We start from the raw sequence: 113,403 nt of genomic DNA on the forward strand, positions 1-113,403 counted from the left end.
GGTCATGACGCCTGGCCCAGATGTGCGGTTCCGTCGCATTCGGCGCAATAGGCAACTCGAATCAGCAGGGCCGCCCGGCGCCGGGGTGGCCCGCCCCGGCGCCATCGCATCACCTGGTGATCTCGACGCCGATCAGCTCGTCGGACGGGTCGACCGTCGCGGTGTCGGTGCCCGCACCGCCGTCCACGATGTCGTCGGTCCCGTCCTTCACCAGCAACGTGTCGTTCTCGGAGCCCCCGAAGACGCGGTCACCACCGGTGCCGGGGTTGAGCGTGTCTGCGCCGCCGAGCCCGAAGAACGAGTTGAACTTCTCGTCACCGGTCAGCTTGTCGGCGAACGCGCTGCCGAACACCGCCTCGACGTCGTCGCGAACGTTGTCGCCGCTGGTGGAGCCGAACGAACTGATGAGTCCGTCGTTGTTGATGTCGTCCATCGTGACGGACACCGCGGTCACGGCGCGTTCGTAGCTCACGGTGTCGAAGTCCTTGCCACCGTTGTAGATGATCTGCGAGTCGCCGCAGCAGTCCTTCTGGCCCGCCAGCATGAAGTCGTTGCCCGCGTCGCCGAACACGTTCCCGAAGAACCTGCCCTCCACCGACACCCGGTCGCCCAGGTCGCCGAGCCGCACAGTCACCTGGCGGACCTCCCGCCCGAGGAACCGCTGCTCGCACAGCACCTTCGTCGCCGTGGCCGAGGCGCAGCCCTCGCCCGCCGTGATGGCCACGGCGTCGGTGACGGCGATCTTCGTGCCCTCGCGCACGATCCGCAGGTTGTTCGCGTTGCCGGTGCCGCCGTCGTAGGCGATGCCGGAGCCGAACGTGGCGCTGTTGGTCAGCTTGACGGTGGCAGGGGTGGCTGCTTCGGCACTGCCGGCGACGGCCAGCATCCCGCCGGCCACGACCACCCCCGTGCACGCGGCCAGCCGCGACAGCCGCTGCTTGGTCGTAGTTCTCATTGCATTCTCTCCATCAGTCTGTGCCGTCCCTGGAGGCCGGCTCTCACAGATGAAGGCGTGAGTTCACACCTCACGCCGGAAGGTCCGGCCTCACAGCCGGAAGGCGATGGAGCAGCAGACCGGCGCAGGCGGCGCGTGCTTCTGGCGCCAGGCGTTGCGTCCCAAGAGCTTCCGGCCGCGGCGATTGTGCCGACCGGCCGTTGCCGCGCCGAGTGGACGCGGGGTAGACAGCGAGAGTGCAGGCGACGACTACCGCGTTGGTCGGCCGTGACGCCGATGTCGTGCGGTTGCGGGAGCTGCTGGCCGTCGAGCGGCTGGTGACCGTGACCGGGCCCGGCGGGGTCGGCAAGACGCGGCTGGCGCTCGACGCGGTGGTGAGCGGCGGGTGGCCGGTGTGCGAGCTGACGGACGTCGATGCCGCTGAGGACGTGCCGGCCGCGGTTGCCGAGTCGCTGGGGTTCTCGAGCGTTGACGCGGCGGTTGTCGGCATCGGTGAGGCCGAGCGGCGGCTCGTGCTGGACAGCTGCGAGCACATGGTGAGTGCCGCTGCCGCCGTGGCGGCGCTGTTGCTGCGACGGTGTTCGCGGGTGCGGATTCTGGCGACCAGCCGGGAACCGTTGCACGTCGACGGCGAGCACGTGTTCCCGCTCGCGCCGTTGGACGTGCCGACCGGCGACGACCCGGACCACGTGCGGGACGCGCCCGCGGTCCGGCTGTTCGTGGATCGGGCCAGGACCTACGGCGTGACCTTGAACGTCGACGAGCAGACGGCGCCCGCGCTCGGCGCGCTGGCGCGTCGGCTCGACGGGCTGCCGCTGGCCATCGAGCTGGCCGCGGCGCGTGCACCTGCGTTCACGTCCGCGGAGATCGTCGAGCACCTGGATGCCCGGCTGGATCTGCTGGAACGGCGCCGGGCGGGCGGACCGCACCACCACCGGAGTCTGGCGGCGGCGATCGCCTGGTCGTACGAACGGCTGCCGGAGGAGACACGCCGGTTCTTCACCCGGCTCGGTGTGTTCGCGGGCAGTTTCACCGCGGACATCGCCGCAGCGGTGGCGGCGGCCCCCGAGGAGGACCGGTCGGCCGTGCTCGTCCACCTCGACCGGCTCGTCGCCGGTTCGCTCGTCACGGTCGAACGCCGCACCGAACGCACCTGGTACCGGCTGCTGGAGACGTTGCGGGACTTCAGTCGCGACCGGTTGCGCGAGCAGGGCGAGCTGGACCGGATCCAGGACCGCTGGGTGGACGCGATGGTGCGGGTTGCCACCGACCAGGTGGACACTCTTCTGCGCACCTGGTCGCTGGAGCAGTACGTGGCGATTCACACGTTGCCCGGCCAGCTGGCGCAGGCGATCAGGTGGTGTCTCGGTCACGACAGCGGTCCGGACCGGGCGCACGCGTTGTTCCTGCCGCTGTTCGGCATCCTGCGCAGCGCCAACGGGGACTTCGTCGCCGACCTCGGTGAACGGCTCCTGCACCGCTGGCCCGACGAGTCCGCGCCCAACTGGGCCGTCACGGCCGCCATCACCGCCACTGCGCACGTCAGCCTCGGCCGCTTCACCACCGGTGCCGCGCTGGCCGAACGCGCACTCCGCGTGCCCGACCCCGGATACGCGGCAGTGGTCGCGCGGCGAGCCCTGTTCCTCTGCGACCGGGCGAGCGGCCACGACGACCGCGCGTTGCGATGGGTGGAGGAAGGGCTTGCCGAGGCGGAGCGGTTGGACATTCCGCCGTTCCACACCGAGCTGCAGGGGTTTCACGCCGTCGCGCTGGCGGGTGTCGGCCGGTTCGACGAGGCGCTGACCGCGGCGGCCGACGCCCATCGCGACGCGGTGCGCCAGGACAGCCGGCTGCTGAAGATGTTCACCCTGCTGACCCGCGGATCGCTGCTGGCGTTGCGGGACGACGCCGCGGGCGCGCACCTTCTCGCCGAGGCGACCGCGATGGCACGGGTGGTGGGCAAGCCGTTCTGGGTCGGCGTCGGACACCGCAGCACGGGCCTGTGCGCCCTGCTCGCCGGATGGCTCGGCGATGCGGCAGAGGAACTCCGGCGTGCCCTGGACGTGTTCGCGGGCAGCGGTGACGTTCCGGAGATGTGGGTGACGATCAGGTCGGTCGCGGCCTTCCTGGTCGCCGCCGGACGGGATGGGGCCGCCCGCACGCTCGCCTCGTCGGCCGGCACGGTGCCCGCGATCGGCGGAGTCGACGTGCTGAGACGCGCGGTCTCCACCCGCCTGCCGGTCGATCTGGACGCGACCGGACCGGTGCTGCCGCTCCGGGAAGCCGTCGCGCTGGCCCGGCGGGAACTCGCCGGGCCACCCCTGAGAGCACCTGAGCCGGTGAACCGGTTCGAGCGCGAAGGTGCCGTGTGGACACTCGGCTACGCCGGCACGACGGTCCTTCTGCCTGACAGCAAAGGACTTGCCGACATCGCCACGCTTCTCCGCCGCCCCGGACGCGAGGTGCACTGCACCGAGCTCGCCAAGGTGGCCGTCCACGAGCCGGACGCCGGGGTCGTCCTCGACGAACAGGCCAGGCGCAGCTACGAGAAACGCATCACCGAGCTGCAGACCGAGCTGACCGAGGCCGAGGACGCCCACGACATCGGCCGCGCCGAACGGGTGCGGGTCGAGCTGGACCTGCTCGTCGACCAGCTCGTCGCCGCCACGTCGTCTGCCAACCAGGTGACGTGACGGCTGCTTCTCGGTGTGTTCGGCCGGTCAACGGTTCAGGTGGGCGCGCACGGGGCCGACGCGGATGTCCGGCTCCTGACGACGGGGACGGCGGACGCGGACCGGGATGGGGACTCCGCTCGCGTCCCGCGGTGTGCTTGCGGGAGCCGCAGGTTCGTGCCGGCTCGCGTCGCGCAGCTGGGCGTGAGCCGCCACGACCTCGGCGAGCAGCGCCGGGTCGGTCGGCTCCACGTGGGTGTCCGGGTGGAGCGCGAGAAGAAGAGCCCGGTAAGCCGCCCGGATCTGGGAGGGGGTGGCTTCGCGCGGGACCCCGAGTACGCGGTAGGGGTCCGGTGACGGGTCTCGGCGCGCCGACATGATCACTTCCAGCTGGGCTGGGCGTTGAGGTGGCTCAGGGAGGTGTAGGCCTCACGGCAGGCGTTCTGCGCGTTGTCCAGGGCGTGGCGCACGTCGGCCCAGCCGCGGCAGGCGTGTGCCAGGTGCTGGGCGGGTTCGACGTTGTCGTCGGAGCGCAACTCGTGCCGTTGTGGACAGTCGCCGGTGTAGGCCGCCAGCGCGGTGGTGAGATCGCTGAGCGCGCCCAGCAGGTGGATCAACCGCCACGAGTCGGCGCGCGCCGTGGCGAGATCAGGCGCGCAGCACCGGTCGGCGTACTCGAAGGCCGCGTGGTGAGTGGCGAGCGTGGCCTGCTCCAGGACCGCAGCCAAGCCGTCCCCGGAGCCGGGGTCCGCGCGGTCGGCCCGGCTCATGTCCGCGCTCCGAGGTCCAGTTCGTCTTCGGGCAGAGGCACGACACGGCGCTGGTCGGCGACATCGGCGGGGTCGGCCTCGATCACCTCTCCCCGTGCGCCGGTGTCGTCGCGATCGGGAACACCGTCGAGTTCGATCTCGTCGAGTTCCGGCCAGGCGGGACGCAGCTGGTCGGTCACGTCGTTCCACGGCTTGTCGAGGTCGGTCACGGGTGTTCCCTCTTTCGCGGTTGCAGGTCCGGCACAATCCGATGCCCGCCACGGCTTCCTGCGGCCGTGGCGGGCGTGGTCGGACTCAACTCGAAGAGCTGCAGAAGTGGCGTCGTCTCCGACAAGGTTCCGGCTTGCCGCACCGAGTGGATCGCGGTGCCGGCCCGTGGGGGTCGCCCTTGCGTCGCGTCACGAGACGCAGCCCGGTTGTCGCGTCGAGGCGGGAACCGGCGGGATGATGGGCGAACAGCCACAACGGTCGAGGCCGTACCTTGCCCGCTATCACCTCCTACACGGCGTTCGAGGTGTCCTTTCGAGGGTCGACCGCGGTGCACGCCGGGCGCGGAGGAGAGCGCTCCCGCGCGCCCACTCTGCGTGCTGTCCGGGCGAGGTCGCCAGACTCCCGGCCGGACGGCGTGGCCATCCGAATCGGTGGTGCCGGGTGGCGAGGATGCTCGCGGGGGTGCCGCGGGTGCCGCCGAAGCGGCGGGGACGACTCGAGGAAGTTCGCGGCGACGATCTCGTCGAACTCGGCCCTCACCCAGTCGAGGTCGGCGGCGATCACGTCCGCGAACATCGGCACGCCACCGCGCTCGACGTGTGGGACCACGCTCTCGCCAACCATCTCGATCACTCCCGGGCAACTGTCACCAGGTCACTGACCGACACTTTTCTTATAGCGCGCACTGTAGATTGTGTCAAGCCTTTGAAGAAGATAGTCTTGAGCGCAGGATCTACTCAGGTCCAGCGTTCAAGGAGCCTTCCACCGTGTCCCTCGACCGTCTCGACGACGCGGACTATCCGGCCTACACCACCGGCCAGGCCGCTCAGCTGCTCGGTGTGCAGCAGGCGTTCCTGCGCAGCCTGGACACCGCCGACGTGGTGTGCCCGCAACGCTCCGACGGCGGGCATCGCCGCTACAGCCGCCGTCAGCTGGAGCTCGCGGGCCGGATCCGCGTCCTGTTCGACGAGGGGCACACGCTCGCCGCGACGGCCCGCATCATCGGGCTGGAGGACGAGCTCGCCGCCGCCCACGACCAGATCACCGAGCTGCGCCGGCAGCTCGGGCAGGTGTGCCGGCACTGACTCCGACGCAGGTCCGCACGGCCAGAACCTCGTGGCCGTGCGGGAGACGACGGGATCAGGCCGTGAGCGCGAGCGCGAGCGCGGCCAGCAGGTCGCGGCCCTTCTCGGCGTTGCGGGGCTCGCACAGAACGTCGTAGCGGCTGGCCACGATCTGGTGGTCGAGGCGAAGCCGGGCAGATTGCTTCCCAGGCGGGGATCGGTTCCGCTACTCGAACACGCCGTAGCCCGCGACGGCGTGTGCCCGGACGCCGTCCATGTCGAGCTCCACGCCGATGCCGGGAGTGTCGGGAAGCGTGATGTAGCCGTCCTTCACGATCGAGCCGCTCCCATCGGGGGCGTGGACGTAGCTGTCCCACACCGCGCGCTCCTCGAGGGCGTGCCATTCCTGGACGAAGAAGTTGGGGATCGCGCCGCACTGGTGCGACGTGGCCATCGTGCCCAGCGGCGTGGAAACCAGGTGCGGTGCGAACGGGATGTAGTGGAGCTCCGCGAGGTTGGCGATCTTCTTGGCCTCGGCGAGGCCACCGCACTTCGGCACGTCCGGCTCGATGACGTCCACGGCGCCGCGTTCGAGCAGCTCGCGGAATCCCCACCGCAGGTAGAGGTTCTCGCCCGCGCAGATCGGCGTGCGGGTCTGCGCGCGCACCCGCACCAGCGCGTCGACGTTTTCCGCCGGCAGCGGTTCCTCGAGCCACATCAGGTGGAACGGCTCGAGCTCCCACGAGATCCGGCAGGCGCTCGGCACGTCGTAGCGGGCGTGCAGGTCGATGGCCAGATCCACGTCCGGCCCGATCGCCTCCCGGACCGCTGCCACGCGCTCGACCATCGACCGCAGCTCGGCGGCGTTGATCGTGTGGTTGAAGGCGTCGAACTTGGCGGGGTGGTGCAGGTTGTCGATGTCGAACTTGATGGCGTTGAAGCCCTCGGCGACCATCCTCTGGGCTCGGTCCACGCACCCGGCGATCGAGCCAGCCGGGTCGTCGCCGTCGCCGCAGTCGGCGTAGAGGCGGATCCGGTCGCGGAACTTCCCGCCGAGCAGCCGGTGGACGGGCTGGCCCGCGGCCTTGCCCGCGAGGTCCCACAGCGCGAGCTCGATCCCGGACAGGGCGATCACGAAGACTCCGCCCTGGGGGCCCGCGAAGACCTTGCTGCGGCGCAGTTTCTCCCAGCACCGCTCGACGTTGCGCGGATCCTCGCCGATCAGGAGAGGCGTCAGGAACTTGATCATCCCGACGACGGCGCCCGCGCCGGCATCGGGATTGGCCTCGCCGAACCCGCTGAGGCCCTCGTCGGTGTCGATCCGCACCAGCGTGGCCTCACCGTGGTAGGCCACCACCGCCGTCGTGACGTTCACGATCCGCATTGCTCTCCCGCCGCCGGGTTGTGCGCCTGAACGGACTGTCGCGAGGTCCAACTTGTCCTATAAGCTGATGACATGCAAAGGGGACAAGAGTCTCTGGACGCTGTCAAGGTCCGGACTCTCCCGGTGCAGGTGGCGGCACACCTGACCCGGCGCATCGTCAGGGGCGACTTCGAGGACGGTCGCGCCCCGTCGGAGCTCGACATCTCCCGTGAGTTCGGGGTGTCCCGCGTGGTGGCGCGGGAGACGCTCAAGATCCTCGCCTCGCTCGACATCGTCGACGTCGCTCAGGGCCGCCGCGTCGTCGTGCGCCCCCGCGCGGAGTGGGACTACCTGAGCCCGTTGCTGATCGAGTGGCTGCCCGAGGAGATCGTCGGCGAGCTGCTGCAGGAGCTGGACCAGATGCGCGTGCTGCTCGAGCCAGAGCTCGCCGCGATGGCCGCGGCCAGTATCACCGACGAGACGCTGAACCGGCTCAGGGACGAGCTCGACCGCATGGCGGCGCTGGAGGGGGATCCCGACGCCTACCTCGAGGTCGACCACGAGTTCCACATGGAGATCTGCCGGGCGGCCGACAACCGCATCCTCGACCGGATCATGTACTCCGCCCGCTGGCTCGGCACGGCCAGCCGGCGCATCACCAACGAGGCGCCGGCCGCGCTGCGCAAGGCCACCGCCGACCACGCGGAGATCTACGAGGCGCTCTTGGCGCGCGACCCGGCACGTGCCCGCGCGGCGATGCGCAAGCACCTGAGCAACAACTCCGCGCTCCTCGCGGAAAAGAAGCAGCAGACCAAGCGGGCCGCCCGGCGGCGCTAGCGCACTGTCACGACCGAGATCCGATCACCGCCTTCACCATCCTCCGCCACATGAACGACCCGGCAGCGCGGCCCACCGCCTCGCTGTCCCGCCGGTTGCAACGTCGCCCCGTCGGTACGCGTCCGCTCGGCCGGACGCGAGAGGAGTGGTCATGGAAGAGAAAACGGACTTATCGAGGCGCACGTTCCTCGGGATGAGCGCGTTGGGCGTGCTCGGTCTCGCCGGCTGCGGGGGAGGCCCCGCCACCACGCCGCAGGTGGACGTCCAGGTGCCTCAGACACTGCTCGACCAGGCGGCCTCGCTCCGCGGCGGGTCGGTGGGGATGCTCTCGCAGAAGCTGTACTCGGAGGCCGCCAACAAGGCCCTGGACAAGTCGCTGCAGGCGTTCGCTCAGGCCACCGGCACCACGATCCGCAACGACCTGGTCTCCGGCGACGCCGGCGACATGGTCGCGAAGATGGACGCCGAGGTGAAGGCGGGCACCGCCCGTGATCTGGCCTTCATGAGCGACCAGCGGTTCGTCGGCCAGCTCCACAACCTCGGCGACCTCACCGATGTCACCGACGTGGTCGAGGAGATGCGCAAGCTCTACGGGGAGCCCGCGACGGAGGCGACCAACTACTGCGTGTTCGGCGGGCGCTGGTATGCGATCCCCTACCACTTCATCGCGGCCGGGATGTACCTGCGCAAGGACTGGTACGAGGAGAAGGGCCTGCCGCTCAAGCCCCACTACACGTGGGAGGAGCTGCGCGACAACGCGTTGGAGGTCTCCGACCCGGCGAAGCGGCGCTTCGGCTGGGGTCTCACGGTGAACCGTTCCGGCGACGCCAACGGCTTCATCGCGAACGTCATCAACTGCTACGGCGGGGCGATCGCGGACAACACCGGCACGAAGGTGGTGTTCAACTCGCCGGAGACCGTCGCGGCCGTCACGTTCATCGGCGACATCTACACGAACCCGAAGTACGCGCGGATGCTGCCACCCGGGATCGGCAGCTGGACCGACTCGAGCAACAACGAGAACTGGCTCGCCCAGATCCTGGGGCTAACGCTCAACCAGTTCAGCGTCTACGCCGACTCGAAGACCAAGAACAACCCGGTTTACGCCAACACCCACCCGTTCAACGGCGCCACCGGACCGGCGATCGACAAGCCGCTCGCGTACGGCCAGTCCAACTCGTTCGTCGTGTTCAAGGGGGCGAAGAACCCCGACCTCGCCAAGCTGGTGGCGAAGTTCATGGTCAGCGGAAGCGCGCTGCTCGGTGTCGCGAAGGGAGCACCGTGCCTGGTCAATCCCGCGTGGGACAAGGTGTGGGACTCCGATCCGTACTACACCAGCGGTGACCCGGCCTTCCCCGCGCTGCGGGAGCAGACCCGCACGCCGCTCCCGTTGACCACCAAGACCGGCTACGCGTTCCCCCAGGCCCCGAGCCCCGGCGAGCAGGCCGCCACGGCCGCCTACCTGCTGACCGACATGATGCAGTCGGTCATCCAGGGCACCCGGCCGGCCGAGGCCGTCGCCTCGACCCACGCCCGGATCGTCCAGGTCTTCGAGCAGCAGGGCTACAAGCAGTGACCGTCCTGGGCACGCGTCCGGCGCCGGTCCGTCCGGCGCCGAGCACGTCGTCCTCCCTGACCGCGTCGCAGCGGCTGCTCGGGCGCGACTGGCGGCTCGCCGCGGTGTTCATCGGGCCGACGCTGTTGCTCGTCGCGGGCCTGATCCTGTTCCCGATCGTCAGCTCGATCTTCACCAGCGCCACGGAACGCCACGGTGCCGAGACGGTCTTCGTCGGGCTGGACAACTACGCCGACCTCGTCGACGACGCCGTGTTCCACAAGGGCGTGCTCAACTCGTTCGTCTTCACCGCGTACGCCGAGATCTTCAAGGTGACCCTCGGCCTCATCGCGGCGTTGATGCTGCACCACATGCGCCGCGGCCGGGCGATCATCGCCGGCGTGATCCTGCTGCCGTGGGTGGTGCCGACGGTCGTGACGGCGTTCACCTGGCGGTCCTTGTTCGACCCGATCTTCGGCAGCGTCAACGTCCTGCTCACCGACTCCGGCATCGGTCCCGCCCTCGCCGCGATCGGACTGGTCGACAGGTGGCCGGCGGAGTGGCTGTCCGACCCCGTGCTCGCGATGCCGGCGGTCATCCTGGTCAACGTCTGGAAGGGCATCCCGTTCTTCACGGTGACGTTCCTCGCCGGGCTCAAGGCCATCGACGGCGGTCTCTACGAGGCGGCGATGGTGGACGGAGCCTCGCCGTGGCAACGCTTCCTGCACATCACGCTGCCCGGGCTGCGCAACATCATGATCGTGACGGTGCTGCTGTCGTCGATCTGGACGTTCAACAACTTCGACCTGATCTGGCTGATGACCCAGGGCGGACCGGGGGACGCCACCGCCCCGTACGTGATGGTGGCCTACTCGAAGGCCATCCAGCAGCTGCAGGAGGGCGCGGGTGCCGCGGTCACGCTGGTGATGCTGCCGATCATCGGGATCCTCGTGGTGATCCTCGTGCGGATGATGCGACGCAACGACCTGCCACGCGCGGGCGACCTGGGCCGCAGACGGCTGACCCCCACCCAGCGCAGGGCGCTGCCGTGGGTGATCGTCGTGGTCTCGACGCTCGTGCTGGTCTGGGCGTCACCGCAGATCGTGTGGAAGGCCGCGCTGGTGCTGGGCGTGTTCGTGGTGCTCGCGGCCGCCGTCGGACGGCTCGTCTCCGCGCTCGCCGCGCGTGGCAACCGGCTGGCGGCACGCCTCGTCAGCGGCACCGGCTCGGGGATCGCGCTCGTGGGCCTGCTGGGCTTCGTGCTCGCCCCGCTCTACTGGATGACGGTCACGGCCTTCAAGTCCGACGCCCAGATCGTCGCACGCACCGACGACCTCTGGCCGACCCCGTGGAGCACCGAGCAGTTCACCAACCTGTTCAGCGGCAGGGCGTTCGGCACCTGGTACGTCAACACGATCCTGGTGTCGGTGGCGTCCACCGTGATCGCCCTGATCTGCGCGGCGCTGGCCGGTTATGCGTTGGCACGGCTGAAGTTCCGGGGTTCGGAGAGCTTCACGGTGACGATCCTGCTCACCTACGTGATGCCGGGCGCGCTGCTGTTCATCCCGCTGTACCAGATGATGAGCGGGATCGGCCTCAACGACTCGTTGTGGTCGCTCGTGCTCGCCTATCCCACGTTCACCCTGCCGTTCGCGACGTGGCTGCTCGTCGGCTACTTCAAGTCGATCCCGGCCGACATCGAGGAGGCCGCGCTGGTCGACGGCTGCACGCGGTTCGGCGCGTTCGTCCGGATCGTGCTGCCGCTTGCCAAGCCGGGCCTGCTCGCGGTCGCGCTGTTCACGCTCACCAACGCGTGGAACGAGTTCCTGTTCGCCTTCGTGTTCATCACCAAGGACGACTACAAGACACTGCCCGTCGGCATGCAGTAGATGATCTTCGGTGACGTCGTGCCGCAGGGCCAGCTGGCCGCTGCCTCGCTGCTGGTCAGCATCCCGGTCGTGGTCATGTACGGGTTCGGGCAGCGGTTCCTGACCGAGGGCCTCACCGCGGGGGCCGTGAAGGGATGAGAGAGCCCCCGGCGATCACGGAGGAGCACGTCACGACGGCATCCCGGCCGAGCGACCTGCGCATCACCGACCTGCGGGTGGCCAAAGTGGCCGGAGCGCCGTTCCGCTCGTCGATCATCAGGATCGATACCAACCAGGGCCTGACCGACTACGGGGAGGTGCGCGACCAGGCCAGCGCCACCTACGCGCTCATGCTCAAGAGCCGGCTCGTCGGCGAGAACCCCTGCAACGTCGACAAGATCTTCCGCAAGATCAAGCAGTTCGGGTTCCACGGCCGTCAGGGCGGTGGGGTCTCCGGCGTCGAGATGGCGCTGATGATCTCGCCGGCAAGGCGTACGGAGTGCCCGCGTACGCGCTGATCGGCGGCCGGTTCCGGGACGAGATCCGTTGCTACGCGGACACTCCGTCGCTGCCGGATCCGCACGCGATGGCTGCCCGGCTGCTGGAGCGCAAGCAGCGTGGGTTCACGATGCTGAAGATGGATGTGGGCATCGACCTGCTGTGGGACGTGCCGGACGCGCTGATCGCGCCGTCAGGTGCCCGCGCGGACCTGACGACGATGCATCCGTTCACCGGCATCCAGGTCACCGCGAAGGGCGTCGACCACCTGGCGTCCTATGTGGACACCGTTCGATCCGTCGTCGGCTACGACATCGCGCTCGCTGCCGACCACTTCGGCCACATCGCCCTCGACTCGTGCATCCGCATCGGCCGCGCGCTGGAACCGTTCACCCTGGCGTGGATCGAGGACCTGCTCCCGTGGCAGCTGACCGACCAGTGGCGCCGGCTCACCACGGCCGTCGCCGTCCCGACGTGCACGGGCGAGGACATCTACCTGCTCGACGGCTTCCGGCCACTGCTCGACGCCGGCGCCATCCGTGTCGTGCACCCAGACCCGGCGACGGCAGGCGGTATCGCGGAAACCAAGCGGCTCGGCGACTACGCGCAGGAGCGCGGGATCGCGATGGCGCTGCACCTGGCGGCGACCCCGATCGCGACGATGGCGTGCGTGCACCTGGCCGCCGCCACGGAGAACTTCCTCGCACTCGAACACCACGCGGCCGAGGTGGAGTTCTGGAGCGACCTCGTCACCGACCTGCCCCGCCCGCTGATCCAGAACGGTCACATCACGGTCCCGGACACACCAGGCCTGGGATTCGGCGACCTCGACGAGGACCTGCTGCGCCGCCACCTCGACCCGCGCGATCCGGTGTTCTTCGCCGAGACGACGCACTGGGACACGGAGTCGAGCCACGACCGCCTGTGGAGCTGAGAGCGCCGGTCAGGCCAGGCCACGCTCGGCGCGCCACCGCTCGTACTCGGGCCGGGCCTCGTCCGACAGCGGGTAGTACAGCCGCATGTCGCCACCCTCGGCCAGCCGGATCCGGGAGAACTCCTCCCACTCCGCGTGCTCCTGAGCAACAGCCAGCAGAGCGGGCGCGAGCTTGATCGGCACCACAACCGCCCCGTCGTCATCCGCCACCACGATGTCGCCCGGCTCGACGAGCGTGCCACCACACGCCACCGGCACGTTGACCGCAGCCGGCACGATGTCGGTCTGGGCGTGGAAGTTCGGCGTGGCACCCCGAATCCACAACCCGAGCCCAAGCCGTTTGGCCGCACCGATGTCGCGCAGACACCCGTCGACCACCACACCGGCACCGCCACGGCCCTTGAAGTAGGTCAGCATCATCTCGCCGAACACACCACTGCTCATGTCACCGCGCGCGTCGACGACGATCATGTCGCCGGGCTGGGCGTGGTACATGACGTGCCGATGCAGCTGCTTCTCCGGCTCGGCGTACTCGTCGGCGGGGTAGAGGTCCTCCCGCTTCGGCAGAAACTGCAGCGTCAGCGCCGGACCGGCCACGCACACGCCGGGCGTCACCGAAACCGGCCCACGGATGAACGCGCTGCGGATGCCCATGCGGCTGAGCTCGGCACTGGCCGTCGCGCTGCCGATGGCCGCGAGGGCCGCACTGAGCTCGGCGGGCGGGCGAACGATGTCGTGCGTCTCGACCACGTCGACAGCTCCTTCGGATCCGCGCTGACCGCAACCATCGGAGAGTTCCGATGAGACTTCGATCAGAGCCTAGTCCGGCGAACCCCGTGGTGTGCCACAAGTTTGCTGCATGGTCTGAACCGCGGTTCGGGCTGCTTCGTGCTCGTTGATCAGGCTGCTGCCGCCCAGCGTCGCTTCTTCGGCTGGGTGACCACTCCGCAGCACGGCGAATCTGCCACTTCTTCATTGGCGCTCCTCGAGGGCGGAGCCGCCGTTAACCTCACACGGGTGGGAGATGCGTGGGGTGAGTTCCGTCGAGAGGTGTTCGGCGAGCCGTACTTGGTGTGGCACGAAGGCGCCGACATCGGCGCGCTGATCGCCGAGCACGAGCGCAAGCCGGAGCGGGCGGAGCGGATGTTGCGTGCCGGTGTCGGCGATCACGATCATGTCGCGGTGGAGTCGCTGGGCGCTCTGGCCCGCCTTGGCCGCGCGCCGTCGGACGCGGCCGCGTTGCTGCGGTCCGCTCTACCTTCAGCTCGCGGCACGTTCCGTGTGCGCACTGCACAGGTGTTGTGTGAGCTGACCGGCACCGACGAGTACGTGTCCGAGGTGGCCGCCGTGCTCGAAGGCTTCGAGCACTGGGGCGAACGGATCGACGCGGCCATGGCGCTCCCGGCACTGCCGATCACCCCGCGCTCGGTGGCCGCACTGCACCGCGGGATGCTCGACCAGGAGTACCTGGTGCGGTACCACAGCGCGAACGGCCTGCTCGGCCTGGCCGGACAGAGGCCCGACATCGCGGCTCACAGCGGGTTCGCGCAGCTCACCGGCGAGAACCCGGCGGCGTGGCGCGCCATCGCCGATGAGTTGCTCGGCGCATTCGCCACGCGGACTGCCGGGGTCTACGGCGACCGGGCGAGCTTCGCTGTCGAGCTGGGTCCCGCCGACTACGCCGCGCCCCATCACAGGGCCGCGCGGTTGTACCTGGCAGGCACCCGGCTGTCCGGTGCGGACCGGCCGCATGTGCCGACGCTGCGCAACATCGGCGTGCACACGACCCATCCCGACCGGCCGGCCAACTACCCGAACCTCCGCACCACGCTGGAACACCTGGGTTTCGCTGATCTGCCCGAGTCGGTCACGCTCGACGAGGACACGACCGCGGCCACGTTGGCCGCCGTCACTTCGGCGCTCGACTTCGACATCGACGTTTCCCGTTGGCGCGCAACGGACATCCTGATCGGAGACCGGTCACGCCTGGCGCTGGAGATCGGACCGGCCGACCCGGACGGGTCACAACTGCGCACCTGCACGCTGTGGCTGGACGGCGCCATCGCCACACCGTTCGACAACACCGCGTACGTGCCGCAGTTCGCAAACTCGCTGCGGGTGCACGCCGCCCGCTACCGATCAAGGCAGTTGCAGGACTTCGCGCAGTGGGATCCCACCACCGACGATCTGGCCGCGGAGTTGCACCGGGACGGCACGCTCCAGTACCGGCTGATCTCACGGATCGACGGCGTCGGCGACCGCGAAGGGGCGGTGCGGCTACGCATCCGCGAGATCGTCGCCGTCCTGGAGAAAGCCGCCGATGTGCTGACAGGCACGTGAGCGACGCTGTCAACAAGCCGTGCCCGGCAAGGCGGCTCGTGACGCTCAGTCGAGGCAGCGCAACCACACCACGCGCGGCCCGCCGACCCCCTCCCGGCCGGGCTCCACATAGACGATGCCCAACCGCACGCGGGTCTTCGTCGTCGTGTCGGTACCGGCACAAGTAGGCCCGTCCGTACCGTCGTGCCACAGACCGTCGCGGCCAGCCCACGACGCGCCGACGACGATGTGGCTACCAACGTCGCGAGGGTCGTTGCCTTCGTAGAACGCGATGGCCGTCCCGTGCCCGTTCGGCATCGCCCAACCCTCGACGACATCGGCACTCTCCGAGTGCCGCGTGGCGAACCCCCCGACCCCGAACACGGCCGCGACGACAACACCCACTGCCACCGGCGCAACGAACCGTCTCGATCCCATCCCTGGTTCATACCAGCACACGTGGCCCGCTCAGGGAGCTCGCCGACCACGCGATCAGATCAGCACAGAACGTAACGGTGTTGAAGTGAGCGCCGACCCTGCAGGCGAGGGGAGCCAGTCCATCTCACCAGGGAGCGCGCATGGACGGAGTACTCGCAACCAGCCGAATTCCCATATCCCTGCTTCCAGCCCAGCACGTTGCGGAGGTAGCGCGCGAGCGTGGTGTCGACCTCGACGACTTCGCACCGCCACGGCGTGATGACCGGGTGGTGGTGCGGCCGGAGGCCGACATCGCGAAGGTGTTCGCGGAGGCGCTCGTTCGTTGGTGGGAGCGCATTCCCATCTGGAAGCGTCTCGACTTCACGATGCAACACCAGCAGCAGACGCAATGGTGCTGGGCCGCCACCTCGGTGAGCGTGGCCAAGTACTACCGCTCGTGGAGCACCTGGACCCAGTGCGGGATGGTCAACGCCGAGAAGGGGCAGAGCACCTGCTGCACCAACGGATCCAGCGACGCCTGCAATCAGCCGCACGTCCTGAACGCCCCGCTGAGCCGGGCCGAGGTGTTCGACCACATGGTGAGCGGGACGGTGACCTACGCCGAGATCCGGGCGGAGATCGCGGCCGGTCGGCCCGTGGCCTGGCGGATCGGGTGGGCGGGTGAGGGCGGCCATTTCGCGGTCATCGAGGGCTGTCGCGTCGGTAGCCAGTGGGTCGCGGTCGACGACCCCTGGTACGGCGAGTCGGACGTGCCGCTCACGACCCTGACCGGTGGCACGTACCAGGGCACGGGCACCTGGACGCACACGTACTTCACCAGGCGGCAGCCGTTCCCGTGGGTGCTCGAGGACGAGCAGGTGTTCGAGTTCCCGTGGGTCATCTGGCAGGAGATCAGCAGACCGCGGGAGAAGGCGCAACCGATCGGCGCTGCGGGAGGTGAGCAGGGATGAGTCTGCGCGTTCCCGAAGTGAGTGCGGACAGCGTTGTCGCGGTGCGCGACAACCTGTCCGAGTTGGCAGGTCGTGCTGCATACCGCCACCGGGCGCTGGCCCGGGTCAATCCCCTCGACGTCGCGCTCGCACTCCCACACGACGTCTACTCCCTCGGCCTGGACGAGCTGGTCCGCGGTGCCACGCTCGACGATGCCCAGCTCGTCGGCAGGCGGTTCCTCGTCATGGCGGGCGACGACGCCGTCGCCAGCGCCGAGATCGCCCGCGACGACGGGTTCACGGCGACCGAGGGCCCCTTCGTCGCGGGCACCGCACGGGCGATCGCCGTCGCCGAGCAGGACCCCGCGACGGCCGAAGGCGACTACGAGGTCCGCGTTCTGCGAGTGCCCGCGCTCTACTTCATGGCGTTGTGGCTCAGCGGTGGCGGCCACGAGACGGACCTGGTCATCCCGATGGATCCGGCGCCCGCACCCTTCTCGGGAGGCGAGAAGGTCCGGCCCGACGAGCTGCTGGGCCGGCTCGCCGAACTGGCCCGGCGACGCCTGGAGTTCGACGACATCGGCTGATCACCGCCTCAGGTCAACAGGCTTGATCGACGACCTCGGCGCGGTCGTCGATCAAGCCGACGAGCGCTTCACACCTGCTGGGCGATCTCGATGAACTCGGCGATGAGCGGCGTGTGCCGGTGTTCGGCCCACGCCAGTGCCACCTCGTTCGGCGCGATGTCCTCGATCGGCACGTGCACGAGGTCCTCGCGAGAGTAGAAGATCGCGGTCGACAACGGCAGAATCGCCACTCCGCCGTGCATCGCGACGTGTTCCAGCTTCTCCTCGACGGACCGGAACCCGGGCGGGTCGGTGTGCTGCACGCGCCGCTCGCCGGTCAGATCCACCTCCAGCACGCTTTCCTTGCCCGCCAGCCGATGCGTCGCCGGCACCACGGCCACGCGCGGCTCGTCGAACAGCGGAACGTGCCGGAGCCCGTCCAACGGAACCGGCAGCCGCACATAGCTCACGTCGACGCGCCCGTCGTGGATCACCTCGACCTGGTCCTCCCACGTCGTGCGCAGCACGTCGACCTGCAGACCGGGATGCCGCGACGCCAGCAGCCGCACCGCGGGCGTGACGATCAGACCCGGCATGAACCCGACCGTGAACGTGTCCGCCACACCGACCCGTCGCAGCAACGCCGAGGCCTGCGTGAGCAAGGGGCGGGCGTCCTCCAGCAGCCGCAAGCCGGCCGGAGTCAGTGTGGTCCCCTTCGACGAACGGTCGAACAGCTGCACCTTCAGCTCGGTCTCCAGCGCGCGGATCTGCCGGGACAGCACGGGTTGCGCGATGTGCAGGGCCTCGGCGGCGCGGCCGAAGTTCAGGTGCTCGGCGACCGCCACGAAGTACCGCACCTTGCGCAGGTCCAGGTCCATACCTTCAGGGTATCGCGGACGACCGAGCAGGTCTTGGACCACGCGCCTGCCGCAGGTGCACGCTTGAAACCATGAGATCCACACTGGACGGACAGCGAATCGCAGTCCTCGGCGGCTCATCGGGAATCGGGCTCGCGACGGCGAAGGCGGCACAACAGGCAGGCGCGAAAGTCACGATCGTTTCGCGCAAACCGCCGGCCGGCTTCGCCGCCCACGCGGCCGACCTGGCCGATCCTGCAGCCATCGCCGAGGCTTTCGACACCATCGGCGAGATCGACCACCTCGTCTACACGGCGGGGGAGCCGCTCGAACTGATGACGCTCAACGACTTCGACCGTGACCGCGCGAGAAGTTTCTTCGGCCTCAGGTACTTCAGCGTGCTCGACGCCGTCAAAGCCGCGCGGGTGACCACCTCGATCACTCTCACCACCGGCATCGCGAAGGACCGGCCGGGACCGGGCTGGGCGGTTGCGGCGAGCATCTGCGGCGCGGTCGAGGCGCTGACCAAGGCGCTCGCGATCGAACTGGCGCCGTTGCGGGTCAACGCGGTCAGCCCCGGCGTGGTGCGCAGCCCGTTGTGGGGCCCGGACGCCGAACAGCTCTACACCGATGTCGGCAGGACGCTGCCGCTGCGACGGGTCGGCGAGGTCGAGGAGATCGCCCACGCGTACCTGTACCTCATGACGCAGCCGTGGGCGACCGGCACGATCCTCACGGTCGACGGCGGCACGACGATCGCCTGAAATGCCTCGCGAGGCGACGTGAAACGACGGGTGGTGTGCGAGGTCAGGACTGCGTGATCACGGCCTCGACGGAACGGAGCGTGGCCTCGCGAACAGCCTTGCCGTGCCCGATCCGTTGCACGATCCGCTCAACTTCGCCCAGATCGCGAAAGAGTCGTGGAAGACTGCGGGCATGATGTACCTGGACGAGCTGCGCCGCATGGTCGTCCGGCACGCCGGGCCCTACGGCCGTCCACTGTGGAACGACGCGTGCTGGTGTTCGCCGGCGACCGGGTGACCGAACCGATGGGCACGGTGACCGAACCGCTGCTCACACTCGTCGCGCAGGGGGCGAAGCGCACGATGCTCGGCGACCGGCCACATCACGGAGGCGAGCCCGTCCAGGCCTTTCCTGGCACTCGGGCTCCGGCTGGAACCCCCGCGACCATCGCGCAACTGCTGGTGGAGGGCGCGCCCAGCCCGATCAAGCCGCACGACGGGCCCGGCATGCAGATCAGCGACGCGGACGACAAGCTGCTCGACGCGCTCGTCCGGCTGTTGCGGCTCCTCGACGAGCCACGTGACCTGCGCGTGCTGGGCCCGTCCGTGCGACGCGAGATCCACTGGTGGCTGCTCAACAGCCCGCAGGCGGCGCTGACGCGGCAGGCGGGCACGGCCGGCAGCCGCCTGGCCCTGGTCGCCGCGGCCATCGCGTGGATCAAGCAGCGCTACGACCAGGTGATCCGCATCGACGACCTCGCCGCCGACATCGGCACCAGCGTCTCGACGCTCGACCGGCACTTCCGCACGGTCACGGCGATGAGCCCGCTGCAGTACCAGAAGCAGATCCGGCTGCAACGGGCCCGCGCCGCGCTCGTCTCCGCACCGCACGACGTCGCCGCGGTCGGGTACTCGGTCGGCTACGACAACCCGTCTCAGCTCAGCCGTGAGTACCGGCGCATGTTCGGAGCGCCTCCCGGGCAGGACGCGCTCCGGTTGCAGAACGCGTCCATCGTGCAGGAGTGACTCGGCAGAACCAGTCACAGGCTCCCGAATGATCAGGGAGAGTGCTGGCCGAGCACGGCGACGGCGGCACAGGCCAGTGCGAGGACGAGGCACAGCGGCGAGTAGTACCGCCGGTCGAGCCGGGCGAACTCCGTGTTCCGGCGGGACGACATCACCAGTCCGCCCGCGCCGCGCAGCAGCAGCACTGCCGCGACACCACCCGTGCCCACGGCCGGGAGCCATCCGGGGCCGACCACGGCGACCAGCTCCGCGCGGGCGACCACCAGATAACCGGCGATGCCGAGCAGCAACGCCACCACCGCCGTCATTCCGGGCGTCGGCAACTTCTCGACCGGCACGTCGACCACGCGGCGGGCGAACTCCTCACGGGTGCGCAGCGGCCACGGCGAGAACATCCACACGACGTGCAATGCGCCGACCACCATCAACACGGTGGCGGTGAGCAGGGCCAACGCAGTCATCAGGACCTCCACGACTTCCATACAGTGCTGTATGGTCGTCCGTACAGTACTGTATGGAACGTGGCGAAGCCCCGACTTTCCAAGCAGGACTGGCTCACCGCGGCGCTGACCGCGCTGGCTGAGGGTGGGGTCGCCGCGGTGGCCGTCGAACCGCTCGCGCAGCGGCTCGGGATGACCCGCGGCAGCTTCTACTGGCACTTCGCTGACCGGAACGCGCTGTTGCGCGAGGCGCTGGAGTGGTGGGAACTGCAGGGAACGGACGCGGTCATCGAGCGGGTGACCGAGATAGCGGAGCCGCGGGAGAGGTTGCGCACGCTGTTCCGCATCGCGATCACCGAGGACCCGACCAGCGGGCTGGAGCCCGCACTCGTGGCGCACGCCGACGACCCGGTGGTGGCGCCCATCCTGCATCGCGTCACCCAACGCCGCGTGGCGTTCCTCGCCGATGGATACGCCGAACTCGGCTTGCCGCCCGCGCAGGCACGGCACCAAGCGGTGGTCGCCTACGCCACCTACGTCGGCTGGGTGCAGCTCCGGAGAGCCACGCCGGCGGCAGTCCCGGAGATCACAAACGACCCCGACGCCCTCGCACATCTCCTGGAACACCTGGTGAGGGCATAACTGCCACAGAAGCTTGCGGGACAGGAACGATCGCGGGACGGTCCAGCGAATGTGCCCCTCGGCTTCCCGCCAGCCAAGTGGACGGTCGTCCTCGTCATGGACGTTGCCGTAGTACCACTCCGCGTTGTTGCTGGACGTCCACTCGACGACAACGGCCTCGATCGCCGGGAACCCAGCGCTGACAGGAAATGTCGCCACGATGAACCGCTTGTCCTGCGGCGCCTCGACGAGCCCGGCGAGCTTCTCGAGAGCGTCCTGCAGCGGCGCGACCGCACTGTCGTCCGGTGGTGTGCGGGGATAGATCACGACGCACACGTTGCCGCCTCTTGTCACGATCTCGAACGTCCCGTCCTCGAAGACACGGACGCGATCACCTGCGGCACAACCGGATGCAAGGCCTGGACTGCCGAGGATCTCGTACTCGGTCCGGGAGGTTCGCACGGCCGGGACGACCTCGTAGACAGGTTCGCCAGAAGCGGCGGTGCCTGCGAGAAGGCGAACATGGCTGTCATGCGTCGGCACCCGCCAAGGGTGTGGGCCGCGTCAGGCGACCCTCTCATCGGCACGTGCGCGCGTCGCGGCAGCGCGGTCGGCGGGCATCAGCGGACGTCCTCCTGGGGAGTCGGCTCGCCACCTCGTTGCAACGCGGATGGCCGGTGATCGTCGGGCGGGACGTCACAATCCCTTGAGACCACGCCACCAGTCGTGGTCGATGGTCAACTCATTCGTGTCGAGCATGCGGCGCTCGAGCTCATCGACGTCCACCGGTGGTGAGACGACGTCCATCGCCGCGATGACTTCAGGCGGCAGTACGACTCCGTGCTCTTCGACGTAGTGCACGAGCCCTTGCGGCCAGACGAAACGAATGCCGTCGGTCAGCTCAGTACTACCGTTTTCCTGCCCGCAGATGCGACAACGTGATTTGCCGGCGTAGGCGACGAACACGCTCCCAGAACGGAGGTATCGCACCGCTCGATCGCGCAGCACGGCATCGAGTGATGGATCGACGAATGACCGGACGTCGGGCCATCCAGGTGCTTCAGGGCCGAGCCAGTATCCGATCAACCGCAGGCTTTGGCTTGTCGTGTTCACCGAGACATCATCCCTGGTGCCGATCACAAAAAGCCTTCGTTCATCAATCACGGCCTCAACGGTGTTCAGGTGACCACCCACCCGCGGCACACCGTCGGCTTCACCAGACTGACCGAGGCTCAGAAGTCGATCCCGCGCTGCCGCCGCACGGCGATCCTGTGTGCTGCGGACCTCCGCAACCAACACAACGCCAGCGTGTATACCCGGTCAGTCAGAACGATCACGTCGCGGCTTGCAGGTCGGTGATCTGCACGGTTCGGATCGAGAGCGATCTTCATCTCTGTCCATTGTGGATGTTGTATCCCTCTGGACCATGGCGCCGCACGCGGCATCCCGAGCGACACTGTGGTGAGCTATTGGCGCTGGACGCCGGTCTTCGCGGTGAACCTCTCCCACGCGGCGGCCATGAACCGGTCGTAGCGCTCACCGATGCACTGGCCTGGCGGCATCGCTTCGATCGGTGCGGCGTCGACAACCTCCATGTCCTCCAGCGCACGCTCCAGGTGCGTCGGCTCCACCCGGACCGCGCCGGAGAAGGGCCGCTCGAGCTGGGCTATCAAGACCAGGACGAAGGTGACGATCATGACTGCGACGGCGGCGAGCAAGGCGTGCACGACCAAGTGGGGTGTGCCGACGAACACCGGGAGTACCAGGCTGAACATGCCCGCGGTGACCAGCGCGGACCACAGCGGCTTCGGGATCGAGGAGGTGACCTGCGCCGATCGGATCCGCCGGGCGTCGATGAGCGCACCAGCCCGGTCCAGTGCGTGGCCGTAGCGGATACCGTCCCCGGTGGAGCCGCCAGGTTCGATGTTCTCGAGTTCGATCTGCCACAACACGGTCCGGCCCCACACACTCGCGCTGAGCCTTCGCTCGGTGGCCATCAGCCGCCACTCCTCGTCGATGACCAACGAGAGGTATTCACGCATCAGCGTTTGGATGGTGGTGCGCGCCGGCTCGGGGAGAGTGCGTGCGTACCAGTACAAGTCCAGCGCCGCGCGGGCTTCCTTGGCGACGTTCTGCTTGGCTTCGCCGATGGTGGCCCAGGCCGACACGATCATGAGGCTGGCAGTGAGCGCGAACAAGGTGCCGGACATCCCGGTGATGAGTCCGCTGTAATCCTGCAGGGCGCCTCGGATGTTCTCGGGAACTACGCGGTGCGCGGCGATGGCGGCCGCGGCGGCGATCAGACCAGCGGCGGCCGTGGTCAGCAGTCCGGTGGCGACACGCCGCATCGAATCCTCCAGCACGCGGTGACGACCACTCCGAGTTAAGCAGAGGGCTCCCGAGGCGCCAGTTCGCGAAGACACGTTGGCCGACATTCATCCCATCGTGTAGTTGCTGGTGAGGGCCGTCGGTGGCGGAGGTGTGATCAACAACTGCCGGCACCTGCGTTCAGGCACCGGACGCTCGGGCACACGCCGGAGAAGCTAGACGGGCACGAACCCCGAGCACATCACTCGCGCCCAGCTGATCCGGCCGTCGACCACGTCGTAGTACATCTGTTGCTCCATCAACGAGTCACCGTCCGCATTGCGCAGGTGCAGGCGGTACGTGACGTGCTGCCGCGTCGACACCTCACCGGTCGAAGTGGACACCAGCGCCACCACCTCGTCGCTCGGCTCCAGCCAGTTGGCGAACAGGACCTCAAGCAGGTCATCGTGGGAATGCGCCTCCCAGAACCGGCGCGGTGTCATCGCACGGAAGTCCAGGTCTGGCGTCGTGACGGCGCGGACCCCGGCCTCGTCCTTGGCCGCGAGCGCCTTCGCGAACCTCTCACCAAGCGTGGTCATGCCCAAAGCTTGCGCCCTCTGGGCGCGGAACACCATGCCGCTTCTCGCAGAGATGTGGAGTTCTGCCGCCTCCCGTTCGCGGGGCCGCGAGCGGGCAGCCGGAAGGCGTTCGGCACGAGTGGCGGCTCACCGGGAAGCCGTGTCCCGCCGAGCTCGTCGTGCTGGCCGGCGAGGCGCAGGCACGTAGCGCGGTGCGCAGCGAGCTCGGCCTCGGTGACGACGTCGTCGTCGATGTCGAAGGTGCGAGCCTGGCCGAGGGCACCGACGACGAGTTCAGCGACGCCGTGCGCGCACTCGTCGCCCAACGCCAGCAACATGACGACGCCGAAGCCGTCGAACGGTTCCGCGCCGAGCTCGACCGCGACGGACTCGCCGTCGAAGGAGGCCTCGTCTCCGTGACCGATGCGCTGTGCCAGGCCAATGTGGACACACTCTTCGTCGACGCCGGCGTGCTCGTCGGCCAGCTGGTGTGGACGAGCGGCCAGCCGGAGCAGGTCAGCGTGGAGGAGGCCGATGTCCGCCAGCTCGCCACCGGCTCGGCCGAGGTCCGGCGCAACCGCGCCGACGAGGCGTTGGCACGCGCTGCGGCGGTCACCGGTGCGTACGTCGTCGGGGACGGCCTGACCTTGCTTCAAGGTGTCGGTGCGCTCCTGCGCCACCGCCCTGACAACACACCTCTGGGAGAACCGGCATCGCGCCGGCCCTCCCAGAGGCGGTTCAGCAGGATCAGATCTTGCCCGCCGCCACGTCGGCGAGGGTCACGCGGGACGACTTGTACTTGACCACCGCGTACTTCGACGGTTGCGGCGAGTTCTTGGCCGGGAAGACCTCGTCACGGATGGGCAGGCCGTTGTCGGCGTTGATGGTGAGCACCGCCGCGCCGTCGCCGCCCAGGATTTCGGGGCTCGTGGTGATGGTCAGCGCGCGCTGGCCGTCGACATCGGTCTCGGCGACGGTCACCGCCTTGATGGTCGAGAGCAGCTTCAGCACACCCGTGCGGACTTCGGCGTTGGCGGCACCGACGAACAGCGCGTACGTGGTGTTGCTCCAGAGGTGGTTGTCGATGAGGTTCTCGAGCTCCTCGCCCGTCGGACGCGGCTTGGGGTCGGGAACCTTCTTGCCGAGCTTGCGGAACATCTCCGCGACTTCCGCCTGGGCGTCCGCCCAGGCCTTGTCCGCCTCTGCGGGGCTCAGGCCGACTCCCAGGGCGTTGTTGGACGCGGTGATCATCGCGATCCTGGCCTTCTCCAGGTCGCCGTTCGCGGCCTGGCGGGCCGCCGCCATCACCCTCGCGTCGTAGGGATGAGCCTGGTCGTCGTTCTTGGCCACCGAGGCCGCCAAGGTCTTCGCCGAGTCGCCCTTGAAGACCTGACCCTTGTCGGTGTAGACGGTGTAGTAGACGTACGGCGTGTTGTCCGGCGCGGTCTTCGTGCCGATGACCAGCGACGAGTCACCTGGCAGCGCGGCGGCGGCCTTGACCTCGGAGGCCAGTTTCACGAGCGGTGACTCCACCACCGGCGGGGGCGCCGCGGTGGAGGGGCCGGCCGGGACGCTGCCGCCCGTCGTGCCCATCACCACGGCCGCGGCGACGGCTGCGGCGCCCACGGCGGCGACACTCGCCCTGGGCCAGGAAAACCAGCGCTTCGGCCGCACGACCGTGTTCACGGGTTCCACCATCGCCGTCTGCAGTGCCGTCCGAGCACGGTCGTAAGCCTCGGGACTCGGGGACGGCACATCACTCAGCTTCTTCATCAGGTCCATTTCATCCATGAGTCGTCTTCTCACGTCGTCGGGACTTGCAGCAGCGCGACCACTTCCGGGGCCTCTCGCAACGCCTTGCGCGCCTGGTGCAACAGACGGCGAGCCGTGCCAGCGGGGATGTCGAGCACCCGCCCGGCTTCCGCGACGGTCAGGTCCTCCCAGGCGACCAGGCCCAGGACCTCCCGTTCCTCAGGTTTGAGCCGGGCCAGGGCCCTGCGCAGCAACGTCTGCGTGTCCACGCGGGCGTCCACCGCCGGCCAGGGGTCCCAGTCGCTCGCCGCTCGGGCCAGGTCCGGCGTCGGCTCCTCTGCCGGTTCGGACCGCCAGTGCCGCCGCAACCTGTTCAGCGCGACTCCGTACAGCCAAGGCCTGGCTTCGGGATACGAGAGGTCGTAGGTCGCCCGTGACTCGTAGGCCGCCACCCACACGTCGCCCAGCACGTCCTCGGCGGCCTGACGGCCCACTCTGCGCGCGAGGTAGTTCCCGATCGCCGTCTCGTGGCGGCTGATCACTTCCACGAAGGCATCGGTGTCTCCGCGCAGCGATCTGCCGATCAGTTCCGCGTCTGACGACATGAAGCTCCTCGGTTCGCTTTGCCCTTTCACCCCTTCTTTGCCAACGCGCGGCGAAAGTGTTCAGGTTGTGCGAAACCCGCTGCTCAGCGCAAAGGACAGGGGGTGGCAGGGCGTGTTGACGCCCTGCCACCCCCGGATCGGGTCTTCCGCACGGAGAAATCAGCGCGGGGTGATCCCGGCGAGCGGGACCGCGAACACGATCCGCTTGTCGATCAGCGTGCCCGCGGCGTTGAAGGCGTGTTCAGTGGCCGTCCACAACAGACCGTTGCCGTGTTCGTAGTACAGGTCCTCACCGCCGATCGCCCAGCTGTACGTGTTCATGTCCGCGGCCCCGGCGAACATGAAGCTGTGCTTGTCCGCCGAGCTGCGGCCGAGGTAGTAGTTGCCCTGCCAGGTCTGCGCGCCCTGGACGTTGCTCTTCGGCGTGGTCACCGCCTTGCTCGGCACGGCCTTGCCGGAAGCCACCGCGAGTTTGCGGGTGGAGGCGTCGACGTTGTAGTGCACGACGCGACCGCCGTCGATGGACAGGTCCGTGCTGCGGCCGTCCCGGTACTCGCCGACGACCAGCGTGTCCGGGGTCGTGCTGCGGTCGAGGGCAACCGACGAGAAGCACAGGGCGTTCGGCTGGGGCACGCACGGCGAAGGTGGCGTGGCTGCCTGACGGTACGTGGCCACCTGGGGCACGACATAGCGGTAGCCGTAGGCGTAGTACTTGGTCCCGCTCTTGCCGATCACGTTGTCCTGGTCGGTCGCCACCTCGAGCACGCGCTCCATGTCGAACACACGCAGGCCGCGGGAGGTGTCGGCGACGTACAGATAGCGCCCCAGCCAGGCCATGCCGCCCGCGTGGATCGGCACCGCCTTGAAGTTCGACGAGCTGGTCGGTTCCACCAGCAACACGTGCCGGTACTTGCCGGAGACGCGGTCGACCAGGGACAGCCGCGCACCGTGGTCCGTCGGCGTCCCGGCCTTGGCGGTGTCGTAGTGCCAGCTCACGGCCATGACCTTGTTCGATCCCCATTGGCCGTCGTCGTCCGCGTCGGACGATCCGGTGACACCCTGCGGCACCCACCAGGACACCTTGCTGTCGGCGTCGTCCCAGCAGAACCGGTCGCTGCTGTGCAGGATCTGGCTGGGCTGCAACGGTATGTCCGTGCGGTCGTAGAACTCCGGCTGAGCCTGCTTGCGGCTCGTGGAGCAGTCGTTGGTGGATCGGTTCGCGGCGGCCAGCACGTCCGACACCGGCAGGCGCGAACCGAGCGTGGACACCAGCCCCGCGGCCTGAGTGTCCAGCGACCAGTCCGCCGTCAGCGCGAAGGCGGAACCGTCCCGTTCCGTGATCTGGTTGGGTGCTGCCGTGGCCGGCGTGGCTGCTGCCAGCAGCATCGCGACGATGAACCCGAGTCGTTTCACGGCGTCCACATCTATGCGGTGGGGGGTTGTCCAGCAACGCCTGAGCAGCCTGGACAATCATTCGCAGTCGAACAGGGGAGGTGCGGTGGGACGGCCGGAACGTCCGCTCGACCCGACGGAAGGCCCGGTCCAGCGCTTCGCGTGGGAGTTGCGCCGGCTGCGCGAGAAGGCCGGATCGCCGAGCTACCGGGAGTTGTCCAGGAAGGCCCATTTCTCGTCCACGGCGTTGTCCGAGGCAGCGGGCGGCAGCCAGTTGCCGACGCTGGCCGTGACGCTCGGGTACGTCGAGGCCTGCGAGGGGGACACCGCGTTCTGGGAGCAGCAGTGGCGGGAGGTCGCCGCCTCGCTTCTCGCGCCCGGCGACGAGAGCGCTCCCTATCTCGGGCTCGCGGCGTTCCAGCCTTCGGACGCCTCGCTGTTCCGCGGCCGCGAGGAGCTCGTGGCGCATTTGGTGGGGGAGGTGGGGAAACGGCCGTTCCTGGGGGTGTTCGGTGCGTCCGGATCGGGCAAGTCATCGCTGCTCCGGGCGGGTCTTGTGCCCTCGCTGTCGCTGTCCTCGGTCGTGTTCACGCCGACCGCGCATCCGTTGCGGGAGCTGGCGGCCAAGACCGCGGACCAGCCTGAGCTGATCGTCGTCGACCAGTTCGAGGAGACGTTCACGCTGTGCGACGATCTGGACGAGCGGGCCTCCTTCGTCGCCGCATTGTCGTCGTCCGACGCCAAGGTCGTCATCGGCTGCCGGATCGACTTCCTTGACCAGTGCGCGGCAATCCCTTCGCTGGTCACCGCCCTGCGGGACGCTCAGGTGCTGGTCGGGCCGATGACACCCGACGAGTTGCGCCGGGCCATCGTCGAGCCCGCTTCTGCTGCCGGTCTCAAGGTCGAGCCGGAAATGGTCGCGGCCGCGGTGATCGACGCCCACGGCCAGCCGGGCGCTTTGCCGTTGCTGTCGCACGCTTTGCTGGAGACCTGGCGAAGACGGGAGAACAACAAGCTCACCCTGGAGGGGTACCGGGCCAGCGGCGGGGTGTCCGGCGCCATCGCCGCCACCGCCGAGCACGCGTTCACGGAGCTCGATTCCGATGGTCAGGCCGCTGCTCGCTCGCTGCTGCTCCGGTTGGTGCAGACCAACCACGGTACCTATGACCTGCGTCGGCGGGTCGCGCTCGACGAGGTGATGGGCTCGGCGTTGAACGCCCTGGTCGCCGCACGACTGGTGGTGGTCGCCGATGGCAGCGTGGAGCTGGCGCACGAGGCGTTGACCAGGGCTTGGCCGCGGCTGCGGGCGTGGATCGAAGAGGACCGCGAACGCCTGCAGCAGCACCAGGATCTCACCACGGCCGCTCTCGCCTGGGATGCTGTCGACCGCGATTCCGGTGCGCTGTACAGAGGTGTGCGGTTGGAGGTCGCGCGGTCGCTGGCCTCGGACTCGCCGGTTGCGTTGTCGCCGTTGGAACGGGAGTTCCTCTCGGCGAGCGAGACGCACGAGACCGCCGAACGTGCCGGCGCTCGACGGCAGGCACGCCGGCTGCGCAACCTCGTCAAAGCCCTGGCCGTGTTGCTGGTGGCGTGCATGGTGATCACTGTTGTCGCCGTGTTTCAGCGCCGTGCCGCCGTTGCCGGTCAACAGGTCGCGTTGTCCCGTCAGCTCGCCCTGCAGGCGCAGGACCTCAGTGCGTCATGGCCTGACCAGGCGGAAGTCCTTGCCGTGCAGGCTTTCCGCACGTCGCCGACGATCGAGGCACGCGGCGCGTTGCTGAGCACCGCCGCTTACAAGCCGCCGCGGGTGCTGCTGAAGGACCATCGTGGCGCGGTGCGGGCGGTGGCGTTCAGCCAGGACGGCAAGCTGCTGGCCACCGCGGGGGACGATCGATCCGTGCTGGTCCGCTCGCCCGCCGCGTCGGCTCCGCCGATCGCGCTGACCCAGCATTCGAAGCCGGTTCGCGCACTGGCGTTCCACCCTTCGGCGCCGGTGCTCGCTTCTGGTGGTGAAGACGAGCAGATCGTGTTGTGGGACTTGACCACACGCGCCGCCGGACAGGTTCTCTCCGTGCCGCACGGCGCGATCAACAGCATTTCCCACAGCGATGACGGTCGTCTGATGGCGTCCGCTTCGCAGGACGGCACGGTCATCCTGTGGGACGGGGCTCGGGAGGTGCAGCGGGTTCCGCATTCGCTCGGCGAGGTCCACGACGTGTCGCTGGGCGGTGACCTGGTCGCTCTGGCCGGGCAGAACGGTGTGCTCGTGCACAACCGGGTCACCGGCGCGCAGCAGGTGTTCCAGGATCATCGCGGTCCGGTGCTCTCGGTGGCGTTGAGCCGGGACGGCCGCTCGTTGGCCAGCGGCGGTGCGGACAGCCAGGTGGTGTTGCGGGCCGGGGGAGAGCCGAGTTTCCTGCGGCGGCACAGCGCGGGGATCAGGTCCGTCGAGTTCAGCCCGGACGGACGGATGCTGATGTCCGCGGCCGACGACGGCAGTGTGCGGTGGTGGTCGGGGCCCGACGGCGGCTGGCTGACCGGGCTGATTTCCCGCACCGGGGCCTTTTTCGCAGCCGGGCTGAGTCCGGACGGGACACAGCTGGCCGCGGGCGGCGATGACAGCGTGAGCGTGTGGCAGGTCGCTTTGCCCGCGTTCACCGGGCATGCCGTTCCGCCGTTCGGTGTCGCCATGGCGCCCGATGGGCGGATCGCGACCGGCGGCGCGGACAAGTCGATCATGATCTGGGACCCGTCCGGGGCACGGATCGCCGAGCTGTCCGCGCCGGCGAAGGTGAAGTCGGTTGCCTTCCACCCCGACGGAACCCTGTTGTCCGCGGGGGAGAACGGCGCGGTCACCGTGTGGGACCAGGGGGCGCGAAGAGCGGTGCGCACGATCGCCGGGCACGACGGACCGGTCACCAGCCTGGCTGTGACCGAAAGCGTCATCGCCTCGGGCGGCGCTGATCGCACGATCAGGCTGTTCGGCCCGGCTTCCGACGCGCCGCCACGCAATCTCCCCGTCGCGCACACGGCCGCCGTGGAGGCGTTGGCCTTCAGCCCGGACGGCACCGTGCTGGCCTCCGGAGGCAACGACGGGCGGATCATCCTCTGGGACGTCGAGCACTCCCGTCAGCTCGCGGTTCTCGGTGAGCTCGGGAACGCGTTGCGGGACATCACCTTCACGCCGGACGGCAGGACGCTGATCACCGGTGACGCCAGTGGCGCGGTCATCTTCTGGGACGTCGCGGCCCGTCGGCAGAGCGCGACCCTGCCCGGTCAACGCGGTGCTGTACGGGAAATCGCGCTCAACAGCGCCGGTTCGCTGCTCGCGGTCGCCGGAAGCGACACCGTGATCACGTTGTGGGACACCGGCACCCGCGATCAGGTCGCGGCGTTGACGGGCCACTCCGGTCCGGTCAACGCCGTGGCCTTCAACGGCAGCACCTTGGCGTCCACCGGTGCCGACCCCCGCGTGATCAGGTGGGATCTCGATCCGGACGCCGTGATCGCCCGCATCTGTGGCGCACGCGTTGGCCGGTGTTGATTGTCCAGAGCGCTGACCTGCTGCTGGACAACCTCGTGACCCCTACGAATGGCAACGCACAACCCATTCGAGGGAAGGAAACGGATGAAGCGCACCTTCGCTGCACTCGCGGGCCTGGCCACCACGTTGGGCCTGCTGATGGTGGGCGGCCAGGCCAGCGCCGCCCCGGCGCCGCAGCCGAGAGTCGAGGTCAGCATCCAGTCGCAGGGCATCGTGTACGACCTCTACGACAGCGCGGGGAACCTGCTGGGCACCGGCACGTTCAAGGCCGACCCGTCCGGCAGCATCCCCGGCGACTCGATCCAGGCGTGCGACTGGTACGCGGACGGCTGGGGCATCGAGACCCAGCTGGACATCAACCCGGGCTCCAACTGGGACACCGACCGCTCCATCAACACCCGCGGTCACTCGTCGCCGTACTGCAGCGGCTGGGACAGCGGCAACATCGCGGAGAACACCCCGGTGGCCATCCGCGTCTGCCTGGTGCGGAGCGGCAGCTCCCCGGCCTGCTCGCCCGGGGTCAAGGGCAGCGCCTGACGTGAACCCCCTCGTGAGTGTTCTCCCGCGTGGGAACACTCACGAGGGTGGGTCAGAGGTCGAGTTCGGCGAAGGCGGGGTCGTGGTCGATGCCGTCGCCGCCGAGGTGGACGCGTCGGTTGATCCCGGCTGTCACCGGCGACCCGGTGGCTGGCACACCTCACCCCAGAAGTGACATCAACCGCGTCGCTTCCAGGCTGCGGGACCCCAGGATCGGCGTCAACAGCTCACTCATCGTCCCGTCCACGCCACGCAGATAGCGCCGCTGGTCAGCGAACGTGACGAACGCCGGCGGCGCCGCACTGTCCGCCTTGGTCGCCTCGAGGACATCGACGTCGAGCTCGCAGTGTCGCATCGTGTGCACGAACGCTCGCCGCAACGGGTGATCGCTACGCCCGGCACGCACCTCGGAGAGCGTGGCCTCACACCACTGCGCCAGCAGATGCTGACGATCGACGGATTCGCCGTCATCGGCCAGACCGTCGGTCCACACCGCGAAACCGTTCAAGGCGATGGCGTGCAAGCGAGCCTCTGCGGGCAGCAACTCCGACGCCGCCCACACCGGCCCGAGACGCTCCCGGCCCACCTTCGCACAGAGCTCATAGGACTCCCGCAGCTCCGGCGTGCCGCTGTCGGCCACCTCGCACCGGGCGATGTCAGACGATCCGCCCGAACGCATACAAACCCAGGCCGGTCCGTCAGACTGCGGCGGTCAGCCCGTCGCCTCACCGTTCCCGTGGAAGGCGTCGACGAGCGAGTCCACCAGTCGCAACCGCCGCCCCACGTCGGTGAGCCCGAGCACGAACCCGATCCGTGGTGTGACAACCACGTTCAACGTGATGCGTTCAGCGCGACACCACCGCTCGGCGAGCTCCACGGCGTCAATCCCCGCCGCACCGAAGTGAGTCACTCCGCTCAGGTCGAGTACGAGCGATCGCGACGGGACCACGAGCCCACACGCGTCGAGCAGAGCCGACGTCAACAGCGGCCGTGTCGAAATGTCGACTTCACCGATCACCTGCATCACGAAAGCGTTGCCCACGCGCCCGATGCGCACCCTCAACGCGTCCAAATCCATCGCCTCGTCCTCCACACGGGCAGCACCGGATTCGGGCGGCGACACGGCGATCGAGTGAACTGCACGCACGGCGCTGCCCTCACCGGTACGACGACATCGCCGGACGGCTGTTCGCTCAACCGGGCCGTACCCGAACGTAACGGACCAGCCCCGGAAATCTCGACCCGCCAAGCCGGGGATCCACGCGAAGCCCCGCCGCGTGCGGCGACGAAGCCCGCGGCGGGTGGTGATCTCGTCGGGATCGTCGCCGAAGACGATGAGGTGCAAAGTCGTCTGCTTGATCGGGTTGCTGGTGCGGCGGGTGTCGTGGCCGCCGGTGACGAGGAGCCCTCCGCGCTGCAGCGCGGGCCGTAGGGCGGCCAGCAGCGCTGCCAGACGAAGTACGAACGCGGCCAGTTCCCGAGGAAGACGGAGCTCGAAGAGCGAGCTGGAACGGCGAGTGGTTGTCGGCGCCCGCCTACGCCGACCGGATCGGGCCCGCCCTGGCTGTCCTGCGCACGTCGCAGGACACCGGGGAGATCCGCCGGGCGGCGAGCACCGTCGAGAACCCGGTGGCGCACAACCAGGTGCTGTACCGGGGAGCGACGCAGGCGTTGCCGTCCCCGCTGGACGTGCTCGACGGCGGGGAGGCTCCGGCGAAGGCCGCGGTGTACGACGTGCTCACCGAGATCGTCCTCGCCGAGCCCGACGATCCCGACGTGCTGGAGACGTGCCGCCCGTATCTGCGGCGCGCCGTGGACGCGGCGTGGCGCGATGCCGGCGGGACGGACGAGGAGGTCGTGTCCAGGACGATCGACTTCCTGGGCAACGCGGTCGCCGATCCCGGGCTGCTCGGGCGGGGACTGCGGGAGAAGCTCGCCGGGATGCCGGGGGAGGCGCGCAAGAAGGCGGAGGAGTGGCTCGAAGAGCTGCCCTGACCCCACCGGGTGGTGACGCAGGTGAAGCTCACGCCCGACGACAGACACAGATGGTGCTGGTCGTAAGTCGATCAGCACCACCTGTGGGCTCATTCTGCTCGACCTGACCGTTCGTGCGGAAAGTGCTGGCCTTCGCAGCGGCGCGGGCGCGGTGCCGGGCGCCGACACGATCGACACGGACACCCGCAGCACGATCGCCACCGCGATGGGGCCGATCCCGGTTCAGCCACGGTTGCCCACCTGCAGGACGTGGCCGACCAGCACGGCGACGCCCGTGTGAACAACGCGATGAGTGAGCTCAGGTGTGGGGAGAGGCTTCACCGCCCGCGGGTCAGCAGGCCTTCGCACGTCCGCACCAGCACGCGGCAGGCGTCGGCGGACTTGCGGCCCAGCATCGGGTTCTCCGCGTGCGCCTGCCAGCGGCGCAGTGCCGCGAACGCGGTTTGCCGCACCTCGGCGGCCACGGCGTCCGGGGCCAGGCCGAGCCGTACCGCCGGGGTGATCCCCGAGTCGCCGAGCAGGCGCTCCGCCTCCGCCGCCATCGGGCGCGGCAGGGACACGGCGCCGGACCGCAACGCCGAGAGCAGGCGCAGTTCCGCGAACTCGTGGGTCCCGGCGAAGATCCGCTCCACCTCGCCGGCCAGCCGTCCGCCGCCGGAGCCGCGCACGACCCGGTCGAGCGCGAGCAACGCGGACCGCGCCTTGAGCAGCTCACGCCGCTCGCTGAACTGCGTGTGCAGCACCCGCTGCAGCTCCCGCAGTCCGCTGCGCGCCACCAGTTCGTCTGCCAGAGCCGCCTGTGACCGTACGCCCTGACGGATCAGCGTCACCGACAACCGGATGCCGAACACCCCGAACCGGCGCAGCAGCGCTGCCCGCTCCGCGGAACCGGAGGTGAACCGGTCCGCCGAGAGCAACGACGACTCGATCGTCTCCCTGGGCTCGGCGGCCAGTGTCGACAGGGCCACGAACTCGGCCTGCGTCAGCGTCCGTCCCGCCATGGCGACGAGACCGGCCACGGCGACCACGTTCTGCGCCAGGCCGTGCAACTCCGGTGCGGAGCGGTAGCGCGCCGCGATGGATCGGGCGGAGATCATCGCGTCGACCCGTCCGCCGGCGATCTCGTCGGCGCGGGAGATCACCGCGACGGTGTTGATCGCGGCCGCGCGGGCGACGCCCTGGTCCCGGAACGACTCCAAGAAGGACGCATCTGCCGAATGCAGGTGCTTCATCAGGTAGATGACGGCATCGGCCTCGGTCGGCGTCTCGTCGTCCGGGGTCAGGAACCGCACCGCCCGCGCCGAGTTCTCGGCCGACAGGGAGGCGATGCCCGGAGTGTCGATCAACGTCGTGTGCCGCAGGCTCTGCGCCGGCCAGTCCACGACCAGCCGCGAGACGGCGGCGCCGCCGAGGTCCACGGACAGCGCTCCGTCGCGGCGCACCACCGGCAGCGACACCGGGTTCCCGGACAAGGGGTGCATCACGACGCGTGGCGAGCGTCCGTCCTGGTACCAGGTGACGACCCGCGTGCACTCGCCGGCGTCGGTGGGGGCGAGCGAGTCACCGACCAGGGCGTTCAGCAGGGTGGACTTCCCCGCCTTGACCCGGCCGGCGATCGCGACGCGCAGCGGCGATTCCAGGCGGTCGAGCTGGGCGCGCAGGAACTGGGCCGCGCGCGGCTGGTCCCGGTACGCGTCGACCGCGAGGGACAACACCCGGCGGACCTCGTCGATGATCACGGCGTCACCTCCGCACGGATCTTCTCCAGCGCCGCCAGTTCCGCGGCGATCTCCTTCAGCCGCGCGTTCCGGTCCTCCGACGAAGCCTTCACCGACTTCTGGGCCGACTGGATCGACTCCTGCAGCGAGCGCTTGAGCTGTTCGGCCAGTGCGGTGAAGTGGTCGCGCAGATCGCGTTGCATCGCGCGGAGCACGTCGCGGGACTCCTTGCCCGCGTGGAAGGTCACGTCGTCGATGTAGCGGCGCAGCGCGGCCTTCGCGTCGTTCTGGCGGCGCTGGACGATGCGTTTCCGTTCGTCGCCGATGGTTTTGCCGCCCAGCAGCACCGCGGCGCCGATCGAGATCGGGTTGATCAGCGATAGTCCGATCGCGGAACCGAGCAGCCCGAACATGAGCAGGCCCGAGTAGCCGCCGCGCAGACCGCTCAGGAAACGACCGCCTACACCGAACTTCTCGTCGGAACGGACCTCCAGCGCGCGCACCGAGCGCAGCGGATCGCCGGACGAGGTCTGCAGCGACGGCAGGGTCTGCTCGCGTTCCGAGTCGAAGTGCTCGGCCACACGGCGAGCCAGCCAGCGGGCTCGCTGGGTGGCCCACACGGAGTTCGCGGAGACGGCCGACGCGGCGGCGTCCTGGACCCATTTCGTCAGCTGGTCCCAGATCTTCGTCGGATCACCGTCCATGATGGACTCCTCGGCCTCGCGGACGATCTCGCGCATGCGGTCGCGCAGGTCGTAGTCGACGTCGGCGTTCAGGTCCGCCACGCCGTCGGACAGCGTCTGCTGCCAACGGGCGGAGCGTTCCTTCAGCCCGGCGGCGCGTTGCTCCGCCACGGAGAGCTTGTCGATCAACGCCTGGGCGGAGGCGGGGTCGGACTGGGCCGACTCCTCTGCGCGCAGCGACGAGATGATCTGGTCGATGACGGCGTGCACGTCGTGCGCGGTGGAGCGGCGGGCCAGCGACTCGGCCTCGCCCAGCACCTTCTTGCGGAGGTAGGTGACCAGGGGCGGGTAGCCGGACTCGCGGTTCACGTCCTGGTCACCCGTTTGCAGGGCGTGCCAGCGCAGCGTCGACGACACCGTGAAGAAGGAGGGCGAGAGGCCTCCCAGATCAATCTTGGCGGCTTCGAGGTGGGCCTGGTTCTGCTCGGCGACGAAACGCCAGTCCGGGTAAAGGTCGGTCTTCGTCACGACGCACGCCACGTTCGGGCACACCGCCACGGCGTGGCGGAGGAACTCGAGTTCCGGTGCCGTGTACTCCTGGGACGCGTCGGACACCAGCAGCACCGCGTCGGCGGTCGGCAGCGCGGACATGGTCGCCGCGCCGTGGACGGAGCCGAGCCCGCCGACACCGGGAGTGTCGACGAGCTCCAGCCCCTCACCGAGGATCGGGCGCGGAAGACCCACCTCGACGTGGTCCAGCCGTTCCTTGTTGTCCGGGTTGCCCGACTCCGACGCGTAGGCCGCCAGCTGGTCCACCGGCACCTCGATGCGCGAGTCACCGCGCACGAGGGTGACGACGGGCTGTTCGGCGTAGCGGACGACGGTCGGGACCGACGTCGCGACGTCGTCGAACACCGGGCACGCCGGCGCCCCGAGCAGGCCGTTGACCAGCATGCTCTTGCCCTGCTTGAACTCACCGACGACCAGCAGCCGCACGCGGTCGTCCTGAAGTCGTGCCCTCGCCTGGCGCAGCCGCGCTTCGAGGTCCGGCCTTTCGTAGCGCGCGATGGCGGCGAGCGCGCGGTCGACGGCCTCGATCGGTGTGGTTGTCATCGTGAGGTCACGCAATCACCGGGTCGGGTTCGGGAACGGGCTCCACGTCCACCGGAAGCGGCTCCGGCTCTGGTTCCGGCAGCACGACGGGGTCGTCGAGCACGATCTCTGGGTCGTCCTCGAGTGCCTCCGGCTCAAGAGGCACGTCGTCCTCCTTCAGAACCGGCTCGGCCTTCTCCTCCGGCTCGTTGAAGGAGTCCTTCACCTGCACGACGCTGGTGTCGTTGTCCTGCACGGCGACGGAGTTGACCTCGGTGTCGTCGTCGGAGTTGAACGAGTCGTCGATGATCGTGACGTCCCGGTCGTCGATGCTGATGTTCTGCTCGACGTTGGTCACCGGCTTCTCCACCACGTACTCGCGCGTGGTGTGGTGGATCTCCCGCACCGGGTCGTCGTCGTGCGAGGACGATCTCTCCGCACCGCGGGCGCGCACCCCGCCGGAATCGGCCATGATCAGCCGCGCGTCCCGGACGTCCTGTCCGGTGACACCGCTCAGACCCGCCCTGCCCAGCTCGGCGTCGGGGTTCTCGTCGAACGCCTTCTTCGCCGCGTCGTCCTTCAACAGGTTCATCAGGAAGTCGATCAGAGAGGACAGCATGTCCGGCTCCTAACTGTGTGGGACGAACCGGCCCCGCCCACCCCTCGCGGACGGGGCCGGCCCGGAATCAGAAGGCGGGCAGTTCCAGTTCCTCGACGATGTTGTCGATCTCGTTCTCGACGTCGATGTCGAAGTCGTTCGCCTGGTCGGACACGGCGGTCAGGTCGGCGTCCTGGTCCGAGACCTGGTCGACGTCCTGGTCCAGGTCCTGGTCGGCGTCCACGTCGACGTTGGACTGCGCCGCGCCGCCGTTGCCGCCGGACGCGTCCGCGTCGCCACCGTCACCGGTCACGCCGCCGTTGCCGCCGAAGCCGATGCCGTTCCCGCCCGACGTGGAGCCGAAGTTGACGTTGACCAGACCGTCCTGGTCGATGTCGCCACCGGCGCCGCCCACCCCGAGGCCGTTGCCCCCGTCGGCGCTGCCGCTGTCGCCACCGACGGCCGTCCCGCCGTCGCCTCCGCCGCCACCCTCGGTGTTCGTGACCGTGGTGGTCTCCTGGGCCTGCTCCGCCGCCTGCTCGGCGGCCTGCGGGTTGACCTGAGCCGTCTGCAGCTGCTGCTCGGCGGCGTTGGTGGTGTCGAGGTCCAGGTCGGCCGTCAGGTCGGCGAGGAAGGCGTTGAGGTCGATGGGGTTGCTCATGTCCTGCTCCTTGGTGTTGGTCGCCGGCGGCGGTTCCGACCGGCTGACAACAACGAAGCTAGGTTCCGGCGAGGCCTCTGCCATCGGGATCGAACCCTGTTCGTCGCTGCCACGAACACAGGGATCGAGGGAGGGGAGGAGGGGCCGTTGAGGGATTGCCCCCTGTTTCGTCAACTGAGGTGAACCGGACCAACTGAGACACACGTGTAGGTACGTCCGCTGCGAAGTGCCATAGGAGAGTCCGATGTCGTACCAGGTTGGGCTGGATCTGGGATCGACCTTCACCACCGTGTCGACCTGTAGACCAGATCAGGCCGCGAGGCTTGAAGTGCTTGTGCCGTCTGTGGTTTTCCAGAGTCCGGACGGGACGTTCCTCGTGGGATCCGACGCCGAACGCCGTGCGCTGACCGACCCCGGTCGCATCGCGCGGCAGTTCAAGAACCGCATCGGCGATCCCACTCCGTTGCGGATCGGTGACGCCGCGTTGACCGCGGAGACCGTCACCGCCCGGTTCTTGGTGCGGTTGCTCGATTCCCTGCCCGGCGGGCGGCCCGCGCGGGTGGCCCTGACGCACCCTGCGGGGTGGGGCCGTTACAGGCTGGAGTCGTTGCGGGCCGCCCTGTCCGCGGGCGGCCTGGCCGACGTGGTGCTGGTGCCGGAACCGCAGGCCGCTGTCCGCGCGCACGACGCGGTCGCCCGCCTGGAGGAAGGTGCGGCCGTCGCCGTCTACGACCTCGGTGGCAAGACTTTCGGCGCCGCCGTGGTGCGCAAGCTCGCCGCCGACCGGTTCGTGCCGGCTGGACCGCCTGAGGAGCTCGACCTCGGCGGGCTCGACTTCGACGAGGTCGTGTTCCAGCACGTCGTCGAGGCGCTGCGGCCTGGTTGGGACGAGCTGGACCCGATGGGTCCGGGGGTGCTGGCGGCGGTGGCCGAGCTGCGGCGCGCGTGCACCGTTGCCAAGGAGAAGCTGTCCGCCGACACCGAGGTGCTGATTCCCGTTGCGCTGCCGGGGATCGCGACGCGGGAGGTGCGGCTGGGACGACCCGAGTTCGAGTCGATGATCCGGCCCGCGGTCGAGGAGACCGTGGCGGCGTTGGACCGCACGCTGCGCGCGTCCGGAACATCACCGCATGAGCTCGCCGCTGTGCTCCTGGTCGGCGGTTCGTCACGGATTCCCTTGGTGACGCAGGAGGTTTCCGCGCAGCTCGGACGGGCTGTGTCGCCGGCGCCGAACGGCATGGCCGCCATCGGTGCCGCGCTGGAGGCACGTGGCGTGGAACCGAAGCCCGCCGTCGTCGCCACGGCGACGTGGACCCGCCCGCCGCTTCCGGAAGCGCCGAAGCCGTTGCGGCCCAAGCGGATGAAGCTGATCCCGTTCGTGGCAGCCGGTGCGCTCGCGGTGGCCGTCGCCGGTGGACTGCTCGCGAACAACGTGCTGACCAACAAGGCAGGCGCCGAGTCGAAGACGGGCACCACCACGACCGCGCCTTCGACCACGCAGAGGTCTGATGAGCCCTCGGTTGTCCAGTACGTGCCCAACCAGCCGACGGCTCCGGCGCCTCCGCCGCGGACGAACACGACCCAGCCGCCAAAGCCCAAGGCCACCACCACGACCACGCGTCCTTCGACGACGGTCACCACGACGAAGTCCACTCCGCCGCCGCCGAGCTCGACGACCACCACCACGAGCGGCACGACGAAAGCCGGTGCCCCGTGACGAGACCCGCCGTACCTCCCAGACCCCGGCTGCAACGCTTTCAGGCCGTCGAGCGGGTCAAGCCGCAGGTGGTCAGGACAGCAGTGTGGTTGTGGACCATCGCCGCGGTGGTGCAGCTGGCCAGTTCCGCGCTGGCGCTGATGGACGGGCAGCACCTTCTCGCAGACCTCGTTGCCGAAGTGGCGCAAGGTTTTCCGGCCGAAGCCGCGGCCACGCGGGAACGGGTGGCCGTCGCCGTGCTCGGGCTGCTGCTCGGTACCGGACCGCTGCTGGCGTTGCTGGAACTGGGTTGTGTGATCGCGCTGAACCGGGGGAAGCGGTGGGCGCGAGTGCTGCTGGCGCTGCTGGCCGGTGGCGCTGTGGTGCACGCGATGATCGCGGTCGGGGGACTGAGATCGGCTTACCTCGTCGGTTTGGTGGTGGCGAGCGGGACCGCCGTGCTCGCGGTGATCGTCTCGTTCCAGCCGGCGGCACGGGTGTGGTTCGGAGGGGGAGAGAAGTGATGAAGGCGCCAGATGTGGAACAGGCGTGGAGAGCCGGGAACACGGCCGCCGCGATCGAGGCCGCGGACCGCATTCTCGCCGCGGGAGCGGACGAGAACTGTCTCGCCGCCGGTGTCGCCGCGGCGGCCGCGGCAGCCGACGGTTCGCTGCTCGACGCGGCCGCGAGGTGGCGGGTGATCGCGACCGCGCTGACCGGTGCACCCGCCGTCGCCGCGCAGGGGCGGGCGGCGCTGGCCGCGTGCCTGGGCGGTGACGTCGAAGCCGCCGACCGGGACCTGGCCGGGGCACGTGAGCAGGTGTCGGGAGCGGCACCGCGAGGGCTGACCGTGTTCCTCGACGGCGTCGACGCCGCGATCGAAGCGGTGCGCGGCGGGTTCGACCGCGCGGCACGCAGGCTGGCCGGACTGGCGGTCGCGACCGTGCCGGCCGACGGCCTGGCCGCGGAGCAGTGGGACGACCTGGCGGTGACCGTGCTGATCGCCGGTGGGGACGACCGGACCGCCCAGGAGTTCCTCGCCGCCCATGAAGACCGTCCACCGACCGCGCGGCGGCGCCTGCTCGCCGCCTGGCTGCACCTGCGGGCAGGACGGCTCGCCGAGGCCCGCGCCGGGATCGCCTCCGCCGGTGACGCACCGGTGCTGCGCCGGGACGCCGTGCTCGCCGCCGCCGTGACGATCGGCCTTGCGCGGCGAGCTGGTGACGCCGACGCGTTGCGCGCCACATGGCGGCGCGTCGCACCGGTCGTCGCCGGCGCGGACGTGGAGATGCTGCTGCTCGACGCGTGGGGCGAGCTGTCCGTCGGCGCGGCCGCGGTGTCGCGGTTCGACGGCGAGACCGTCGTCGAGGCGATGACCTGCGCCATCGCGAAGGCCGGCGTGCCGCAGTGGGCGCTGCAGACCAACCACTGGTGGAAGCTGCACCGCGCTGTCGGTGCCGGGAACGTCGAGGCGGCCACGCAGGCCGCGGCGGCGTTGCAGGGAACGGAACGGGGTGCGGCCGCACACGCGTGGGCCTCCGTCGTGCGCGGCGCCGTCGACGGACGCGAGGTGGCGGCAGTGGCGGCAGGACTGGACGACGCCTGGGAGGCCATGGCGCTGTGCGGTGCGGCTGCGGCGAAGCTCAGCGATCCCGCCGAGGCGCGGGAGTTGCTGAGCACCGGGCGGGCGTTGCGGGCGCGGTTCGCCACCGAGGAGTCCGCCGACGGACTGTCCAAGCGTGAGCGCTCGGTCGGGGAGCTGCTGCTGGACGGCCTGACGCAGAAGGAGATCGGGGCACGGCTGTACATCTCGCCGAAGACCGTGGAACAGCACGTCGCGCGGATCCGCCAGAAGCTCGCGGTGACGAGCAGAGCAGAACTGATCGCGTCGCTCCGGTCGCGCCTCGCCTGCTGACGCTGCGGCACGGCTCGCCCGCTGGTCAAGGGAAAAGTTGGCCGATATGTGCCACCTCAACAACCTTGACCGGGCGAAAAACGGCTCATTAGTTTGATTGTCCACAAGGCCGAATTCCCTGCTGGCACAACGGTCGTCGGGGCCGGAGGACTCAATGGTGAGCTTACCCGCGCGTGATCGCGCACCTGTTCGGCCGTGGACGGGAGTGACCGGATGACGGCCCCGGTTGCGGCACTGCTGTCGGTCCGCGGGCTGGTGAAGCGCTTTCCCGGCGTGACTGCCCTGCAGGGCGTGGACTTCGAGGTTCGCGCGGGTGAGGTGCACTGCCTGCTCGGGCAGAACGGCGCGGGCAAGTCGACGCTGATCAAGGTGCTGTCCGGCGCGCACCGCCCCGACGAGGGCGAGATCTACTGGCGCGGCGAGCTCGTGTCGTTCGGCAACCCGACCGCCGCGATGCGCAGCGGTGTGGCCGCCATCTACCAGGAGCTGGACCTCGTGGCGGGTTTGTCGGTGGCCGACAACGTGTTTCTCGGCCACGAACTGTCCACAATGGGCTTCAGTCAGCGGGCGGAGGCGCGTCGCAGGACCCGTGCGTTGCTCGACCTGCTGGGGCACCCGGAGATCTCGCCCGATCGTGACGTCGGCCAGTTGTCCGTTGCCCACCAACAGGTCGTCAGCATGGCGCGGGCGCTGTCGCTGGACGGGCAGCTGCTGATCATGGACGAGCCGTCGGCCGTGCTGGACCCGGACGAGGTGCGGGTCCTGTTCGGTGTCATCAGGGAGCTCACCGCCCGGGGCGTGGCCGTGGTCTACATCTCGCACCGCCTGGCGGAGATCAGGGAGATCGGCGACCGGGTGACCGTGCTCAAGGACGGTCGCACCGTCGCGACGGGTCTGTCCGCGCGCGAGGTGAAGACCTCGGAACTGATCGCGTTGATGACCGGGCGCGTTCTGGACAACGTGTTCCCTGACCGGAAACCGGTCGCCCCGGACGCGCCGGAGGTGCTGGTGGTGCGCGGTCTGGGCGACGGCGACCGCTTCCGCGACGTGGATTTCACGGTCCGCTCCGGTGAGGTGGTGGGGCTCGCGGGTCTCGTCGGGTCGGGCCGTTCGGAGATTCTGGAGACCGTCTACGGCGCGCGCAAAGCGGCTGACGGAACTGTCGAGGTCAATGGCCGGGCGCTGCGGCGGGGGAGCGTCGGCGCGGCCGTGCGCGCGGGGATGGGGTTGTGCCCGGAGGAGCGCAAGAGCCAGGGGTTGCTGCTGGACCAGGCCGTGTACCGCAACATCACCGTCTCGTCGCTGTCGTCGTTCGCCAGGTTCGGCTTCCTGGACGACCGCGCCGAACGCGCCCGCTCTGGCCGGCTCACCGAGGCGCTGGACGTCCGGCCGGCCGGCGTCGACCGCGTGGTGCGCGGCCTGTCCGGAGGTAACCAGCAGAAGGTCGTGCTCGCGCGGTGGCTGCTGCGGGAGTGCCGGGTGTTGCTGCTGGACGAACCCACCCGCGGCGTGGACGTGGGTGCGCGCAGCGAGATCTACGAGCTCATCCGCGAACTGGCGGACTCCGGCGTGGCCGTGGTGGTCGTGTCCAGCGACATCGAGGAGGTCCTGGGCCTGGCCGACCGGGTCCTGGTGCTGCGCGAGGGCCGGGTGGTCCACGACGGTCCGGCCGACGAGATCGACGAGTCCCAGGTCCTCGACCTGGTGATGGAAGGACACGCCGCATGAGCGAGGACACCGCCGCCGTGGCCGCGCACGAACAACAAAGAGCTCCGGTCGGCAAGGACAACGGCCGCGGCATCTCGGGCCTGCTCGCGTCCCCGGCCGGTCGCAACACCGGTCTGGTGGTCGCACTGGTCCTGCTGTGCCTGGGCGGTGTCGTCACCGCGGGCGACCGGTTCGCCGACGTCGACAACCTGCTCACCATCCTGCGGCTCGCGGCGGTGATCGGCGTCGTGAGCGTCGGCATGACGTTCGTGATCACCGGCGGCGGGATCGACCTGTCGGTGGGCGCGATCGTCGCGCTGTCCTCGGTGTGGGCGACAACCCTTGCCACCCAAGGGATCGCCAACGACACGCACTGGATCGTCATCGTGTTCACCGCGCTGCTGGTGGGCGGGGCGTGCGGGCTGGTCAACGGCGCGCTCATCGCCTACGGCAGGGTCGTGGCGTTCATCGCGACCCTGGCGAGCCTGGCCGCCGCCCGCGGTCTCGCCGAGATCATCTCCAACCGCAAGACGCAGATCGTGAACGTGCCGGGCTTCGCCGCGTTCTTCGACGCGTCGGTGCTGGGGGTACCGGTGCTGGTGGTGATCTTCGCGGCCGTTGCGGTGGCCGGGTGGGTGCTGCTCAACCGGACCACGTTCGGGCGCCGGACGTTCGCCGTCGGCGGCAACCCGGAGGCGGCGCGCCTGGCAGGCATCGACGTGCGGCGGCACACCGTCATGCTCTACACGTTGCTCGGCCTGTGCTGCGGACTGGCCGCCGTCATGCTCGTGGCCCGCACCACGACGGGCAGCGCGACGCACGGCGGACTGTACGAGCTCGACGCGATCGCCGCGGTCGTGATCGGCGGCACGCTGCTGTCCGGCGGACGCGGCACGATCGCGGGCACCGTCTTCGGCGTCCTGATCTTCACCACGTTGTCGAACGTGTTCACGCTCAACAACCTCTCCATCTCCGCCCAGGCCGTCGCGAAGGGCGCGATCATCGTAGTCGCCGTCCTCCTCCAGCAGCGGCTGGCCAGACGCAGCGGCGCTTGACGCCGCGACCACGACCGCCGCCACCCGAGGAGCCAAAAACCATGGCACACAAGAGAACAACTCTTCTCGTCGCCGCACTGACACTCGGTGCCGCGCTCACCGCGTGCACGGGCAACACGCCGCAGAACCAGGGCGGCGGCAACCAGGGCGGGGTGAAGGTCGCCAACGACGAACCGGGGAAGAAGGTCGTCATCGGCTTCTCCGCACCGGCCGCCGACCACGGCTGGATGGCCGCGATCACCAACGCGGCCAAGGCGGAGGCCGGCAAGTACTCCGATGTGGAGCTGCGCGTCGTCGAGGGCACCAACGACGTCAATCTCCAGATCAGCCAAGTCGAGACGTTCATCAACGACAAGGTGGACGCGATCGTGCTGCTGCCGTTCGACGGCGCGGCGCTCACCCCGGTCGCGCTCAAGGCCATGAAGGCCGGCATCACCGTGATCAACGTGGACCGCGAGTTCGACAGCCCGTTCGCGGCGCGGTCCACGGTTCTGGGGGACAACCACGGCATGGGCGTGTCCGCCGGCAACTACGTCTGCGAGCGGCTGAAGGGCAAGACGGACGCCGTGGTCGCGGAGATCGCCGGCATCGACTCGCTTCCGCTGACCCAGGACCGCAGCAGGGGGTTCGCGGAGGCGCTCGCGAGCTGCGGGCTGAAGGTGAGCAACCGCGTGGCGGCCGAGTTCACCGTGGAGAGCGGCGAGAAAGCAGCCGCGAACCTGCTGCAGGCCGCGCGCCGCATCGACGCCATCTGGAACCACGACGACGACCAGGGCGTCGGCGTCACGGCCGCCATCAAGAACTCCGGCCGCAACGAGTTCTTCATGGTCGGTGGCGCGGGATCGGCCAACGTGATGCGTGAGATCAAGGCGGACAACGGTCCGCACAAGGCGACCGTGATCTACCCGTCCACCCAGGGCGCCGACGGCATCCGGCTGGCCAGGCTCGTGGTGCAGGGCAAGAGCCTCGGTGACCTCGTCGAGGTGGAGGTCCCCCGTCAGGTCGAGCTGTACGCCCCGGTCGTCACCAAGGACAACGTCGACCGCTACCTGCCGACCGCCTTCGAGTCCTGAGAGGACGGAGCACTGTGACGACGCTGGGCATCGCAATGGTCGGCCACGCCTTCATGGGGGCCGCGCACTCCCAGGCGTGGCGGGTCGCGCCGCACTTCTTCGACCTGCCGGCGCGGCCGGTGATGTCCGTGCTGTGCGGCCGGGACCCCGACCGGACCAGGGCCGCCGCCGAGCGCCTGGGCTGGGCTGAGTCCGTGACCGACTGGAAGTCCGTGCTGGACCGCGACGACGTGCACGTGGTGGACATCTGCACGCCGGGTGACACGCACGCCGAGATCGCGATCGCAGCCCTGGACGCGGGCAAGCACGTGCTGTGCGAGAAGCCGATGGCCAACAGCGTCGCGGAAGCGGTCGCCATGGCGGAGGCCGCCGAACGCGCCGCCCTGCGGGGTGTGCGCGCGATGGTCGGGTTCAGCTACCGGCGGGTGCCCGCCCTGAGCCTGGCCCGCGAGCTCGTCGCGCAGGGCAGGCTGGGACGGGTTCACCACGTGCGGGCCGTGTACCTGCAGGACTGGATCGTGGACCCGGCAGCGCCGCTGTCCTGGCGGCTGGACAAGGAAAAGGCCGGCTCCGGCGCGCTCGGCGACATCGGCGCGCACGTCGTGGACGCCGCCCAGTTCATCCTCGGCGACACCATCAGCGAGGTGTCCGGGACGCTGGAGACGTTCGTGTCGGAGCGCCCGGTGGCGTCCTCTCACTCCGGGCTGTCCGGCACCGCCGCGTCCGACCGGACCGGGCCGGTCACCGTGGACGACGCCGCGTTGTTCCTGGCCCGCTTCACGGGCGGCGCGCTCGGTTCGTTCGAGGCCACGCGGTTCGCCAACGGCCGCAAGAACGCGTTGCGCATCGAGGTCAACGGCTCGGCGGGCAGCGTGGCGTTCGACTTCGAGGACATGAACGTCCTGCAGTTCTTCGACGGCACCGAGGACTCCGTCGTCGCGGGGTTCCGCCGGATCGTGGTCACCGAGCCGGGGCATCCGTACACGGCCGCCTGGTGGCCTGCCGGGCACGGCCTGGGCTACGAGCACGCGTTCACCCACCAGGCGGTCGACTTCGTGCGGGCCGTGGCCGCGGGAACCGACCCCGCACCGTCGTTCGCCGACGGGCTTCAGGTGCAGCGCGTCCTCGCCGCCGTCGAGGCGAGCGCGGCATCCCGCACGTGGCAGCAGGTTTGAGAAGGGGACTCAGATGGCGCGTCCGATCACGTTGTTCACCGGCCAGTGGGCCGACCTGCCGTTCGAGGAGGTCGCCCGGCTGGCCGCGGGCTGGGGCTATGACGGCCTGGAGATCGCCTGCTGGGGTGACCACCTCGACCCGTGGCAGGCCGCGGAGGACGACGACTACGTCGCGGACCGGCTCGCGATCCTCGCCAAGCACGACCTGAAGGTGTGGGCGATCTCCAACCACCTCACCGGTCAGGCCGTCTGCGACGACCCCATCGACCAGCGGCACCAGGGCATCCTGTCCGCCAGGAACTGGGGTGACGGGGATCCCGAGGGCGTGCGGCAGCGCGCAGCGGAGGAGATGAAGGCAACCGCGCGGGCCGCGGCCAGGCTCGGCGTCGACACCGTCGTGGGGTTCACCGGCTCGTCGATCTGGAAGACCGTCGCGATGTTCCCGCCGGTGCCCGACTCGATGATCGACGCGGGCTACCAGGACTTCGCGGACCGCTGGAACCCCATCCTGGACGTGTTCGACGAGGTCGGCGTCCGGTTCGCGCACGAGGTCCACCCGTCCGAGATCGCCTACGACTACTGGACCACCGTCCGCGCCCTGGAGGCGATCGGGCACCGGCCCGCGTTCGGCCTCAACTGGGACCCGTCGCACTTCGTCTGGCAGGACCTCGACCCGGTCGGGTTCCTGTGGGACTTCCGCGACCGGATCTACCACGTCGACTGCAAGGACGCCCGGCGTCAGGTCGGGAACGGCCGCAACGGCCGGATGGGCTCGCACCTGGCGTGGGCGGACCCGCGGCGCGGCTGGGACTTCGTCTCCACCGGACGCGGTGACGTGCCGTGGGAGCAGTCGTTCCGGATGCTCAACACCATCGGCTACCAGGGGCCGATCAGCGTCGAGTGGGAGGACGCGGGGATGGACCGGCTCGTCGGTGCGCCCGAGGCGCTGGAGTTCGTGCGCCGCAACGCTTTCGACCCGCCGTCGGCCTCGTTCGACGCCGCGTTCAGCTCGGGCGGCTGACGGGCGCGGCCGTGTCACCGTCCCGGGGGTGGTGACACGGCCGCAGGACGACCACGCGCTGCCTTTCGATGCCGATGTGACAATTGTTCGATGGAGAGCACCTTGGGTGTCGAGGCGGGATCGCCGGCCGCTGTGCTGCGCATGCTGATGGACGGCAGCCCGCGCACCCGAGCGGAGATCGTGGCCGCGACCGGTCTCGCCCGTTCCACGGTGCGTGCCAGGCTGGACCTCCTCGTGGCAGCCGGGCTGGTCACCGGCAGCGGCACGGGGGAGTCCACCGGCGGACGTCCGGCCGGCCGGTTCGGGTTCAACCCCGGCGCCCAGCTCGTGCTGGCGGCCGAGGTGGGCGCCACCCACGCCACCGTCGCCGTCTCCGACCTGGGATGCCGGTTGCTCGCCGTCGAACAGGTGGACCTCGACGTGGCGGACGGACCAGCGGTGATCCTGCCGCTGCTGGTCATGACCTGGCGAAAGCTGCTGGAGACCGTGGACGCGGCGGAGATCGCCGGCGTGGGCATCGGGCTGCCGGGGCCGGTCGAGCACTCCACCGGCCGGCCGAACAACCCGCCGATCATGCCGGGCTGGGACGGGTTCGACGTGCCGGCGGCGATCGCGGCGGAGTTCGACGTGCCGGTGCTGGTCGACAACGAGGTCAACCTGATGGCGCTGGGCGAGCACACGGCCTCGCACCCGGACGTGCGGCACATGATCGTGGTGAAGGCGGCGACCGGCATCGGCGCCGGGCTGATCAGCAACGGTGTGCTGCACCGCGGCGCGGCGGGCGCGGCGGGGGACCTGGGGCACATCAGGGTGCCCGCCGGTGAGGAGGCGCTGTGCCGCTGCGGCAACACCGACTGCCTGGAAGCCGTCGCTGCCGGCCCCGCGGTGGCGGCGAAGCTGCGGGAGCTGGGACATCCCGCGCACTCGACGGCCGACGTGGTCAGCCTGGTCCGTTCCGGCAACCTCGAGGCCGGCCGGGTCGTGCGGCAGGCGGGCAGGGACATCGGCGAGGTGCTCGCGGGCTGCGTGAGCATGTTCAACCCGTCGCTCGTGGTCATCGGCGGGCTGCTGGCGGACGCGGGCGAGATGCTGCTGGCGGGCGTGCGCGAGTCGATCTACCGACGCTCGCTCCCGCTGGCCACGGAGAACCTGCGGATAGTCGCGTCGAGCGCCGGCGTGACGGCCGGGGCGCTGGGTGCGGCGGCGATGGTGGTGAGGCACGTGTTGTCGCCGGAGGTGCTGGACGCGCGGCTCGGTCAGGTCGCCGCCGGTGGCTCCACGGGTGAGGTGCAGCTGTCTTCTCGTGCCACCAGGGTGAACTGATTACAGAGCTGGCCGTCCCCTCACGGCGGCGCAACGACGAGTAATGGCGATGCTCATCCTTAAGGCACGTGGGCTTTGACAGCAAAGTTCTAACTTTTGATTGACAGCAGCCAATAGTCACGCCTACCGTCGCCTCATGACTGCGACCCGCGTAACACCGGGGCACCTGACCGTGGTCGCGGTGCCGCGCCCCAGACGTGAGCGCCCCAGCGGCGATCACATCGTGGCCGTGGGCAAAGAGCCCACAGCGGCGACCCGGCGCCTGCTGCGGCTCATGTGCACCGGTGCGACCGACCGTGCGATCGCCCGTGAGCTGGACGTCAGCCTGCGCACCCTCAACCGGCGCATCGCGCGCCTGCAGTCGTTGCTCGGCGTGCAGTCGCGGTTCCAGCTCGGTGTGGTCGCGGCCGAGCTGGAGTGGCTCACGGTGCCCCCGCCGCCGCAAGCGGTGGGGGAGTGAACGGTCAGGGCTCCAGGCCGCCTTCCGCTGACCCGGCTGCTCCCGGACCTCAGGTGCCGTCGGCGCGGACCAGGACGGTGCCTGTGCCGTCGTGGATCATCGCGCCGGTCGGAGCGCTCAACACCAAGGCGAAGGTCTCCTCCGGCTCGGGCACCCTGTCGCTTTCGATGCGGACGCGCACGGCTTTCCGGGTTTCGCCTGGTTGGAAGACCAGGTCCACGCTGAGCGGCCGGTAATCCGAGCCTGCGACGGCGGTGATGTCCGCGGTGATGGCTCGGACACCGACAGGGCCGGTGCTGGGCGCGGTGAGCGAGACGGTGAATTCCGCTTCCACTTTGCCGTTGCCTCGTGGACGCTCACCGACCGCAGGAGCGTCGGAGAGCACCAGTGCGGGAACCACGCTGAGCGTGACTGTCGCTTCCGACGAGGTGTCCGGTCCATCCGAGGCGACGTAGGTGAAGGTGTCCATGCCGGTGAAGCCCGGGCCCGGTGTGTAGGTGAACGAGCCGTCTGCGGCGAGGTCGACCGCGCCGTGGGCGGCTGGTGCGGCCAGCTGTGCGGTCAGTGGATCACCGTCAGCGTCGGTGTCATTGGCCAGGACTCCGGGTGCGGCCACCGCGGACGCGGTGCCCGCGGGGACGACGAAGGCGTCGTCGACGGCGACCGGGGGGTCGTTGGGGATCACCGTGACCGTCACGGTCGCGGTGTTGGACATCGCGTGCGCCGCGACGGTTGCCGGACCGCCGTCGGCGGCGCGGTAGGTGAACGACGTGGTGCCGCTGAAGTCGGGAGCAGGGGTGAACGTCACGCTGTCACCGGAGATCGGGCCGAGTGTCCCCTCGGCAGGCGGGCTGACGATCTCGTAGCTCAGCGGCTCGGGCTGGCCGTCCGGGTCGCTCCCCAGCAACGTGATCGACACGGGGTGGTCCTCCACGGTGGACCGCGACAGATCCGCGGCAGCCGGGATCGCGTTGACCCGGATCTGCCCGCTCGTGGTGAGCTGGCGGCGCGAGGCGTCGGCGGCGTCGAGGGCGCCGTTGTCGGTGAACCGTGCCCGGACCGTGTGCAGGCCAGGCACGGGTGTGCCCAGGTCCTGCGTGAGCTGTGCGGCGGACAGGTTCGGGTGCAGAAGGTTCCCGCCGGACACGACGGGCACGGTGTGCTCCAGCCGCTCGAACGTGCCGTCGGCCAGGGCGTCCCACTCGACGACCTGAGCCGTGCCGCCGCTGTCCGCGGCCGTGGCGACCGCCTGCACGGTGGTGCCCTCGTTCACCGATGGCGGTGAACTCGGCTGGGCGCCCGCGAAGCCGATCGACCCGGTCAGCGAGCCGGGGCCGTCGTTGACGACCGCGTTGCCGAGCCGCCACCAGCCGCCGGTGGGCGCGTGGGTGATGGGGTAGTTGCCGTTCTCGTTGCCGAACTGTGCTTCCACGACGTAGTGGCCGCGGCTCGGGAACGCCATCGACACGGTGTAGGGCGTGTTGTCGTCGAGGCCGACATGCTGGGTCGCGGCACTCACGTCGCCGTTGTTGAGCCTGCGCCACCGGATGTTGGCCCGGTCGCAGTCGTCGCTCCCGCCAGTGGTGTCGACGTCGTCGCAGGCGAAGGTGTAGGCGTTCAGCTGACCGGGCGTGAGGTCGGTGGTGGCCTGCGCGGCCGACGTCAGCCGGGGGTAGTCCTCCGACGCAACGCAGTTGGTGTCGTCGACGAACCGTATCGTCGTCGTCATCGCACCACTTCTGTTGCCTGCGCTGTCCACCGCGCGCATCCGGATCGGCACGTCGACCCACTGCTCTTCCGGGATGAATATCCCGCAGACCAACTCAGGCTCGCCGACCGTGATCGGCACCATGACACGCGATGTCCGCAGACCGCCTGCCGCGGACCCGTAGGTCTGGGCGGTGACGGGACGCGGCGTGGCCGAGCCGCTGCTGTCGGTGTTGTCGTAGTCGGTGTCCGCGCTGACCGCCACGATGCTGACGCCCGGCGCGTGCTGCACCAGCAGCGTCGCGATGAACGGACTGGCGCTCGTGCCGCCGGGCAACTGCTGGGTCTCCGCCCACTGCGCGTTCCCGCTGTTCTGCGCGCCCGCGTTGAGCACCACGGGCGCCACCTGCGCCTGAGCCGTCAGCGGCACAGTGACCACACCGAGGGTGACCGCGCCGACGACCGCGATCCGGAGGCACTTCCCCACCTGGGTCATCGTCGACTCCCGTCCACACGAGAATCTCAGATGATGCGTCAAGCCTTGCCCCAGTTCCAGGGCATGAGCCGAATTGCGGACCAAAGACCCTGGTCACCCAGGTAGGCCGGAGTGAAGCCTCAGCGAACCATCTACACGAAACAGTCGGCTTGTGCCCGGCACCCGGAAACGAGTGTCATCCGGATCGACTTCTGACCAGCAACGCGAGTTGCGTGCGATCGCGCAGGTTCAGCTTCCGCAACGCGCTCGACACGTGGTTCTTCACCGTGCCCTCGGTGATGTGGAGCCGATCGGCGATCTCCTTGTTGCTGGCGCCTACGCCGATCATCCCGGCGATGTCGCGTTCCCTTGCGGACAACAGCTCGGCGCCGGGAAACCCTTGTGCGGGCTGGGTTATCTCCGCGATCAGGCGCGCCGCGACCGGGCTGCCGAGGACCGTCTGCCCCTGCGCGACCTTCCTGATCGCGGCCACCAGGTCGTCCGGTGGTGTGTCCTTCAGCAGGTAGCCGCGGGCCCCTGCCCGCAGTGCGCCGAAGACGTACTCGTCTTCCTCGAACGTCGTCAGCACGAGACAGGCGATCTCGGGGTGCTCGGTGTTCAGCCTCGCCACCAGCTCGACGCCGTCCATCACGGGCATGCGCGCGTCGACCAGCGCCACGTCCGGCTTCACGGCGAGCGCCTGCAGAGCGGCCAGACCGTTCTCGGCTTCCGCGACCACCTCGATGCCCTCCTCGATGTCGAGGAGCTTGCGCAGACCGGCGCGCATGAGGTGCTGGTCGTCGACGATGAGGATTTTGATCATCGGGGCAGCTCCACCTTGATCTCGAAGCCGCTGGCCGCGTTGCGAGCGGTCACGGTGCCGCCCGCAGCCGAGACCCGTTCTTTCAGTGCTACCAAGCCGAATCCGGGGGTCAGCGGTTCCGGTGCGCCCTTGCCGTTGTCGGTGATCGTCAGCTGGACGCGGTGGCCTGGGAAGCTCAGTTCGACGGTGGCCGTGGTGGCTTCGGCGTGTCTGACCACGTTCGTCAGGCATTCCTGGAACGCGCGGTACAGCACGATCTCCGTGTCCGGGCCCAGCCGGGGTTCCCGCCCGGTGACCCTGAGGTCGACCCGCAGGCCGGCGCCGTCGAAAGTGCGGGCCAGTTCGGCCAGCGCCGCGCTGCCCAGCCGGCCGTCCAGCGCGAGCGGCCGCAGCGCGCGAACGGAGCGTCTGGTCTCGGCGAGTGCTTGTGCCGTCAGCTCTTTGGCCTGGCTCACCTCTGCCCAGGCGTCTTCTGCCGTCCGGTCGCGGAGGCGTTGGGCGTTCTCCAGACCGATCTTGATGACGGTCAGGTAGTGGCCGATCGAGTCGTGCATGTCGCGGGCCGTCCTGGCTCGTTCCTCGGCGATGGCGAGCTGGCGGATCTGTTCCTCGCGGTTCTCGAGCCGCACGCGGGTGGAGGTGAGCCGTTGCGTGGACACGGCCATCTGGATGCCGAAGCCGCACAGCACCGCTATCACGCTCGCCTGCTGCAGGCCGAAGCTCCAGTCGTGCATCCACCACCCACTCGCTCCGATCAGCGCGGACATCACGCCGAGGAGGACGTACGCGGTGTGAGGGCCGAAGGACTGGCCGATGGTGCCGTAGGCGATCAACAGCAGGGGTGCGGTCAGGCCGGTGCCGTCCACGTACGCCACCGCGAGGCAGACCGCCAGGAACACCAGCGGGACAGGGGAGCGGCGCGGGTGGAGCTCCCACGGCAACCTCAGCCACACCACGACGAGCAGTGCTACCAGCGCCACGAGCGCCGGGATCCCGAGCCGTGGTCCGAGCATCGTCGGCGTGCCGAGCAGGTGCACCACCAGCACGGCGGGCGCCATGATCCAGAACAGCACGTTGAACAACACCGGACGGGTCACCGAGCCCACGTTAGCGACGCCGCCGACCTCGCACATCAGCACGAAGTAGCGCCTGGCCATGACTCAGGTCATGTGTCCGCCGCCCGATGTGCCCGAGTGGCCGTCGCGCCTACGTTCTCGGTCATGACCAAGACGACGGGCCGGATTCTCCTGGCGCTGCTGGGTTTCCTCGCGTGCGTGTTCCTTCCGGCGCTGCTGACGAGCGGCCTGCCCCCGATGGTGGCCTACCTGGTCGGCGTGACCGGGGTGTCGGCCTCCGCGCTCGCCCTCGTGTTCCTCTTGCGCCGCTATGTCGACCGGGAGCCGTTCCGAGAGCTGGGCCTGCGCAGGAAACCTGCTGATGTCGTAACGGGTTTCGTGATCGCGGCGGTCACCGCCCTGGCCGCGGGTGGGCTGGCGGTGCTGCTCGGCTTCGCGGAGTGGACCGGTGTCCCGGCCGTGCCGATGTGGCTGCTCCTGGTCAAGGTGCTGGCGATCTTCCTCGGTCAGGCGTTCCCCGAGGAGCTCGTCTTCCGCGGCTACGTCATGACCAACCTGGGTGGCGGGTGGCGCGCGATCGTGATCAGCTCGGTGTTGTTCGGCGCTCTGCACGTGTTCTCAAACGGCGGTGCGACGACCGTCCCCGAACGTCTCGTGTACGCGTTGATGGCCATGGGTTTCGGGCTTGCGCTGGCGATCTGCCGTGGTGGATCGCTGTGGCTGGCAATCGGTTTCCACCTCGGCTTCAACGTGTTCCACCAGCTCTTCGTCACGCCGAAAGCCTCGGCGCCGTTCGAACTGATCGTGTTCGCGGGTCTGGTCATCGCGGCTGGAACCATCCACCTGGCGCGGGTGTGGAGGAAGGCGAAAACCGTTGCGGCGCCACGACTTTCGTAGGCCTTCAGGGTCAAGTCGAGCGGGTCCTACCTGAGATACCGCTCCACTTCGGCAATCCACTCCGGCATGCCCTTGTAGACCTTCCGGTATAGATTGAGAATCTCTTTCTTGGTCATGTGCTCCAATTCGTCCTTGGGGATCTTCTTGGCCAGTGCGGTGGAAATCGGTGAGTGCTGAGCAGCTGCCAGAATGATCGACGGGGCCTTTCGGACGTCGTGTCCAAGATGCTTGAGAACGGACTGTTCGATGATGTGGTGGGCCTGGTACGCGCCGCCGTGACCTCTGGTGAATACCGAGAAGGAATCGAACGGCCCGATGATACCGCGTTTGTTCAATTCGGCTGCGATGACCGGCCTGCCTTTATCGAATTTCTTCGCCAGAGACTCGGCGGCTTCCATGGACAATGTGCGGCTGACTCGATCTCCAGATCGGATTGCCTGAATGAAAGCCTTTCCTTCCGCGTTGGGCGAAATCGCTTTCTTGGCGACAGTCTTGGCGACGTTCTTCATTCTTAGTATGACGCCCAGCGTCACCTTGCCGCCAGAGGCTGCCCCCTTCTTCAGTGCGCCTTTGACAAGCAGCTTCGCGCCGACGCCAGCGGCACCCTTGCCGATGCCGGACGGTGTCGGAACGTAGTCCAGCGGACCGAGCCCTTCGGATTCGATGCCGACCGCAGTTCCGGCATCCACGACAAAATTCCCCTCGCGATCGACGAGCCGCGAGATGCCGTCGGCATGAAACGTCCGGTACCCGATGATTTCTTTTGTTTCCGGGTCCAGTACAACGCCGCTGATGCGGCTACGATTCTCGGGAAGGTCCTCTTCGAAATCGCTGATGCCTTGCGGGCCGGACTCGTCGTCCACGGTGATTTCGCCGTCGCCTGCGCGCGCCGCCTCACCTGGGAGTCGGACACTGGCCGGTGGCGCGATTATCGGATCGATTTCCAAATCCGTGTTCACGAGCGCGGCACTCGTGCCGGCGTTCGGTCCCCACAGGAAGTTGACGATGTCCGCGATTTGATCCCGGGGAAGTGTCTCGACCCGCTTCTTTTCTCGGAGCAGAAACTCCAGATCCCGCTGCATCTTCGCGCGCACGGTCTGCATCGCGAGCACGAGTCTGGGCCCGCCGACCAACGCGCCGGCCTCCTCATCACTGAGAACTTTCTCTGTGAGCTTGGCCAATCGAGGTAACAGGTCGTACATCGGCAGGCCCTGGATCGCCGCGAGCGGAGCGTTGTTCTCCTCTCTGCGCTGCACCACGAACTCTGTGCCCGGTGCCTTTATCGCGCCCGTCAGCAGAGCATCGACGGCACTGTTCCCCGCGAGACGCTGCAGTCCGAGCAGGGTCGCCGGCGCTGCGGCGGTTCGCTGAGGCAACGTATCCGCCGCGCGCACTGTTTCGCGATGCTCGCGTGCGCTACTCATTGGAACAGCAAACCCGTCGGGCGCAGTCGGGAGCAAGCGACCGTGCGCACCCCGCAGGGCAGAGATCGTTGCCCGAAAGGGCTCGTGTCCAGGGATCTAAAGGTCCTAGACGGGTCCGATGGCGCGCGCTGAGATCGCGATCATCAGGGATGTGCCGAGAGTAGTCGTCTGACCTGCGACGATGCGACGAATGGCGGCACCGGCACGGCCCGGGGCCATGATCTAATCGAGCACCTCCGCGGTCGCGGAATTGGGCGCTCACAAGGGGGATTCCATGACGTTGCGCAGAAATGCCGTCAGGATCACGGCCGGCGCGCTCGCGGCCGGATTCGTGCTCGTCACCCTGGCATCGGGTACGGCAGGCGCCGACACCGTGATCCGCAAGCCCCAGTCGGTGGTCGGGCAGGTCGACGCGCCCGACAACAACGTGATCCGCAAGCCGCAGTAGGTCCGACCAAGGTCGGTGTGGTCAGCTCCGGACACACGTGTCCGATGTGGATGCCGCGGGTGATCGTGGTGGCTTCGTCCCGCGCGAGCCCCGTGCGGGTAAGACGGCGGACTCGAACGAGCCCGCCCCGCCACACTTCGTCCTGTCGGAGTTCCTGAGGTTCTCGATGATCTGCTGCACGGCCTTCTCGCCGTCACCGTTCACCGGGATCCCGCGGACCGACACCCGCACGTTCCACCGCCCGGCGACGGCGTGCACCGAGAGCCCGCCGCCGCTGGGCTCACTCGCCTTGCACGACTTGGTCCCGGGGTCGAGTGCGCCGCTGGTGCAGAGCATCGGCGTCAGCCGTTCGGACTCCTCCTGGCTCGCGTAGGCGACGAGCCCGAGGCTGAGGACCTCGCGGCCGTCCGAAACGGAGACCTTGCAGCTGTCGGCTACTTCGGAGACGACCTGCGAGACCACGAAGCCCTCGGTGATGACCGCGAGCGGCTCGGGCTTCAGCAGGCCGGGGCAGCCCGACTCGACCTTGGCGGCGAGGCCCGCGGGCACGTCGGTGCCGCAGGCGGCCGCGGTGGCGAGCACGAGTGCCACCACGGCGCTCGCGAACCTGGTTCTCATTTGTTGGCCCATGATGTTTCGGCACGTCCGGCGCCTGCAAGCAGCGCGCGGCGTGAAGTTCACATGTGGAGACCGGGCTGCGTCAGTCGCGTTTCGCGAGGAAGACGGTGTTGGTGGAGTTCCTGTCCTGCAGGGGGTTGGGGAAGCTGACGATCTCGGCTCGAACCGCGGTGAAGACAGTGGCGAGAGTGGCGGTGAACTCCTCGTCGGGCGGGTCGTTCGACCACAGCGCGAACACCCCGCCAGGACGCAGCAGGCCGGAGAGGCGCCGCAGTCCTTCTGGCTGGTAGAAGTCGGCGTTGGTCGGGTGCAGCAGGTGCCGTGGCGAGTGGTCGATGTCGACGATGATGGCGTCGTACTGCCTGCCGGGGGTGTCCGGATCGAAGCCCTGGCCGGAGCGGAGCATGGCGAAGAAGTCACCGTGGACCAACCGGCACCGCGGATCGGCCGTCAACGCCGTTCCTGCGGGGATGAGTCCCTGCTGGTGCCATTCGATCACTTCGCTGAGAGCGTCGACGACCAGCAGCGAGTCGACGTGCGGGTGCTCCAGCACGGTTTGTGCCGTGTAGCCGAGCCCGAGACCTCCCACCACCACCTGCAGGGGTTCGCGCGGCAGGTCCGCGAGAGCGAGCCGTGCCAGTTCGACCTCGGCGACGGTGAACAGGCTGGACATCAGGAACTCGTCGTTGAGCTTGATCTCGTGGATGTCCTCGCCGCTGCGGGGATCGCGCCGCCGGCGCAGGGTGAGCTCACCCAGCGGCGTCTGGCGCCAGTCGAGTTCCTGGAAACGTGCGCTCATGCGTTGGTCAGCTCCGTGGCGGTGGGAGACAGAGGACGGCTGAGGGGCTTTCAAGCCTAACTCGTTCGGGTGAGAAGTCTTACGGCGTCCGGTTCGTGATCAATACGCTACGGCCGCCGTTCCGGCCTCTCACAAGATCCGGATGTGAACACATTGGCCCACATCGCAAGGTCCTGCCGCGTGCTCGGCGTCGCAGCCGCACTCGTTCCGCTCGCGGTACCCGGTACGCCGGCGCTCGCGGACGCGCCTGCCACCGTAGTGTGCACGACGACGTCGGACTGGGCGTACTCGCCCGGTGTCGTACTGGTGCCGCGGCCGTTGCGCACGACCGTGAAGGACGAGTACACCTCGTGCACCGGCGTCGCCGGGGCTGTCGCCGTCACCGGGAGCAGCGAGTTCACCGTCGACCGCAGCGCCGGGTGCGTCGAACCGCTCGCCGCTGTGCCGGAGACCCGCGTCATCACCTGGGCGGACGGCACCACCAGCACGTTCTCCTACACCGTCACCGTGACCTCCGTGCCGGGCGCCGACGTGATCACCAAGATCGGCACCATCACCGGCGGCGTGTTCGCCGGGAGGTCCGCCCAGGCCGTGCAGGCGGCTCCGGCGACGGATCTGCTGCGGTGCCTGACGGAAGAAGGAATCACGCACCAGTCCTCAGCCGGCACATTCACCGTCCTTTGACCGCAATGCTGGCCATGAGCGGTGTGCCGCTCGACGAGGGCGCGAGGCTGTTGCGCCGGCATGCTCCTGAGCTGACGTGGCAGGACAGGTCGCCTTTCCTCGGCGCCGTTGCCGCGCCGGCGATCCCGTGGTTGCGCTTCGCCCACCGCGATCACCGGCGCGAGGAAGCCGTTGCCCTTCCGGCGAATCCTCCCCCACCGCGTGGCCTGGCGGTGAGCTTCGCACCCGAGGACGGCATCGGAGCGCACGCCTGGGCGGCCTCCTCGGGTCTGCGGTTGCTCGCCGCGGAGGCCGCTGCGGTGGCCACCGCGGCAGACAAGATCACTTCACTGGAGCTGTTCGCGCGAGCCGGGGCCGACACGCCCCGGACCTGGGTGGTGGAGAAGGAACTGCCCGCCGCCGCAACGGTTCCACTGGTCGTCCAGCGGCGGCAGAACAACCTCACCGGCAAGGGCACTCGCCTGGTCACGTCGCCGGAACAGCTGGACGAGGTGCTGTGCGAGTGGAGCGGTGAGGCGTTGCGGGTCTCGTCCCATGTGGACGGTGTGCCGGTCACCGTGAGCGGCTGCGTGACGCGGCAGGGCACGGTGGTGTCGGCGTTGTCCCATCAGCTGGTCGGGATTCCCGCGCTCACACCGTACTGGGGTGCGCACTGCGGCAACCAGCTCATCGCCGAGCACGATCTGCCCGCCGGGGCGGCGTCCCGGTGCCGCGAGGTGTGTGCCGCGGTGGGAGACCAGCTGGCTCGGCTGGGTTTCCTGGGTGCCTTCGGGCTCGACCTGCTGGTCACTCCCGACGCGGCCGTGTTGGCGATCGAGATCAACCCGCGGTTCCAGACCGTGGTGTCGCTGGTGCAGGCCCAGGAACGCGCCGCGGGCCTCCTGCCCACGCTCGGTACACACGTGCTCGCCTCGTTGCTGCCTTCTGTGGCCGTCGAGGAAGTCCGCACGGCCTGTCTGAAGCTGAGCCAGCTCGTCGTGACCGCCGATCGCACCGGTGTGGTGAGGGACGGCATCACCTCGGGCGTGCATCGGCTGGCGAACGGCAGGCCGCGGCGCTGCGGAGACGGCGATCTCGTGGCGTTGCGGCCCGGTGAGGCGTTGTTGTGGGCGCACGCCCATCCCGGCGATCCCGTGCGGCCGGGGGAGGAGCTCGTGCTGCTGCAACTGCCTGGTCACGCCGCGTCCGTGCGAGCGAACCCAGAACTCACCGCAGAGGCGCGCACGTGGATCCGGGCCGTGCGGCGCGCTCTGGTGATCGACGATGTCTGACCGGGCGGGATGGATCGACCTGCCGCCGGACCGCATGCGCGAGCTCGGTCACCAGGTGATCGACCTCGTCGTCGACCACCTCACGGGGCTGCGCGGGCAGCCGGTGCGGACCCTCGCGTCGGCGGACGAGCTGCGGCACGTGCTCGACGATCCCGTGCCGGAACAGCCGGGCGATCCCGGTGCTCTGGTGGAGTTCCTCACCCGCGAGGTCCTGCCGAGGTCGCTGCGGCTCGGCCACCCCGGCTGCCTGGCGTTCATCCCCAGCGCCAACAACTTCCTCGGCGTTCTCGGCGACCTGCTGGCCTCTGGCTTCAACGTCTCGCCCGGCGCGTGGCCCGTCGGCGCGGGCCCCGCCGCCGTGGAACTGGTCACGGCACGCTGGCTCGCCACCCTGCTCGGCCTGCCGCAGGACGCGGGAGGCCTGTTCACCCCTGGCGGCACGCTGGCCAACCTGACCGCGCTCGCCGCCGCCCGCGACGACCGCCTCGGCTCGGACGCGACCGGCGGAGTGCTCTACTGCTCGGACCAGACGCATCCCGCGGTGCTGCGCGCGTGCCACGTTCTGGGGCTGCGACAGGAGCAGGTGCGGATGCTGCCCGCGATGAGCCCGGACGTCGTGCGACAGGAGGTCCGCGCCGACCGCCGCGCCGGCCTTCGCCCGTTCCTCGTGCTGGCGAACGCGGGAACGACGGGAACCGGCGCGATCGACCCGTTGCCCGCGCTGGCGGCCCTGTGCCGCGAGGAACAGCTGTGGCTGCACGTGGACGGAGCGCACGGTGCCGCCGCGGCACTCACCGAACGCGGCCGGAAGGTGCTGCGCGGGCTGGACGAAGCCGACTCGATCGTGATCGACCCGCACAAGTGGCTGTTCCAGCCGTATGAGATCGGCTGTGTGCTGGTGCGCGATCCCGGTGTGCTGCATCGTGCGTTCACCATCGACAGGTTCCGCGCACATGCGGGCTATCTGGCCATCTCCCGTCCCGCCGAGACGGAAACGAACCTGTCCGACCACGGCGTGCAGTTCACGACCGAGGCCCGTGCGCTGAAACTGTGGTTGTCCCTCAAGGGTTTCGGCGTGGCGGCGTTCCGCGCGGCGATCGACCGCGGACTCGACCACGCGGAGCACGTCGCCGCGCAGATCGCGGACATCCCGGAGCTCGACCTCGTCGCAGGGCCGAGCCTCGGCATCGTGTGCCTGCGCTACCGGCAGGGCACCGACGACGTGCAGGCCGCAATCTGCCGTGAGATCAACGAAAGCGGCGACACACTCATCGCGACGACCACTGTGGACGGCGCGCTGGCGTTGCGGCTGTGCACGATCAACCCGCGCCTCACGCCGGCGGACCTGGACGGCGTGCTCGCCGCGATCGTGCACGCCGGGCGGTCGATCGGACGAGACTCCGCAGTGGACTCTCGGCCCGTCACGCTTTCCTGACCGGCTCTGCGGCGCGCACTGGCGCTGCTCGCCGAAGGCTCGGAGGTCGCCTGGACTGTCTGCCCCGACGCGGACGGCGTGCTGATGCTCGAACAGGTCACAGGTGACTGGACCGGCGTGCTCCGGGCGCTCCAGGTGCCACCCAACGCGGGGTTGACCGGCAAGGTGTTCCAGACCGGGCGCGCGGAGTGGGTCGACGACTACTTCGGCAGCCAGGAGATCACCCACGACTTCGATCGCCACATGGCCACCGAGAAGGTGTGGCGAGTGCTGGCGGGTCCCGCTGTTGCGCGACGGCAAACCGCACGGCGTCCTCGCCCTCGGCCCCCGGCAGGTCGGAACGTTCGGCGACCGCGAGATCGAACACGCCTCGGCGATCGCGGCCAGGGCCGCGCTGGCGGTGTCGGTCGCCGAACGCGCCCGCCTGAGCCGGGAGATCGCGGTCCACGAGGAACGCCGGCGGATGGCGGTGCGCCGGACCGTCCACACCGGACACGGCGTGCGGGTGGACGAGGTGGCGGTGGCTCCGCCTGGCACGTTGCCGCGCAGCTCCAGCGGCAAACTGCTGCGCGCGTGGTGCCGGGACGCCTACACGGCGGGTGCACCCGGCTGAAGATCGCGTCCTGTCGATCACGAGACTCAGGCCACGAGGCCGTGACGGAAGGCGTAGACGACGGCCTGCACGCGATCACGCAGGTCGAGCTTGGTGAGAATGCGCGAGACATAGGTCTTGACGGTCTCGTGGCTGATCACCAGTGCCGCGGCGATCTCGCCGTTCGACAGGCCTTCCGCGATGAGGCGCAACACCTCCAGTTCCCGCGCGGTCAACGGAACGTCGTCCGGGCCACCCCCGGCGGGCCGGATGCGTTCGGCGTACCGGCCGACCAGCTGCCGGGTCACCTCGGGCGCCAGCAACGCCGCGCCGGACGCGACCGTTCGGATGCCGTGCAGCAGCTGGGCGGGCGGAGCGTCCTTGAGCAGGAACCCGCTGGCGCCCGCTCGCAACGCCTCGTACACGTACTCGTCGAGGTTGAACGTCGTCACCACGAGCACCTTGGCCGGACGCGCCACACCGGCACCCGCCAGCAGGCGGGTCGCCTCGATGCCGTCCAGCACCGGCATGCGGACGTCCATCACCACCACGTCCGGGTTCAGCTGCCCGGCGAGGTCGACCGCGGCACGTCCGTCGCCGCATTCGCCGACCACCTCGAGGTCGGGCTGGGCGTCGATGATCGTCCCGAAACCCGTGCGGATCAACGCCTGGTCGTCGCAGACCAGCACCCGGATCACGAGGGACTTCCCGCCGGGATGCGAGCGCGCACGACGAAGCCGTCGTCCCGCCTGCCCGCACTGAACTCGCCGCCGAGCGCGCTGACCCGTTCGCGCAGACCGGCGAGACCCCGTCCGCTGCCACCGGGGGAGACGGACGAACCTGCGCCGTCGGTTCCCACTTCCACCACGATCTCGCTTTCGCCGTGCCGCACGTGCACCGTGGTGCGGCTGCCGTGCGCGTATTTGAGTGCGTTCGTCAACGCCTCCTGCACCACCCGGTATGCCACCACTCTCGCGCTGCCCGTCGGTGGCGCACCCTCCTCGGTGAACTCCACCGGCTGGCCGGCCTTCCTGGTCTGCTCCACCAGCGCGCTCAGCTCGCCGACGGACGGCGTGCGCGGATCGGCGTCGTGGTCCGGGTTCAGCAGGTCCAGCAGCTGCCGCAGGTCCGCGATGGACCTGCGGCCGGTGTCGGTGATCGCGGTCAGCGTCTGGTCCAGGCGCTCGGGAGCCGCGGTCAGATACCGCGCCGCCTCGGCCTGCACCACCATCGCCGTCACGTGGTGGGTCACGACGTCGTGCAACTCCCGGGCGATGCGGGTCCGTTCCGCCTGACGGGTCGCCTCGGCCACGTGGCGGCGGCGCTCCTCCTCCGCGGCCTTGTTGAGGCGCAGCCACGCCCCGATCGCCCACGCCGCGGCCAGCGCCAGGTAGAACGTGACGAACCCGGTCACGCCCTCGGCCGACCCCTGCCGATCGAGCGCGAAGGCGAGCGGCACGTACGCCGCGGAGGCCAGCACCGCGGTGGTGCGGCGGTGGTGGTTCAGGTGCAGGCCCGTGCTCAGCAGCGCGATGGGCAGTGCGGTGCCCGCGACCGCGTGGTAGCCGAGGAGCTGGTCGGCCGCGAACCCTGCGGACACCAGTGCGAGGCAGACGATCGGCCACCGCCTGCGCACCACCAGTGGCAGGCATTCCAGCGCGATCACGGCGATGGCGAGTGCGTCCAGCGGCCGGCCCGGCAGGTCGCCCAGCTGCGTTCCGCGGTTCTGCAGCGCCGGTGTCAGCGAGGCCAGCACGAGTGCGACCGCTGTCGGAGCGTCCCGGACCGTGACATCCCAGCGGCGCCACAGATCCGGGACTTGCCGGAGGCTGATCACCCGGCGAGCGTAGCGGCAGGGCGGCGGCGCCGAGGCACGATGGTGCCCCTCCGCTTGGCCAGCCACAGGAACACGACCGTGACCACCACACCCGCCAGCACCGAGTACGCGCTCGCCTCCGGGCCGAACTCGCCGCCGCTGAGCAGCAGTGGACCGGACGTCACACCGTCCAGCAAGCCCTGCGGAGCGTCCTTTCCGGACACGCTCGCGCTGAAGATGCCGCCCTGGGCGAAGTTCCAGCCGAAGTGCACCCCGATGGGCACCCACAGGTTGCGCGTGGCGGCGTAAGCGGCGGCCAGCATGAAGCCCGCCTCGACCGCGATGGCGATCGAGGTCCACAGCGTGGCGTTCGGGTTGAACAGGTGCGCCGCACCGAACAACCAGCCCGTGAGCGCGAGTGAAACCCACGTGCCGAGGCGTTGTTCGACGATGCGGAACAGGATGCCGCGGAAGATCAGCTCCTCCACCACGACGGCCGCGGCCATGAAGCCGAACAACGCCGAAGCGCCCGCGAGCGAACCCGGGCCCCGTACCTCGTAGCCGCCGAGCAGAGCGATGTTCACGATGACCGCACCGAACATGCCGAGGCCGATCAGCAGTCCCCGCCCGAACGCGGCGCCCGCTCCCTCGACCGCCACCTCGACCGGCGTCCTGCGTTCGGTCCTCCGCACCACCCACGCGTACACGAACAGCGAAAACGCCGCCGTCGCCAGACCGAGCAACAGGGTGAGGGGCACGTTCCACCGCACCGCGCCGACGAGCGCGCTGCCGCCGAACGAGACCAGCCCCACCGCTACGAGCTGCCACAACAGTCGCATGACCTGTCCTTCGTGAGATGTCCGTTGCTGTTGCCGGGAACGCTATGGATTCAGCGGTCCGGAATCGTCACCGCGCGGTGGACATCTGCGGGTAGCTCTCACGGGGGACGAACAGCGGTTCCGGTCTCCGCGCGGATGCGCGCCTCAGTGTCCGAAGTGGACAGTGACCGGCGGATGATCCGCGCGTCATCGGCGCCGGAGACGAGCTCGTGCTCGCTCACGAACGCGAGCGCCTGCACCGGCCCGGTGTGCATTCGGTGGAGATCAGCAGGCCGCCGTCGGGGACGAACTCGACGGCGCCCGCGATCCACGGACCTCCGGAGAACTCAGCAGCCTCGGTCCAGCAGCCGGCGGACCAGGTCCAGCAGGTCGGCCTCCGCGTACGGCTTGGCGAGCAGGACAGCCGCGTCGTCCAGTTTTTCCTCGGTCGTGTAGCCGGACACGTACAGCACAGGCAGACCGGGCCGGATCCGCTGCACCGTGGCCGCGAGCTCGGGTCCGCCCATCTTCGGCATCACGACATCGGTCACGATGAGGTCGATGTCGTCGTGGGTGTCGACGTGCTTCAGCGCCTGCAGCCCGTCGCGCGCCTCGATCACCGCGTACCCGGACCGTTCCAGCAGGCGGCGCGTCACGGCGCGAACCTGGCTGTCGTCCTCCACCAGCAGGATGGTTTCCGAGCCAGAGTGAGGTGATTTCCGGGGCGTGGCGCGGGGGAGCGGTGCGGTGGACGTCTGCGCTCGGGGCAGGTACACGGAGACCGTCGTGCCCGCGCCGGGCGAGCTCGTCAGGTGGATCTGGCCGCCGCTCTGCTGCACGATGCCGAACACCGTGGCCAGGCCGAGGCCGGTGCCCTTGCCCGCGGGTTTGGTGGTGAAGTACGGCTCGAAGATCTGAGCCTGGACCGACTCGTCCATGCCGGTGCCGGTATCGCTCACGACGAGCGCGACGTAGTGGCCGGGGCGCACGCCGACGATGCGGCCCGCGTGGCAGGCGTCGAGGAACACGTCGTCCGTCCCGACGTGGAGCACGCCGCCGTCCGGCATCGCGTCACGGGCGTTCGCGGCCAGGTTGAACAGGATCTGCTCGAGCTGTCCGGCGTCCGCCCAGACGTGCGACACGTGTTCGGGCAGGTCCAGAGTCAGCTCCACGTCCTCACCGATCAGGGTGGTCAGCATGGCCCGCACCTTCGTGATCGCCGCGTTGAGGTCCACCCGCTCGGGGTTCAGGACCTGCTGGCGCGTGAACGCGAGCAGCTGGTGGGTCAGGTTCGCCGCGCGCTCACCGGCGTGCCGGATGTCCTCGATCTCCGGCCGCCGTGGATCATCCGGAGAACTGCGCCGCAGGAACGCCTCGCTGTTGCCGTTGATGACGGTCAGGATGTTGTTGAAGTCGTGGGCGATGCCACCGGTGAGGCGGCCGATCGCCTCCATCTTCTGCGCGTGCCGCAGCCTGGTCTCCAGCCGCTCGCGTTCGGCGATCTCGTCGACCAGTGCCGCGGTGCGCTCCCGCACCCTGTCCTCCAGCTCGGCGTGGGCCAGCTCCAGCGATCGCCGGGCCTGTTCGGCTTCGGCGAGGGCCTGCCGTTCCCGCTCGAGCATCCTGATGCCGCGCAACGCGCCGGCGAGCTGCTGCTGGATCGCTTCGTAGACCCAGCCCGGCATCGGGCCCACCTCGAACAGCACGAACCCCAGCTGCTCCTCGAGTCCGAAGAGCGCGGCGGCCACGAAGCTGCCCGGCTCCGGCCGGTCGATCCGGTGGGGCGTGAGCCGCGTGGACCGGAACGACAGCGCCGTGCGGTCCTGCCGCAGTTCACCGTTCTCGTACGACATCAGCGGGCGCGACCACTCACGGGTCGACTCGTACGTCATCACGTGGCAGCCGGGGATGCCCAGCCTGGGGAGTTCGGCCACCAGTGCGCCGGTGAGCTCGGCGACGTCCCGCGAGACGATCAGCCGCTGGCCGGCCTCGCGCACGGTTTGGTCCTGCCGTTCGTGCAGGAGGTGCTCGAACGTCCGTTCCCGCTCGACCACGTCGGACACCATCAGCTGCACCCGCAGCCACAGGTCCTCGATCGCGCCCGCGTCCGTGCCGCGCTCGAGTGCGAACCGGCGCAGGTAGAACAACGGCGCCCACCACGACTGGGCCGCGCATCCGGCGCGTGCGCTGTCGCGGAGATGCTCCGCGAACAACTCGAGGAAGTCCCCGCCGCTGCCTCCTGGCCGGCCGGCGTCGAGGAACAGGCCGGTCAGGCGTTCGGCCCAGCCGTCCGGTAGCACGGCCGACTTCGGACCGAGTCCCTGCCGCAGGTTCGCGGCGACGGCCTCCGCGGTGTCGTGCTCCGGCACGTCGAGATTCCCGTGCGCGGGGGCCGAGCCGCCGTTTCCGGAGGGAATGCAGCCGCAGGAGCGACGGACGACGAGCTCGGTGGGAATGATCTCCAGAGCGGGCACCGGCTCACCGCGGACCAACGCGCTCGCGAGGTCGGCGGCCCGGCGTCCCATCTCGTAGAACGGGGCGCGCACCGTCGTCAGAGCCGGCGTTCCCGCGTCGATGTTGACGCGGCGGTGCACGCCTCCCGAGGACTGCCGTGCGGAAGCCTGGTAGCCGAGATCGTTCGAGCGGATGCACGTGTGGTTGTCGTACCCGACGACGGCAACGTCTTCCGGCGTGCCCAGCCCCGCCTCCTGCACGGCGGTCACGACCCCCAGCGCGAACTCGTCGTTGGCGGCGGCGAAGGCGTCCGGCGGTGCCGCGGCCCCGTCGAGGATCTTGGCGACCGCGTCCGCCGCGGCGGCGGGATCCCAGGACGGTGCCGGCGTGGTCACCAGCTCCGGCTCGACCTGCAGGCCGTGGCGTGTGAGCGCGTCCACGTAGCCCTGGTAGCGGTCCTGGGCGCCGGCGTGTGCCAGCGGGCCGCGGACGAAGCCGATCCGCTGATGGCCGTGCACCTCGATCAGGTGGCTGACCGCCTGGTCCATGCCGCGACGGTTGTCCATCAGCACCGTCGGCCAGTCCGCCAGGTGTGCCTCGACGCTGACGATGGGGATCGGCGCGTAGCGGCCGGCGAACTCGCGCATCGCCTCCTCGCTGATCTGCTGGCTGATTCGCGTCGTCCAGATGACGAGAGCGTCGATCCGGTCGGGCGCGATCAGGTCGTAGACCGCGTTCGCCTGCCGTTTGTGGTGGTCCGGGTGGGCCAGCTCGGTGCCCGTGAAGCAGATGAGATCGCAGCCGTTGGCGGCGGCGCCGTCGCTGACGCCCTGCCACTGCTCACCGGTGAGCTCGATGAGCGGGCCTGCCGTGATCATGCCGATGGTGGGCCGCACTGTCTCGCTGTCTCCCGCGAACCTCTCACACCCGGCTGTCGTGCAGCCGGAGCCAGCGTCAGATGGTACGCGCGGTGTGGAACACGCGACACCCCGTCACGATCAGTCCGGCCACTCCCAGCTGATGCCGATCACACCGGAGTTCATGCCGCTTGTCGCGACGTGCACCGCGTGGTGGGCGTTGAGCATCAGTTCTTTCACCCGATGCCGGTCCACGTACAGATCGGTGCGGAAGTAGTCGTGCACCCGTGAAGGCAGCGCGTCCGGGTGAAACCGCACCTCCATCAGGCAGGTGCCCTCCGGCCGGCGAAAAGCGTGCGCGAAGTCGCTTTCGGACTCGGAGGTCGTGGCGTCGTGCAGCTCGTACTCCCACACCCACGTCTCGCCGGACTGGAGCCGTTGCCCGAAGAGCAGTTCAGCGGCCAACGCTCGTCCTTCCCGGTGGCGCAGCAGTCGCCCGACCGCACAGTTGCGCACCGGCACGACGCGGACACGATCGATCGCACAGCCCGGTGCGCCGAAGTAACGCACCACAGTTCTGTCGACGTCGTCCCGCCGGGCGCGGGCGAGGCTGCGGACGGTGACGCGCGACGGGCTGCGGTGCGCGTCCACGGTCACCGCGTGCTCGGAGGTGATCACCTCGAGATTCCAGTCCCGCGCACCGGGGAGCATGTCGAGCAGTTCGCCCATCGGGCCGTGGTACTCGTCCACGCCCTGCTGTGGCCGGAACGGCGTCAGGTGGTGAGTGGCCAGCAGACCCGTCAACGCGTTGCGGGGCAGGCCGAGGATCTCCTCCAGCACGGCGACGGCGCGCAACGAGTTGGGCCGCTGGGGCCGCGCGCGGCCGTGCTGCCAGTCGCTGAGACTGGCCAGCCCGATCTGGATCCCTCGCTCTGCCAGCCGCGACCGCAACCGGTCGAGCGGCAGCCCGCGCTCGCGGATCGCGGTGCGCAACACGAGATGAAACGGTCCGGTCATCGTGCTCCTCGCCGGTCCACCTTACGGCGGTGCGCGACAAGAGGTCCAGACCATCGCCGTGGCGGCGGCGCATCATATTCAGAAGCGCCGCAGGCGGTTAGCCCATTTGCAGCACCGAAGTTTCGGACTTAGATCCGGCCGTTTCGTCCGTTGGACCCTTCAGGGAATTCTCCTTCGACCCATCGAACGTGAGGTTCCCATGCGCGGACTGGTCAAGGGCATGCTGGCGGCGGCCGCCGTCCTGATCCTGACGGGATCGGCGGTCGTGCCGGCGACAGCACAGGAACAGCCCGATCCGTTGACCCCGACCATCATCGGTGGCGTCGATGCCACCGAGAACTACGGCTTCATCGCCTCGATGCAGGGCAACTCCGGCGGACACTTCTGCGGCGGCGCCCTGATCCGGCCCACCTGGGTGCTGACGGCCAAGCACTGCATGGCCGGCGAGGTCCCGAGCGGGGTGCAGATCAGGATCGGCAGTAACAACCGCAACTCCGGCGGCACGGTGGCCAGGGTCAGGCGCTGGGTGGACCACAGCAACGCGGACACCTCGCTCGTCGAGTTGACGGCGCCGGTCACACACCAGCCGATCTCCATCGCACCGGTCGTCGCGCCCGGTTCGACGGTGCGGCTGCTCGGCTGGGGCGCCACGACGTGCAATCCCGGCGGCGGTTGCGGCGGCGCGCCCACCAACCTCAGGCAGGTCGACGTGCCCGTGCTGCCCGACAGTGCCTGCGGCACCGGGCAATGGGTGATCTGCCTGGACAACAAGGACGGCAAGAGCGCCTGTTACGGCGACTCGGGAGGCCCGCTCCTGGTGGGCACACCCGGCAACTGGAGGCTCGGTGGTGACACGTCCGGTGGTCCCGCTGTCTGCGGCACCGCGCGCTTCTACTACGCGGAACTCCAGGGCAGCGTGAACACGTGGATCAACAGCGTCGCCGGCCCTGACGGTCCTCCTCCTGGCAACAACCTCGCACTGAACAAGCCCGCCACGGGTTCGGCCGCCTGCAACGCGAACGAAGGCGCCGCGAAGGCCGTGAACGGCAGCGTCTCCGGTGGCACCACCGACAAGTGGTGCTCGACGGCCGGGACGAAGTCGCTGCAGGTCGACCTCGGCTCCGGCCATGCGCTGAAGAAGCTGGTGGTCAAGCACGCTGGCGCCGGCGGTGAGTCCGCGACGTTCAACACCAGGGACTTCGATCTGGCCGTGTCGCCCGACGGCAGCACCTGGACCACGGTGACGACGGTGCGCGGCAACGCGAGCGGCACCACCGAGCACGCGATCGGCAACAGCGCCAGGCACATCCGTCTCACGGTGGTCACCGGTGCGCAGTCCGGCGGGAACGTTGCCCGCATCTACGAGTTCGAGGCGTACGCGTAGCCGAGGGGCAAGCGTGTCCACCTGATGAACACCGTTGACGAAGACGTCCAGCCGCACCGATCTTGGCTGCATGACTCAGATCGGAGTGTTGGTCGGAAATCCGCGCCCGGCCTCGCGCACGTGGCATGCCGCGCTCGCGCTGCGCGATGCCGTGCGACGGGTGCTCAGTCTCGGTGTCTCCGGCGCGGGTCCGCTCGTCGACGCGGCGGACCTCGCTCAGGAGGTGTTCGCGCCGGGGGCGGAGAAGGTCCGTGCGGCACTCGCTGAGCTGGCAAAGGCCGACGTGCTCGTCATCGCGACGCCGACGTACAAGGCGACGTACACGGGACTGCTCAAGGCCGTGCTGGATCAGGCACCAGCGGGCTGGTTGCGCGGCAAGGTCGTGGTGCCGTTGCAGGTCGCCGCGTCCGACCGCCACGCTCTCGCGGTCGAGCTGCACCTGCGGCCGTTGCTCGTGGAGCTGGGTGGACGTGTTGCAGGACAAGGGATCTTTCTCAACGAGTCGGAACTCGCGAGCACGCCGGAGGAGTTGACCAGCGCCCTCGTGGAGCGGCTCGACGCCGGTGCGTTGAACGCACTCGTCTCGGCGCCGGAGCTCGTGTCGTGAGCACGGTGTCCGAACAACTTCGCACAGCGCTGCGCGGCCATCCGCAGGCGGTCACCATCGTCACCGCGGCGAGCGCGGGCGGGCCTGTCGGAGTGACGGTCAGCTCGTTCGGCTCGGCGAGCCTGCACCCACCTCTGATCGTGGTCTGGATCGGCGAACGCGCGTCCGCGTGGCCAGTGCTGCGCACGGCTCCGTTGTTCGCCGTGCACCTGTTGGGTGCCGAGCAGGCCGAGCTCGCAGACCTGTTCGCCCGCACCGGCGCCGATCGCTTCGGGCCGGACACGGCGTGGGCGCCGGACAGCGACGGCGTGCCCCATCTGCTCGACGCGCCGATCCGGTTGCGCTGCCGTGCTGTTCGCCGGATCGCGGTCGGCGACCACGTCGGGCTCGTCGGCGAACCGGTCGAGATCCAGCACGCCTGCCACGCGAACCCGGCCACGCCACTCGTCCGCCACCAGGGCCGCTACACCTCGGTCGGCTGATCTCAGCCCTGTAGTCACTTTCTGTAGCGACGCGCTCACCAGCCGAGATGTGGGCATGAACACTCGCCTGTGACGTTCTCGTGTTCATTTCGTAATATGGCCCGCCGTGTGACCATGCCCCGTCCCCGACGCAAGGTGTTCCCGAATGCCGGGCCGACATAGAACGAAGCAGACACCCAGCCGGAAGCTGCCCATCGCAGTCGCCGCCACCCTCACCCTGGGTCTGGTCGTGACCTTCTGGGTCGTCCGCACTTCCGACCAGCCGATCGATCCCACCGGAGCGGCCGCCCAGCTGGCCGCCTCGTCGACCCCCGTCAGCCGGGACCTGCCGCCTGTCACGACCTCGACCACCGCGCCGCCGTCCTCGCAACCTCCGACGACCACGACGACGACCGCGCCTCCGGTGACCACGACCCCACCGAAGATCGCCACACCGCCGCCCGCGCCGCCCTGTCCGACCGTCCTGGACGGAGTCAAACCGCATGTGGCGCAAGTGGGTCACCACCTCGCGGGCAAGTTCGGCGTCAACGACATCGGGGGCGCCGCCGGCCGTGGCGGCTCCGGCGACCATCCCGCCGGCCTGGCGCTGGACTTCATGGTCGACACCGCCACTGGCAACGCTCTGGCCGACCACGTGCTGGCCAACCGCCGGGCGTTCGGCGTCACCTACGTGATCTGGCGCCAGCGCTACAACGACGGCAGTGGCTGGTCGGCGATGGAGGACCGGGGTAGTCCCACGGCCAATCACATGGACCACGTGCACGTGTCGTTCCAGGCGAGCGCGACCGTCAAGGTCACCTGCTGACAATTCGTCTGCGGAGATCATTCGTTGTTGTCACCCGATCGGTCTAGTTACGTAGCCGGTCTGGACGACGACTTCATGGATGCGAGCTTCGACCGCTCAATCCTGGAGGTCATTTCCGAATGAGACGTCTCCGAAGACTCTGGCTGTTACCGGTGGGCGCGGCGCTGTCGCTCGTGACCACTGGTGTCAGCCAGGCCAACCCATTTCCGAACAACTACGACAGTGCGGTGGCGGACAGCTCGCTGCACACCTTCTGCACCACTTCCGGATTCACCACCGACCGCACCGTCGCCACTTACGCGATGTCGGTCCTCGACCTCACCACCGACATGACGGATTCCGATCTGGGCGGTTGTTCGAGTTTCTCGACCGACGTGTGGTGGTGGCAACAGGATCTGCCCGGCACCTTGCGCGGTGAACGTTCCTGCTTCTCGCACAGCAGTCCTGGGGTGTGCGACTCGTCCGACGTCAAGCTCGACTACGGGCAGCTCGACATCGGCGACAACGACTGGGAAGACCGCCGCAAGACCTCCGTGCACGAACTGGGGCACAGCGTCGGACTCGGCCACGACACGATCAGCGCCATGATCTCCGGCGAGGTTCCCAGCACCGCACTGCAGTGGCGCCGGTACAGCGCCCACGACATCGCCCACCTCAACGCCCAGTACTGAGAGGAGCCTGACATGCGACGATCCATCATCGTGACCGTGATCGCGGCAGGCAGCCTCCTGCTGACGGCGTGCGGCACCACCACCAACCCGTCCGCCGGCGCTCCGGAAGGCGGCTCGGCCGAGGCCTTCGCCGCCCAGCTGGGCCGCGACTACCACGCGGACTACGACCCCCTGGCTTCACCGCGCCGGGCACTCGACCTCAGCGACCTGATCGTGCGCGGCACCGTCGAGGAAGTGTTCGACGGCATTTCCACCACCTTCCCGGACAAGCAGAGCACCGAACGGGCCCAGGGTTCCCACGTCACATTCCGGGTCTCGGTCGCAGAAGTCCTGTCCGGTCCCGCCGACGCGGTCAAGGACCGCACCGTGTACGTCCAGGTGTCGAAGAGCCGCTCCATCCCGACCGGGGATCTGGCGAAAGCGAACCCCAGGGCGCAGGCGGTGCTCATCCTGGACGACATCACCGACTGGAAACCCGCGCCGAACGCAACCGTGAATCGTCCGGATCGGATTCCGGACGGCGTTCCACTCTACTTCGCGTTCACCGACGGCCTGTGGATGCAGGGCGCGAATGACAAAGCGATGGTGAGCAGCACCGCCCACCGCGAGGATTTCGCGCCTGCGTGGGGCAAGCCGAACACGCTCGATGATCTCGTGACGGCCATCAAGAGGGCCAAGTAGATTCGTGGTGGGGCGTTTCCGGATTCATCGGAACAGCCCCATCACGGTTCCTCGTCGTCATCGGACGGGTGCTCGTAGGCGAGTTCGAGCGGCTCGCCCCGGAACACCCACTGCGTCAGCGTCGCTCGACTCTCCGGCTGCCTCCGGCGCGACGAACACACAGACGTTGGACGTGCCTTTCCTCTCCGCATTCCTGGACCCTGCATCGAGACGACACGATGGTTGATGACAGCTGCGAACAGGTGAGCACTTGGTTGGAGCGGGTTCGTGAGTCCGACGCGGGATTGGTCCCTGGATCAGGGTCCGGGCCGGACCGCGAGCCCAGGTGCACCAGACGCCTTGAAGTTCGCCCACGCCGCAGGATCGCCGGTGTGGTAGACGATCGCCTTCTGGCTGCCGGTGAAGACGTCGGCCTCCTGCCTGGGCGGTGTCGAGCCCAGGTAGACCGCGGTCAGTGCCGGATTGCCGCGGACCGCGCCCGGCCCGAGCCGGGTGACGCCCGGTATGACCACGGTGGTCAGCTTCGCGTTGTTGGTGATGGCGTTGTGCCAGACCGTGGACAGCCGAGGGGCGTGGACCCAGCGCAGGTTCGAGAAGCCCGTGACCGCGTTCTTGTCGATCTCGGTGAGGGCTGGCAGGCGCAGCCCGATGAGCTTGTTGTTCAGGTCGAAGCAGTTGATGCCCAGGTACTCCAGCTTGGGCAGGTTGACCGACACCAGCTCGTGGCTGTCGTTCAACGCGTTGCGACCGAGCCGTCGCAGCGCGGGCGCGGTGAAGTACTGGAGACGGGAGGCGTCGTCGAACGCGAAGTCGTCGACTTCGGTGGCGTTCGGCAAGTTCACCTTGACCAGGTACTGGTTGCGGCGGAAGGCGTCGTGGGCGATCGTGCCGGCGTTGGGCAGGTACAGGACGCTCAGCTTGGCGTACGGGGCGTGCCCGAAGGCCATGACGCCGATCGACCGGGCGCCGCGCAGCCGCACCTCGCCGAAGTTGTGGTTGCTGAACGCACCGTCGGGCACCGCGTCCAGGTCGTCGAGGACGAGCTGCTTGACCCAGGTGTCCCACCAGCCGTTGTGCCAGAGGTAGGGGGATTTGCCGCCCCGGGCTTGCTGGCCCGCGCACGGCAACCCGGATGCGGGGGTGCATTCTCGTCCACCCTGAATGCTGCGGAGGTTGTACACGTGGAGCCGGCTGAGGTTGCCCAGGCCGAGATCGCGGTGCACGCCCTGCAGCGCGGCGAGGTCGCCGTCGGAGAGCGCCGTGCCGCCGGTGAGGTACAGCGCGATCCCGGTCGCCTTGGCAAGTTCCGGTTTGCGTTCGGCCAGGCGGGCCTTGAGGGCGTTGGTGGTGACGTCGTACTGGAACGCCAGGGTCCCCTCGGCCAGTTGGTGGTCACCGGGTTTGCTGACCTGATAGCGGTAGCCGTCGTTGCGGCGCAGATCGGGGTCGTTGGCGAACACCGGGTCCGGTCCGGGATCGGCGGCCGGATCCTCGGGCAGCGTGCCGTCGGAGTACGGCAGGCTCGCTCGAACGGATCGTCGTTCCGTACTTGGCGTGGTGGACGTCGTGGAGACCTGCGCCGACGTGATCGTCGTGCCTGGTGGGCGTGACACAGTGACATCGGCGGCGGCCGGCGGCTCGGAGGAGTCTCCGCTCGAAACGAGGACGACCGCTCCGGCGCCCGAGACGGCCAGGACGATACCGACGACGGCAAGGATCGTTTTTCGTTTCGTGTCGGTGTTCATGCCACTGCCTCGGAGTCAGAGCGGATGGTCTGCCCGATACCGCCGAACGGACGTGGTGCCGGTCCTGATCACACTGGAGTGTGAACGCTAACACGGAGCCTCGGCGCCGACCGCCGCGTACCGAGTCGGCGCTGATTTGTGCGAGTGATGCGCATTCTCGTTGCCGCACGAGCTCGCGGTCGTTGTTCAACAGGTAGGGATCTTGCGGAACGGGGGCATGATGACGAGTACGGAATTCGGTGGTGTGTCGGCTGATGGTGTGTTGCGCACGCACCAGCAGGGCGGCGCGTTGGTGGTGGAGATGTCTGGAGACGTCGACGTGGCCACGGTCAATCCGATAGCGAACGAGCTGATTGGCCTGGTTGCCCGTCGTCCGCGCGCAGTTGTCGTCGACCTGCAGGCTGTCACGCATCTCGGCTCGATCGGCGTCACCCTGCTGCTCGACGTCCAGCAATACGCTGACGAGTTGTGCATCCCTTTCGCGACGACGGCGGCGAACCGGGCAGTGCTCAGGCCGTTGCGGCTTGTGGGCGCTGACCGCGTGTTGCGGCCGCATGCGACGCTGCCGGGTGCGGTGTCCGCGGTGCACGGCTGAACAGAACCCTCGCAGCGGGGTTGACGGTCCACAGTGGCCGATCACGCCGTGCCACAGACCCTGCCCATGCGGATGAGTGAGCACGTGCGACGATCCAGGTCGTGGAGGCGGAGATCGTTTCACGTGCGGTGGCCGCGGCGACAACACTGGCCGGAGAGCTGCATCTGCGGGTCGACCACGCTGCAGTGATTCACAATTCGAACAAGCTCGCCCTACGCCTGTTGCCGTGTGGCGTCTTCGCCCGCGTAGCACCGGTGGGGCAAGAGGTAGCCGCGCTCGAGGTCGAACTCGCTCTACGACTCGCTGAAACCGCGTGCCCCGTCACACCGCTGGAGCCCCAGGTTGAGCCGCGGGTCTACGAACGCGACGGCTTCGCGGTGACCCTCTGGACTTACTACGAGGTCGTGTCTCCTGATCCGGGCTTCCCGGGCGCATACGCGGAGGCGCTCCAACGCCTGCACACCGGCATGCGAAGCGTCGAGATCGCAACCCCGCACTTCCTGGACCGCGTCGCAGAGGCTGAACGGTTGGTCACGCACCGAGACGAAACCCCCGCGCTCACGGAGGCCGACCGGCACCTCCTCCTGGGCACGCTGCAAAGCGCTCGTGAACGGATCCACAGTCGCGGTGTTCCGGAGCAGCTGCTGCACGGCGAACCGCATCCTGGCAACGTCCTCAACACCCGTGACGGCCTGCTGTTCATCGACTTGGAGACGTGTTGCCGTGGCCCCGTCGAGTTTGACGTGGCGCATGTGCCGGAGGAGGTCAGCGCGCGTTATCCGGATGTCGATCAAGTTCTGCTCGCGGAGTGCCGGCGGCTGGTGCTTGCGATGGTCGCCGCCTGGCGTTGGGACATCCGTGATGAGTTCCCGGACGGGCATCAGCACGGCCGAGACATCCTGTCCTTGCTCCGCCAGGGTCCGCCGTGGCCCGCACTCGGTGCTCTCGTCGCCGAGTGAGTCAGTTCGCGCGACGACGGCGGGCGAGGCGGAAGCCGCGGTACAGCAGGATCGGCCCGGCGGCCAGCCCGGCCACGGCCCCGATGGCGGGCGCGATCATGCCCCACACCGCCCAGCCCGGATCGTTGTACGCACCGGGAGGGCGACGCGTTCGGGATCGGCGGGGTCGTGGACAACCGTGATCCGGTCACCCGGCCTGGTCGTGGGGGCGGCGTCGCCCAGCGGGATCTGGTGGCTCGCATCCCTGCTGACAGGAGCGTGAAGGCGATGATCAGGTCGAGGGCCCGATGTTCGGTGCCGCTCCGACGGACAAGCACAGCTCCCTGAGGGATGGACGATCAACGGTCGTGGCAGTCTGGCATCGTCCTGCGGTTCCATCAACCGGTTATCGAGGTGTCGTCACCCGAACATCGTCCATCGCCCTTCGGAGACGACCTCGACGGAGCCGTCGACGACCTTGATGGCTGTCTGTTCGTCGATGGCGTAGGCAGGGACGCCGATGCCGGCGGCCCACCGCTCTGCGTCGGCCAGGGTGTTCGTGGGAAAGGCGTCCAGATGCGGGAAGATCGCGAAGTCGACGACTCCCAGGGTGCGGTCGTCCGGCGCAGAATGCCATTCGACGAAGTACTCACCGATCCTGGGCGTCATCACCATGCTTCCGGCACTCACACCCACCCAGACCGTGTCTGGCAGCGACGGCAGCAGATCTGCCAGCCCGGACTCGCGCATCCAGTGGCACAGGTACGTCGCGTCGCCACCGTCGACCAGGAGCACGTCCGCGTCCCGGACCCAGGGGACCCATCGCTGCGCGCCGATGGTGGGCAGTGCGGTGAGCTCGAGGACGCCGAGCGATGCCCAGCCCAGGCCGGAGAAATGCCGCCACACCGGCTTGGCAGCTACGAACTCCTGCACCGATGCCGGACCGCACATCGGGTGACCCCACTGGGCTGTCGGGACGCAGAGGGCGTGGCACTCGGAGATCGGCTTGCCGAGAAGCTGCACGAGCGCCGTGTGGATGCTCGGGTTCGTGACGCCGCCTGACGTGAGCAAGAGCTTCACAGCTGCCTCCAAATCGTGCGCGAAAGGTGGATGTGTCTGCAGACTGCGGCCCGAGCTGGGACTCATCGCAGTTCGCGCATCCTGTTGGGAGGTTCTTCAGGTTGCCAGGCGCGATCGTCTTCTGCGCCGACCGTCCTCGGCTTCGACTGGCGTCACGGCACGACTGGAACTGCAACTCGGACCTCGGCTCCACCACCCCGCAGAGATCGCGACCGCATCGTCGCGAGGCACTCCGCGACCGCGTCCACGCGGCGATATTCGATCGCTGCCACCCGACCCTCTGCGGCAGCATGAGGAAGCCGAGACGTCCGGAGGGGGCGGATGATCCTGCCAGAATCGGAAAGACCTGTCCGCAAGAACGCGGTGCCGCTCGCCCTGCGCCTGTACGGAAAGGAATTGCGGCGCCACGGATTCATGTCCGTGGGCGCACTCGTGCTGCCCGCGCTGGGCGTCACGTGTCAGCTCTATCTCGCGCCGTTGGCGGTGGGCGGGCTCGTGGGAAAGCTTGCGGCTGATGGCGACACAGGCCTCGGCACCGTCCTGCCGTACGTGCTGGCCTTCGGCGGCTTCATGCTGCTGTCGGAACTGTTGTGGCGCATCGGCCTGCACTGCCTCAACCGCGTGGACGGCCGCGGGATCGAGAACCTGTCCGCCCACGCGATGGACGAGCTGTTGGGGAAGGACGCGGCGTTCTTCCACGACAACTTCGCCGGGTCGCTCACCAAGCGGGTGCTGAGCTTCGCGTTCCGCTTCGAGGACTTCGTGGACACGCTGGCGTTCAAGATCTTCGCCAACCTCATCCCGCTGGGTTTCGCCTGCGTCGTGCTGTGGAGCTACAACCCGGTGCTCGTCGCGGTGCTGGTCGGCCTGATCCTGGTCACGGGATGTGTGGTCGCGCCGCTCATCCGCCACCGCCAGCGGCTGGTCGACCAACGCGAGGCTGCCATCGCCCAGGTGTCCGGCCACGTCTCGGACACGCTCACGAACATGGAGACGGTGCGGGCGTTCGCCGCCGAGCGGCGCGAGGGCGCGGAGCACCGGACCCGTGCCGCCAAGCAGCGAACGCTGGCACTGCGGTCGTGGGACTACAACAACCTGCGCATCGACACCGTGATCGCGCCGCTGTCGGTGCTCACGAACGTGCTCGGCCTCGTGGTCGCGATCGGGGTCAGCGACGGGCTCGGCGTGGAGGCGATCGTGGTGACGTTCGCCTACTTCGGGAACGCGACGCGGATCATGTTCGAGTTCAACCAGATCTACCGGCAGGTGGAGAGTGCGCTCACCGAGGCAGCGCAGTTCACCGAACTGCTGCTCGACCCGCCGACCGTGCTCGACCCGAAGCACCCGGAACCGTTGCGCGTGAAGGACTCCCGGGTTCAGTTCGAGAACGTCGTGTTCACGCACGGCGGCGGCGAGCCGCTCTTCGACGGGCTCGACCTGGACATCCCGGCGGGCACGCGGATAGGGCTCGTCGGCCGCTCCGGCGGAGGTAAGACCACGCTCACCCGGCTGCTCCTGCGGCTGATGGACGTCGATCGGGGCCGCATCCTCATCGGCGGCCAGGACATCGCCCGCCTGAGCCAGGCCGACCTGCGCGGCCTGATCGGGTACGTGCCCCAGGACCCGGCCATGTTCCACCGGACGCTGCGCGAGAACATCGCGTTCGCACGGCCAGGCGCGACCGACGCCGAGATCCACCGCGCCGCGCATGCCGCGCACGTGACGGAGTTCGCGGACGCGCTGCCCGACGGGTTCGACACGATGGTCGGCGAACGCGGCATCAAACTGTCCGGCGGACAGCGGCAGCGGGTCGCGCTGGCACGCGCCATCCTGCGTGACGCGCCGATCCTGTTGCTGGACGAGGCGACCAGCGCGCTGGACTCGGAGAGCGAGGTGCTGGTTCAGGAGGCGCTGTGGCGGCTCATGGAGGGCCGCACCGCAATCGTCGTGGCACACCGGCTGAGCACGGTCGTGCGGATGGATCGGCTGATCGTGCTCGACCGGGGCCGGATCGTCGAACAGGGCACCCACGCGGAACTGCTCGACGTCGACGGGACGTACGCGAAGCTGTGGCGCCACCAGTCCGGCGGCTTCCTCGACGAGGCGGTCGGCACTCGTTGATCAGCCGCAGTTCTCACCACGTGACGGGGAGCGACTCCACGCCGTAGATCACCGAGGCGTCGTACATGCGCAGGTCACGGGTGGCTGGGCGGAGCGGGAACAGGCCTTTCAGCACCTCGTCCAGTTCGGTGCGGGCCGAAGCCGAACGCCACGTGGCCGGCACCGGGTGGGCGGCTCGCGTTGGCGGCGGGCAGCGAAACCACCACGCCCTCCCTCGCATGCACCGGCACGCGACCGACAGACGTGTCGGCAACCGCCACTCGGCGCGGGCCCGTTTGCACCACGCTCCAGCCGGCCAGCAGGTCTTCCACCGAGCGGGGCGGGTCGGTCAGGACGGCCGGGCCGATCATGCTCGACTTCGTCTGCACGCTCGCGGCCACCACCAGGCGCAGGTTCACCACGGCCTCGTCCTCGGTCAGCTCGCCGGACGCGACCAGCCTGCCCGTAAGGTCGTCGGCCGGACCGCGGCGATCGTCGACTGCACCTCGGACTCCGGCACACCGATCAGACGCAGGATCACCGCCTGCGGCACCGTCAGTGCGACGACCGGGATCAGGTCGGTGCCGGGGCCCTGCGCTCGCAGATCGGCTACGGCGGAGGCCACGCACGACGCGATCAGGGGTCGCATCCGTTCCACCCGGTGCACCGGGAACTCGCCGGTGAACAGCCGCCGCACCCGCCGGTCCGCCGCGGGCAGGCTCGGATCGGCCGAGAGCACCGGGTCGGACAACGCCTCCCGCGCGTCCTCCATCGAGTCACCAGCCAGGCGGCGGAGCTGTTCTCGGCGGCCACGCGGTACGGCTTGTGATCGCCCATCGCTGCCACTGCCTCACGCCACTTGTGGCAGCTCGCCTACCGAGTGCCTCGAGCACAGCGACCAGTTCCACGCGAATCTCACACGGACATGTGAGGTGCCTCGTCGGCGTCACCATGCCGAGCCCGCGCCTTTCGTCGCCGTTTCCGGTCGAGCAGCCACATGACCGGCGAGGCGGAGAGCCCGTGCAGCAGGATGGACCCGATGATGACCAACCCGACGATCCTCCACACCGTGGTCTGATCGGAGAACTGGCCTTCCTGCAGAGCGTAGGTGACGTAGAACAGCGAGCCGACGCCCCGGACGCCGAAGAAGGCGATGACCGCTCGTTCTCGCGGTCCTGTTCTGCCTGCGACGAGCCCGATCCACCCGGTCAGCGGACGCACCAGCAACAGAATCACGCCGACGACCAGGATTTCGTGCCACCTGACACCGTCGAGCAGGCCGGTGGCGGCAGCGCCGCCGAGGAGAAAGACGATCAGCACCGTGAGCATGCGCTCGGCCTGTTCGACGTAGCGGTGCAGCACCTGGTGGTAACCGTGGTGACGTTCGCTGGCCCTGACCGCGCAGGCGCACACGAAGACCGCGATGAACCCGTAACCCTCGATCAGCTCGGCGATCCCGTAAGCGAGAAAGGTCGCGGCGAGGGCGACGAACCCTTCAGCGTGCTCGGCCAGACGCAACTTCTTCGACGGCGCCGAGAAGAACAGCTTCCCGAGCGCCCATCCGATCACCAGGCCGACGGCAACCCCGGAGACGAGCCGCCAGGCCACGTCGACGGCGAGCCAGTGCGCGAGCCATCCAGACGGCGCGGCTCCGACGACGCTGATCGCGATGGCGGCGTAGGTGAACGGGAAGGCGAGTCCGTCGTTGAGGCCGGCTTCGGAGGTGAGCGCGAACCGCGCCTCGTCCTCGTCGGACTCCGGGTTCTCCGCGGGTTCGGCGACCTGGACCTCGCTCGCGAGCACGGGGTCGGTCGGAGCGAGGGCGGCCGCGAGGAGAACGGAGGCCCCGACGCCCAGGCCGAGCACGCCCCAGCCGAGCAGGCCGACGGCGATGATGGACAGTGGCATGGTGATGGCGAGCAGGCGCCAGGTGCTCGCCCAACCGCGCAGACTGACCGCGCGGTTCAACGCGAGGCCGGCTCCCATCAACGAGATGATCACGCAGATCTCGGTCACGTGGAGCAGCACGCTGCTGTGCTGCACGGGGTCGGGATCGGGCAGCGGCTCGACCGCGGAGAAGGTCAGGGCGCCCGCGCCCAGGAAGAGCATCGGCATGGAGATCGGCGCGCGGTCGAGCAACCGCGGCAGGAGAGCGGCGGCGAGCGTCGCGAGGCCTGCGCCGGTGTACAACAAGGGCCCTGGATCCACGGCGCGCCTTCCACTCGAACCTCGAACGGACCAGATACCCACTTGACCGGGGTGGCGAAACAGCACTCGCCTCGCCGTCAGGTACTTCACCGGGGACCTGTCAGACATCGGGATGGCCGCGTTCGTGGACGGGTGTGGCATGCGCGCGGCCGCCGAGATCGGCGGTTCACGAGGTGTTGAGCATGGCGGAGGTGCGGGTGAGGCTGCGGAGGGCCACATGGCATCGAGCACCTCCTCCAGCCGCGACGGGTCACTGCTCGGCGGGCGGAACGCCCGCCGAACCGAGCAGGACCTCATCGGCACCATCTCTCCACAGTGGACTCGATGAGCGGATGACATCACTCCCAGAACACTTGGAGCGCCTCGGATGTCAGCTGAGACAGGCCGTGGGTGGTGCAGTCGGTGTTGGGGTGAACCACCGGATAGGCGTTGGCGGTGTCGCCGGCGAGGGGGCCGTGGGTGAAGTAGGCGCTGATCGTGATCCGTCCTGCGGACGGGTCGGTGTTGACGGTGATGTCGAACTTGCTCTTCTGACCGGTGTTCCAGGTCAGCACGGCCTGTTCGGTGATGGTCATCACGGGTGCGCAGTGGTCGCCGAAGTGCCGGGTCGCCGTTCCCGTCCCGGTGCGTACACCTGATTTCAAGCGGGTGTACTTCCCGTTGGGCGACTGGCAGTTCACGAGCCCACCGCCGACAGTGGCGTCGGCGGTGGTGTTCGTCGGGGTCAGCGATGGGGTGAAGTCGAACTGGAAGTTGCCGGTGCAGGTCAGGTCTCCGGTCTCCGCCTGTGCCGGGTGGACCACGGCAACGGTCAGCAACGAGGCCAAGGCGAGCATGCGAACTGGTCTCTTCATCACGGGTTCTTCTTCTACTGGGTCCGTCATGCGGTGGAGTGCCGCCAGCCGAGCGAAACATCTGCACGAATCGGTGATTCGACACGCTCAACGACGATGATCCCGCCGTGTGTGCGGCAACTGACCGGCATGCAGTACAGGCGTCACCCACACCAGCATCCTCGCCGTGGTGTTCACCCGCGAATGCAGTTTGATCACCGACGCCCACCAGCCCAGATTCAGCTCAGGCAGTCACAGCCGACTTCGACACCCGCCCAATGCGCGGCCTGACGTTCAGTCCGTTTCGGACACTCCGTCGAACGTGCACACGAGACCGCCCAGCTCGTCTTGCCACACTCGGCCGCGGACGCCGTAGACCTCGCGCAGCAGTGCGGCGTCGACCACGTCCTGCGGGACGCCCTCGGCGTGCACTCGTCCGTCCCGCAGCGCCACGACGCGGTCGGAGTAGCGGACTGCCTGGGTGAGGTCGTGCAGCACCGCGACAACGGTGAGCGAGCGTTCGTGTTGCAGCCGCCGGACGAGGTCGAGGACCTCCAGCTGATGCCGGACGTCCAGGTAGGTGGTCGGCTCGTCCAGCAGCAGCACCGGTGCGTCCTGGGCCAGCGCCAGCGCGAGCCGGACCCGTTGCCGCTGCCCGCCGGAGAGCTGGCCCACCGGGCTGTCCGCCCAGTCCTGGGTTCCGGTGTCCCGCAACGCCGCGCGCACCTCGTCGTCGTCCGCCTCGGTCAGCATTCCGAGCGGACCCCGTGCGGCGTAACGACCTTGACGTACCAGCTGGCGCACGGTCAGGCCGCTCAACGGTGGCATCGTCTGGGGCAACAGCGCGATTCGTCGTGCGACTGCACGGCGACGCAGGTGCGCGAGTTGTTCCCCGTCGACCAGCACCCGGCCCTGGTCCGGTGTGTGCAGGCCGGCCAGCACCCGCAGCATCGTCGTCTTGCCACTGCCGTTGCACCCGAGCAGCGTGACCCACTCCCCGCCGCGCACCACGACGTCCACTCCGCGCAGGACCACCTTGCTGCCGAACCCGGCCCACACGCCTTCGGCGCGCAACTCGCTCACTCGGACCCTCCCGTGATCGACGATGAACTCCGGCGGGCAAGAGCGATCAGCACCGCCGCTCCGGCGAGTGCGGTGACCGCGCCCGCGGGAAGACCCGCCTCGGCCCTGCCGACCGCGGTGGTGACGAGCTGGGCCGCGGTGTCGGCCAGCGCGAGCACACCCGCGCCGATCAGGGCGGCGGCAGGTACCAGAAAGCGGTGTGCCGCACCGGTGAGCCAGCGCGCCGCGTGCGGTGCGAGCAGACCGATGAACGCGGTCGCACCCACTGCCGCCACGGCCGCCGACGTGGCGAGCGCCGCCAGCGCCAGCACCACGTTGCGCCACGGCGTGACGGCCAGCCCGACGGCCAGTGCGTGGTCGTCGTCCACGGCCAGGACGTCCAGCACCCCGGCGATCGCGACCGACGCCACGAGCACCACGGCGAGCACCGGCCACAGCGGCGCCAGGTGCTCCCACGTCCGGCCCACGAGCGAACCGAGCAGCCACCGCGTCACGGCACCGGCGAGCTGCGGCCGGGCGGTGAGCAGGACGAGCGTCAACCCGGCGAGCACAGCGGACACGACCACCCCGACGACGGCGAGTCTCATCGCGTCCCCGCCGAGCCTGCCGGCGAGCATCCACAGCACACCGCCTCCGACGACGCCGCCGACGAGCGCGGCGGCGGCCATGAACGGAGCGGTGGCCGCGACGCCACCCGCCACGGACGCGCTGACCGCACCCAGCACCGCACCCGACCCGACACCGGTGATCTCCGGCGCTGCCAAGGGATTGCGCAGCACACACTGCAGCAAGGCGCCCGCCACACCCAGGCACGCACCAGCGCACAGCGCGACCAGGACCCGCGGCACCCGTAGCTCGACGATCACCGAGTACGCGTGACCATCGCCTCCGAACAACGCGGCCGCCGTGTCCATTGGTGACAGTGAAGAGCCGGTCGCGAGCTGTGCGAGTGCGCACACCGCGACCACGGGTACGAGCAGCACCAGGGCCGGCCATCTCCAGCCGATCACGACGAGCTCCTTGCCGTACGGGTGCCGCGCAGGATCAGGCCGAGACCGATGACGACGGCGACGAGCGCGGTCAGCCCGCCGACCGGTAGTTCCACCGGGTGCAGGACGGTCCGAGCGGCCACGTCCGCGACGACCACCACCAACGCGCCGAGCACCGCGGACCACGCCAGCCGCTCCACCGCATTCGTGTTCGGCCGCCAGGCCTGGGCGATGCGGACCGCGAAGAACCCGACCCAGGCGATGGGACCGCACGGCCCGGCCACCACCGCGACGAGCAACGACGCCACGGCCAGCACGGCGGTCCGCGCGGCACCGGTGCGCAGCCCCAGTGCGGACGCGGTGTCGTCACCCAGCCGCAGCAGGTTCACCGCGGGCAGGACCACCACGGCGGCCGCCATCGCCACCACCGTTCCCAGCGCTGCTGAACCCACGGCCTGCCAGGTGGTACCGGTGAGCGAACCGAGCAGGTAACGCACCAGCACGCCCTGTTCCCGCGCGTCCACGAGAGCACCGGCCGCGATCATGATCGCCTGGCAGGCCGCACTGACCGCCGCGCCGATCAAAAGCACCGCGGCGGGGCTCGTAGCACCTCGGACGGCGAGCAGCGTGGCGAATCCGCCCACCGCCGCACCGAGCAACGCCGGCACCACAGGAGCACCCGGCACGGAGACGCCGAGCGCGACGCAGACACCGACCGCGGCGCCGGCGCCGCTGGACACACCCAGCAGTTCCGGCACCGCCAACGGGTTGCGCAGCGCTTCCTGCAACAACATGCCCGCCGCCCCCAGGCACGCGCCGGCGATCACGCCGAGCACCAGCCGCGGTGCCCGCACGTGCGCCACGATGACGTGCTCCAGCCCGTCCGCCGCGGACAGCGCCGGCCACAGCCGGTTCACCCCGACGAACGGCTGCCCCAGCATCAGCGCGGCCGCCGCGATCGCCAGCGCCAGCGCGGCGGCCGCCGCCACGCGAGCTGTCACGCGGGAACCTTCTCCAGCGCCTCGTCGATGATCGCCGCCATGCTCCGCGTGCCACGCCCGGAACCCCACAGCTTCGCGTGCATCTCGTGCACGCGCTGCTGCTTCACCGCCGGGATCTGCTGCCACACCGGGTTGTCGGCCAGTTGCGCGCTGAGCGTCCGGTCCTTCGCCGAGAACAGCAACGAGTACACGAACACGACGTCGGGTTGGCGCGCGAGCAGCTCCTCGACGTTGTAGTTGCTCGCCGTCGCGACATCGCCGCCCTTGCCGGGGAACGGGTAGTCGAACAGCTTCGCGAGCAGGTCGCCCTTCAGCGAGGCCGTCGTGTCCACGCCGATGGAGTCCACGCTGCCGTACATCAGCAGCACCTTCTTGCCGGCCTGTCCGCTGGCGCGAGTGCGCTCGACCGCATCCGCGAGCTTGCCGCGGAACTTCTCCTCGGCCGACCGTGCCTGCTCCACCCTTCCCGTGAGCGCGCCCAGCGCGCGCAGGTAGCCGACCGACTGCTCCCACGTCACCGGGTCTGGAGTCCACAGGGGAGCAAAGCGCTCGATCGCCTCCCGCAGGGGGTCGTGCACGCCGGGAAGCCCGATCACGAGGTCCGGCCGCATCGACGCGATGGCCTCGACGTCCTCACTGCCGAACGTGCCGGGCACCACCGGTACCGCCGCACCCGTCTGTTCGCCGAGCAGTGCCGGGTGCTTGATCAACGCCGGATTGCTCGTGCCGACCGGCGTGAGTCCCAGCGTGGTCACGATGTCGTCGCACAGTCCGTTCAGGCAGACGATGCGCTCCGGCTGCTTGCTGACGGTGATCTTCCGCCCAGTCGGGTCGGTGACGGTCAGCGACGGCTCCAGCGGGGCTACCGCGCGGTCGATCGACGGCCGGGAGGAGCCGCTGGACGGGGGCGTACCGCTGTCCGCGGGCGCGGTGGAACAGGCCGTGGCGGCAGCCGCGACGGCGAGGAACAGGACGGCTCTGCGGACAGCAAGGCTTGGACGGGACATGCGCGCCTCTCACTCGGGACGGGTGGTCACCCGGCCGGGACTGCTCGCACCCGGCTGTGGAGATGATTATCATGTGCACATGGGTCGGCGCACCCCGGTTACCGCGCTGTCCGGTTTGCTCGGCTCTGGCTCGAACCTGCGCACGGCGTGTCGCGTGACCGGCGAGGAGCTCGCGCGTGTGGCCGCCTCGGGCGGCTGGCACCCGCGACGACGTCGTGCTGCACCACCGCTACGTCGCCGACATCGCCGAGAGCACCAGGGCCGCCCTGTCCACAGTGGACCCGTTGTACGCGAAGTACGGTCACAACACCCGGGCCGCGGTCAAGGTGTACCTCGACGCGGCGTCCGAGCAGGCTCCCGCGCCCGTCGCCGAGAAGTCAGCCTCGAGTCGCTCCGCCTCGATTCAGGTGCCGGGCTGCAGATCCACCCCTGACCGCGTCAGGTCCGCCGGCTGGGCGGCACGTACTCGAACGTCGGGCCCGCTGTCGCCGTCCCGTCCTCCAGCGGCGTCGCCATCAGTGCCTGGGCCTGGGCCTTCACCTGGTACATCGTGCCCACGGTGGCGCCGAGCCGTGCGGGTTCGCCGTTGAACGCTTCCTCCAGCTGCTGCAACAGCAGGCAGTAGGTGACGTTGAACCGCTCCTGGGCCACGCGGATCTCGCTGCCCTCCGGGTGGTCGGTCGTGCGGGGGTTCGGCCGCATGGGCATGACCGCGTCGAAGTCGACCACGATCGGCTCGCCGGTCGGACCGGACTGCGGCGTGTCACCGGTCTGGTAGCGACGGCCGTGCTTGAGCTCCTGGAACCGGTAGTAGTGCGCTACCTCGTCCCGTTCGGGGTGGAAGACGTCGCGGTCGCCGTCCCAGACGTCGGTGCGCGCGGCTCCCTCGCCCTGCTCGGTGATCTCGGTCAGCGCCGCCAGCGCGGACTGCAGGTCGTGCACCGGGATGACCGCGCCTCCTCCGCCGCGCAGGTGGAACTCGCCGACCTGACGGGCAGGGTCGCCGGTGAAGACGGCGTCCTCGCCCAGTTCGTCGCACAGCCTGCGGATCCCCGCCTCGATGGCGGCGTAGAACTGCCCGATCGTCTCGTACTCGTTCGCTTCGGGTGGTGCACCCACCGGAGCGGGCTGCTCGATCCGTGAGAACAGCTCCAGGGCCTCCGGGCCGAACGGGACGAGCTGAACCTGGAGGGAACGGTCGCCGTGTGGCAACGGGTGCGGGTACGGCGGCAGCAGCTCAGGGGTGTCGAGCCTGGGCTCACCGCCGACCGCGTTGAGCAGGTTCGCCGCGAGCGCCAGGTGCAGCATCTCCTCCGCGAGCACGCTGCCGACCACCTGCACGGCCTCGGCGTTGCGGCCAGGGTCCAGCGAGTACAGCGCACACAGGTACGGAGGGATGGTCGCGTGCTCCAGCTCGATCGCCCACTGCAGGTGGCGTCGGAGATCCTCGACGGTCTCGATCGCACCACCCGAGGGCCGCAGCTCGACCACGACGCGGTAGGAGGCGGGTTCCGAGGTGATGTGCAGACCGGGATCGTCGAACATGCGCTGCAGCGAGGCACGCCACTCGGTGTTGACGACAGCCCTGTCCAGATCGGTCCCCGAGCTCCACTCCGCGATGTGCACGAACCGCACGTCCGGTCCGCCGGCGAGTGGCCTGTGCAGGCGGGAGCGCACGAAGCCGGGCTGGGCAGACATGATCCGCGCGTTTTCGCGGTACACGTCGACGAAGTGCTCGGCCTCGTCAGCCGGCACGGTGTAGTTCTTGATCACGACGACCGGCTCGCTGGTGCCGGTGCTCGATTCCAGGGATTGGCTCACGTCAAAGAAGACCGGACAGTCCCCGGGCTTGTGACAGCCGTGGCGCGCCGATCACCTTCGGCCTGTCGATGGACTACGAGGTCTTCGTGCTCGCTCGGATCACGGAGACCCACTGTTCGGCATCGGTACCGGACTCGCGATCGTGATAGATGCCACGCTGATCCGCGGCGTTCTCGTACCGGTCGGCATGCGGCTGCTGGGCGGCGCCGCGTGGTGGCACCCCGGCCGTTTCGCCGCCTGCACGACCGGATCGGGATCGAGGAGTCCGAGCTCGTGCGCTCCTGAAGGGTCTCGTCGAGTTTCGAGCTCGACCCGACCGCGGTGAAAACCAGGTTCCGCGCCGGGCCGGCTGGAAATGGAGTCCTCGGTGGGTTGATCAACGAGTACGAACCGGTGTCATCGCCACCTGTACAGTTCGGACGTGAACCAACCGATTCCGTTCGCCGACACCAACTTCAAGCTGGCTGTCGTGCAAGAGCTGATGTACAACCAGGAGCTCTTGCCGAAGTTCGACCTGCGCGAGTACGCCGCCGAGCAGGGCTTCACCTACGACGACTGGAGCTTCGAGGCGGTGCCCGAGGCTCTGGCCTACTTCGAGGCCCTCGAGATCCCCTTCGAGCTCGCGGAGAAGATCACCGAGATCGTGATGGACGGTGGCAACGAGATCTACCGCGAGATCGCGCCGAGGTGGGACGGCGAGGACGCGCTGTTCGACGTCGACGAGTTTGCCGACCTGCAGCACTTTCCCAACCTGAAGTCGATGACACTGTTCTACACGGGCGACGAGGGCGCGCTGGAGGCGGTGCGTGCCCGCGGGATCGAGGCGGACTGGGCCTGAACGGCCGCTACTGCAGGCTGAGCGGTGGGGGAGCAGGGTGGGCGAGGCTCCCGTGGAGTGCCACAAGTCGGCAATGGGGTCTGACCTTGTGCCGCTCGCCTGTGGCGCGCTCTCCCACCAGGCCGGCCCGGTACGGCGGGCACGGCGTTCGAGACTTCGCCATCCGCGAGCTGTGATCCGCGGTGACGTCGTCGTCCTCGGTCGCCCGTCACCGCTCAGCGCACCGACTGGGGGGAACCTCAGCACGTGGTCCGGGTCGTAGCGGCGGGCCACGGCACGCAACCGGCGCAGGTTGTGCCGGTACGACGTCTGCGCCCAGTCCTCCTGCAACGGGTCCAGGTAGTTGATGTACGTGCCGGTGCCGACCAGGCGCGCCAACGCCTTCTGCGCCTGGTCCACCTCGCGCGTGACCTGGTCGGGCGGCAGGGTGCCCACAGAGCCGAAGGGCTCGATGGACGTCGGCGCGCCGCGGTGCGGATAGGCCGTGTCCGTCGGCGTCCGCCGGTCGATCGCTCCACCGAGCGCGCCCAGGATCAGCAGCGCGCTGTCCATGCCACGCACCGTGTCCGCCACCGCCGCCGGGTCGTGCCACCTGTCCACGATCCGTGACGACGCGCGGAACGCGTTGCGGGTCGGCTGACCACCCGTCATGATCGCCGTCGCGGTCGGGTAGTCGACCTCGGCGTGTTCGACCTGTGCGCCCACGCCGGCCGCGTCGAGCAGGCGGGCGAGTTCCGCGAGCACCACGCCCTCGCGTCCGACACCGCAGCCGAACACGTCCACCGCGCCGTTCGGCATGACCACGCAGGAGGTGGACACCTCGTCGGGCAGCGCCACGCTCCACGGCTGCCAGCCGCCGAGCACCTCGGCCGCCGACCCGGCCGGGAACCGGACGCGGAACACGGTCAGCACCTCCGGCATCGGCGCGGTGGCGAACTCGAACGAGGTGACCACCCCGAAGTTGCCGCCACCACCGCCGCGCAACGCCCAGAACAGTTCGGACTCGCAGGCCTCCGACGCGGTGACCACCCGGCTGTCCACCGTGACCATCCTGGCGGCACGCAGCCTGTCGCAGACGAGGCCGTACGTGCGCTGCGTCCAGCCGAGACCCCCGCCGAGGGTGAACCCCGCGATGCCGACGGACTGGCAGTTGCCCAGCGGCAGGCACCGCCCGGCGGCGGTGAGCGCCGAGTAGACCTGGCCGAGGCGTGCACCCGCGCCAACCACGGCGGTGCCGTCGGACCGCACCTCCACCCCGGACATTCGCGTGAGGTCGACCACCAGGCCGTCGTGCGGGGTGGAGTAGGCGGCGTAGCTGTGCCCGCCGCCGCGGGCAGCCACCCGGACACCGGATCGGCGTGCCTCCTCCAGACAGTGCTGCACGTCCTGCGGCCGCACGCACCGGGCGATCGCGGCAGGCCGATGATGGTCGAACAGCGAGTTGAACGGCAGCCGCGCGGTGTCGTAGCCGTCATCACCGGGCACCAGGAGTTCACCGTCCAGGCGAGCACGCAACCGCGCCCACCGCGGTGGGCGCGCGTCCGCGACTCCCTCACCGCTCACACCCGCCGCACCTGAGGCCACCGCGGCGCCCACCCACCGCAACACGTCCCGCCGCGAAACCGCCACACCGTCCCCGTCCCTCGGTCCTGCGTGCAATCCAACAAGGGATCCGGCCAAGGCAAATCCGCTGTTCGGCTCCCAGTTCGAGAGACCCGATGTGGGCCGGTAGCGCCGGTCGAGTTCGCTCCCGTCAGCCCTGCTGTTGTGGAAGAAGCTTCGTCAACATCTGCTGAAGCTCCACGACGGCCGGAGGAACGACACTGCCACCGTGCACAAAGGAGGTTCGTCGCAGCCCGAGCTCCTGGACGGTCGGGCGGGGTTCGACGGCGAACCTGGTGTCGACGGCCGAGTGGGTGGTGAGGGTGCAGCCCAATCCTTCTGCGACCAGGCCGTGGATCATGTTCAGGTCGTCGGTGCGCATGAGGACTTTCGGCTGGAATCCGAGCAGGTGACACGCGCGGCGCAGCACACGGTCGGAGGCTTCGTTCTCGTCCCGGCTGCAGACCCAATCGGCGTCGGCGAGCTCGGCCAGGTCTACCTCGGGGAGATCCGCGTAGGGGCTGTCGCGAGCGACGAGCACCCTGTAGTCCTCTTCCAGCAGCACCGTGAGCTCGAGTTCGGGGGAGGTGAAGGCGGGGTCGTCGGCGGAGTCGTAGATCAGACCCGCGTGCAGGTCTCCGGCGTGCAGGAGCTCGACCACGTCGGTGGGTTCGGCTTCGACCACTTCGACCTTCACCTGCATCCGTGCACTCAACTGCCGGATGGCGCGGGGCAGCAGTTGCGACCCTATTGACGCGAATGTGCCGACCCGGATGGTGGCCAGCCCGAGATCGCGCTGGGTTGTGACGAGGCGTTCAGCCTGGTCGAGCCGGATCAGGATCTGTTCGGCCTCGGCGACGAAGACCGTGCCGAGCGGAGTGAGCCGTGCACCGCTGCGGTCGCGCTCGACGAGCCGAGCCTTGAAGTGCCGTTCGAGCGCCGCGAGGTGGTGGGCGATGGTCGGAACGCCGTACCCCAGCGCCCGCGCGGCTGCGGTGAGCGATCCGTGGTCCCGGATGGCGACGAGGACCCGGAGCTGCTGAGGCTGGATCACCTCATAGATTCTATGAGGCCGTCCCTGATTTCGTGCTATATCTGCGTGGCCGAACGATCGCTACGTTCAGCGTCGTGAACCGAACGTACGGGCCCGGTACCGGCTTGACGCCTGCGGAAACACGCGTCCTCAACGCCATTGACGAGCAAGCTCTTGTCGACGAACTGGTCGCGATGATCCGCGTCCCGAGCGTCACCGGCAGCGACGCCGAGTCCGATCTGCAGCACTGGCACACCAGCCGGCTCACCACGCTTGGCTTCGACGTCGACACGTGGAAGCTCGATCTCGACGACCTCGCTGACCACCCGGACCACCCCGGCACCGAGGCGGCTCGCACCGAGGGTTACGGGGTTGTGGGCGTCCTGGGACCGTCTGGCATCCCGGCGCTCGTGCTGCAGGGGCACGTCGACGTGGTTCCGACCGGCGACCTCGACAACTGGGTCGATCGTGACCCGTGGAGCGGTGCGATCAAGCAGAACGTCGTCCACGGGCGCGGTGCCTGTGACATGAAGGCCGGCGCGGCAGCAAACCTCGCCATCGCCCGAGCGCTCGTCGCGTCCGGTGTGAAGCTGGAGCGGCCGTTCGCACTCCACGCGGTGATCAGTGAGGAGGACGGCGGCATCGGCGCATTCGCGACCATGCTGCGCGGCCACACGGGCGAGGCAGCGGTGATCACCGAGCCCACCAGCGGCAACGTCGTGGTTGCCAATGCTGGAGCTCTGACCTTCGCTCTGCGCGTGCACGGCCACGCCACCCACGGAAGTTCGAGGCTCGCGGGCCACAGCGCTCTCGACGCGTTCCTGCCCGTCCACGCCGCGATCGCCGAGCTCGAACGGGAACGCAACGCGCACCCGGACGCACTGTTCGACGGCAACGTCCTGCCCTACCCCATCTCGATCGGCACCGTCCGCGCGGGCGACTGGGCGAGCAGCGTTCCCGATCTCCTCATCGCCGAAGGACGGCTCGGCGTCCAGCTCGACGAACCGCCGGCCGAAGCACGGGCCGCGCTGGAACGAGCGGTCGCCGACGCCTGCTCGCGAGACCCGTGGCTGCGTGACCACCCCGTCGAGGTCACCTGGCCGGGCGGGCAGTTCGCCAGCGGACGCATTGACGCCGGGCACCCGTTGGTGGACGAGGTGGTCGACTCGATCCGGGTTGCGGAGGGACGTGACGCCAGCCTCGTCGGAGCGCCGTACGGCAGCGATCTGCGCCACTACGCCGATATCGGTGGCATCCCCACTCTCCACTATGGACCGGGTGATGTCCGCCTGGCGCACGGACCGCGGGAGCAGGTGGACATCGACGAACTGCTGCGGGCCACGCGTACCCTCGCCGTACTCACGGCGCGCCGCTGCGGCGTGCACCTCTAGTTCACGGTCGCTTCGGTGTGGATTGCGCACACATCGACGGCCGGGTGGGGCTGCAGCGGTGGACGGTTGGCCGCCTACTCGTGACAGGACTGGGGAACGTCTCGACGGTGGGCCATGCCTGGTTCGGGTGGTTCTCGGGAGGATGGACCGCAGACGGACCAATGTGGATGTTCTTGGCCAGTACGAAATCCGCAGCTCATGGTCATAGCCGTCGAGCTGGTGCACCCACCGCTCGCCCCCACATGCGGCACTTCGCAGACGCAGTTCGTGCGCCACCCACACCGAGGCCGCTACTTGCGCACGCCGGTCGCGCTGAACTCCAACGCCGATGGTCGCGCTGCGCCCGTCGGATCGGCGCAGGCAGGCAGTGAGGTCCGGCCGGGTCGTTGATCCTCATCCAGGTAACGCTTGCGTAACGGCGGCTTGTCGTGACCTGGACCACGAAGCTAGCGTCAACGATGACGTAATGAAGCCGCCGTGTCTCTGAATGATCCTGACGGACCTCATAGGCATGGCAATTCTGCTGTCATGCGCGTGACATGCAATCAGAACGGAACCTTCGCGGCTCTGGCTGCGCGTTACGTCAACGTTGACGTAAGGGGGAGATGAACGGACGGGCGCGCGGAGTCCTCTCCTGATCAGTCACAACATGGCGCACGTCTTCGAGATCGCCGATCGCATCCACGTCCAGCGCCTCGGCAGGCGCAAGGCCGTCGTCGACCCGAAGACCATCTCGATGTCCGACGCGGTGGCGATCATGACCGGCGTGACGGAGCCGCCCGACCAGACCACCTGACGGTTTTCCCCTTGCCGCAACGCCTTCACGGGACGTTGCGCGGACGAGCACGCCCTCTAGGAGGTGTCATGAGACGACGTCGCCTCATCAGCCTGCTGACCGCCGCTGCCCTGGTCGGGGCGGTACCGGTCGCGCAGGCCGAGCCGCCGTTCATCGAGCCCCACCGACCGCAGTTCCACTACACACCGGCGAAGAACTGGATGAACGACCCCAACGGGCTCGTCTACCACAAGGGGGAGTACCACCTCTTCTACCAGTACAACCCGGAGGGAAACACCTGGGGCAACATGTCCTGGGGCCATGCGGTGAGTCCTGATCTGGTGCACTGGCGCGAACTTCCGCTCGCTCTCCCGCACGACGACAACGAGATGGTGTTCTCCGGCAGTGCCGTCGTCGACCACGGCAACACGTCCGGGTTCGGCACGCCCGGGAACCCGGCCATGGTCGCGATCTACACCACCCACTCCAAGCTGAACGGCCGGCAGGCGCAGTCCTTGGCCCACAGCACCGACAACGGCCGCACGTGGACCAAGTACGCGGGCAACCCGGTGCTCGACATCGGCTCCACGGAGTTCCGTGATCCGAAGGTCCAGTGGCAGGCAGGGCGCTGGCTGATGACGGTCGCACTGTCCACAGAGCACAAAGTCCGCTTCTACTCCTCGCCCGACCTCAAGACCTGGACACACCTCAGCGATTTCGGCCCGCAGGGCGCGGTCGGTGGCGTGTGGGAGTGCCCGGACCTCTTCCCGCTCCGAGTCGACGGGGACCCCCGCAAGACGAAGTGGGTTCTCGTGGTCAGCATCAACCCCGGTGGCATCGCGGGTGGTTCGGCCGCGCAGTACTTCGTCGGGGACTTCGACGGCACTCGATTCATCCCTGACGACGACGGTGGTTACACACCGCCCAACGGCGTGGTGATGCAGGATTTCGAGTCGTCCTACGGCGGCTGGACCACCACCGGCAGCGCGTTTGGCAGTGCACCGGCCACAGGCGCACTGCCGGGACAGCTCCCCGTCAGCGGTGTCGAGGGAACTGGGTACGCCAACAGCTTTCACGGAGGCGACGGATCGACCGGGACCCTGACCTCACCACCGTTCGAGGTGGACAAGGCCTACCTCAACTTCAAGATCGGCGGTGGCAAGCACCCCCACGACCCGGCGGCCTCGACCGACGACCCGCCGGCGGCAAGCCAGGTCCTCGCTGATTTCGAAGGCGGCTCCTACGGGACCTGGATCGCCACCGGTGAGGCATTCGGTGCCGCCCCCGCAACCGGCACACTGCCAGGCCAGCAGCAGGTGTCGGGGTGGCAGGGGAGCGGTCTGGTCAACACCTTCCTGAACGGCGATGGGACCACCGGCACACTCACCTCGCCCGAGTTCACCATCTCCTCGCCGTACTTGAACTTCCTCGTCGGTGGCGGCAACCACCCGGAGGGCTCCGCAGCACCCACCGCCGTGCAGCTGGTCGTGGACGGGAAGGTCGTGCGCAGCGCCACCGGCAAGGACTCCGAGGGCCTGGACTGGGCGTCGTGGGACGTGCGCGATCTCGCCGGCAAGGCGGCCCGCCTGGAAGTCGTGGACGACAACACCGGCGGCTGGGGACACATCCTCGTCGACCACGTGGTCCTCGCCCAGACGCCCGCCAAGCCGCGCTCCACCGAGACGACGGTCAACCTCGTGATCGACGAGAAGGTCGTGCGCACCGCGACGGGGGCGGACAGCGAGACCCTTGACTGGGCCTCTTTCGACCTGCGTGAGTACCGTGGCAAGCAAGCACGCATCTCGCTGGTGGACAGGAACACAGCCGGGTGGGGTCACATACTCGCCGACCGGTTCACCCTCGCCGACGCACCGGCCAGGTCCACAGTGGAACGGGCGGACTGGGTTGACTTCGGCAAGGACTACTACGCCCCCGTGTCTTGGGAGAACGTCCCTGACGGCAAGCGCTACGCCATCGGCTGGATGAACAACTGGCAGTACGCCGGGAACACCCCGACCTCGCCGTGGCGCAGTGCACAGAGCGTGTCCAGGCAGCTGGGACTGCGCACTGTTGGCGATGAGGTCAAGCTCGTTCAGGAACCGGTGCGTGCTCTCGACAGGCTCCACCAGGGCCCACCGGTCTTCGTGCACGGCAGCACCGTCCGCGAGGGCTCGCGGTCACTGGGCAGGCGCGCCGAAGGACAGGCCCTGGACATCGAGGCGACCTTCTCCGTGATGGACGCCGACCGCTTCGGACTGAAGGTGCACAGCGGCCCCGGGCAGGAGACGGTGATCGGCTACGACGCCACTCGCCGTGAACTGTACGTGGATCGCACGCGGTCCGGGCGCGTCGACTTCAGCCCTGACTTCCCGGCCGTGCAACGCGCACCGCTCACCGTCGTGAACGGAAAGGTGACGCTTCGCGTGCTGGTGGATCGCTCATCGGTCGAGGTCTTCGGCGGAATGGGCCAAGCCGTGATCACCGGCCTCGTCTTCCCCGATGCGGACAGCGACGAGGTGAAGGTCTTCTCCGAGGGCGGCAATGCCCGAATCGACCGTCTGACCCTGTGGCACATGGGTTCCTACCGACGCTGATCGCTCGCGGTGGCGGACCCTGTTCCGCCACCGCTTCTCCCACAGGGAAAAGCTCGTGATCATCGTTGGTGGCGAGGCGCTCGTCGACCTCGTGCCCGACCGCGTCGGCGGCTATCGGCCCCCGCCGGGGGAAGCCCGGCTGCCACGGCCCTGTCGGATTGACGTTCAGGGAGATGTCCCCAGGGCTTCCGGGGAGAACACGTAACGCGAGAACCAGCGGTGCATCTGGCGTTGCAGGGCCAGGTCGCCGTACATGTGTACGTCTGGATGACGCAACAGCTGTGCCCAGGACAGCTCTCCCAGCCACCACCTGGTCACCGCCATGGTCGGGGCCGCCAGCCAGATGTCGACAGGTGCTCCGGTGTCCTGCTGACACAGGTTCACGTCAGTCCGCGACAGGTGCAGCCAGTACTTCTCGTCCCGGTCGGTGAAGTCGATGGAGACCACAACGGTCCGTTCCGGCAGGGCTTCGACGTTGGTCCGGCGCTGAATGTCCCAGGTCAGGGCCGCAGTGTCCAGGTCGTCCTCGGTCAACGCGGCACTCTCCGCGGCCACCGCCCATCGGGCCAGTTCCTGTACCACCGGGCCCAGTGCGACGCCGGCTCTGGTCAGCCGGTAGTCGTCGTCGACGATGCCAGCGGCGCGCAGTGCCCGCAACCGCGCGGACAGCGTCGCCCGTGGAATGCGGGGCAGGCCCCGCCGGATCTCGGTGAAGGTGGACGCGCCGAGCAGCAACTCCCGCACGACCAGCAACGTCCAGCGCTCACCCAACACGTCCAGAGCCCGCGCTACCGCGCAGAACTGCCCGTACCCCGTCACGGTTCAAATGTTGAACTACTGATCAGGCCAGGTCCAGTCGATGATCCCACCCATGAATGATGACGTGACGGCGGCGATCGGGAACACACCGCTGGTGCGGCTGAACAAGGTCGTGCCCGCGGGATGCGCGGAGATCTTCGTCAAGGTCGAAGGGCAGAATCCGACCGGCAGCATGAAGGACCGGATGGCGCTGGCGATGATCGCCAAGGCCGAGGATGACGGACGGCTGCGGCCCGGTGACACGGTCGTCGAGTACACGGGCGGCAGCACCGGCGCGTCCCTGGCGCTCGTCTGTGCGGCGAAGGGACATCGCCTGCGGATTGTCACATCGGACGCGTTCAGCGAGGACAAGCTGGTTCAGATGGCGGCCCTCGGCGCGGAGCTCACGGTCATCTCGAGTGACCAGGGAATGATCACCAAGGCGCTGATCCTCGCCATGATCGAGAGAGCCGAGCAGCTCAGCCGGCAGCCTCACACCTTCTGGACCGACCAGCTCACCAACACCGACAGCATCGCCGGCTACCACCCCATGGGCGAGGAGATCTGGAGGCAGATCGAGGGGCGGGTCGACGTGTTCGTCCAGTCGATCGGCTCGTCGGCCTCACTGCGCGGCGCTGCGACCCCGCTCAAGCGTCACAATCCGGCGCTGCGGGTGGTCGCGGTCGAACCGGCGGAGTCCGCCGTGCTGTCCGGTGGCCGGCCGGGCGCGCACCGCATCGAGGGCATCGGGATCGGTTTCGTCCCGCCGATGTGGGACCCGGACCTGTCGGACGAGATCGTCCCGATTGCCACCGCTGACGCCGAGGACATGGCCAGGCGCCTGGCTCGCGAGGAGGGTCTCTTCGCCGGCACGTCGTCAGGCGCGAACGTGCTCGCCGCGATCCAGGTCGGCAGGCGCCTCGGACCGACCGCCAGGATCGCAACCTTGCTGGTGGATTCGGGACTGAAGTATCTGAGCACCACTGTGTACCAACGCGGATGAGTTCGGCAGGACGCCTTCACTGGCCGGTGCGGCCCCGAAGGGGACCACCGGGATCAGGTCGACGTCGTTCATCGCCACGTCCTGCTGGTGGCGACCGAACTGCGGGTTCTCGGTGTTGTCAGGATGTGCGGAGGTCCGCTGCAACCGCTGCCTCTCGCTCATCGAGATCGGACGGCGGATCCGTACAGCGATCATGGTCGGCGCACGAGGTGGAGGTCGGTCACAGCAGGGGCAGCAGGATGGGGACGGCGTTGACGGCACCGTGGACGGCGACGATGGGCCACATCATCCGGTACTTGCTCCAGAGGTAGCCGAGGAACAGCCCGAGAATGCCCTGGTTGACGAACGTCGACGCGAGGTCTGCCGGCAGATCACCGCTGCTCTGGATGGCGATGTGCCGCCGCCGGGCAACAGCTCACAGCGGCGCGTTGCAAACCGACGCGGCCGGGAACTGCTGACGTTGGCTCATCTGATCATCCACCGCGGCCGGTAACCGAGCAGGGAGGGGCCACAGTGGACAGTCCCGTTGACCTTCTGCCCGCAGACGGCGTCCTTGTCGCCGACAGCCTGCGGGTTGGAGGCGGTGACCCGGTTTCCTGCCCTGTTGCTGATCGGCCGGGTGTCGACGGGCGAAGACGTGCCCGACGAGAGGTTGGCGGCATCGGTTGTGGGGCCGTTCCCTCGGCAGCGGTTGGACGGACCGCCCGCGCTCTCCGCCTCCGTCCGCGCAGGCGACGTGTGGTCCTGTCTGGACTGTCGCATGTGGCCTGCGCGGTGGGTGCTGCCGGATTCGGCGGGCGGGGAGTGTCGTTCGATCGGATGAATCTGGGCCAACACGACCGGAATGATCCTACGAGACAGGGCTTCTTGTGGTGATATTGCGATCTTGATCCGTTTCGTCACCAGGAGAGTTCATGCGTCATCGCATCGTCAATGTTCTTGCCGCTGGCGCCGCTGCTGCGTGCCTTGCCACGGGAGCCGCGGCGACGGCCAATGCCGCCGTCGGTGCGGACCGCGGGGAGCCGGTCGTCGTGGTCTGTGACACCGGAGTGCTCGGCACCGGACTGCTGGGCAGCGACGGAAGCCTCATCACCGATTGCGGTCTGGTCCCTGATCTCCTCGGAGGGTTGGGCCTCGGCTGAAAGATGCCACCTCGTGCAGAGGTGAGCTGACGAGGTACGTGCCCGGGACCCTCCTGCGGTCCCGGGCACGTCCGTACGTACGATTCCCTTGCGGCGCCGGGAGTACGTGGGCGCGTGGGGATCAGTGCGCTGGTGGTGGAGTGCCCTCTGTTTCGATGACGGATGACCATCACCGACTTGAACTCTCTGAACGCGACCGTTTGCATCACTGTCTCTGCTGCGGCTGCAGAACGCCGGGATCTTCGCTGTGCGGTCGGCGAGCGCGAATCCCCACAGGGTCCACAGCCGGCCGAGCTGGTCGTTCGGCGGTAGCGGCCGCGGGTGTGAGCGGGGTCGTCGGCGTCACCGACACGCAGTGGAAATCCCGTGGTGGTCACCGGCAGGACCCCGGCCGCCCGATGATCGTCGCGCGCAGGCTCGGCCCTGACCGGAACATGTTGCGAATGGTGACTCCCCGCGTTCGCGGACAGCCACATGACGGTCTGGCTTCCATCCCCGTTCCTCCCGTGGATTTCACGTCGCGTGATGGACGACCCAGCCGCGAACACCGATGGAGGGACCGATCGCGCAAGCCGTAGCGGACCAGGACGAAGAGAAGGCTTGACCACACGCGGTCCCAGGTAACGAACGCAAGAAACGCTCACCTCGCATCGCCACCTCAGCTCCAACCGTGGTCACTGCCACGGATTCCAGTCCTCGCTGAGCTTTCTCGTGGTTCGCAGCGTCTGGCGCAGTCAACGACGGTCGCCTGATAGGTTGGCCGGCCACCCGAGATGGCACACACAGCAGCTCGAATCAGGCCGGTTCATCTCAAGATCTTGCTGCGTGTCCTCCACCCTGCACGTCTCCTTCGGGTGCCGCTCTCTCCGCACTGTCGAGCGGAGATGGTCGTCTCCTATATGGACTGTCTACTGTGTTCTGAGCAACCAAGTGCGGTCAGCGCGTGATCACGGGTAACTCAGCGCATCCCACAACCACGAGTCGCGTTCCGCGGTCAGGTCGGCAACGGCCCTCGGTGAGCTTCTGGGGTGAGGAGCGAACGTGGCGTCCGGCGGCTGAGCGTTCACAGCGATGCGACCGTGTCTCTCGTCAGGGCAGGTGCGAGTGACCGGAGCGCGTCCGTGCCGGGCGATGTACCGGTGCGCCGACTGTCGAGCGACTGGACATCCGCCACCAGCCCTCACTCTTCCTGTGGGGCGCAAGGGACTTCATCGGCGAGCACACCTCGGCAGGCGCGCTGTCTCCGCAATGCCCAACGCCCGCCTTGTCGAATGCGGCGAAGGCCATCTGCCGTGGCTGCACGAGCCCGCTCCGTACGTGGCCGCACTCTCGGAGTTCGCGCAGCGCGTCACGTGATCGGTGGCCTCGCCAAAACCGTCAATCTGCGTGCTCCACCCAGTGCTGATCGGGCCCCGCTCGGCGTGCCTGGTTCTGCTGTCGCTGGGCCGAAGGGTCACGGCTGGCGGCCTGGTGAGGCGCTACGTTTCCAGACGCATGCGACCGTGGTCGCGGATCCAGCGGCCGCCGGTGAGAGGGACGCGCGCGATCGACGGCGCGGGGCCCGCGGTCCAGTCCAGGGTGCCGCAGATCGTGTCGAGCCGGACCCGCCTCAACGCCGCCGCGACCGCGTGCCGATCGCGCGGATCGTCCGCCGAGCGCAACGCGTGCACGGCCACTTCGACGAGGGCGTGGGCAAGACCGAGTGGCTGGAGCCACGGCTTGCTGGTCGCTCTTTCGTATGCGGCAGCCAGCTCAGCCGCCGACCTGCCGTCCAGCGACGAGCGGTGCGGATGGCGAGGCGTCCAGGCGACGATCGTGCCCACGCCGTCCAACCCGGCACGCTCCGCTCCGAACGGGTAGGTCAGCCATCGGGAGCAGGTGATGAGCCGCGGCCGCAGACCTCGCTGCCCGGCCGTCGCCGCGAACGCAGCGAGGTCGCGCGCGTCGGCCGCGGCGGTGACGACCTGCACGCGTTCGGCCAGGAAGCGGTCCACGTGCCGGTCGAACGCGGAGTTCAGCTCCACGTACCCGCCGGGATCGACCAGCCGGTGACCGCGCCGGGCCGCGGTCGGCCCGAACCCGTTCGCCGGATCGCGCAACGCGGTGCCCTGCACGCCGTCGTTCCAGAGGCAGCCCACGGTCGCGTGCTCGGTCACACCGTCCCACATGTCCGCGAACGCGCCGGCGATGTCGTCGAGTCCCCAGCAGAAGTGGAACGACCACACCGGGTCGGCGACGTCGCGACGGGCCCGGTAAACCTGCCACGGCAACGTCGTGGACAGTCCCGGCACGGCGAACGCCTCGCACGCCGCCGCAACCGCGGGCAAGGTGTGGGTGCCACCGAGGGTGAGCACCAGACTCACACCTTGCCGACCGAGCTCCCGCACCGCCGCCTGTGCGGCGACGGGGTTCGAGCGGCTGTCCGCCGCCACGACCTCGAACTCGGTGTGCCGGAGCGAATCGAGTGCGAACTCCAGCGGGTCCGAAAGCTCGCGCAGCCGCCCGGTGCGCGGTAGGACGACGCCTACGGTCACCTCACCCATCGAGCTCGCCTCCGCAGGACCGCACGGCTGTTGCGCGTCAGACTGGTGCTCGGTCCGCCCGGTGACGTGTATCGACGCGGAAGAAGCGCCCGATCGGATGACCGTCAGCCCGGGGCGTCAGCCTGTGCGTCGGTGGTCAGCCGGATGTCGACGGCGTAGGAGATGCCCTCCGCGGACTTGCGGAACGTGCCGGAGGCGTCGCCCCGGGCCGTGCGGTAGTCGCCCGTGCCGCCGGTGACGGCGAGCCTGGTCTCGTTGTAGTGGATGCCCACAGGATCCAAGGTGTAGTCGCGTGAACTGGACATGTGGATCTCGCCCTTGCCGTCGATCGTGTAGACGGAACGGCAGTCGGCGCTGGCCTTGAACTCGAGCGGGCTGAAGTCGGTGAACGTGCACACGGTCTTGCCGGTGCCCATCTTCTTGCTCGGGTCCGCCGCGTCGAGCAGCGAGCCGGCCACCACGAACGTCAGGATCGTCGTCGGGATCGCGCCGAGGTTCATGGAACTCTCGCGCTTCGCTATCAGTTTGAGCACCACTTCGTCCGCCGGCGGCTGCCGCACCGACGCGGCGGGGAGTGCGGACAGGGCCAGCACCGCCGCGACTGCGCCGCTCGTGAAGTGAGCGATCCGGTTACGCATGACGATCTCCCAACGGTGTCATGGTGACTCACCCATCTGTCTGATGGCGATGTGGAACGCGGTGGGCGGAACCTTGATCCCGCCGTGGAACGGGTGGTCCATGGTGCGGGCGAGACACAGCGACGACGACACCACGAGAGCCAGCACGGCCATCAGCAACACGTGCATCCAGATCTTCGGCGCGTGGAACCCCATCCCGACACCGATCAGCATCACGCCACCACCGATCAGGCCGATCCAGAACGGTGTCGGGATCGACGGATGTGCCTGGTTGAGCCGAACGCGCCGGGTCGCGGCCAGTTTGCCCATGTGCCCGAGCATCGCGCCGTACAGGGCGGACTGCTGAGGGTTCTGCGGCTGGATCGCCAGCACCTGGCGGCGCAGGTCTTCGAGCAGCCGGTTGACCTCCGGGCTGGCCTCGCCACGGTCCATCGCGGGCCACTCGTGGTCGATCACGGCGTGGGCGTACGCCTTGAGCGTCGTCTGCAGCGCGATCCGGTGCTCGTCGGGGAAGACCGAGACGTTGTAGTACATGCCGGGCAGGTTCGACGACTCCTCGTAGATGTTCGTCTGCGCGCTGGTGAGGCTGCTCCAGGTGTTCACCACCACGAACGCGAGCAAGAACGAGTAGAAGGCGCCCACCGAGCTGAAGAAGTAGCCCAGCACGGAGTTGTGGTCGGAGCTGCTCTTGCCCGCGCGGTACCGGCCGACTCCGATGGCGACGAACGCGCTCAACGCGGTGCTTGCGGCGATCACCAGAACGATCGTGTCCACGCGGGCACCCTCCTGAAACCGGCTACCGAACGCTGACCGTAAGGCGTGCTGCGCGCGGCCGCAGTCCGCCACCGCCGTCCGTGACACGAACGGGCGATCAACCGGAATCGGGTTTGACGAACGGATCCAGCCGCCGGACTGTCCGAAGTGGTCAGTCGGTGGAACCAGGCCGGCCGTGAGATCACAGGCCGGTCCTTCCGGGATCCGCCCTCGAGGTCTCGCCAGGCACGGCTCCCGTACCCACCGTCCTGGCGGGATGGAGCCTCGGGCAGTGGCCTGTGGCGAGCTCGCGAGCGGCTCGTGGGCGGGCACGATCACCCTTCGCCGCCGTCGGTTCTGTGCTCGAGTGGCTGAGACTGGTCGCAGGTCCTAAGTTCCGAAATGTGACCACTCCATATGGACCAGGTGATCAGGAGTCGCAGATCCCGGCGCCACCGCCGCTCTCCGAGTCGGAACTGCGTGGTGGGGCCGAACCGAGCGGTACCGCACCGAGGGAAGTCCAGCTGTCGTTCTGGCTGTGGATCGTGGGAGCGGCGCTGTCCGTCATCGGTGCGCTGTTCGCGTTCACTCAGCGTGACAGGTTGTTGGAAGAGGCCCGCAATCGGCCGGATGCCGGAGGATTGAGCGAGGCGGAGCTCGACACGCTGGTGACGATCGGTCTCGTCGTCGGTGTCGTCATCGCTCTCCTCTTCGCCGGCCTGTACGTGCTGTTCGCGTTCAAGGCACGGGCGGGGCGCAACTGGGCACGAATCGTTCTCGCGGTTCTCACCGCGCTCGGCGTGCTGGCGTTGGTGATAGGTGGAATCTCGATCGCCGCCGTCCTCTCCACGGTCGTGGCGATAGTGGCGGTGGTACTGCTGTTCTTGCCGGCCTCGAACCAGTACTTCGCCGCTGGGTAAACCCGGCGGTGACTGCAGTCGCGACACCCCAACGCAGCACACGCCGTGCGAGGATCCGCATCCCAGGCGATCACGGCATGACCGCCTGGAATGCGCCGTGGCGATTCTGACGTTCTCACCGATGAACTGCGCGCTCTCCAACGTGCCCACTTCGGTTGTGGACGGGCGTCGTGCGCAGCCGATCGAGGAAGTCGCGGACCGCGTGCAGGAAGGCCGACGGCTCCTCGGAGAAGACGAAGTGCCCGGCCTCGGGGATCTCTGTGAGTCGGGCGCCGGGGATCCCGGCGGCCAGAGTCCGGCCGGCGACCGGTGGGCACACCCAGTCGTGGCGGCCCACGATCACGAGGGTCGGTGCGGAGATGTCCGACAGCTGCGGCCGCAGGTCGTACCCAGCCGCCAGCACACCGAAGAAGTACTGGGCGACGTCGGTGGTGAAGTCGCTGAGCGCCAGGAGACGACCGGGCAGCCCCATGTGCTGAGGGCCCGCGTAGTAGGGAGCGACCGACCGGTTGAACGCGTCGACGGTGCCGGGGGAGAAGTCGCCGCCGAACAGCCGCGCGGCGACCTCGACGGCTTCGGCGGGAGCCCGCTCAGCGAGGGTGGGAGGGGGGTTCTCGTCGTGCATCGGGGCCAGGGTGGGGGCCGTGTTGCACAGGATGAGCCCGCCGACCAGGTCGGGGTGCCGCAAAGCCAGATGCAGCGCGACGAACCCTCCGGCTGAATGACCGAACAACACGGGCCGTTCGATGCCCAGCTGCTCGCACAACGCCGCCACGTCCTCGGCCATCTGCTCGAGAGTGCAGGTGTGCACCGGCGGGCGGCCGGACCTGCCCTGGCCACGCAGGTCGACGAACACCAGCTGTGCGTCGCGGCTCAACGCGCCCAGCCCCGGCCGCAGGTAACCCTGATCGAAGCCGGGACCACCGTGCAGCACCAGAATCGTCTGGCGCTCTGCCCACCGGTCCCCGTCGACGTGCAGCTGGGGCCCCTCGACGTCGACGTACAACTCGGTGTCGTTCACGCGGATCTTCATTCTCGCCTCCTCGGCACGGGCCGCCACGACCGGCGGCCGTCCTGTCCGCAAGATGCAAAAGGAGACGGAAAGTTCGACGTCTTGTGTCACGACTTTCGCAGCGCGGATGATGAGTGCCGTGGGCTCCGACGACGCGCCGACCGACATTGAGCTGGTGATGGCCGCTCGAGGCGGGGATGCGGCCGGCCTCGGCGTCCTGCTCGAGAGGCATCGGCCCGGAATGCGCGCGGTCGCGCTGAGCATGCTCGGCTGGAGCCCTGACGCCGAAGACGTTGTTCAAGACGCGATCCTCGTCGGACTCAGCCGGCTCGGCGAACTGCGTGACCCTGCCGCTGTCGGCCCGTGGCTACGCGCCATCACCCGCAATGCCGCGCGGATGCGGCTGCGTTCGGCCGATCGGGAAACCCCGATCTCCCCGCGAGCCGACGACCTGCCGACGCGGGAGCCGACACCTCAGGAGGCCCTCGACGACCACGCGTTGCGAGACTGGGTCTGGACCGCTCTGGAGGCCCTCTCCGAGCCACTGCAGACGGTCGTGCTGGCCCGGTACTTCTCCACGGCGACGTCGTACGACCAGATCGCGGCGCTGTGCGAGGTGCCCGTCGGAACGATACGCAGCCGGCTGAACCAGGCACGCAGGAAACTCGGCGACGCCTTGCGGGCCTCCGCGGCCAGCGCCCACGTCGACACCGCCGCCCTCACCGATCAACGCCGACGCGAGGCCGAAGACATGCTGTCCTCGGCGGCGAACGGTCGGTTCCGATCCACGCTGGCGGCTGCAACCGTCCCTGATGTGCGCCTCGTCGGGCCGCAGGGGCAACGAGGACGCGGCCGGGACACCCTGACCGACATCATGGACAGCGATCTCGCCGCCGGAGTCAGTCAGCGGCTGAACGGTGTCGCGGCCGGCCGCCGCATCACCATTCTCGAGTGCGACCTGCTCAGCCCGCCGTGGGACCCCCAGCACTGCCCCCCGGCTGTGCTGTGGCTGATGACCCTGGGCGACGAGCGAATCGAGACGATTCGCCTCTTCCACCCCAACCCGTGACGACGAACGGCGACCAGGACACGGTGCGACCGCGCGAGCAGCAGACCGGCGGTTACGGGGCGTCGTCAGCCCGGCCACGCTGGGGCAGGTCAGGCCAATGTCCGCAGCCGTGGGCCTCGCAGCCACCGCCGCCGTGCCGGCCGGTCAGCTCGTTCCGGTGACGTCGTCAGCACGTCATTTGACGCGCACAGGAACATCTGGACTGTTTGTCCAGGAGCTGGACTGTTACTATTGGCTCCGTCCTGAGCGGTAGGTGATCGAGAGGCGGACGCGGTGGCGGACGGTGGCGCGGATGCGATCCTGGCGGCGTTGCGGCCGGTGATCGACGGGCTGGCCGCGACGTTCGGGCCCACGTGCGAAGTCGTGCTGCACGACTACAGGCGGGGTGAGCAGTCCGTCGTGGCGGTGGCGGGGTCGGTGACCGGGCGCAAGGCCGGTGGCGCGCTGAGCGAGATCGGTTTGGCCGTGCTCGCCCAGGGCGACGCGGCGGTGAACGACATCAACTACATCACCCGCACTCCGGACGGGCGGCTGATCAAGTCGTCCACGATGCCGCTGCGCGATGGCGCCGACCACGTGTTCGGGGCGCTGTGCGTCAACATCGATGTCACGGCACTGCGGCAGGCGGGCGACCTGTTGACCGCACTGGCCGGCACGCCGCCGGCGCAGGTCCCGGCCACCACGTTCAGCGACGACTTCGACGACGTGGTCGACGCGCTGATTCGGGCGGAGGAGGTCGCGCGCGGCAAGTCCGTCGCCGGACTGACTCGGGTGGAACGGCTGGCACTGTTGCGCGTTCTGGACCGTCGCGGTGTCTTCGCCGTCCGCAACGCCGTGCCCCGTGTCGCCGAACGACTCGGCATGTCGCGTTCCGCTGTGTACGCGGATCTGGCCGAGTGCCGCCGGACGCAGGACGAAATCGCGAGCGGTGAGGGAAGCCGATGATCGCCCGGAGCACGCTGAACGATCTGGAAACTCCTTTCCTGGCGGTGAATCCGGCGACGGTGGCCGCGAACATCGATCGGCTCCGCAAGCACCTCGACGAGCTGGGCGTGCCGCTGCGCGCGCATGTCAAGACGGCCAAGTCCCTCGACGTGGCCGCGCTGCTGCACGACGGGCAGCCGGGGCCGATCACGGTGTCGACGCTGGCTGAGGCCGAGGCGTTCGCCGACGCCGGCTACCGCGACATCGTGTACGCGGTCGGGATCACGCCGCACAAGCTTGCCAGGGTGACGATGTTGCGGCGGCGCGGCGTGGACCTCGTGGTGTTGCTCGACAGCGTGGAGCAGGCCGCCGCGCTCGCCACCGCCCGCACCGGGATGACGGGCATCCCGGCGTTGATCGAGATCGACTGCGACGGTCACCGCGGCGGGGTGCGTCCCGACGACCCTGTGCTGCCCGTCATCGCCCGCACGCTCGCCGACGGCGGCGCCGAGGTCCGGGGCGTGCTGGTGCACGCCGGTGAGTCCTACTACGCCGATGGCGCCGACCGGTTGCGCGCGGCCGCCGAGAACGAGCGACGGTGCGCGGTGCAGGCCGCCGAGGTGTTGCGGGCGGCCGGGCACGAGGCTCCGGTGGTGAGCGTGGGCTCCACACCGACCGCGCACTTCGCGGCCGACCTCACCGGTGTCACCGAGGTCCGGGCGGGCAACTTCGTCTTCTTCGATCTGGTGATGGCCGGCATCGGCGTCTGCTCCACCGCCGACCTGGCGATGACGGTGGTCACGACAGTGATCGGGCACCGCCTGGACAAGGGGTGGATCCTCACCGACGGCGGCTGGATGGCGACCTCCCGCGACCGCGGTACCGCACGTCAGCGGGTGGACCAGGGATACGGCCTCGTCGCCGACCTCGACGGCGACCTCTACCCGGACCTGCTGATGAGCGACGCGAGCCAGGAGCACGGCGTCCTGTCACTTCGCCCCGGTAGCACCGCCGCCCTGCCGTACCTGCCCGTCGGCACCCGCGTGCGGATCCTGCCCAACCACGCCTGCGCCACCGCAGCACAGCACGACCGGTACCACGTGACCGAACCGGATTCGACCGCCGTCGTGGCCGTGTGGCCGCGCGTTCAGGGATGGTGACCACCGTCGTGCGTTTCCTGCCAGAGCACCTTTCCGCCGCCCTCGTCACCGAGGAACTGGCCTTCACCGCCGCGCGCGACGCCCTGATCGCCGCCGCCGACGGGCAGGCCGAGGTGTTCCCCGCGGTCCTCGGTCACGGGTCCGAGCAACGGAACAGGTTCACCGTGAAGTCGGGTGCGTCGGCGGAGCTCGCCGGTGTCAAGATCGGCAGTTACTGGCCGGGCAACGCCGATCGGGGCCTGCCCCGGCACAACTCCGTGGTGCTGCTGTTCGACCAGGACAACGGCCGCATCGGCGCGGTGGTCGAAGCCGGTGTCGTCAACGCCTACCGCACGGCCGCCGCCGACGCCGTCGCCGCGAGCGTCCTGGCCCGCCCCGATGTCACCACGCTGACCGTCTTCGGTACCGGGCACCAAGCGCTGTACGAATGCGCCGCGCTCGCCCGCGTGCTGCCCCTCACGGCCGTGCACGTCGTCGCGCGCGACCGGCAGCGTGGCGACGACTTCCTGACCCGGCTCGCCGAACGTGGCCTCACCGGACGGCTCACCCCCGCCGAGCAGGCGTGCCGCGACGCGGACGTCATCGTGACCGCCACCACCGCCACCGCACCGCTGTTCGACGCGGCCTGGGTGCGTCCGGGTACCCACGTCGCCGCCATGGGCGCCGACGCCCATGGCAAACAGGAACTCCCGGTCGAGCTGCTCACCACGGCGCGGCTGTTCTGCGACCTGACCGCCCAAGCCGTCCAGATCGGGGAACTGCAGCACGTCGCCGGTCTCGTCGGCGACGGCACTCTGACGCTCACCGCCATCGGTGACGTCCTCACCGGTCAGGCCGAAGGACGCCGCAGCAACGACGAGATCACCGTTTTCGACAGCTCCGGCATTGCCCTGCAAGACCTCTTCATCGCCGATGCCCTCCTGCAGGCGGCAGCGACCGAGAGGGAAGCCAACTCATGAACAACCCGGAAACGATGGCACTGCGGTGCGCCGGGTGCGGCCGCAGCCACGCCCTGGACGAGCTGGCCTGGCGGTGCGCCGACTGCCACGGCGTGCTGGATCTGACAGGGTTCACGCCGGCCATGCCGAAGGCCGCGGACCTCGCTACCCGCCGGCCCGGCCTGTGGCGCTACGCCGAGGCCCTGCCGATCTTCGAACCACCCGGCATCACCATGGGTGAAGGCATGACTCCACTGGTCACCACACCGGGGCAGCCCGTGTCGGACTGAAGATCGACCACCTCATGCCGACGGGGTCGTTCAAGGACAGGGGCGCGGTCGTGCTGGCCGCCCGCCTCGGCGTCACCGGGCTCATGACCGACAGCAGCGGCAACGCCGGCACCTCCGTCGCCGCCTACGCCGCCCGCGCCGGCATCACCTGCGACGTCTACGTTCCGGAAAGCACCTCAGAGGGCAAGGTCGCACAACTGCGCGCTTACGGTGCCACCGTGCACCAGATTCCCGGCACCCGGGAAGACACCGCGCGCGCCGCGGCCCGCGCCGCCGGTGAACCGGGCGTCTTCTACGCCAGCCACGTCTACCACCCGTTCTTCTTGCACGGCACCAAGACCTACGTGCTGGAACTGTGGGAGCAGCTCGGTGGCCGGCTGCCCGAGACCCCTCGTGCTGCCCGTCGGCAACGGCACTCTCGTGCTCGGGGCCCACCTCGGCTGCACCGAACTGCTCGACCAGGGACTCATCGACCGGTTCCCCCGCATCGTCGCGGTCCAGGCCTCCAGGTGCGCCCCGCTGGCCAACGCGTTCGCTGACGGCCGACCAGAACCCGCCGACATCACCACGCACGGCACCGTCGCCGAGGGCATCGCCATCGCCGCACCAGCCCGCGGCCGCCAGATCCTGGCCGCCGTGCGCGCCACCGGCGGCACCATCGTCACCGTCACCGACGAGCAGGTCCACGCCGCCCACGCCGCGCTGGCCCGGGCCGGCCTCTACGTCGAACCCACCTCCGCGGTGTGCTGGGCAGCCATCCGAGCCGATCTCGTCGCCACCACACCGCGACCCGATGGGCTTCCCGCCGTCGTGGCACCGCTGTGCGGCAGCGGTCTGAAGTCCAAGCCCCCGGTCTGACCGTCGAAGGACCCCATGCGCATCCACGTCATCACGACCGGTGGTTCCCTCGACGTCGAGTACACCCTGCAAGGCACCTTCGCCATTGGGCCGCCTGTGGTGGCGTCCCTCCTCGAACGCGCCCGCACCCGGCACGAGATCACCGTCGAAAGCCTGTGCCGCAAGCCGTTCAACCTCGGACTCGCCGTGGCAGCCCTGCAGACCCTGCCCCACGGCGTCCACATCGCCATGAGCGGCCGAATCTTCCCAGCTGGACACGCCAGGAAGGACCGTGCTCGAGGGTCTTCGTCTGACCCGGCAACATGACTTCGTCATCCCTTGATGGCAATACCTCGTCGCTCAGTGCCGTCAATGCATCGTGGATGCCAGCGGCACGACGACGACTTCGTCGGGCGATGGACTTCATTCGTGACCGCGACGCCAGGTACCCCGCGTTGATCGACAAGATCCTCGGCACAGCAGGAATCGCTACGGTGTCGGCGGCTTCCGGATCGCATCCACTGCACCAAGATCTACCGGACCGGGATCGCGCTGAAGGACCCGGAAGCGCTGGAGCGCCGCTACGCGTACTGCGATCCGATCTCCACGCTGGGGTCAGACCGGTCAGAAGTGGTGGCCCTACCAGGGGCTTGATGCGACACGACCGGCTAGACGCGGCCGATGGGGCCGCGCAGAGCAGGTCCGATCCAGCGACGGACCAGAGTCCGCAGTTGGTCATCGGTGACCGTCGGCGCCGAGGGATGCTGCAGGAACGACAGGAAGAGTCGCATCAGGACCTCGGCGAGTCCGGCGAAGTCGTCGTCGGTGGTGACGCCTGCGGAGGCCCAGTCGACCGGCACGTTGCGGAGGATGCGTGCGCCGAGGGCGAACCACTGGGCCGACGTGACCGCATCTGTGAAGAAGTCACCTTCGCCGGCTTGCAGGAGCAGGCCCAGGTAGGGCTCGCGGGGGACGGTCCGCACGCCGAACACGACGGACTCCACGGCGACCTCGGTGGCGCTGGTGAAGGCCGCCAGGTGCTGCTCCATCCTTCCGGCGAACTCCTCGGCGCCGGCGATGGCGACAGCGCTGAGGACATCTGTCAGGCGCGGGAAGTAGCGGTAGACGGTCTGCCGGGTGACTCCGGCCTCCTGGGCCACGTCGGAGAGACTGGTCTTGGCCAGTCCGGCACGGTCGATGCACGCCGTCGCAGCCTTGACGATCCGGCGGCGTGCCTCGTGCTCGGTGCCGGGTGGGTTGCCCTGCCATCCGTGGTGCCCCATGTGCATTATCTTTCCTGAGGAGGGTTCCTCAGGCGGAGGCAGGTGCGTCGCGGCGCACGCGATGAAGCGCAGCCAGCACCACACCGGCTCCGGCGAAGCAGGCCAGCGCGTACAGGCCGTTTCCGGTCGGAGTGCCGTCGGCGGTGACGCCGTTCTCCGCGGCGAGGTGGGCAGGCAGAGCGCTGATCCAGAGCAGCGCCATCAGGCCCAGGTAGCCCGCGGGGTAGAAGCGGGTGAAGGCGGGCAACGGCTCGTCCAGGGGTTGTCGGGAGGACGCGATGATCCACGTGCCCGCCAGCCAGACCAGGGCCAGTTCGATCCCGAGCACCCACGCCCGTGCGGTGGGGTTCACGCCGAAGAGGCTCGACGGGATGCCGGCGATCACCATCGCCAGTGGCGTGAGGACTCCGGCCAGCACGGTGCGGGCCACCAGCCACCGCCCTCCGGCAGTCAGGCGCACGACCAGATAGGTCATGGCTCCCAGGGAGACGGAGGCGAACAGCAGGGCGCTCTGCAACGGCACCGACGCCATCGCGGGTTGGTTGACGATGTGGTTGTCCGGGTTCCACGCCCACCACTTCAGCTGCGGTCCCAAGTGATCGAAGACCTCGTAGAACACCTGGCACACGAAGGCGACCGCCACCGATCCGGCCAGCGCTCCACGCCGGCGGAAGATCCCGAGGCAGCGTACGACCTCGTAGGCGAGCTGGCTGATCATCGGGTAGAACGCCACGATGTACAGCGGCAAGCGGTCCCACATGAACTGCACGGTGAACTGGTTGTGGGCGAAGATGAAGCCGTAGATCTCGTCCAGGCCGAACCACTCCGGGAAGTACAGCGGTGGCTCGATCACGAGGAGGTAGACCAGCGACGCCCACCACAACGCGAGGTTGACCGAGTCCCCCGCGCGGTGGCGGCGAACGGCGTGCACCAGAGCGAAAACGGCGCCGCCGACGACGAGCGCCTCGAGCAGCGGCATCGTCGGGTGGGCGAGATCCCAGGGTGCGCGGACCGAGACGACGGGGGAGACGTCGTGACAGTCGAAGCCGAGGTCGCGGGTGACGGCT

Annotated in this window: 112 protein-coding genes and 5 pseudogenes (2 of these 117 cut by a window edge); 59 read left to right on the forward strand and 58 right to left on the reverse strand. The window is 69.0% G+C overall.

What is annotated here, in order from left to right; genetic code table 11:
• On the reverse strand, positions 1-6 hold the 5' portion of the coding sequence (locus C8D87_RS48895) for a hypothetical protein (RefSeq protein ID WP_215732354.1). 438 nt of this gene lie to the left of the window's left edge; 6 of the gene's 444 nt are visible here — the first part of the coding sequence; the start codon lies at positions 4-6; the stop codon falls past the left edge of the window.
• A 103-nt stretch (positions 7-109) separates the two neighbouring features.
• Entirely contained in the window at positions 110-955 is an 846-nt protein-coding gene (locus tag C8D87_RS17550; protein ID WP_112227464.1) for a hypothetical protein, read from the reverse strand.
• A 236-nt stretch (positions 956-1,191) separates the two neighbouring features.
• On the opposite strand from C8D87_RS17550, the gene C8D87_RS17555 reads away from it, so the two are divergent.
• Entirely contained in the window at positions 1,192-3,648 is a 2,457-nt protein-coding gene (locus C8D87_RS17555; RefSeq protein ID WP_146771736.1) for an ATP-binding protein, read from the forward strand.
• A gap of 27 nt (positions 3,649-3,675) precedes the next feature.
• On the opposite strand, the gene C8D87_RS17560 is transcribed toward C8D87_RS17555, so the two are convergent.
• The 4 genes from C8D87_RS17560 to C8D87_RS17575 form a co-directional block, all read right to left on the reverse strand.
• Positions 3,676-4,005: a DnaJ domain-containing protein gene (locus tag C8D87_RS17560; RefSeq protein ID WP_146771737.1), complete on the reverse strand. Its 330-nt coding sequence runs from the start codon at positions 4,003-4,005 to the stop codon at positions 3,676-3,678.
• Positions 4,006-4,007: 2 nt separating this feature from the next.
• Positions 4,008-4,397, reverse strand: a complete 390-nt coding sequence (locus C8D87_RS17565; protein WP_112227467.1) for a hypothetical protein — start codon at positions 4,395-4,397, stop codon at positions 4,008-4,010.
• Positions 4,394-4,606 (reverse strand): hypothetical protein, encoded by a 213-nt coding sequence (locus C8D87_RS17570; protein ID WP_112227468.1) that lies wholly within the window; start codon positions 4,604-4,606, stop codon positions 4,394-4,396. Before C8D87_RS17570 ends, C8D87_RS17565 begins: the two co-directional genes overlap by 4 nt.
• A gap of 289 nt (positions 4,607-4,895) precedes the next feature.
• Positions 4,896-5,240 (reverse strand): hypothetical protein, encoded by a 345-nt coding sequence (locus tag C8D87_RS17575; RefSeq protein ID WP_411711412.1) that lies wholly within the window; start codon positions 5,238-5,240, stop codon positions 4,896-4,898.
• Between the two features lie 134 nt (positions 5,241-5,374).
• Here C8D87_RS17575 and C8D87_RS17580 point away from each other — a divergent pair, with 134 nt between their 5' ends.
• On the forward strand, positions 5,375-5,692 hold the full coding sequence (locus C8D87_RS17580; protein WP_112227469.1) for a MerR family transcriptional regulator: 318 nt from the start codon (positions 5,375-5,377) through the stop codon (positions 5,690-5,692).
• Between the two features lie 55 nt (positions 5,693-5,747).
• On the opposite strand, the pseudogene C8D87_RS46920 reads toward C8D87_RS17580, so the two are convergent.
• Both C8D87_RS46920 and C8D87_RS17590 read right to left on the reverse strand, forming a co-directional pair.
• Positions 5,748-5,846: pseudogene (locus C8D87_RS46920) on the reverse strand (general stress protein); the annotation flags it as partial.
• A gap of 51 nt (positions 5,847-5,897) precedes the next feature.
• Positions 5,898-7,055, reverse strand: a complete 1,158-nt coding sequence (locus tag C8D87_RS17590; RefSeq protein ID WP_112227470.1) for a mandelate racemase/muconate lactonizing enzyme family protein — start codon at positions 7,053-7,055, stop codon at positions 5,898-5,900.
• A gap of 72 nt (positions 7,056-7,127) precedes the next feature.
• On the opposite strand from C8D87_RS17590, the gene C8D87_RS17595 reads away from it, so the two are divergent.
• From C8D87_RS17595 to C8D87_RS17610, 6 genes are all read left to right on the forward strand, one after another.
• Positions 7,128-7,871 (forward strand): FadR/GntR family transcriptional regulator, encoded by a 744-nt coding sequence (locus C8D87_RS17595; protein WP_233442148.1) that lies wholly within the window; start codon positions 7,128-7,130, stop codon positions 7,869-7,871.
• Positions 7,872-8,022: 151 nt separating this feature from the next.
• A complete protein-coding gene (locus tag C8D87_RS17600; RefSeq protein ID WP_112227472.1) occupies positions 8,023-9,447 on the forward strand; it encodes an ABC transporter substrate-binding protein in 1,425 nt (474 codons plus the stop codon).
• Complete coding sequence (locus tag C8D87_RS17605; protein WP_233442149.1) at positions 9,444-11,315, forward strand: ABC transporter permease; 1,872 nt, start codon at positions 9,444-9,446, stop codon at positions 11,313-11,315. Before C8D87_RS17600 ends, C8D87_RS17605 begins: the two co-directional genes overlap by 4 nt.
• Entirely contained in the window at positions 11,316-11,453 is a 138-nt protein-coding gene (locus tag C8D87_RS47735; RefSeq protein WP_233442150.1) for a hypothetical protein, read from the forward strand. It begins immediately after the preceding gene.
• Entirely contained in the window at positions 11,450-11,812 is a 363-nt protein-coding gene (locus C8D87_RS46925; RefSeq protein ID WP_215732355.1) for an enolase-like domain-containing protein, read from the forward strand. The genes C8D87_RS47735 and C8D87_RS46925 overlap by 4 nt, the downstream gene beginning before the upstream one ends.
• Positions 11,794-12,726 carry a mandelate racemase/muconate lactonizing enzyme family protein gene (locus C8D87_RS17610; protein ID WP_215732356.1) on the forward strand — a complete coding sequence of 311 codons (933 nt, stop codon included), beginning with the start codon at positions 11,794-11,796 and terminating at the stop codon, positions 12,724-12,726. The genes C8D87_RS46925 and C8D87_RS17610 overlap by 19 nt, the downstream gene beginning before the upstream one ends.
• Positions 12,727-12,735: 9 nt before the next feature.
• Here the strand turns inward: C8D87_RS17610 and C8D87_RS17615 are convergent, their stop codons facing one another.
• On the reverse strand, positions 12,736-13,476 hold the full coding sequence (locus C8D87_RS17615; RefSeq protein WP_112227473.1) for a ribonuclease activity regulator RraA: 741 nt from the start codon (positions 13,474-13,476) through the stop codon (positions 12,736-12,738).
• A gap of 267 nt (positions 13,477-13,743) precedes the next feature.
• Here C8D87_RS17615 and C8D87_RS17620 point away from each other — a divergent pair, with 267 nt between their 5' ends.
• Entirely contained in the window at positions 13,744-15,066 is a 1,323-nt protein-coding gene (locus tag C8D87_RS17620) for a hypothetical protein (protein ID WP_146771738.1), read from the forward strand.
• Between the two features lie 45 nt (positions 15,067-15,111).
• Here the strand turns inward: C8D87_RS17620 and C8D87_RS17625 are convergent, their stop codons facing one another.
• Entirely contained in the window at positions 15,112-15,456 is a 345-nt protein-coding gene (locus C8D87_RS17625) for a hypothetical protein (RefSeq protein ID WP_112227475.1), read from the reverse strand.
• Between the two features lie 167 nt (positions 15,457-15,623).
• Between C8D87_RS17625 and C8D87_RS17630 the strand changes: the two genes are divergently transcribed.
• Together C8D87_RS17630 and C8D87_RS17635 are read left to right on the forward strand one after the other, a co-directional pair.
• Entirely contained in the window at positions 15,624-16,433 is an 810-nt protein-coding gene (locus C8D87_RS17630) for a papain-like cysteine protease family protein (protein WP_112227476.1), read from the forward strand.
• Positions 16,430-16,999 (forward strand): hypothetical protein, encoded by a 570-nt coding sequence (locus tag C8D87_RS17635; protein ID WP_146771739.1) that lies wholly within the window; start codon positions 16,430-16,432, stop codon positions 16,997-16,999. The genes C8D87_RS17630 and C8D87_RS17635 overlap by 4 nt, the downstream gene beginning before the upstream one ends.
• A gap of 68 nt (positions 17,000-17,067) precedes the next feature.
• On the opposite strand, the gene C8D87_RS17640 is transcribed toward C8D87_RS17635, so the two are convergent.
• A complete protein-coding gene (locus tag C8D87_RS17640) occupies positions 17,068-17,856 on the reverse strand; it encodes a LysR family transcriptional regulator (RefSeq protein WP_112227478.1) in 789 nt (262 codons plus the stop codon).
• A 71-nt stretch (positions 17,857-17,927) separates the two neighbouring features.
• On the opposite strand from C8D87_RS17640, the gene C8D87_RS17645 reads away from it, so the two are divergent.
• The 3 genes from C8D87_RS17645 (at position 17,928) to C8D87_RS17650 (ending at position 19,604) form a co-directional block, all read left to right on the forward strand.
• Complete coding sequence (locus C8D87_RS17645; RefSeq protein ID WP_112227479.1) at positions 17,928-18,599, forward strand: SDR family oxidoreductase; 672 nt, start codon at positions 17,928-17,930, stop codon at positions 18,597-18,599.
• 103 nt (positions 18,600-18,702) lie between these two features.
• Positions 18,703-18,876 (forward strand): hypothetical protein, encoded by a 174-nt coding sequence (locus C8D87_RS47740; protein WP_170166462.1) that lies wholly within the window; start codon positions 18,703-18,705, stop codon positions 18,874-18,876.
• A complete protein-coding gene (locus C8D87_RS17650) occupies positions 18,849-19,604 on the forward strand; it encodes an AraC family transcriptional regulator (RefSeq protein ID WP_112227480.1) in 756 nt (251 codons plus the stop codon). The genes C8D87_RS47740 and C8D87_RS17650 overlap by 28 nt, the downstream gene beginning before the upstream one ends.
• 32 nt (positions 19,605-19,636) lie before the next feature.
• Here C8D87_RS17650 and C8D87_RS47745 read toward each other — a convergent pair whose 3' ends face one another.
• Positions 19,637-20,065 carry a DUF3995 domain-containing protein gene (locus tag C8D87_RS47745; protein WP_233442151.1) on the reverse strand — a complete coding sequence of 143 codons (429 nt, stop codon included), beginning with the start codon at positions 20,063-20,065 and terminating at the stop codon, positions 19,637-19,639.
• Positions 20,066-20,125: 60 nt separating this feature from the next.
• Between C8D87_RS47745 and C8D87_RS47750 the strand changes: the two genes are divergently transcribed.
• Positions 20,126-20,686 carry a TetR/AcrR family transcriptional regulator gene (locus C8D87_RS47750; RefSeq protein ID WP_233442152.1) on the forward strand — a complete coding sequence of 187 codons (561 nt, stop codon included), beginning with the start codon at positions 20,126-20,128 and terminating at the stop codon, positions 20,684-20,686.
• A gap of 147 nt (positions 20,687-20,833) precedes the next feature.
• Here the strand turns inward: C8D87_RS47750 and C8D87_RS49165 are convergent.
• From C8D87_RS49165 to C8D87_RS17665, 4 genes and pseudogenes are all read right to left on the reverse strand, one after another.
• A pseudogene (locus C8D87_RS49165) lies at positions 20,834-21,208 on the reverse strand (DUF4265 domain-containing protein); the annotation flags it as partial.
• Between the two features lie 153 nt (positions 21,209-21,361).
• The gene (locus tag C8D87_RS45135; protein ID WP_146771740.1) at positions 21,362-21,964 is read right to left on the reverse strand and encodes a hypothetical protein; all 603 of its coding nucleotides are present in this window, start codon (positions 21,962-21,964) and stop codon (positions 21,362-21,364) included.
• 167 nt (positions 21,965-22,131) lie between these two features.
• Positions 22,132-23,100: a bestrophin-like domain gene (locus C8D87_RS17660; RefSeq protein WP_112227482.1), complete on the reverse strand. Its 969-nt coding sequence runs from the start codon at positions 23,098-23,100 to the stop codon at positions 22,132-22,134.
• A gap of 108 nt (positions 23,101-23,208) precedes the next feature.
• Positions 23,209-23,571, reverse strand: coding sequence for a hypothetical protein (locus tag C8D87_RS17665; protein ID WP_112227483.1), 363 nt, complete (start codon positions 23,569-23,571; stop codon positions 23,209-23,211).
• Between the two features lie 191 nt (positions 23,572-23,762).
• Between C8D87_RS17665 and C8D87_RS49170 the strand changes: the two genes are divergently transcribed.
• Complete coding sequence (locus C8D87_RS49170) at positions 23,763-24,353, forward strand: hypothetical protein (protein ID WP_411711416.1); 591 nt, start codon at positions 23,763-23,765, stop codon at positions 24,351-24,353.
• Here C8D87_RS49170 and C8D87_RS17675 read toward each other — a convergent pair.
• The 3 genes from C8D87_RS17675 to C8D87_RS17685 form a co-directional block, all read right to left on the reverse strand.
• Entirely contained in the window at positions 24,298-25,341 is a 1,044-nt protein-coding gene (locus C8D87_RS17675; protein ID WP_233442153.1) for a hypothetical protein, read from the reverse strand. The two genes, C8D87_RS49170 and C8D87_RS17675, sit on opposite strands and share 56 nt — an antisense overlap.
• Positions 25,342-25,352: 11 nt before the next feature.
• Complete coding sequence (locus C8D87_RS17680; RefSeq protein ID WP_112227486.1) at positions 25,353-25,907, reverse strand: RNA polymerase sigma factor; 555 nt, start codon at positions 25,905-25,907, stop codon at positions 25,353-25,355.
• Between the two features lie 159 nt (positions 25,908-26,066).
• Positions 26,067-27,320, reverse strand: coding sequence for a hypothetical protein (locus C8D87_RS17685; RefSeq protein ID WP_146771741.1), 1,254 nt, complete (start codon positions 27,318-27,320; stop codon positions 26,067-26,069).
• 85 nt (positions 27,321-27,405) lie between these two features.
• Here C8D87_RS17685 and C8D87_RS17690 point away from each other — a divergent pair, with 85 nt between their 5' ends.
• Together C8D87_RS17690 and C8D87_RS17695 are read left to right on the forward strand one after the other, a co-directional pair.
• Positions 27,406-30,843, forward strand: a complete 3,438-nt coding sequence (locus C8D87_RS17690; protein ID WP_170166464.1) for a WD40 repeat domain-containing protein — start codon at positions 27,406-27,408, stop codon at positions 30,841-30,843.
• A gap of 84 nt (positions 30,844-30,927) precedes the next feature.
• The gene (locus C8D87_RS17695; RefSeq protein WP_211337318.1) at positions 30,928-31,380 is read left to right on the forward strand and encodes a hypothetical protein; all 453 of its coding nucleotides are present in this window, start codon (positions 30,928-30,930) and stop codon (positions 31,378-31,380) included.
• Between the two features lie 160 nt (positions 31,381-31,540).
• Here the strand turns inward: C8D87_RS17695 and C8D87_RS17700 are convergent, their stop codons facing one another.
• Positions 31,541-32,020 carry a squalene/phytoene synthase family protein gene (locus tag C8D87_RS17700; RefSeq protein WP_170166465.1) on the reverse strand — a complete coding sequence of 160 codons (480 nt, stop codon included), beginning with the start codon at positions 32,018-32,020 and terminating at the stop codon, positions 31,541-31,543.
• A 72-nt stretch (positions 32,021-32,092) separates the two neighbouring features.
• Complete coding sequence (locus C8D87_RS17705) at positions 32,093-32,527, reverse strand: STAS domain-containing protein (protein ID WP_146771743.1); 435 nt, start codon at positions 32,525-32,527, stop codon at positions 32,093-32,095.
• Positions 32,528-32,901: 374 nt separating this feature from the next.
• Here C8D87_RS17705 and C8D87_RS17710 point away from each other — a divergent pair, with 374 nt between their 5' ends.
• Positions 32,902-33,375 (forward strand): hypothetical protein, encoded by a 474-nt coding sequence (locus C8D87_RS17710; protein WP_112227491.1) that lies wholly within the window; start codon positions 32,902-32,904, stop codon positions 33,373-33,375.
• Between the two features lie 317 nt (positions 33,376-33,692).
• Here the strand turns inward: C8D87_RS17710 and C8D87_RS17715 are convergent, their stop codons facing one another.
• The 4 genes from C8D87_RS17715 to C8D87_RS17730 form a co-directional block, all read right to left on the reverse strand.
• A complete protein-coding gene (locus C8D87_RS17715; protein WP_112227492.1) occupies positions 33,693-35,114 on the reverse strand; it encodes a dynamin family protein in 1,422 nt (473 codons plus the stop codon).
• Positions 35,111-36,889 carry a dynamin family protein gene (locus C8D87_RS47760; RefSeq protein WP_109637044.1) on the reverse strand — a complete coding sequence of 593 codons (1,779 nt, stop codon included), beginning with the start codon at positions 36,887-36,889 and terminating at the stop codon, positions 35,111-35,113. Before C8D87_RS47760 ends, C8D87_RS17715 begins: the two co-directional genes overlap by 4 nt.
• Before the next feature lie 7 nt (positions 36,890-36,896).
• On the reverse strand, positions 36,897-37,487 hold the full coding sequence (locus C8D87_RS17725; protein ID WP_109636548.1) for an IniB N-terminal domain-containing protein: 591 nt from the start codon (positions 37,485-37,487) through the stop codon (positions 36,897-36,899).
• 67 nt (positions 37,488-37,554) lie between these two features.
• Positions 37,555-38,127 (reverse strand): hypothetical protein, encoded by a 573-nt coding sequence (locus tag C8D87_RS17730; protein WP_146231534.1) that lies wholly within the window; start codon positions 38,125-38,127, stop codon positions 37,555-37,557.
• 343 nt (positions 38,128-38,470) lie between these two features.
• Between C8D87_RS17730 and C8D87_RS17735 the strand changes: the two genes are divergently transcribed.
• The 10 genes from C8D87_RS17735 (at position 38,471) to C8D87_RS17780 (ending at position 49,552) form a co-directional block, all read left to right on the forward strand.
• A complete protein-coding gene (locus C8D87_RS17735; protein ID WP_170166466.1) occupies positions 38,471-39,844 on the forward strand; it encodes an Hsp70 family protein in 1,374 nt (457 codons plus the stop codon).
• Positions 39,841-40,347 carry a hypothetical protein gene (locus C8D87_RS17740; protein WP_146771744.1) on the forward strand — a complete coding sequence of 169 codons (507 nt, stop codon included), beginning with the start codon at positions 39,841-39,843 and terminating at the stop codon, positions 40,345-40,347. Before C8D87_RS17735 ends, C8D87_RS17740 begins: the two co-directional genes overlap by 4 nt.
• Positions 40,347-41,738, forward strand: a complete 1,392-nt coding sequence (locus tag C8D87_RS17745) for a helix-turn-helix domain-containing protein (RefSeq protein ID WP_146771745.1) — start codon at positions 40,347-40,349, stop codon at positions 41,736-41,738. Before C8D87_RS17740 ends, C8D87_RS17745 begins: the two co-directional genes overlap by 1 nt.
• Before the next feature lie 213 nt (positions 41,739-41,951).
• Positions 41,952-43,466: a sugar ABC transporter ATP-binding protein gene (locus C8D87_RS17750; protein ID WP_112227496.1), complete on the forward strand. Its 1,515-nt coding sequence runs from the start codon at positions 41,952-41,954 to the stop codon at positions 43,464-43,466.
• The gene (locus C8D87_RS17755) at positions 43,463-44,500 is read left to right on the forward strand and encodes an ABC transporter permease (RefSeq protein ID WP_109636554.1); all 1,038 of its coding nucleotides are present in this window, start codon (positions 43,463-43,465) and stop codon (positions 44,498-44,500) included. Before C8D87_RS17750 ends, C8D87_RS17755 begins: the two co-directional genes overlap by 4 nt.
• Positions 44,501-44,541: 41 nt before the next feature.
• Positions 44,542-45,573 (forward strand): substrate-binding domain-containing protein, encoded by a 1,032-nt coding sequence (locus C8D87_RS17760; protein WP_109636555.1) that lies wholly within the window; start codon positions 44,542-44,544, stop codon positions 45,571-45,573.
• A 35-nt stretch (positions 45,574-45,608) separates the two neighbouring features.
• Positions 45,609-46,748, forward strand: a complete 1,140-nt coding sequence (locus tag C8D87_RS17765) for a Gfo/Idh/MocA family protein (protein WP_211337362.1) — start codon at positions 45,609-45,611, stop codon at positions 46,746-46,748.
• A gap of 13 nt (positions 46,749-46,761) precedes the next feature.
• Complete coding sequence (locus tag C8D87_RS17770) at positions 46,762-47,769, forward strand: sugar phosphate isomerase/epimerase family protein (RefSeq protein WP_109636557.1); 1,008 nt, start codon at positions 46,762-46,764, stop codon at positions 47,767-47,769.
• A 90-nt stretch (positions 47,770-47,859) separates the two neighbouring features.
• Positions 47,860-49,092, forward strand: coding sequence for an ROK family transcriptional regulator (locus C8D87_RS17775; RefSeq protein ID WP_112227497.1), 1,233 nt, complete (start codon positions 47,860-47,862; stop codon positions 49,090-49,092).
• Between the two features lie 136 nt (positions 49,093-49,228).
• Entirely contained in the window at positions 49,229-49,552 is a 324-nt protein-coding gene (locus C8D87_RS17780; RefSeq protein ID WP_112227498.1) for a LuxR C-terminal-related transcriptional regulator, read from the forward strand.
• 49 nt (positions 49,553-49,601) lie between these two features.
• On the opposite strand, the gene C8D87_RS17785 is transcribed toward C8D87_RS17780, so the two are convergent.
• The 3 genes from C8D87_RS17785 to C8D87_RS17795 all read right to left on the reverse strand — a co-directional run bounded on the left by C8D87_RS17785 (position 49,602) and on the right by C8D87_RS17795 (position 53,714).
• On the reverse strand, positions 49,602-51,755 hold the full coding sequence (locus tag C8D87_RS17785) for an Ig-like domain-containing protein (protein ID WP_112227499.1): 2,154 nt from the start codon (positions 51,753-51,755) through the stop codon (positions 49,602-49,604).
• A 175-nt stretch (positions 51,756-51,930) separates the two neighbouring features.
• Complete coding sequence (locus C8D87_RS17790) at positions 51,931-52,557, reverse strand: response regulator (protein WP_109636561.1); 627 nt, start codon at positions 52,555-52,557, stop codon at positions 51,931-51,933.
• Complete coding sequence (locus C8D87_RS17795; RefSeq protein WP_109636562.1) at positions 52,554-53,714, reverse strand: sensor histidine kinase; 1,161 nt, start codon at positions 53,712-53,714, stop codon at positions 52,554-52,556. Before C8D87_RS17795 ends, C8D87_RS17790 begins: the two co-directional genes overlap by 4 nt.
• A 63-nt stretch (positions 53,715-53,777) precedes the next feature.
• Here C8D87_RS17795 and C8D87_RS17800 point away from each other — a divergent pair, with 63 nt between their 5' ends.
• Positions 53,778-54,530, forward strand: coding sequence for a CPBP family intramembrane glutamic endopeptidase (locus C8D87_RS17800; RefSeq protein ID WP_146771746.1), 753 nt, complete (start codon positions 53,778-53,780; stop codon positions 54,528-54,530).
• Positions 54,531-54,556: 26 nt separating this feature from the next.
• On the opposite strand, the gene C8D87_RS17805 is transcribed toward C8D87_RS17800, so the two are convergent.
• Complete coding sequence (locus tag C8D87_RS17805) at positions 54,557-55,954, reverse strand: hypothetical protein (RefSeq protein ID WP_146771747.1); 1,398 nt, start codon at positions 55,952-55,954, stop codon at positions 54,557-54,559.
• A gap of 274 nt (positions 55,955-56,228) precedes the next feature.
• Here C8D87_RS17805 and C8D87_RS45955 point away from each other — a divergent pair, with 274 nt between their 5' ends.
• Positions 56,229-56,402 (forward strand): hypothetical protein, encoded by a 174-nt coding sequence (locus C8D87_RS45955; protein ID WP_170166467.1) that lies wholly within the window; start codon positions 56,229-56,231, stop codon positions 56,400-56,402.
• Positions 56,403-56,423: 21 nt separating this feature from the next.
• Here C8D87_RS45955 and C8D87_RS17810 read toward each other — a convergent pair whose 3' ends face one another.
• Positions 56,424-57,020 (reverse strand): hypothetical protein, encoded by a 597-nt coding sequence (locus tag C8D87_RS17810; RefSeq protein ID WP_112227502.1) that lies wholly within the window; start codon positions 57,018-57,020, stop codon positions 56,424-56,426.
• Between the two features lie 82 nt (positions 57,021-57,102).
• Positions 57,103-57,819: a spermidine synthase gene (locus tag C8D87_RS17815; protein WP_112227503.1), complete on the reverse strand. Its 717-nt coding sequence runs from the start codon at positions 57,817-57,819 to the stop codon at positions 57,103-57,105.
• A 180-nt stretch (positions 57,820-57,999) separates the two neighbouring features.
• On the opposite strand from C8D87_RS17815, the gene C8D87_RS17820 reads away from it, so the two are divergent.
• From C8D87_RS17820 to C8D87_RS47765, 4 genes are all read left to right on the forward strand, one after another.
• Entirely contained in the window at positions 58,000-58,503 is a 504-nt protein-coding gene (locus tag C8D87_RS17820) for a hypothetical protein (protein WP_112227504.1), read from the forward strand.
• Positions 58,504-58,517: 14 nt separating this feature from the next.
• A complete protein-coding gene (locus tag C8D87_RS17825) occupies positions 58,518-59,774 on the forward strand; it encodes an ATP-grasp domain-containing protein (RefSeq protein WP_170166468.1) in 1,257 nt (418 codons plus the stop codon).
• Positions 59,767-61,209: a pyridoxal phosphate-dependent decarboxylase family protein gene (locus C8D87_RS17830; RefSeq protein WP_112227506.1), complete on the forward strand. Its 1,443-nt coding sequence runs from the start codon at positions 59,767-59,769 to the stop codon at positions 61,207-61,209. Before C8D87_RS17825 ends, C8D87_RS17830 begins: the two co-directional genes overlap by 8 nt.
• A 286-nt stretch (positions 61,210-61,495) precedes the next feature.
• Positions 61,496-61,822, forward strand: coding sequence for a hypothetical protein (locus tag C8D87_RS47765; protein ID WP_233442154.1), 327 nt, complete (start codon positions 61,496-61,498; stop codon positions 61,820-61,822).
• Positions 61,823-61,848: 26 nt separating this feature from the next.
• Here C8D87_RS47765 and C8D87_RS17840 read toward each other — a convergent pair whose 3' ends face one another.
• The 6 genes from C8D87_RS17840 to C8D87_RS17860 all read right to left on the reverse strand — a co-directional run bounded on the left by C8D87_RS17840 (position 61,849) and on the right by C8D87_RS17860 (position 68,763).
• Entirely contained in the window at positions 61,849-62,499 is a 651-nt protein-coding gene (locus tag C8D87_RS17840) for a response regulator (protein WP_112227507.1), read from the reverse strand.
• Entirely contained in the window at positions 62,496-63,638 is a 1,143-nt protein-coding gene (locus tag C8D87_RS17845; protein WP_112227508.1) for a sensor histidine kinase, read from the reverse strand. Before C8D87_RS17845 ends, C8D87_RS17840 begins: the two co-directional genes overlap by 4 nt.
• Positions 63,635-64,456, reverse strand: coding sequence for a CPBP family intramembrane glutamic endopeptidase (locus C8D87_RS17850; protein WP_112227509.1), 822 nt, complete (start codon positions 64,454-64,456; stop codon positions 63,635-63,637). Before C8D87_RS17850 ends, C8D87_RS17845 begins: the two co-directional genes overlap by 4 nt.
• A gap of 98 nt (positions 64,457-64,554) precedes the next feature.
• Positions 64,555-64,710, reverse strand: a complete 156-nt coding sequence (locus C8D87_RS45960; protein WP_170166469.1) for a hypothetical protein — start codon at positions 64,708-64,710, stop codon at positions 64,555-64,557.
• A gap of 72 nt (positions 64,711-64,782) precedes the next feature.
• The gene (locus tag C8D87_RS17855) at positions 64,783-67,785 is read right to left on the reverse strand and encodes a substrate-binding domain-containing protein (protein ID WP_112227510.1); all 3,003 of its coding nucleotides are present in this window, start codon (positions 67,783-67,785) and stop codon (positions 64,783-64,785) included.
• 102 nt (positions 67,786-67,887) lie between these two features.
• Positions 67,888-68,763: a thiamine pyrophosphate-dependent enzyme gene (locus C8D87_RS17860; protein ID WP_112227511.1), complete on the reverse strand. Its 876-nt coding sequence runs from the start codon at positions 68,761-68,763 to the stop codon at positions 67,888-67,890.
• Between the two features lie 199 nt (positions 68,764-68,962).
• On the opposite strand from C8D87_RS17860, the gene C8D87_RS46930 reads away from it, so the two are divergent.
• From C8D87_RS46930 to C8D87_RS17890, 6 genes are all read left to right on the forward strand, one after another.
• The gene (locus C8D87_RS46930) at positions 68,963-70,147 is read left to right on the forward strand and encodes a trypsin-like serine protease (RefSeq protein WP_109636577.1); all 1,185 of its coding nucleotides are present in this window, start codon (positions 68,963-68,965) and stop codon (positions 70,145-70,147) included.
• Between the two features lie 70 nt (positions 70,148-70,217).
• The gene (locus C8D87_RS17870) at positions 70,218-70,754 is read left to right on the forward strand and encodes an NADPH-dependent FMN reductase (RefSeq protein WP_109636578.1); all 537 of its coding nucleotides are present in this window, start codon (positions 70,218-70,220) and stop codon (positions 70,752-70,754) included.
• A gap of 5 nt (positions 70,755-70,759) precedes the next feature.
• Positions 70,760-71,236, forward strand: coding sequence for a flavin reductase family protein (locus C8D87_RS17875; RefSeq protein ID WP_233442155.1), 477 nt, complete (start codon positions 70,760-70,762; stop codon positions 71,234-71,236).
• A gap of 145 nt (positions 71,237-71,381) precedes the next feature.
• A complete protein-coding gene (locus tag C8D87_RS17880) occupies positions 71,382-72,041 on the forward strand; it encodes a hypothetical protein (RefSeq protein ID WP_112227514.1) in 660 nt (219 codons plus the stop codon).
• Positions 72,042-72,160: 119 nt separating this feature from the next.
• Positions 72,161-72,712, forward strand: coding sequence for a hypothetical protein (locus C8D87_RS17885; protein ID WP_146771749.1), 552 nt, complete (start codon positions 72,161-72,163; stop codon positions 72,710-72,712).
• Between the two features lie 30 nt (positions 72,713-72,742).
• Positions 72,743-73,393 (forward strand): hypothetical protein, encoded by a 651-nt coding sequence (locus C8D87_RS17890; protein WP_146771750.1) that lies wholly within the window; start codon positions 72,743-72,745, stop codon positions 73,391-73,393.
• 296 nt (positions 73,394-73,689) lie between these two features.
• Here C8D87_RS17890 and C8D87_RS17895 read toward each other — a convergent pair whose 3' ends face one another.
• Positions 73,690-75,138 carry a leucine-rich repeat protein gene (locus C8D87_RS17895; protein ID WP_112227517.1) on the reverse strand — a complete coding sequence of 483 codons (1,449 nt, stop codon included), beginning with the start codon at positions 75,136-75,138 and terminating at the stop codon, positions 73,690-73,692.
• A 217-nt stretch (positions 75,139-75,355) separates the two neighbouring features.
• Here C8D87_RS17895 and C8D87_RS17900 point away from each other — a divergent pair, with 217 nt between their 5' ends.
• On the forward strand, positions 75,356-75,733 hold the full coding sequence (locus tag C8D87_RS17900) for an STAS domain-containing protein (RefSeq protein ID WP_146771751.1): 378 nt from the start codon (positions 75,356-75,358) through the stop codon (positions 75,731-75,733).
• Positions 75,734-75,834: 101 nt separating this feature from the next.
• Positions 75,835-76,692 carry a phosphotransferase family protein gene (locus C8D87_RS17905; protein ID WP_112227519.1) on the forward strand — a complete coding sequence of 286 codons (858 nt, stop codon included), beginning with the start codon at positions 75,835-75,837 and terminating at the stop codon, positions 76,690-76,692.
• Positions 76,693-77,091: 399 nt separating this feature from the next.
• Here C8D87_RS17905 and C8D87_RS17910 read toward each other — a convergent pair whose 3' ends face one another.
• Positions 77,092-77,751, reverse strand: coding sequence for a Type 1 glutamine amidotransferase-like domain-containing protein (locus C8D87_RS17910; RefSeq protein ID WP_112227520.1), 660 nt, complete (start codon positions 77,749-77,751; stop codon positions 77,092-77,094).
• Positions 77,752-78,072: 321 nt separating this feature from the next.
• Here C8D87_RS17910 and C8D87_RS17915 point away from each other — a divergent pair, with 321 nt between their 5' ends.
• Positions 78,073-79,872, forward strand: coding sequence for an ABC transporter ATP-binding protein (locus tag C8D87_RS17915; RefSeq protein WP_112227521.1), 1,800 nt, complete (start codon positions 78,073-78,075; stop codon positions 79,870-79,872).
• 74 nt (positions 79,873-79,946) lie between these two features.
• Here C8D87_RS17915 and C8D87_RS45140 read toward each other — a convergent pair whose 3' ends face one another.
• From C8D87_RS45140 to C8D87_RS17955, 9 genes are all read right to left on the reverse strand, one after another.
• Complete coding sequence (locus C8D87_RS45140) at positions 79,947-80,273, reverse strand: cytochrome P450 family protein (RefSeq protein WP_146771752.1); 327 nt, start codon at positions 80,271-80,273, stop codon at positions 79,947-79,949.
• Between the two features lie 14 nt (positions 80,274-80,287).
• Entirely contained in the window at positions 80,288-80,623 is a 336-nt protein-coding gene (locus C8D87_RS17920) for a cytochrome P450 family protein (protein ID WP_112227522.1), read from the reverse strand.
• 143 nt (positions 80,624-80,766) lie between these two features.
• Complete coding sequence (locus C8D87_RS17925) at positions 80,767-82,059, reverse strand: cation:proton antiporter (RefSeq protein WP_233442156.1); 1,293 nt, start codon at positions 82,057-82,059, stop codon at positions 80,767-80,769.
• 338 nt (positions 82,060-82,397) lie between these two features.
• Complete coding sequence (locus C8D87_RS17930; protein WP_146771753.1) at positions 82,398-82,913, reverse strand: hypothetical protein; 516 nt, start codon at positions 82,911-82,913, stop codon at positions 82,398-82,400.
• A gap of 273 nt (positions 82,914-83,186) precedes the next feature.
• Positions 83,187-83,975: an ABC transporter ATP-binding protein gene (locus C8D87_RS17935; protein WP_233442157.1), complete on the reverse strand. Its 789-nt coding sequence runs from the start codon at positions 83,973-83,975 to the stop codon at positions 83,187-83,189.
• Positions 83,972-84,985, reverse strand: coding sequence for a FecCD family ABC transporter permease (locus C8D87_RS17940; protein ID WP_233442158.1), 1,014 nt, complete (start codon positions 84,983-84,985; stop codon positions 83,972-83,974). The genes C8D87_RS17935 and C8D87_RS17940 overlap by 4 nt, the downstream gene beginning before the upstream one ends.
• Positions 84,982-85,965, reverse strand: coding sequence for a FecCD family ABC transporter permease (locus tag C8D87_RS17945; protein ID WP_233442159.1), 984 nt, complete (start codon positions 85,963-85,965; stop codon positions 84,982-84,984). The genes C8D87_RS17940 and C8D87_RS17945 overlap by 4 nt, the downstream gene beginning before the upstream one ends.
• Positions 85,962-86,972: an ABC transporter substrate-binding protein gene (locus C8D87_RS17950; protein ID WP_112227525.1), complete on the reverse strand. Its 1,011-nt coding sequence runs from the start codon at positions 86,970-86,972 to the stop codon at positions 85,962-85,964. The genes C8D87_RS17945 and C8D87_RS17950 overlap by 4 nt, the downstream gene beginning before the upstream one ends.
• A 438-nt stretch (positions 86,973-87,410) precedes the next feature.
• Positions 87,411-88,793 (reverse strand): ferritin-like domain-containing protein, encoded by a 1,383-nt coding sequence (locus tag C8D87_RS17955; RefSeq protein ID WP_112227526.1) that lies wholly within the window; start codon positions 88,791-88,793, stop codon positions 87,411-87,413.
• Positions 88,794-89,274: 481 nt separating this feature from the next.
• Between C8D87_RS17955 and C8D87_RS49175 the strand changes: the two genes are divergently transcribed.
• On the forward strand, positions 89,275-89,631 hold the full coding sequence (locus C8D87_RS49175; protein WP_411711417.1) for a DUF6892 domain-containing protein: 357 nt from the start codon (positions 89,275-89,277) through the stop codon (positions 89,629-89,631).
• 243 nt (positions 89,632-89,874) lie between these two features.
• On the opposite strand, the pseudogene C8D87_RS17960 reads toward C8D87_RS49175, so the two are convergent.
• Both C8D87_RS17960 and C8D87_RS17965 read right to left on the reverse strand, forming a co-directional pair.
• Positions 89,875-91,260: pseudogene (locus tag C8D87_RS17960) on the reverse strand (FAD-binding oxidoreductase); the annotation flags it as partial.
• 124 nt (positions 91,261-91,384) lie between these two features.
• Positions 91,385-92,287 (reverse strand): LysR family transcriptional regulator, encoded by a 903-nt coding sequence (locus C8D87_RS17965; protein WP_112227528.1) that lies wholly within the window; start codon positions 92,285-92,287, stop codon positions 91,385-91,387.
• Positions 92,288-92,361: 74 nt separating this feature from the next.
• On the opposite strand from C8D87_RS17965, the gene C8D87_RS17970 reads away from it, so the two are divergent.
• The 3 genes and pseudogenes from C8D87_RS17970 to C8D87_RS17980 all read left to right on the forward strand — a co-directional run bounded on the left by C8D87_RS17970 (position 92,362) and on the right by C8D87_RS17980 (position 97,026).
• Positions 92,362-93,657, forward strand: coding sequence for an ArgE/DapE family deacylase (locus tag C8D87_RS17970; protein WP_233442160.1), 1,296 nt, complete (start codon positions 92,362-92,364; stop codon positions 93,655-93,657).
• A gap of 631 nt (positions 93,658-94,288) precedes the next feature.
• Positions 94,289-94,453: pseudogene (locus C8D87_RS17975) on the forward strand (sugar ABC transporter ATP-binding protein); the annotation flags it as partial.
• Positions 94,454-94,521: 68 nt separating this feature from the next.
• The gene (locus C8D87_RS17980) at positions 94,522-97,026 is read left to right on the forward strand and encodes a glycoside hydrolase family 32 protein (protein WP_112227529.1); all 2,505 of its coding nucleotides are present in this window, start codon (positions 94,522-94,524) and stop codon (positions 97,024-97,026) included.
• A gap of 165 nt (positions 97,027-97,191) precedes the next feature.
• Here C8D87_RS17980 and C8D87_RS17985 read toward each other — a convergent pair whose 3' ends face one another.
• A complete protein-coding gene (locus C8D87_RS17985) occupies positions 97,192-97,845 on the reverse strand; it encodes a winged helix-turn-helix transcriptional regulator (RefSeq protein ID WP_112227530.1) in 654 nt (217 codons plus the stop codon).
• A gap of 52 nt (positions 97,846-97,897) precedes the next feature.
• On the opposite strand from C8D87_RS17985, the gene C8D87_RS17990 reads away from it, so the two are divergent.
• Entirely contained in the window at positions 97,898-98,827 is a 930-nt protein-coding gene (locus tag C8D87_RS17990; protein WP_112227531.1) for a PLP-dependent cysteine synthase family protein, read from the forward strand.
• Between the two features lie 220 nt (positions 98,828-99,047).
• On the opposite strand, the gene C8D87_RS48900 is transcribed toward C8D87_RS17990, so the two are convergent.
• Positions 99,048-99,221 (reverse strand): CPBP family glutamic-type intramembrane protease, encoded by a 174-nt coding sequence (locus tag C8D87_RS48900; RefSeq protein WP_112227734.1) that lies wholly within the window; start codon positions 99,219-99,221, stop codon positions 99,048-99,050.
• Between the two features lie 520 nt (positions 99,222-99,741).
• Between C8D87_RS48900 and C8D87_RS45150 the strand changes: the two genes are divergently transcribed.
• Positions 99,742-99,969: a hypothetical protein gene (locus C8D87_RS45150; RefSeq protein ID WP_146771755.1), complete on the forward strand. Its 228-nt coding sequence runs from the start codon at positions 99,742-99,744 to the stop codon at positions 99,967-99,969.
• 1,478 nt (positions 99,970-101,447) lie between these two features.
• Here the strand turns inward: C8D87_RS45150 and C8D87_RS18005 are convergent.
• From C8D87_RS18005 to C8D87_RS18015, 3 genes are all read right to left on the reverse strand, one after another.
• A complete protein-coding gene (locus tag C8D87_RS18005) occupies positions 101,448-102,512 on the reverse strand; it encodes an ABC transporter substrate-binding protein (protein WP_112227533.1) in 1,065 nt (354 codons plus the stop codon).
• A gap of 104 nt (positions 102,513-102,616) precedes the next feature.
• On the reverse strand, positions 102,617-103,150 hold the full coding sequence (locus tag C8D87_RS18010; protein WP_112227534.1) for a hypothetical protein: 534 nt from the start codon (positions 103,148-103,150) through the stop codon (positions 102,617-102,619).
• 18 nt (positions 103,151-103,168) lie between these two features.
• Complete coding sequence (locus C8D87_RS18015; RefSeq protein ID WP_170166471.1) at positions 103,169-103,924, reverse strand: bestrophin-like domain; 756 nt, start codon at positions 103,922-103,924, stop codon at positions 103,169-103,171.
• 383 nt (positions 103,925-104,307) lie between these two features.
• On the opposite strand from C8D87_RS18015, the gene C8D87_RS18020 reads away from it, so the two are divergent.
• Positions 104,308-104,823, forward strand: coding sequence for a hypothetical protein (locus C8D87_RS18020; protein ID WP_112227536.1), 516 nt, complete (start codon positions 104,308-104,310; stop codon positions 104,821-104,823).
• A 115-nt stretch (positions 104,824-104,938) separates the two neighbouring features.
• On the opposite strand, the gene C8D87_RS18025 is transcribed toward C8D87_RS18020, so the two are convergent.
• Complete coding sequence (locus C8D87_RS18025; protein ID WP_170166472.1) at positions 104,939-105,856, reverse strand: alpha/beta fold hydrolase; 918 nt, start codon at positions 105,854-105,856, stop codon at positions 104,939-104,941.
• Positions 105,857-105,974: 118 nt separating this feature from the next.
• On the opposite strand from C8D87_RS18025, the gene C8D87_RS18030 reads away from it, so the two are divergent.
• The 8 genes and pseudogenes from C8D87_RS18030 (at position 105,975) to C8D87_RS18055 (ending at position 111,380) form a co-directional block, all read left to right on the forward strand.
• Positions 105,975-106,904, forward strand: coding sequence for an RNA polymerase sigma factor (locus C8D87_RS18030; RefSeq protein WP_215732359.1), 930 nt, complete (start codon positions 105,975-105,977; stop codon positions 106,902-106,904).
• Between the two features lie 273 nt (positions 106,905-107,177).
• Complete coding sequence (locus C8D87_RS18035; RefSeq protein ID WP_112227538.1) at positions 107,178-107,849, forward strand: helix-turn-helix transcriptional regulator; 672 nt, start codon at positions 107,178-107,180, stop codon at positions 107,847-107,849.
• Positions 107,846-108,988: a DSD1 family PLP-dependent enzyme gene (locus tag C8D87_RS18040; protein WP_112227539.1), complete on the forward strand. Its 1,143-nt coding sequence runs from the start codon at positions 107,846-107,848 to the stop codon at positions 108,986-108,988. Before C8D87_RS18035 ends, C8D87_RS18040 begins: the two co-directional genes overlap by 4 nt.
• A gap of 8 nt (positions 108,989-108,996) precedes the next feature.
• The gene (locus tag C8D87_RS18045; RefSeq protein WP_112227736.1) at positions 108,997-109,947 is read left to right on the forward strand and encodes an ornithine cyclodeaminase family protein; all 951 of its coding nucleotides are present in this window, start codon (positions 108,997-108,999) and stop codon (positions 109,945-109,947) included.
• The gene (locus tag C8D87_RS46935; protein ID WP_215732361.1) at positions 109,944-110,216 is read left to right on the forward strand and encodes a hypothetical protein; all 273 of its coding nucleotides are present in this window, start codon (positions 109,944-109,946) and stop codon (positions 110,214-110,216) included. The genes C8D87_RS18045 and C8D87_RS46935 overlap by 4 nt, the downstream gene beginning before the upstream one ends.
• Before the next feature lie 14 nt (positions 110,217-110,230).
• Positions 110,231-110,533: pseudogene (locus C8D87_RS49180) on the forward strand (pyridoxal-phosphate dependent enzyme); the annotation flags it as partial.
• 52 nt (positions 110,534-110,585) lie between these two features.
• Positions 110,586-111,074: a pyridoxal-phosphate dependent enzyme gene (locus C8D87_RS46945; RefSeq protein ID WP_215732362.1), complete on the forward strand. Its 489-nt coding sequence runs from the start codon at positions 110,586-110,588 to the stop codon at positions 111,072-111,074.
• A gap of 15 nt (positions 111,075-111,089) precedes the next feature.
• Positions 111,090-111,380: a hypothetical protein gene (locus C8D87_RS18055; RefSeq protein ID WP_112227540.1), complete on the forward strand. Its 291-nt coding sequence runs from the start codon at positions 111,090-111,092 to the stop codon at positions 111,378-111,380.
• 341 nt (positions 111,381-111,721) lie between these two features.
• On the opposite strand, the gene C8D87_RS18060 is transcribed toward C8D87_RS18055, so the two are convergent.
• Positions 111,722-112,336, reverse strand: coding sequence for a TetR/AcrR family transcriptional regulator (locus tag C8D87_RS18060; RefSeq protein WP_112227541.1), 615 nt, complete (start codon positions 112,334-112,336; stop codon positions 111,722-111,724).
• Positions 112,337-112,364: 28 nt separating this feature from the next.
• On the reverse strand, positions 112,365-113,403 hold the 3' portion of the coding sequence (locus C8D87_RS18065) for a hypothetical protein (protein ID WP_112227542.1). 29 nt of this gene lie beyond the right edge of the window; only the last 1,039 of its 1,068 coding nucleotides appear in the window; its start codon lies off the right edge, out of view — the gene reads right to left on this strand; it ends in the stop codon at positions 112,365-112,367.

The sequence above is a fragment of the Lentzea atacamensis genome (assembly GCF_003269295.1).
Taxonomy (GTDB): domain Bacteria; phylum Actinomycetota; class Actinomycetes; order Mycobacteriales; family Pseudonocardiaceae; genus Lentzea; species Lentzea atacamensis.

Excerpts from the sequence above, each read along its gene's own strand:
- C8D87_RS17730 (WP_146231534.1), bottom strand. The coding sequence starts at position 38,127 with ATGAGCAACCCCATCGACCTCAACGCCTTCCTCGCCGACCTGACGGCC.
- C8D87_RS17550 (WP_112227464.1), bottom strand. The coding sequence starts at position 955 with ATGAGAACTACGACCAAGCAGCGGCTGTCGCGGCTGGCCGCGTGCACG.
- C8D87_RS18025 (WP_170166472.1), bottom strand. The coding sequence starts at position 105,856 with ATGAAGATCCGCGTGAACGACACCGAGTTGTACGTCGACGTCGAGGGG.
- C8D87_RS17880 (WP_112227514.1), top strand. The coding sequence starts at position 71,382 with ATGCCGGGCCGACATAGAACGAAGCAGACACCCAGCCGGAAGCTGCCC.
- C8D87_RS17850 (WP_112227509.1), bottom strand. The coding sequence starts at position 64,456 with ATGCGACTGTTGTGGCAGCTCGTAGCGGTGGGGCTGGTCTCGTTCGGC.
- C8D87_RS46930 (WP_109636577.1), top strand. The coding sequence starts at position 68,963 with ATGCGCGGACTGGTCAAGGGCATGCTGGCGGCGGCCGCCGTCCTGATC.
- C8D87_RS17805 (WP_146771747.1), bottom strand. The coding sequence starts at position 55,954 with ATGAGTAGCGCACGCGAGCATCGCGAAACAGTGCGCGCGGCGGATACG.
- C8D87_RS17775 (WP_112227497.1), top strand. The coding sequence starts at position 47,860 with ATGGAGAGCACCTTGGGTGTCGAGGCGGGATCGCCGGCCGCTGTGCTG.
- C8D87_RS17595 (WP_233442148.1), top strand. The coding sequence starts at position 7,128 with ATGCAAAGGGGACAAGAGTCTCTGGACGCTGTCAAGGTCCGGACTCTC.
- C8D87_RS17760 (WP_109636555.1), top strand. The coding sequence starts at position 44,542 with ATGGCACACAAGAGAACAACTCTTCTCGTCGCCGCACTGACACTCGGT.
- C8D87_RS17635 (WP_146771739.1), top strand. The coding sequence starts at position 16,430 with ATGAGTCTGCGCGTTCCCGAAGTGAGTGCGGACAGCGTTGTCGCGGTG.
- C8D87_RS18060 (WP_112227541.1), bottom strand. The coding sequence starts at position 112,336 with ATGGGGCACCACGGATGGCAGGGCAACCCACCCGGCACCGAGCACGAG.
- C8D87_RS17990 (WP_112227531.1), top strand. The coding sequence starts at position 97,898 with ATGAATGATGACGTGACGGCGGCGATCGGGAACACACCGCTGGTGCGG.
- C8D87_RS17590 (WP_112227470.1), bottom strand. The coding sequence starts at position 7,055 with ATGCGGATCGTGAACGTCACGACGGCGGTGGTGGCCTACCACGGTGAG.
- C8D87_RS47745 (WP_233442151.1), bottom strand. The coding sequence starts at position 20,065 with ATGACTGCGTTGGCCCTGCTCACCGCCACCGTGTTGATGGTGGTCGGC.
- C8D87_RS18005 (WP_112227533.1), bottom strand. The coding sequence starts at position 102,512 with ATGGGTGAGGTGACCGTAGGCGTCGTCCTACCGCGCACCGGGCGGCTG.
- C8D87_RS46925 (WP_215732355.1), top strand. The coding sequence starts at position 11,450 with ATGAGAGAGCCCCCGGCGATCACGGAGGAGCACGTCACGACGGCATCC.
- C8D87_RS17785 (WP_112227499.1), bottom strand. The coding sequence starts at position 51,755 with ATGACCCAGGTGGGGAAGTGCCTCCGGATCGCGGTCGTCGGCGCGGTC.
- C8D87_RS17930 (WP_146771753.1), bottom strand. The coding sequence starts at position 82,913 with ATGAAGAGACCAGTTCGCATGCTCGCCTTGGCCTCGTTGCTGACCGTT.
- C8D87_RS46935 (WP_215732361.1), top strand. The coding sequence starts at position 109,944 with ATGAACAACCCGGAAACGATGGCACTGCGGTGCGCCGGGTGCGGCCGC.
- C8D87_RS17630 (WP_112227476.1), top strand. The coding sequence starts at position 15,624 with ATGGACGGAGTACTCGCAACCAGCCGAATTCCCATATCCCTGCTTCCA.
- C8D87_RS17640 (WP_112227478.1), bottom strand. The coding sequence starts at position 17,856 with ATGGACCTGGACCTGCGCAAGGTGCGGTACTTCGTGGCGGTCGCCGAG.
- C8D87_RS17810 (WP_112227502.1), bottom strand. The coding sequence starts at position 57,020 with ATGAGAACCAGGTTCGCGAGCGCCGTGGTGGCACTCGTGCTCGCCACC.
- C8D87_RS17895 (WP_112227517.1), bottom strand. The coding sequence starts at position 75,138 with ATGAACACCGACACGAAACGAAAAACGATCCTTGCCGTCGTCGGTATC.
- C8D87_RS17565 (WP_112227467.1), bottom strand. The coding sequence starts at position 4,397 with ATGAGCCGGGCCGACCGCGCGGACCCCGGCTCCGGGGACGGCTTGGCT.
- C8D87_RS17680 (WP_112227486.1), bottom strand. The coding sequence starts at position 25,907 with ATGTCGTCAGACGCGGAACTGATCGGCAGATCGCTGCGCGGAGACACC.
- C8D87_RS17950 (WP_112227525.1), bottom strand. The coding sequence starts at position 86,972 with ATGTCCCGTCCAAGCCTTGCTGTCCGCAGAGCCGTCCTGTTCCTCGCC.
- C8D87_RS17900 (WP_146771751.1), top strand. The coding sequence starts at position 75,356 with ATGATGACGAGTACGGAATTCGGTGGTGTGTCGGCTGATGGTGTGTTG.
- C8D87_RS18010 (WP_112227534.1), bottom strand. The coding sequence starts at position 103,150 with ATGCGTAACCGGATCGCTCACTTCACGAGCGGCGCAGTCGCGGCGGTG.
- C8D87_RS17745 (WP_146771745.1), top strand. The coding sequence starts at position 40,347 with ATGAAGGCGCCAGATGTGGAACAGGCGTGGAGAGCCGGGAACACGGCC.
- C8D87_RS17920 (WP_112227522.1), bottom strand. The coding sequence starts at position 80,623 with ATGGAGGACGCGCGGGAGGCGTTGTCCGACCCGGTGCTCTCGGCCGAT.
- C8D87_RS17665 (WP_112227483.1), bottom strand. The coding sequence starts at position 23,571 with ATGACCACGCTTGGTGAGAGGTTCGCGAAGGCGCTCGCGGCCAAGGAC.
- C8D87_RS17800 (WP_146771746.1), top strand. The coding sequence starts at position 53,778 with ATGACCAAGACGACGGGCCGGATTCTCCTGGCGCTGCTGGGTTTCCTC.
- C8D87_RS17980 (WP_112227529.1), top strand. The coding sequence starts at position 94,522 with ATGAGACGACGTCGCCTCATCAGCCTGCTGACCGCCGCTGCCCTGGTC.
- C8D87_RS17765 (WP_211337362.1), top strand. The coding sequence starts at position 45,609 with ATGGTCGGCCACGCCTTCATGGGGGCCGCGCACTCCCAGGCGTGGCGG.
- C8D87_RS17645 (WP_112227479.1), top strand. The coding sequence starts at position 17,928 with ATGAGATCCACACTGGACGGACAGCGAATCGCAGTCCTCGGCGGCTCA.
- C8D87_RS49175 (WP_411711417.1), top strand. The coding sequence starts at position 89,275 with ATGTACAACCAGGAGCTCTTGCCGAAGTTCGACCTGCGCGAGTACGCC.
- C8D87_RS47735 (WP_233442150.1), top strand. The coding sequence starts at position 11,316 with ATGATCTTCGGTGACGTCGTGCCGCAGGGCCAGCTGGCCGCTGCCTCG.
- C8D87_RS17695 (WP_211337318.1), top strand. The coding sequence starts at position 30,928 with ATGAAGCGCACCTTCGCTGCACTCGCGGGCCTGGCCACCACGTTGGGC.
- C8D87_RS17770 (WP_109636557.1), top strand. The coding sequence starts at position 46,762 with ATGGCGCGTCCGATCACGTTGTTCACCGGCCAGTGGGCCGACCTGCCG.
- C8D87_RS17830 (WP_112227506.1), top strand. The coding sequence starts at position 59,767 with ATGTCTGACCGGGCGGGATGGATCGACCTGCCGCCGGACCGCATGCGC.
- C8D87_RS17915 (WP_112227521.1), top strand. The coding sequence starts at position 78,073 with ATGATCCTGCCAGAATCGGAAAGACCTGTCCGCAAGAACGCGGTGCCG.
- C8D87_RS45150 (WP_146771755.1), top strand. The coding sequence starts at position 99,742 with ATGCGTCATCGCATCGTCAATGTTCTTGCCGCTGGCGCCGCTGCTGCG.
- C8D87_RS47760 (WP_109637044.1), bottom strand. The coding sequence starts at position 36,889 with ATGACAACCACACCGATCGAGGCCGTCGACCGCGCGCTCGCCGCCATC.
- C8D87_RS17560 (WP_146771737.1), bottom strand. The coding sequence starts at position 4,005 with ATGTCGGCGCGCCGAGACCCGTCACCGGACCCCTACCGCGTACTCGGG.
- C8D87_RS18040 (WP_112227539.1), top strand. The coding sequence starts at position 107,846 with ATGATCGCCCGGAGCACGCTGAACGATCTGGAAACTCCTTTCCTGGCG.
- C8D87_RS17790 (WP_109636561.1), bottom strand. The coding sequence starts at position 52,557 with ATGATCAAAATCCTCATCGTCGACGACCAGCACCTCATGCGCGCCGGT.
- C8D87_RS17600 (WP_112227472.1), top strand. The coding sequence starts at position 8,023 with ATGGAAGAGAAAACGGACTTATCGAGGCGCACGTTCCTCGGGATGAGC.
- C8D87_RS18055 (WP_112227540.1), top strand. The coding sequence starts at position 111,090 with ATGCGCATCCACGTCATCACGACCGGTGGTTCCCTCGACGTCGAGTAC.
- C8D87_RS45955 (WP_170166467.1), top strand. The coding sequence starts at position 56,229 with ATGACGTTGCGCAGAAATGCCGTCAGGATCACGGCCGGCGCGCTCGCG.
- C8D87_RS17675 (WP_233442153.1), bottom strand. The coding sequence starts at position 25,341 with ATGGATGAAATGGACCTGATGAAGAAGCTGAGTGATGTGCCGTCCCCG.
- C8D87_RS45960 (WP_170166469.1), bottom strand. The coding sequence starts at position 64,710 with ATGCACACCGGGCCGGTGCAGGCGCTCGCGTTCGTGAGCGAGCACGAG.
- C8D87_RS17660 (WP_112227482.1), bottom strand. The coding sequence starts at position 23,100 with ATGTCGGCCAACGTGTCTTCGCGAACTGGCGCCTCGGGAGCCCTCTGC.
- C8D87_RS17780 (WP_112227498.1), top strand. The coding sequence starts at position 49,229 with ATGACTGCGACCCGCGTAACACCGGGGCACCTGACCGTGGTCGCGGTG.
- C8D87_RS17815 (WP_112227503.1), bottom strand. The coding sequence starts at position 57,819 with ATGAGCGCACGTTTCCAGGAACTCGACTGGCGCCAGACGCCGCTGGGT.
- C8D87_RS17755 (WP_109636554.1), top strand. The coding sequence starts at position 43,463 with ATGAGCGAGGACACCGCCGCCGTGGCCGCGCACGAACAACAAAGAGCT.
- C8D87_RS17725 (WP_109636548.1), bottom strand. The coding sequence starts at position 37,487 with ATGCTGTCCTCTCTGATCGACTTCCTGATGAACCTGTTGAAGGACGAC.
- C8D87_RS17750 (WP_112227496.1), top strand. The coding sequence starts at position 41,952 with ATGACGGCCCCGGTTGCGGCACTGCTGTCGGTCCGCGGGCTGGTGAAG.
- C8D87_RS17885 (WP_146771749.1), top strand. The coding sequence starts at position 72,161 with ATGAGACGTCTCCGAAGACTCTGGCTGTTACCGGTGGGCGCGGCGCTG.
- C8D87_RS17870 (WP_109636578.1), top strand. The coding sequence starts at position 70,218 with ATGACTCAGATCGGAGTGTTGGTCGGAAATCCGCGCCCGGCCTCGCGC.
- C8D87_RS17795 (WP_109636562.1), bottom strand. The coding sequence starts at position 53,714 with ATGGCCAGGCGCTACTTCGTGCTGATGTGCGAGGTCGGCGGCGTCGCT.
- C8D87_RS17825 (WP_170166468.1), top strand. The coding sequence starts at position 58,518 with ATGAGCGGTGTGCCGCTCGACGAGGGCGCGAGGCTGTTGCGCCGGCAT.
- C8D87_RS17860 (WP_112227511.1), bottom strand. The coding sequence starts at position 68,763 with ATGACCGGACCGTTTCATCTCGTGTTGCGCACCGCGATCCGCGAGCGC.